88 protein-coding genes and 1 pseudogene (2 of these 89 running past the window's edge) are annotated in these 115,343 nt (G+C 58.6%); 37 read left to right on the top strand and 52 right to left on the bottom strand.

What is annotated here, in order from left to right:
• Together RHM56_RS11690 and RHM56_RS11685 are read right to left on the bottom strand one after the other, a co-directional pair.
• On the bottom strand, nucleotides 1-528 hold the 5' portion of the coding sequence (locus tag RHM56_RS11690; RefSeq protein ID WP_416194899.1) for a carbohydrate porin. It extends 810 nt beyond the left edge of the window; only the first 528 of its 1,338 coding nucleotides appear in the window; its start codon is at nucleotides 526-528; the stop codon falls past the left edge of the window.
• A gap of 213 nt (nucleotides 529-741) precedes the next feature.
• Nucleotides 742-1,656 (bottom strand): LysR family transcriptional regulator, encoded by a 915-nt coding sequence (locus RHM56_RS11685; RefSeq protein ID WP_322241357.1) that lies wholly within the window; start codon nucleotides 1,654-1,656, stop codon nucleotides 742-744.
• A 169-nt stretch (nucleotides 1,657-1,825) separates the two neighbouring features.
• Here RHM56_RS11685 and RHM56_RS11680 point away from each other — a divergent pair, with 169 nt between their 5' ends.
• The 3 genes from RHM56_RS11680 to RHM56_RS11670 are packed head-to-tail and all read left to right on the top strand — an operon-like array spanning nucleotide 1,826 to nucleotide 4,190.
• On the top strand, nucleotides 1,826-2,659 hold the full coding sequence (locus RHM56_RS11680) for a dioxygenase (protein WP_322241356.1): 834 nt from the start codon (nucleotides 1,826-1,828) through the stop codon (nucleotides 2,657-2,659).
• 39 nt (nucleotides 2,660-2,698) lie between these two features.
• A complete protein-coding gene (locus RHM56_RS11675; RefSeq protein WP_322241355.1) occupies nucleotides 2,699-3,148 on the top strand; it encodes a nuclear transport factor 2 family protein in 450 nt (149 codons plus the stop codon).
• Nucleotides 3,123-4,190 (top strand): maleylacetate reductase, encoded by a 1,068-nt coding sequence (locus RHM56_RS11670; RefSeq protein ID WP_322241353.1) that lies wholly within the window; start codon nucleotides 3,123-3,125, stop codon nucleotides 4,188-4,190. Before RHM56_RS11675 ends, RHM56_RS11670 begins: the two co-directional genes overlap by 26 nt.
• Before the next feature lie 133 nt (nucleotides 4,191-4,323).
• Here RHM56_RS11670 and RHM56_RS11665 read toward each other — a convergent pair whose 3' ends face one another.
• The 17 genes from RHM56_RS11665 to RHM56_RS11585 form a co-directional block, all read right to left on the bottom strand.
• The gene (locus tag RHM56_RS11665) at nucleotides 4,324-5,751 is read right to left on the bottom strand and encodes an aldehyde dehydrogenase family protein (protein WP_322241352.1); all 1,428 of its coding nucleotides are present in this window, start codon (nucleotides 5,749-5,751) and stop codon (nucleotides 4,324-4,326) included.
• A 47-nt stretch (nucleotides 5,752-5,798) separates the two neighbouring features.
• Nucleotides 5,799-7,298 carry a CoA-acylating methylmalonate-semialdehyde dehydrogenase gene (locus tag RHM56_RS11660; RefSeq protein WP_322241351.1) on the bottom strand — a complete coding sequence of 500 codons (1,500 nt, stop codon included), beginning with the start codon at nucleotides 7,296-7,298 and terminating at the stop codon, nucleotides 5,799-5,801.
• Between the two features lie 91 nt (nucleotides 7,299-7,389).
• Nucleotides 7,390-7,749: a RidA family protein gene (locus tag RHM56_RS11655; RefSeq protein WP_322241350.1), complete on the bottom strand. Its 360-nt coding sequence runs from the start codon at nucleotides 7,747-7,749 to the stop codon at nucleotides 7,390-7,392.
• 35 nt (nucleotides 7,750-7,784) lie between these two features.
• On the bottom strand, nucleotides 7,785-8,819 hold the full coding sequence (locus RHM56_RS11650) for a zinc-dependent alcohol dehydrogenase (protein ID WP_322241349.1): 1,035 nt from the start codon (nucleotides 8,817-8,819) through the stop codon (nucleotides 7,785-7,787).
• Between the two features lie 271 nt (nucleotides 8,820-9,090).
• A complete protein-coding gene (locus tag RHM56_RS11645) occupies nucleotides 9,091-9,882 on the bottom strand; it encodes an IclR family transcriptional regulator (protein ID WP_322241347.1) in 792 nt (263 codons plus the stop codon).
• 67 nt (nucleotides 9,883-9,949) lie between these two features.
• Nucleotides 9,950-11,119, bottom strand: coding sequence for an NAD(P)/FAD-dependent oxidoreductase (locus RHM56_RS11640; RefSeq protein ID WP_322241346.1), 1,170 nt, complete (start codon nucleotides 11,117-11,119; stop codon nucleotides 9,950-9,952).
• The gene (locus RHM56_RS11635; protein ID WP_322241345.1) at nucleotides 11,116-12,597 is read right to left on the bottom strand and encodes a 2Fe-2S iron-sulfur cluster-binding protein; all 1,482 of its coding nucleotides are present in this window, start codon (nucleotides 12,595-12,597) and stop codon (nucleotides 11,116-11,118) included. Before RHM56_RS11635 ends, RHM56_RS11640 begins: the two co-directional genes overlap by 4 nt.
• Nucleotides 12,594-13,409, bottom strand: coding sequence for an ABC transporter permease (locus tag RHM56_RS11630; RefSeq protein ID WP_322241344.1), 816 nt, complete (start codon nucleotides 13,407-13,409; stop codon nucleotides 12,594-12,596). The genes RHM56_RS11635 and RHM56_RS11630 overlap by 4 nt, the downstream gene beginning before the upstream one ends.
• Nucleotides 13,410-13,413: 4 nt before the next feature.
• Nucleotides 13,414-14,295: an ABC transporter permease gene (locus tag RHM56_RS11625; RefSeq protein WP_322241343.1), complete on the bottom strand. Its 882-nt coding sequence runs from the start codon at nucleotides 14,293-14,295 to the stop codon at nucleotides 13,414-13,416.
• Nucleotides 14,292-15,374 carry an ABC transporter ATP-binding protein gene (locus RHM56_RS11620; protein ID WP_416194898.1) on the bottom strand — a complete coding sequence of 361 codons (1,083 nt, stop codon included), beginning with the start codon at nucleotides 15,372-15,374 and terminating at the stop codon, nucleotides 14,292-14,294. The genes RHM56_RS11625 and RHM56_RS11620 overlap by 4 nt, the downstream gene beginning before the upstream one ends.
• A 77-nt stretch (nucleotides 15,375-15,451) precedes the next feature.
• Complete coding sequence (locus tag RHM56_RS11615) at nucleotides 15,452-16,486, bottom strand: ABC transporter substrate-binding protein (RefSeq protein ID WP_322241342.1); 1,035 nt, start codon at nucleotides 16,484-16,486, stop codon at nucleotides 15,452-15,454.
• 13 nt (nucleotides 16,487-16,499) lie between these two features.
• Nucleotides 16,500-17,531 (bottom strand): ABC transporter substrate-binding protein, encoded by a 1,032-nt coding sequence (locus RHM56_RS11610; RefSeq protein ID WP_322241341.1) that lies wholly within the window; start codon nucleotides 17,529-17,531, stop codon nucleotides 16,500-16,502.
• A 140-nt stretch (nucleotides 17,532-17,671) separates the two neighbouring features.
• Nucleotides 17,672-19,009, bottom strand: coding sequence for an FAD-binding oxidoreductase (locus tag RHM56_RS11605; protein ID WP_322241340.1), 1,338 nt, complete (start codon nucleotides 19,007-19,009; stop codon nucleotides 17,672-17,674).
• A gap of 410 nt (nucleotides 19,010-19,419) precedes the next feature.
• The gene (locus tag RHM56_RS11600) at nucleotides 19,420-22,062 is read right to left on the bottom strand and encodes a TonB-dependent receptor (RefSeq protein WP_322241339.1); all 2,643 of its coding nucleotides are present in this window, start codon (nucleotides 22,060-22,062) and stop codon (nucleotides 19,420-19,422) included.
• Between the two features lie 127 nt (nucleotides 22,063-22,189).
• Nucleotides 22,190-23,152: a FecR family protein gene (locus RHM56_RS11595; protein WP_322241338.1), complete on the bottom strand. Its 963-nt coding sequence runs from the start codon at nucleotides 23,150-23,152 to the stop codon at nucleotides 22,190-22,192.
• Nucleotide 23,153: 1 nt separating this feature from the next.
• Complete coding sequence (locus RHM56_RS11590) at nucleotides 23,154-23,663, bottom strand: sigma-70 family RNA polymerase sigma factor (RefSeq protein ID WP_322241337.1); 510 nt, start codon at nucleotides 23,661-23,663, stop codon at nucleotides 23,154-23,156.
• Nucleotides 23,664-23,879: 216 nt separating this feature from the next.
• Nucleotides 23,880-24,914, bottom strand: coding sequence for a glycoside hydrolase family 3 N-terminal domain-containing protein (locus RHM56_RS11585; protein WP_322241335.1), 1,035 nt, complete (start codon nucleotides 24,912-24,914; stop codon nucleotides 23,880-23,882).
• A gap of 84 nt (nucleotides 24,915-24,998) precedes the next feature.
• Here RHM56_RS11585 and RHM56_RS11580 point away from each other — a divergent pair, with 84 nt between their 5' ends.
• Nucleotides 24,999-25,802 (top strand): DeoR/GlpR family DNA-binding transcription regulator, encoded by an 804-nt coding sequence (locus RHM56_RS11580; RefSeq protein WP_322241334.1) that lies wholly within the window; start codon nucleotides 24,999-25,001, stop codon nucleotides 25,800-25,802.
• Nucleotides 25,803-26,105: 303 nt separating this feature from the next.
• Nucleotides 26,106-27,119, top strand: coding sequence for a tRNA dihydrouridine(20/20a) synthase DusA (gene dusA, locus RHM56_RS11575; RefSeq protein ID WP_322241333.1), 1,014 nt, complete (start codon nucleotides 26,106-26,108; stop codon nucleotides 27,117-27,119).
• A gap of 67 nt (nucleotides 27,120-27,186) precedes the next feature.
• Here the strand turns inward: dusA and rssC are convergent, their stop codons facing one another.
• From rssC to RHM56_RS11560, 3 genes are all read right to left on the bottom strand, one after another.
• Nucleotides 27,187-27,669 (bottom strand): anti-sigma factor antagonist RssC, encoded by a 483-nt coding sequence (gene rssC, locus RHM56_RS11570; protein ID WP_322241332.1) that lies wholly within the window; start codon nucleotides 27,667-27,669, stop codon nucleotides 27,187-27,189.
• Nucleotides 27,666-28,850 carry a two-component system response regulator RssB gene (rssB, locus tag RHM56_RS11565; protein ID WP_322241331.1) on the bottom strand — a complete coding sequence of 395 codons (1,185 nt, stop codon included), beginning with the start codon at nucleotides 28,848-28,850 and terminating at the stop codon, nucleotides 27,666-27,668. The genes rssC and rssB overlap by 4 nt, the downstream gene beginning before the upstream one ends.
• Before the next feature lie 342 nt (nucleotides 28,851-29,192).
• Nucleotides 29,193-29,882 carry a VacJ family lipoprotein gene (locus tag RHM56_RS11560; RefSeq protein ID WP_322241330.1) on the bottom strand — a complete coding sequence of 230 codons (690 nt, stop codon included), beginning with the start codon at nucleotides 29,880-29,882 and terminating at the stop codon, nucleotides 29,193-29,195.
• A gap of 303 nt (nucleotides 29,883-30,185) precedes the next feature.
• Here RHM56_RS11560 and RHM56_RS11555 point away from each other — a divergent pair, with 303 nt between their 5' ends.
• The gene (locus RHM56_RS11555; protein ID WP_322241328.1) at nucleotides 30,186-30,449 is read left to right on the top strand and encodes a DUF4404 family protein; all 264 of its coding nucleotides are present in this window, start codon (nucleotides 30,186-30,188) and stop codon (nucleotides 30,447-30,449) included.
• Between the two features lie 78 nt (nucleotides 30,450-30,527).
• Here the strand turns inward: RHM56_RS11555 and RHM56_RS11550 are convergent.
• Nucleotides 30,528-35,383, bottom strand: a pseudogene (locus RHM56_RS11550) (NAD-glutamate dehydrogenase).
• A 498-nt stretch (nucleotides 35,384-35,881) separates the two neighbouring features.
• On the opposite strand from RHM56_RS11550, the gene RHM56_RS11545 reads away from it, so the two are divergent.
• The gene (locus RHM56_RS11545; RefSeq protein ID WP_322241327.1) at nucleotides 35,882-36,238 is read left to right on the top strand and encodes a hypothetical protein; all 357 of its coding nucleotides are present in this window, start codon (nucleotides 35,882-35,884) and stop codon (nucleotides 36,236-36,238) included.
• Nucleotides 36,239-36,280: 42 nt separating this feature from the next.
• Nucleotides 36,281-37,030 (top strand): amidohydrolase family protein, encoded by a 750-nt coding sequence (locus RHM56_RS11540; protein WP_322241326.1) that lies wholly within the window; start codon nucleotides 36,281-36,283, stop codon nucleotides 37,028-37,030.
• On the opposite strand, the gene RHM56_RS11535 is transcribed toward RHM56_RS11540, so the two are convergent.
• Nucleotides 37,027-37,869, bottom strand: coding sequence for a DMT family transporter (locus RHM56_RS11535; RefSeq protein WP_322241758.1), 843 nt, complete (start codon nucleotides 37,867-37,869; stop codon nucleotides 37,027-37,029). The genes RHM56_RS11540 and RHM56_RS11535 overlap by 4 nt on opposite strands.
• A gap of 133 nt (nucleotides 37,870-38,002) precedes the next feature.
• Between RHM56_RS11535 and RHM56_RS11530 the strand changes: the two genes are divergently transcribed.
• The 10 genes from RHM56_RS11530 (at nucleotide 38,003) to RHM56_RS11485 (ending at nucleotide 51,624) form a co-directional block, all read left to right on the top strand.
• Entirely contained in the window at nucleotides 38,003-38,881 is an 879-nt protein-coding gene (locus tag RHM56_RS11530) for a LysR family transcriptional regulator (RefSeq protein WP_322241325.1), read from the top strand.
• Between the two features lie 322 nt (nucleotides 38,882-39,203).
• Nucleotides 39,204-40,163 (top strand): AAA family ATPase, encoded by a 960-nt coding sequence (locus tag RHM56_RS11525; RefSeq protein WP_003444726.1) that lies wholly within the window; start codon nucleotides 39,204-39,206, stop codon nucleotides 40,161-40,163.
• Between the two features lie 2 nt (nucleotides 40,164-40,165).
• A complete protein-coding gene (locus RHM56_RS11520) occupies nucleotides 40,166-41,110 on the top strand; it encodes a DUF58 domain-containing protein (RefSeq protein WP_019409454.1) in 945 nt (314 codons plus the stop codon).
• A complete protein-coding gene (locus RHM56_RS11515) occupies nucleotides 41,107-41,601 on the top strand; it encodes a DUF4381 domain-containing protein (RefSeq protein ID WP_322241324.1) in 495 nt (164 codons plus the stop codon). Before RHM56_RS11520 ends, RHM56_RS11515 begins: the two co-directional genes overlap by 4 nt.
• Nucleotides 41,594-42,670, top strand: coding sequence for a VWA domain-containing protein (locus RHM56_RS11510; RefSeq protein ID WP_322241322.1), 1,077 nt, complete (start codon nucleotides 41,594-41,596; stop codon nucleotides 42,668-42,670). The genes RHM56_RS11515 and RHM56_RS11510 overlap by 8 nt, the downstream gene beginning before the upstream one ends.
• The gene (locus RHM56_RS11505; RefSeq protein WP_322241321.1) at nucleotides 42,667-44,409 is read left to right on the top strand and encodes a tetratricopeptide repeat protein; all 1,743 of its coding nucleotides are present in this window, start codon (nucleotides 42,667-42,669) and stop codon (nucleotides 44,407-44,409) included. Before RHM56_RS11510 ends, RHM56_RS11505 begins: the two co-directional genes overlap by 4 nt.
• On the top strand, nucleotides 44,406-46,040 hold the full coding sequence (locus tag RHM56_RS11500) for a BatD family protein (protein ID WP_322241318.1): 1,635 nt from the start codon (nucleotides 44,406-44,408) through the stop codon (nucleotides 46,038-46,040). Before RHM56_RS11505 ends, RHM56_RS11500 begins: the two co-directional genes overlap by 4 nt.
• 117 nt (nucleotides 46,041-46,157) lie before the next feature.
• Nucleotides 46,158-47,402, top strand: coding sequence for an exonuclease SbcCD subunit D C-terminal domain-containing protein (locus tag RHM56_RS11495; RefSeq protein ID WP_322241317.1), 1,245 nt, complete (start codon nucleotides 46,158-46,160; stop codon nucleotides 47,400-47,402).
• Entirely contained in the window at nucleotides 47,399-51,040 is a 3,642-nt protein-coding gene (locus RHM56_RS11490; RefSeq protein WP_322241315.1) for an AAA family ATPase, read from the top strand. The genes RHM56_RS11495 and RHM56_RS11490 overlap by 4 nt, the downstream gene beginning before the upstream one ends.
• A complete protein-coding gene (locus RHM56_RS11485; protein ID WP_322241314.1) occupies nucleotides 51,037-51,624 on the top strand; it encodes a glutathione S-transferase in 588 nt (195 codons plus the stop codon). Before RHM56_RS11490 ends, RHM56_RS11485 begins: the two co-directional genes overlap by 4 nt.
• Nucleotides 51,625-51,670: 46 nt before the next feature.
• On the opposite strand, the gene RHM56_RS11480 is transcribed toward RHM56_RS11485, so the two are convergent.
• Nucleotides 51,671-52,210, bottom strand: a complete 540-nt coding sequence (locus RHM56_RS11480) for a cytochrome b (protein ID WP_322241312.1) — start codon at nucleotides 52,208-52,210, stop codon at nucleotides 51,671-51,673.
• Nucleotides 52,207-53,289, bottom strand: coding sequence for a catalase family peroxidase (locus tag RHM56_RS11475; RefSeq protein ID WP_322241310.1), 1,083 nt, complete (start codon nucleotides 53,287-53,289; stop codon nucleotides 52,207-52,209). The genes RHM56_RS11480 and RHM56_RS11475 overlap by 4 nt, the downstream gene beginning before the upstream one ends.
• A gap of 185 nt (nucleotides 53,290-53,474) precedes the next feature.
• Between RHM56_RS11475 and RHM56_RS11470 the strand changes: the two genes are divergently transcribed.
• Together RHM56_RS11470 and RHM56_RS11465 are read left to right on the top strand one after the other, a co-directional pair.
• On the top strand, nucleotides 53,475-53,981 hold the full coding sequence (locus tag RHM56_RS11470) for a sigma-70 family RNA polymerase sigma factor (RefSeq protein WP_322241309.1): 507 nt from the start codon (nucleotides 53,475-53,477) through the stop codon (nucleotides 53,979-53,981).
• The gene (locus RHM56_RS11465; protein ID WP_322241308.1) at nucleotides 53,978-54,727 is read left to right on the top strand and encodes an anti-sigma factor; all 750 of its coding nucleotides are present in this window, start codon (nucleotides 53,978-53,980) and stop codon (nucleotides 54,725-54,727) included. The genes RHM56_RS11470 and RHM56_RS11465 overlap by 4 nt, the downstream gene beginning before the upstream one ends.
• A 100-nt stretch (nucleotides 54,728-54,827) precedes the next feature.
• Here RHM56_RS11465 and RHM56_RS11460 read toward each other — a convergent pair whose 3' ends face one another.
• The gene (locus RHM56_RS11460) at nucleotides 54,828-55,001 is read right to left on the bottom strand and encodes a hypothetical protein (RefSeq protein WP_322241306.1); all 174 of its coding nucleotides are present in this window, start codon (nucleotides 54,999-55,001) and stop codon (nucleotides 54,828-54,830) included.
• Nucleotides 55,002-55,347: 346 nt separating this feature from the next.
• On the opposite strand from RHM56_RS11460, the gene RHM56_RS11455 reads away from it, so the two are divergent.
• Entirely contained in the window at nucleotides 55,348-56,928 is a 1,581-nt protein-coding gene (locus RHM56_RS11455) for an amidase family protein (protein WP_322241305.1), read from the top strand.
• Nucleotides 56,929-57,128: 200 nt separating this feature from the next.
• Here RHM56_RS11455 and RHM56_RS11450 read toward each other — a convergent pair whose 3' ends face one another.
• From RHM56_RS11450 to RHM56_RS11415, 8 genes are all read right to left on the bottom strand, one after another.
• A complete protein-coding gene (locus RHM56_RS11450; protein ID WP_322241304.1) occupies nucleotides 57,129-58,301 on the bottom strand; it encodes a lactonase family protein in 1,173 nt (390 codons plus the stop codon).
• Nucleotides 58,291-58,593: a DUF5629 family protein gene (locus RHM56_RS11445; protein ID WP_322241302.1), complete on the bottom strand. Its 303-nt coding sequence runs from the start codon at nucleotides 58,591-58,593 to the stop codon at nucleotides 58,291-58,293. Before RHM56_RS11445 ends, RHM56_RS11450 begins: the two co-directional genes overlap by 11 nt.
• Before the next feature lie 71 nt (nucleotides 58,594-58,664).
• A complete protein-coding gene (locus RHM56_RS11440) occupies nucleotides 58,665-63,452 on the bottom strand; it encodes a dermonecrotic toxin domain-containing protein (protein WP_322241301.1) in 4,788 nt (1,595 codons plus the stop codon).
• A 134-nt stretch (nucleotides 63,453-63,586) separates the two neighbouring features.
• Nucleotides 63,587-67,636 (bottom strand): hemagglutinin repeat-containing protein, encoded by a 4,050-nt coding sequence (locus RHM56_RS11435; protein ID WP_322241300.1) that lies wholly within the window; start codon nucleotides 67,634-67,636, stop codon nucleotides 63,587-63,589.
• Between the two features lie 38 nt (nucleotides 67,637-67,674).
• Complete coding sequence (locus tag RHM56_RS11430; protein ID WP_322241299.1) at nucleotides 67,675-69,375, bottom strand: ShlB/FhaC/HecB family hemolysin secretion/activation protein; 1,701 nt, start codon at nucleotides 69,373-69,375, stop codon at nucleotides 67,675-67,677.
• A 324-nt stretch (nucleotides 69,376-69,699) separates the two neighbouring features.
• Nucleotides 69,700-71,283, bottom strand: a complete 1,584-nt coding sequence (locus tag RHM56_RS11425; protein ID WP_322241297.1) for an aldehyde dehydrogenase (NADP(+)) — start codon at nucleotides 71,281-71,283, stop codon at nucleotides 69,700-69,702.
• Between the two features lie 13 nt (nucleotides 71,284-71,296).
• Nucleotides 71,297-72,289, bottom strand: coding sequence for an AraD1 family protein (araD1, locus tag RHM56_RS11420; RefSeq protein WP_322241756.1), 993 nt, complete (start codon nucleotides 72,287-72,289; stop codon nucleotides 71,297-71,299).
• A gap of 26 nt (nucleotides 72,290-72,315) precedes the next feature.
• Nucleotides 72,316-73,638, bottom strand: coding sequence for an MFS transporter (locus RHM56_RS11415; protein WP_322241296.1), 1,323 nt, complete (start codon nucleotides 73,636-73,638; stop codon nucleotides 72,316-72,318).
• A 190-nt stretch (nucleotides 73,639-73,828) separates the two neighbouring features.
• Between RHM56_RS11415 and RHM56_RS11410 the strand changes: the two genes are divergently transcribed.
• Both RHM56_RS11410 and RHM56_RS11405 read left to right on the top strand, forming a co-directional pair.
• On the top strand, nucleotides 73,829-75,565 hold the full coding sequence (locus RHM56_RS11410; RefSeq protein ID WP_322241295.1) for an IlvD/Edd family dehydratase: 1,737 nt from the start codon (nucleotides 73,829-73,831) through the stop codon (nucleotides 75,563-75,565).
• Nucleotides 75,566-75,713: 148 nt separating this feature from the next.
• Complete coding sequence (locus RHM56_RS11405) at nucleotides 75,714-76,442, top strand: FadR/GntR family transcriptional regulator (RefSeq protein WP_322241294.1); 729 nt, start codon at nucleotides 75,714-75,716, stop codon at nucleotides 76,440-76,442.
• An 85-nt stretch (nucleotides 76,443-76,527) separates the two neighbouring features.
• Here RHM56_RS11405 and pepN read toward each other — a convergent pair whose 3' ends face one another.
• The 6 genes from pepN to RHM56_RS11375 all read right to left on the bottom strand — a co-directional run bounded on the left by pepN (nucleotide 76,528) and on the right by RHM56_RS11375 (nucleotide 83,132).
• On the bottom strand, nucleotides 76,528-79,185 hold the full coding sequence (pepN, locus tag RHM56_RS11400) for an aminopeptidase N (protein WP_322241293.1): 2,658 nt from the start codon (nucleotides 79,183-79,185) through the stop codon (nucleotides 76,528-76,530).
• Between the two features lie 13 nt (nucleotides 79,186-79,198).
• Complete coding sequence (locus RHM56_RS11395; RefSeq protein WP_322241292.1) at nucleotides 79,199-80,029, bottom strand: DUF2797 domain-containing protein; 831 nt, start codon at nucleotides 80,027-80,029, stop codon at nucleotides 79,199-79,201.
• Entirely contained in the window at nucleotides 80,026-80,286 is a 261-nt protein-coding gene (locus RHM56_RS11390; RefSeq protein ID WP_322241291.1) for a YeaC family protein, read from the bottom strand. The genes RHM56_RS11395 and RHM56_RS11390 overlap by 4 nt, the downstream gene beginning before the upstream one ends.
• Before the next feature lie 118 nt (nucleotides 80,287-80,404).
• A complete protein-coding gene (locus RHM56_RS11385; RefSeq protein WP_322241290.1) occupies nucleotides 80,405-81,274 on the bottom strand; it encodes a rhomboid family intramembrane serine protease in 870 nt (289 codons plus the stop codon).
• A complete protein-coding gene (locus tag RHM56_RS11380) occupies nucleotides 81,271-82,242 on the bottom strand; it encodes a metallophosphoesterase (RefSeq protein ID WP_322241289.1) in 972 nt (323 codons plus the stop codon). Before RHM56_RS11380 ends, RHM56_RS11385 begins: the two co-directional genes overlap by 4 nt.
• The gene (locus RHM56_RS11375; protein WP_322241288.1) at nucleotides 82,242-83,132 is read right to left on the bottom strand and encodes an NAD(+) kinase; all 891 of its coding nucleotides are present in this window, start codon (nucleotides 83,130-83,132) and stop codon (nucleotides 82,242-82,244) included. Before RHM56_RS11375 ends, RHM56_RS11380 begins: the two co-directional genes overlap by 1 nt.
• 99 nt (nucleotides 83,133-83,231) lie before the next feature.
• On the opposite strand from RHM56_RS11375, the gene RHM56_RS11370 reads away from it, so the two are divergent.
• Complete coding sequence (locus RHM56_RS11370) at nucleotides 83,232-84,182, top strand: DUF1853 family protein (RefSeq protein ID WP_322241287.1); 951 nt, start codon at nucleotides 83,232-83,234, stop codon at nucleotides 84,180-84,182.
• 242 nt (nucleotides 84,183-84,424) lie between these two features.
• Nucleotides 84,425-84,970 carry a cytochrome b gene (locus RHM56_RS11365; RefSeq protein WP_322241286.1) on the top strand — a complete coding sequence of 182 codons (546 nt, stop codon included), beginning with the start codon at nucleotides 84,425-84,427 and terminating at the stop codon, nucleotides 84,968-84,970.
• On the opposite strand, the gene RHM56_RS11360 is transcribed toward RHM56_RS11365, so the two are convergent.
• On the bottom strand, nucleotides 84,960-85,901 hold the full coding sequence (locus tag RHM56_RS11360; RefSeq protein WP_322241285.1) for a 1-aminocyclopropane-1-carboxylate deaminase/D-cysteine desulfhydrase: 942 nt from the start codon (nucleotides 85,899-85,901) through the stop codon (nucleotides 84,960-84,962). The genes RHM56_RS11365 and RHM56_RS11360 overlap by 11 nt on opposite strands.
• A 196-nt stretch (nucleotides 85,902-86,097) precedes the next feature.
• On the opposite strand from RHM56_RS11360, the gene mrdA reads away from it, so the two are divergent.
• Together mrdA and RHM56_RS11350 are read left to right on the top strand one after the other, a co-directional pair.
• Nucleotides 86,098-87,993: a penicillin-binding protein 2 gene (mrdA, locus tag RHM56_RS11355; RefSeq protein ID WP_322241284.1), complete on the top strand. Its 1,896-nt coding sequence runs from the start codon at nucleotides 86,098-86,100 to the stop codon at nucleotides 87,991-87,993.
• Nucleotides 87,994-88,194: 201 nt separating this feature from the next.
• A complete protein-coding gene (locus tag RHM56_RS11350; RefSeq protein WP_322241282.1) occupies nucleotides 88,195-89,190 on the top strand; it encodes a GlxA family transcriptional regulator in 996 nt (331 codons plus the stop codon).
• 100 nt (nucleotides 89,191-89,290) lie between these two features.
• Here RHM56_RS11350 and RHM56_RS11345 read toward each other — a convergent pair whose 3' ends face one another.
• Nucleotides 89,291-90,631, bottom strand: coding sequence for an MFS transporter (locus RHM56_RS11345; RefSeq protein WP_322241281.1), 1,341 nt, complete (start codon nucleotides 90,629-90,631; stop codon nucleotides 89,291-89,293).
• Between the two features lie 223 nt (nucleotides 90,632-90,854).
• Nucleotides 90,855-92,066, bottom strand: coding sequence for a M24 family metallopeptidase (locus RHM56_RS11340; protein ID WP_322241280.1), 1,212 nt, complete (start codon nucleotides 92,064-92,066; stop codon nucleotides 90,855-90,857).
• Nucleotides 92,067-92,313: 247 nt separating this feature from the next.
• Between RHM56_RS11340 and RHM56_RS11335 the strand changes: the two genes are divergently transcribed.
• The 6 genes from RHM56_RS11335 to RHM56_RS11310 all read left to right on the top strand — a co-directional run bounded on the left by RHM56_RS11335 (nucleotide 92,314) and on the right by RHM56_RS11310 (nucleotide 99,655).
• Entirely contained in the window at nucleotides 92,314-93,006 is a 693-nt protein-coding gene (locus RHM56_RS11335) for a response regulator transcription factor (protein WP_322241755.1), read from the top strand.
• Nucleotides 93,006-94,355 carry a sensor histidine kinase gene (locus RHM56_RS11330; RefSeq protein ID WP_322241278.1) on the top strand — a complete coding sequence of 450 codons (1,350 nt, stop codon included), beginning with the start codon at nucleotides 93,006-93,008 and terminating at the stop codon, nucleotides 94,353-94,355. Before RHM56_RS11335 ends, RHM56_RS11330 begins: the two co-directional genes overlap by 1 nt.
• A 73-nt stretch (nucleotides 94,356-94,428) precedes the next feature.
• A complete protein-coding gene (locus RHM56_RS11325; protein WP_322241277.1) occupies nucleotides 94,429-96,669 on the top strand; it encodes a TonB-dependent siderophore receptor in 2,241 nt (746 codons plus the stop codon).
• Nucleotides 96,670-96,688: 19 nt separating this feature from the next.
• Nucleotides 96,689-97,576 carry an alpha/beta hydrolase gene (locus RHM56_RS11320; RefSeq protein ID WP_322241276.1) on the top strand — a complete coding sequence of 296 codons (888 nt, stop codon included), beginning with the start codon at nucleotides 96,689-96,691 and terminating at the stop codon, nucleotides 97,574-97,576.
• 231 nt (nucleotides 97,577-97,807) lie between these two features.
• The gene (locus RHM56_RS11315) at nucleotides 97,808-98,245 is read left to right on the top strand and encodes a YqaA family protein (protein WP_322241275.1); all 438 of its coding nucleotides are present in this window, start codon (nucleotides 97,808-97,810) and stop codon (nucleotides 98,243-98,245) included.
• 225 nt (nucleotides 98,246-98,470) lie between these two features.
• Nucleotides 98,471-99,655, top strand: coding sequence for a contractile injection system protein, VgrG/Pvc8 family (locus RHM56_RS11310; RefSeq protein WP_322241274.1), 1,185 nt, complete (start codon nucleotides 98,471-98,473; stop codon nucleotides 99,653-99,655).
• On the opposite strand, the gene RHM56_RS11305 is transcribed toward RHM56_RS11310, so the two are convergent.
• From RHM56_RS11305 to RHM56_RS11285, 5 genes are read right to left on the bottom strand one after another with little or no spacing between them, the layout of a single operon-like run.
• Complete coding sequence (locus RHM56_RS11305) at nucleotides 99,643-100,554, bottom strand: SMP-30/gluconolactonase/LRE family protein (RefSeq protein WP_322241273.1); 912 nt, start codon at nucleotides 100,552-100,554, stop codon at nucleotides 99,643-99,645. The two genes, RHM56_RS11310 and RHM56_RS11305, sit on opposite strands and share 13 nt — an antisense overlap.
• A 14-nt stretch (nucleotides 100,555-100,568) precedes the next feature.
• Nucleotides 100,569-101,531 carry an ABC transporter permease gene (locus RHM56_RS11300; protein WP_322241272.1) on the bottom strand — a complete coding sequence of 321 codons (963 nt, stop codon included), beginning with the start codon at nucleotides 101,529-101,531 and terminating at the stop codon, nucleotides 100,569-100,571.
• On the bottom strand, nucleotides 101,528-102,538 hold the full coding sequence (locus RHM56_RS11295) for an ABC transporter permease (protein ID WP_322241271.1): 1,011 nt from the start codon (nucleotides 102,536-102,538) through the stop codon (nucleotides 101,528-101,530). Before RHM56_RS11295 ends, RHM56_RS11300 begins: the two co-directional genes overlap by 4 nt.
• Nucleotides 102,535-103,989, bottom strand: a complete 1,455-nt coding sequence (locus RHM56_RS11290) for a sugar ABC transporter ATP-binding protein (RefSeq protein WP_322241270.1) — start codon at nucleotides 103,987-103,989, stop codon at nucleotides 102,535-102,537. Before RHM56_RS11290 ends, RHM56_RS11295 begins: the two co-directional genes overlap by 4 nt.
• Nucleotides 103,990-104,013: 24 nt before the next feature.
• Nucleotides 104,014-105,054: an ABC transporter substrate-binding protein gene (locus RHM56_RS11285; RefSeq protein WP_322241269.1), complete on the bottom strand. Its 1,041-nt coding sequence runs from the start codon at nucleotides 105,052-105,054 to the stop codon at nucleotides 104,014-104,016.
• 262 nt (nucleotides 105,055-105,316) lie between these two features.
• Here RHM56_RS11285 and RHM56_RS11280 point away from each other — a divergent pair, with 262 nt between their 5' ends.
• From RHM56_RS11280 to mntP, 3 genes are all read left to right on the top strand, one after another.
• Nucleotides 105,317-106,552, top strand: coding sequence for a GAF domain-containing sensor histidine kinase (locus RHM56_RS11280; protein ID WP_322241268.1), 1,236 nt, complete (start codon nucleotides 105,317-105,319; stop codon nucleotides 106,550-106,552).
• Between the two features lie 9 nt (nucleotides 106,553-106,561).
• Nucleotides 106,562-107,305, top strand: a complete 744-nt coding sequence (locus tag RHM56_RS11275; RefSeq protein ID WP_322241267.1) for a response regulator transcription factor — start codon at nucleotides 106,562-106,564, stop codon at nucleotides 107,303-107,305.
• 239 nt (nucleotides 107,306-107,544) lie between these two features.
• Complete coding sequence (gene mntP / locus RHM56_RS11270; RefSeq protein ID WP_322241266.1) at nucleotides 107,545-108,114, top strand: manganese efflux pump MntP; 570 nt, start codon at nucleotides 107,545-107,547, stop codon at nucleotides 108,112-108,114.
• Nucleotides 108,115-108,219: 105 nt separating this feature from the next.
• On the opposite strand, the gene RHM56_RS11265 is transcribed toward mntP, so the two are convergent.
• The 3 genes from RHM56_RS11265 to RHM56_RS11255 all read right to left on the bottom strand — a co-directional run bounded on the left by RHM56_RS11265 (nucleotide 108,220) and on the right by RHM56_RS11255 (nucleotide 114,654).
• On the bottom strand, nucleotides 108,220-108,957 hold the full coding sequence (locus RHM56_RS11265; RefSeq protein WP_322241264.1) for a hypothetical protein: 738 nt from the start codon (nucleotides 108,955-108,957) through the stop codon (nucleotides 108,220-108,222).
• A gap of 377 nt (nucleotides 108,958-109,334) precedes the next feature.
• Entirely contained in the window at nucleotides 109,335-112,982 is a 3,648-nt protein-coding gene (locus RHM56_RS11260; protein WP_322241262.1) for a toxin VasX, read from the bottom strand.
• 487 nt (nucleotides 112,983-113,469) lie between these two features.
• Nucleotides 113,470-114,654, bottom strand: a complete 1,185-nt coding sequence (locus RHM56_RS11255) for a sugar transporter (RefSeq protein ID WP_322241260.1) — start codon at nucleotides 114,652-114,654, stop codon at nucleotides 113,470-113,472.
• A 387-nt stretch (nucleotides 114,655-115,041) separates the two neighbouring features.
• On the opposite strand from RHM56_RS11255, the gene RHM56_RS11250 reads away from it, so the two are divergent.
• On the top strand, nucleotides 115,042-115,343 hold the 5' portion of the coding sequence (locus RHM56_RS11250; protein ID WP_322241259.1) for an MFS transporter. Its footprint extends 934 nt past the window's final position; only the first 302 of its 1,236 coding nucleotides appear in the window; it begins with the start codon at nucleotides 115,042-115,044; its stop codon lies off the right edge, out of view.

The following is a 115,343-nucleotide window of genomic DNA, read 5'->3' as shown; positions in this document are numbered from 1 at the left end:
GCTTTGAAAGTCGCATGGGAACGTGTTGAAGTCCGAGCCTTCATCAAAGCGGCCCGCCTTGATGTCCAGCGCGCCGTCCAGCCATGCCTTGCTCATCCACATCTCGGTCAGGCGCCAGGTCTGGCCGCGGCCATAGACTTCCTGGGAGGATGAATAGCCACCGACTCGCGGGTCGGCTATCCGGTCATTCGTCAAGTTGCGTCCGTCACGCTCGGTAACCGTGAGCTGAAACTGGGTTTTCTCCCAACCCAAGGCTTTTTGCAGGTCAAGCTTTAGACCCAGCGCATATTGCTCGGTCCAGCGCACCGTGTGCTCCTTGTCATAGCCGCCACGTGCATTGGCTGCCATTTCACCGGTATACCCCAGCTGAATATCAACACCGTCGTCCAGCCAATTACTGCGCACCCCGCCCCAGTCGCCGGTCATCCAGGGTGAGTCGTATTCGAAAGGCTGATTGGCAGCACTGGCCATACCGGGAATCAACAGGCAAAAGCTGACCGCAACCGTGCTCTTGGCAAAGTTCTTCATGGCTTAACGTTTCCTTATTATTAGTTTTATTAACGCGCAGGCGACACACGACGCAGCATTAATAATGCTGATTCAGTACGCTCTCGAAAAAAGCCACGTGCAGTTCGGAACATTAAAGCCCCCTGCACCAGCGCGACGGATCATAAGTGGCAGGGGTTTAAGTGGGTACCCGTGAAAAAAACAAATGTGAATTCCACGTGGTGAAAAACTGTATTAACGCGTCCAGTAACGCTCGTGTTCGTGTTTCTTGAAATCGGCCAATAGAAACTCGATAAATACGCGCAACTTGGCGGGCATATAACGACGGCTTTGGAACGCCATATTGATAGTCAACCTTGGCAAGTCCCAATCATCGAGCACCGGGATCAACCGCCCTGCCACCAGATCGGCATTAATGATGTATTTGGGTTGCACCAGTATCCCCCCGCCTGCCAGGGCGGCTGCACGCACAATTTGCCCATCGTTGGTTTCCAGGATCGGCTCGGCCTTGAACGCCACTTCTTCGTTGTCTTGGGTAAAGCGCATGATTCGAGGCTGATTGGCATGGCTATAGATCAGCAGGTCATGCCGGGCCAGATCTTCGATGGTCTTGGGCATTCCCATGCGTTGCAGATACCCGGGCGATGCGGCAAGAACACGACGCGTCTCGGCAAGACGGCGGATCGTGATATTGGAGTCAGGCTCGTATTCCTTGGTGCGGATTGCCAGATCAATGTCACTGTCAATAATGTCGAAGTAACGGTTCTCCCCCAATACCTTCAAGGTAATGTGCGGGTACATTTTGCGAAAAGCCGGAATCAGCGGCGCAATGTGCAACATGCAGAAGGAAATCGATGACGTTACCGTCAGCGTGCCCATCGGCTGCACCAGTGATTCGCTGAGCGATGCCTCGGCTTCCTTCAACTCACCCAACAAACTTTTGCAACTGGCATAAAACTGATGCCCCAGGTTAGTCAGGGCCAGGCGTCGAGTATTGCGATCAATCAAACGAACATTGAGACGTTGTTCCAAAGCCACCAAGTGCCGGCTTGCAGCAGCGTTGGATAACCCCAGCATTTCCGCCGCTTTAGTCAAAGTGCCAACTTCGGCCGTTAATACAAACAGTTCCAGTTCGGTCAGTCGATCCAAGGCGTACTCCCTTTTTATTTTTTCATATATGAAATAAAGAATTCCGCAAACGGTCTTTTCTTACATCCAGCGGAACTATAACGTGCGGCGCTATGGCCTGAGAAGCCAATACGCCGCCATCACTAAAGATGGCCAGGCGCTGACAGGCACACATAGTCTGGGAGTCAACATGCGCAACTTGGACGAAATGACCATCACTCAGGCGGTGCTGGCCAATAACAGCGGTATTGGCGACGCCCGCTTGTGCGAAATCATGACCAGTCTGGTGCAGAACCTGCACGCCTTTGCCCGCGATATAAAACTCACTGAAGCCGAGTGGCAACGGGGTATCGATTATCTGGGTCAGGTGGGCGAAGTCAGCTCATCTGATCGCAACGAGTTCGCGCTGCTGTCCCATGTATTGGGCCTTTCAACCCTTGTACTCGCACAACACGACAAAAAGCCAACAGGATGCACCGAAGCCACGGCGTTCCATGTGCTGCCTGAACAGGCACCCTTGCTGCACGATCTGGGCGCTGACCTCAAGGCTGGCTCGAATGACCCGAAAGGATACGTGCACGGCTCAGTGCTTGACGCCAAGGGCGTCCCTGTTCCTCACGCGTCAATGGAAGTTCATTTGGCTGGCATTGACAGTGCAAATCCGATCAACCGCGCACTGCTACAAGCCGATGAGCGAGGGCACTATCACTTCTGCACCTCTTTACCGGACAACCATCGCATCCGCCATGACAGCCCCGTAGGCCGGATACTCGCCGCGCTCAACCGCCCTGCCTGGCGCCCTGCACACCTGGGCTTCACGGTCCGCGCCGCCGGTTATCAGCCGCTGACCACCCAAGTATTTCGCGAAGGTGACCCTCATCTGGACTCGGACCCGTTGTTCAGCGTGCGCTCTTCGCTCATTACTCAATGGCAGCGGCACGCGCCCGGAATGACCCCGACCGGCACGCACAGTGACGTCCCGTTTTATACCCTGGCCTTCGATTTCGTTATGGCGAAAGCGTGAGCCGTGTAACTGCCGTGATATTTACCGCTCGAGGTCAGCATGAACAGCCATTTATCCATCACCGCGTTGATCAATGCGTTGGAGAGTCAACGCTACCAGGCGATGCAGCAAGGTGACCTTGAAACCTTCCAGCGTCTAGCCCATCCCGATCTGGTCTATGTGCACTCAAACGGCGTGAAAGACGATCTCGCCAGCTATCTGAACAAATGCCGCAATGGACTTTATCTCTATCACCGCATTGATCATGCCGTGCATGAAGTCCGGGTGTTCGGCGATACCGTCTTGGCCTTTGGCCAAATGTCTGCCGATATCGTGTCCCACGGCGTTGCCAAAAACCTGAATAACCAAACGCTAAGCGTCTGGACGAAGACTGGGGAGCAGTGGCAACTCATTGCCTATCAGCCCACGCCTATAGCTCAGCGCCCAGCGCCCCCCTCTACCGCTATCTCTGGAGAACTGCCCCATGTCCACGCCCCCATTCGTCTATAACGGCCAGCCGTCACGCGTCCTGTTTGGCAAGGGCTCACTGCAACAACTTGAGGCGGAAATCGATCGCTTAGGCGCCAAGCGAGCCTTGGTGCTCTGCACGCCTGAGCAACGCGCCCAGGCAGAGTTGGTGGTCAAATTGCTCGGTAGCCGGGCAGCCGATATTTTTGATAAGGCGGTGATGCATGTCCCTATCGAAACCGCCCGTGAGGCCCGCGAAGTGGCACGCAAGCTGGGCGCCGACTGCGCCGTCGCCATTGGCGGCGGTTCTACCACAGGGCTGGGCAAGGCCATCGCAATGGACTCCGGCCTGCCGATCCTGGCGATCCCGACCACCTACGCTGGCTCGGAGATGACGCCCGTTTTCGGCCTTACCGAAAACGGCCTCAAGCGCACCGGCAAAGATCTAAGGGTGCTGCCAAAAACCGTCATTTATGACCCTGAACTCACGGTCAGCTTGCCCATCGAGATGTCGATCACCAGCGGCATGAACGCCATCGCACACGCGGCGGAAGGCTTGTACGCCCAAGATGGCAACCCGGTGATGTCATTGATGGCCGAAGAAGGTATCCGCGCGCTGGCCGAAGGCATGAAGAACATACGTCACAACCCGGCCGACCTCGATGCCCGTGGCGACTGCCTGTATGGCGCCTGGCTGTGCGGCACAGTCCTGGGTAACGTCGGTATGGCGCTGCACCACAAGCTTTGTCACACCTTAGGTGGCAGCTTCAATTTGCCCCACGCCCAGACCCACACCATCGTGCTCCCGCACGCCATCGCCTATAACCAGTCGGCAGCACCCGGTTTGGCACGTATTTGCCGGGCACTGGGGGTCGAAGATTGCAGCCCGGCAGCGGCCCTGTTTGACCTTTCAAGCTCGCTGGGTGCACCCACCCGACTCAAGGACCTGGGTTTGACCGAAGCCGACTTGGACCGCGCGACCGATATTGCGCTGTCCAACCCGTATTGGAATCCACGCCCGATCGAAGCCGTCGCCATTCGACAACTGCTTCAGGACGCTTACGAAGGTGTTCGCCCGCAATAAAATCGGGTTAAAACAACGTTCGATCCTAACGCAAAACCCCGCCAGAGCTGCCGCAGGCTGCGATCTTTTGATGTTCAACGTCAACCTATCGCAGCCTGCGGCAGCACCCAAGAGTGAGTGTCACCCTTTTAAATCAATTGCCCCAGCCCACCACGCCCTTGATTTCCAGGAAATCGTGGATGCCCCAGCCCGCATATTCACGGCCATTACCCGACTGTTTGTAGCCGCCAAAAGGCGCAAAGGTGTCCCAACTCGGGTAGTTCAGATACACCGAACCTGCACGCATGCGCCCTGCTACTGCTCGTGCGCGCTCGATGTCGGTGGATTGCACATAAGCGGCCAGACCGTAGACGGTGTCGTTGGCGATTTCAATCGCCTGTTCTTCGGTGTCGTAGGGGATGATCGACAACACGGGGCCAAAAATCTCTTCACGGGAGATGGTCATCTGTGGCTGAACGTTGCCAAACACCGTCGGGCGCACGTAGTAGCCCTTGTCCAGGCCTTCAGGGCGGCCTAAGCCGCCGGTCACCAGAGTGGCGCCCTCTTCGATCCCGGTCTTGATCAGGCCCTGGATCTTGTCGAATTGCGCAGCGCTGATGACAGGCCCCAAGTGAGTGTTGGCGTTCTGCGGGCTGCCGGTAACCAGTTGCTCAGCGGTGTGTTTGGCAATCTGCAACGCACGGGCATGCTGCGCCGCCGGGACCAGCATACGCGTCGGTGCGTCACACGATTGCCCCGAGTTCGAGAAGCAGCCCTGCACGCCCTTGGCAACGGCCACGTCGAAGTCGGCATCTTCCAGCAGGATGTTCGCTGACTTGCCGCCCAGTTCCTGAGCCACGCGCTTGACGGTATCGGCGGCGGCCTTGGCGACCAGGATGCCAGCGCGGGTGGAACCGGTGAACGAGACCATGTCGACGTTTGGGTGGCTGGTCAGTGGCTGGCCAACGTCGGCCCCTGTGCCATTGATCAGGTTGAAGACCCCGGCAGGCACGCCCGCTTCATGCAGAATTTCAGCAAAGATGATGCCGGTCAGCGGGGCGATTTCACTTGGCTTTAGCACCACGGTACAACCCGCCGCAATGGCCGGAGCCACTTTGCAGACGATTTGATTCAGTGGCCAGTTCCACGGGGTGATCAGCGCGCAAACCCCGATAGCTTCACGCACGACGCGGGTGGTGCCGTGTTGCTCACTGAACGAGAACGCCTTCAACGCGCTGATGGTCGATTCCAGGTGTGCACGGCCGCTCCACACTTGCGCATCACGGGCGAAATGCAGTGGCGCGCCCATTTCCTCACTGACGGCCTTGACCAGGTCTTCGTAGCGCAGGTTGTAAACCCGCAGGATTTCTTCCAGCAGCGCCAGACGCTCGTTGACGCGGGTCACCGAGAACGCCGGGAAGGCCTTGGCCGCAGCGGCAACGGCCTTGTTTACGTCCTGTGCGTTACCCACCGCAATGCTGATGAAGGGTTGTTCTGTGGACGGATCGATGACCTCTAGCGTCTGTCCAGACTCCGCGTCGAGCCATTGACCATCGATATAAAATTTCAGCGCATTATTCATATTTTTCTCTCGCAGGGACTGATGGGGTTAGCGCAACACCATCAGATTCAATGATTACTGGGGAAGGCAAACTGCGCCGCTTCATGGCTCGCGCGACGTGGCCAGCGTTGGGTAATTGCTTTTTTACGGGTGTAGAAACGCACGCCATCCGGGCCATAGGCATGCAAGTCACCAAACAGCGAGCGCTTCCATCCGCCAAAGCTGTGGTAGCTCACGGGTACTGGCAGCGGCACGTTAACGCCGACCATACCCACTTCAATTTCATCGCAGAACAGGCGAGCCGCTTCGCCGTCACGGGTGAAGATGCACGTACCGTTGCCGTATTCGTGCTCATTGATCAGTTGCATGGCCTCCTCCAGGCTGCCCACGCGAACAATGCACAGCACCGGGCCGAAGATTTCATCGGTGTAGATGCTCATCTGCGGGGTCACCCGATCAAACAGCGTACCGCCGACAAAGAAGCCGTTTTCGTTACCCGGCACGACCAGGTCGCGACCGTCCACCAACAGTTCAGCCCCCTGGGCAACGCCCGCATCAATGTAGCCCTTGACCTTGTCGCGTGCTGCTCCGGTGACCAACGGCCCCATGTCCAGGCCGTTGGAGGTCCCCGCACCAATTTTCAACGCGCGGACTTGCGGCACCAGTTTTTGCACCAGCGCATCGGCAATCGCATCGCCCACACACACCGCCACCGACAGCGCCATGCAGCGTTCGCCGCAGGAGCCGTAAGCCGCGCCCATCAAGGCGCCGACAGCATTGTCCAGATCCGCATCGGGCATCAGTACGCCATGGTTTTTGGCCCCGCCCAAGGCCTGTACGCGCTTGCCGCGTTTAGTGCCTTCGCTGTAGATGTACTCGGCAATCGGGGTCGAGCCGACAAAGCTCAGGGCTTTGACATGCACAGACTCGATCAAGCCATCGACGGCTTCCTTGTCGCCATGCACCACGCTCATCACGCCCTTGGGCAGGCCCGCTTCGATCAGCAGCTCGGCGATGTACAGGGTAGAGCTGGGGTCGCGCTCGGAAGGCTTGAGGATGAAGCAGTTGCCACAGACGATGGCCAGCGGGTACATCCACAACGGGACCATGGCCGGAAAGTTAAACGGCGTGATGCCTGCCACCACACCCAGCGCCTGCAGGTCGCTCCAGGCATCAATGTCAGGGCCCACATTACGGCTGTAATCACCCTTCAACAGCTCGGGCGCGCCACAGGCGAATTCGACGTTTTCGATGCCGCGCTTGAGTTCGCCAGCGGCGTCTTCGAGGGTCTTGCCGTGCTCCTCGCTGATCATCCGGGCAATCACGGCTTCATGCTCTTCGAGCAGCTGCTTGAAGCGGTACATCACCTGCGCACGCTTGGCCGGTGGCGTTTTGCGCCAGGCCGGGAACGCGGCTTTGGCAGCATCAATGGCCTGCTGCAACGTGGCCGCGTCGGCCAAGGCCACCTGCTTGCTGACCTCGCCAGTAGACGGGTTGTACACATCAGCGGTGCGGCCGGTGCCCTGGACGCGGACACCGTTAATCAGATGAGGAACGATACTGCTCATTGAAACTCTCCAATGCCGGGTAAGCGCGGCTTGCCCGGCAGGTTGTGAATGGCTGACGCGAGCCATGCCCGCGCCTCTGCGCTCAAATGGCTCAGGCCTTGACCGCTGCCTGCAAGGCGATTTCCACCAGAATATTCTCGGCCGCCATGTTGGCTTCAACGGTGGCGCGGGCTGGCAGCGCATCCTGTGGAATCCACTCGCGCCACACAGCGTTCATGGCCGCGAAGTCCTGAACAGCGTGTTTGAGCCAAATCTGCGCAAAGAGGATGTGCGACTTGTCCGAGCCGGCTTCGGCCAGCAGCGCGTCAATTCGTGCCAGGATTTGAGCCGTTTGCCCGGCGACATCCTGGGTACGGTCAGCCGGAACCTGACCCGTGATGTAGACAATGCCGTTGTGAACCAGCGCGTGGCTGAGCAGCCCAGGGTTAGGTTGCAGGCGAGTGATGGTCATAGAGGTGACTCCTTGTGGGGATTAGAGGGGGTGGATCAGGCGATTTTCAGCACCGTGCGACCGACCAGTTGGCCCTGACGCATGCGCGCAAAGATGTCGTTGATGTCTTCCAGGCGCTCAAGGCTGATCTGCGCCTTGACCTGGCCACGGGCGGCAAACGCCACCGCTTCGTTGAGGTCGTGGCGAGTGCCGATGTTGGAGCCGGTGATCGACAACTCCCAGCCGCTGATACTGGATATTGAGGCGCGAACAGTGTCGGCATCGCCGCCCGGCAAGCCGATGAAGACTGCTGTACCGCCGGGGCGCAGCATCTTGATTGACTGTTCAAAGGCGGCATTCGAGGTGGCTGTCACCAGCACCGCATGCACGCCACCGGGAATCTGTTGCTTGAGGGTTTCAATCGGGTTGTCGAGCGCGTTGATCAGGCACTCGGCGCCATAGCTGCGGGCCAATTCGAGTTTGTCGGCAGACACATCAATCGCCGCCACGCGCAGCCCCATGGCGATGGCGTACTGCACGGCCACATGCCCAAGGCCGCCGATACCCATGACGGCCACCCATTGTCCGGGCCGGGCACGCGAGCGCATCAAGCCGCGATACGTGGTCACGCCCGCGCAAAGGATCGGCGCCAATGCATACAGATCCACATCGGGCGCGATGGTGGCGACGAAGGCAGCAGGCGCAATCATGTATTCGGCATAGCCGCCCTGCTTGCTGTAGCCAGTGGATTCGCGGCGCTCACAGATGGTTTCCATGCCGCCCAGGCAAAATTCGCAGGTGCCGCAGGCGCTGTACATCCACGGCATGCCGACGGCTGTGCCGATGGCAGGCTGGGTCACACCCGCACCATGAGCCGCCACATGGCCGGTGATTTCATGGCCCGGAATCAGCGGCAAGGTCGGCAAGTCCGACCAGTCACCGTCCATGGCGTGCAGATCACTGTGACACACGCCACAGGCAACGATCCGAATCAGGATTTCACCAGGGCCTGGCTGCGGGATCGGCACCTGTTCGATACGCAGTGGCTCGCCGACAGCGTGCAGGACGGCAGCCTTCATGGTTTGACTCATCGCTCTCTCCAGAGATAAACACCCGAATATCGGGCAAAGCGGCACCTATACCGTGAACTCGGCCTGATACAAGTCAGTTAAGTCATGCATGCCCCTTGTGGGAGCTGGCTTGCCAGCGATGGTAATGGCACGGTCTGACCGTCAAGACCGCATCGCTACCATCGCTGGCAAGCCAGACTCCCACAGATTTCTCGCAGCACTTGAAACAGCGTTCGCTTAACTGGCTGGCATCAGGGCTAAACCCGCAGCAGTGGTTATGGGGTTAAAAGGGTTAGCCCACAGGGCGCAAGCTGCGTGTCGCGCTTGCGATGGTCCGTGCGGTGTTGATCACTTTTGGCGCCAGTTGCTTGCGCGCATCGTCGAGGCTCCAGCGGCTGAACGGCACCGAAATATTGACCGCCCCCAGCGGATAGCCATCAGCATTGACCACCGCAGCGGCGACGCTGATGTCACCGGCATAATATTCTTCCTGGGCGTAGGCATAACCTTCACTGCGGGCCTCGGCGACAATGGCGCGCAACTGATCCAGGTCAGTGACGGTACTGGCTGTGTAACCCCGACGCTCGGAGGCAATCAGAATGGCATCGGCCTCGCTTGGCGGCAGTGCGGCCAGGTAAGCACGGCCAGCCGAGGTGCAATACATCGGCAGGTGGCGCCCCAGTGGCATGTGAATCGAGATTTGCTTGTGGCTGGGGAAGCGCGCGACGTAGAGCATGTCCAGCGCACAAGGCTCAAGCAGGTTGCAGCTTTCTTCAACGTCGCGGTTGAGTTCATGCAAGTACGGGTTGGCGCGTTCGATCAGCTCGCTGGTTTGCAAATAACCGGTGCCAAGGTCGAGGGATTTGGGGGCCAGGCGAAAACGCTTGGTGACCGGGTCTTTGTACAAGTAGCCCAGCGCTTCAAGGGTGAAGGCTGAACGTTGTACGGCACTTTTGTTCAGCCCCGTCGCTTCGGCCAGTTCAATCAGGCTCATGCTCGGGCGCCCGGCGCGAAAGGCCGTCAGCAGTGATAGCCCTTTGGACAGAGCAGTAATGAACAGTGGCGAGTCTTCTAGGGAACTCATGGTTGTTTCCTTATTTTGCCGCTAGGCATATCAATCACGGTGCTTATCAGGGATCAAGCGCTGTTCGTTATTCAAAATGACTCAATACAATGCCGGGTTCTACGACCGGCTGGTTGCGTGTAAATCGGTCTACCGCGAACGGACGCATGCGTTCGTCGACTTGGCCGCTGACAATGGCCTTGGCCAGTAACTCTCCGGCCGCCGGAGCGCCCGCGTGGCCGTAACACCAGCCCGCACTGACGAACAATCCGGGCAGGTCATGGTGGGCGCCCAACAGCGGCCCGAAATCCTTGGAGATGTGCACCAGCCCGGCCCACTGCCGCAAGATACGGGCATGCCCCAGTTGAGGGAACATTTGCAGATACGCCTTGGCTGTCGCGGCCATCACTGGCACGTCGGCATTCAAGGTGTTTTGCGGGCGCTCGGCCACTTCTGCGCCACCCACCACTTCGCCGCGCGCAGTCTGGTGCATGTAGCAAAGGCGATCCAGCAGCGCCACCGCAGGTCCTATCAATGGCCGCATCGGTTCCAGCGCCATGGCTTCCAGGCGCATCGGGTAACCGTCCAGCGGCACACCGGCCAGTTGCGCCAGGCGGTTGCTTTCGGCACCACCGGCCAACACCAGCGTGTCGGTGCGCAGCCGCTGATCGCCCACCCGTACACCCGAGACGCGCCCGGCACTGCGGTCGATGGCACTGACTTCGGTGCGGTAATGAATGCTCACCCCACGGGCAACGCAGGCCTGACGATAGGCATACATCGCGGCATGGTGCGGCGCGACGCCACTGTCGGGCAGGTGCAGCGCAGCGCTGACGCGCTCGTGTGCCAGGGCTGGCAGCACGTCGCGCAGTTGCGCAGCGCTCAGCAGGCTGGAGTTGATGCCGCAGGCCCGGTGCACGTCAAGCGTGCGATCGAGCAACGCTGCCGTGCTGCTGCGCTCGCCGATCATGGTGTAGCCCCGGCGCGAGTACATGACGTTCTCGCCCAGACGCTTGGACAAGCCCTGCCACAGGCTGCACGAATGGGCGAAAAAGCGCGTCCATTCCGGTGAGCTGAATGCGCCGCGAATCAGCGTGCCGTTGCGCCCCGAAGCGCCGCCCTGCCAGTAACCGGCGTCGAGCACCACAATGTCACGCACGCCCAGTTCAGCCAGGTTGAAGGCCAGCGACAGGCCTTGAATGCCTGCGCCAACGATGATGATCGAGGCCTGAGCAGGTAAAGGGTTCAGGTTGTTCATTGCAAGGGCTCCACCACATCGGCAAGGCCCGCTGCTTGCGCAACGCTCAGCGCACGACGTGGCGGGCGTAGCGTTGGTCGGGGCAGCATGTCCAGCGGGATGCCGCTGCGGGCACTGACAAACGCACGCAGCAAGTCCCAGCACGGCTGGCCCTGACAAGGCCCCATGCCACAGGAGGTCAGGCGTTTGATCACTTCAAGGTCGGTAATGCCCTGCTCAATCAATGCCTCCACTTCATGGCAAGACACGTCGAAACACGGGCATAACAAGGCCTGATAGCGAGACCTTGCAGCCACCGGCAACAATTGATCAGGCTCAGCCGACGAACCCACACGACGCAAGCGGCTCTGGCGTTGTTCACGCAATTGCAGCAAGCCCTCGGCGCGGCTTTGGAAGGTCAGACTGGCATCGACCAGCCACGGCCCGGCATGCACCAGCGCGTCGCACGTGACAGGCTGGTCAAACATCGCCGCCGTCACGGCATGGCGGCCAATCACCCGACGCAGTTCGGTCACCGGCTTCACGGCCACGACATTCACCCCTAACTCACGCAAACGACTGGCCAGGGCTGCCTCATCACCGTTGCCGACCACAACCACCTGCGCCCCGGGTGCTACAGCCTGTTCATGGGCCATGATCAGCGTCGACCGCGCATCCATCACACCGGGCAGCCACATGTTAGGGATCACCGGCGGGCACGTACGACGGCCAGTGGCCAGCACCACTTCATCCGCCTCCAGCGCCAAAGCGCCTTGCGCGGGATCATGGGGCGCGCCAAGTAGCAGTTCGCCTTCGCGGTAAGCGCCGAACACTTCAACGCCAGTCACTCGCTGTACCCGCGCATCCAGTACAGGTCGCGGCTGGCCCGCGCTGTGTGCGAATCGGCCCAGGTCATGACCCCGGGTGACCAGCACCACGCTGCGCCCCGCACTCGCGGCTTGATTGGCGATGGCGCAGCCCGCAGGGCCGCCGCCGATGACCAGCACCTCAGCACTCACGTAGCGCCCCGGCGGCACAGTCACTTCGCCCGTACGCTCAGCCGGTTTGGCAACCCCAGCGAGGAAAGCAAGCATCGCCTCCCAACGCTGGAACAGTGCCGTGCCGCTGGGCACCAGGTTCGTGTGCTCGAACCCGCCCTGAATCCAACTGGCGGGAATCAGCCGCGACAGGCGCAGCACATCGAACGCCGGGCTTGGCCAGCAATTCTGCATCTCGACCCGCACCCCGGCAGTGACCGGCAACAGGTCAAGGCGCACGTTCGGCACCCCGTCCACCCGCGCCAGCACCCCGGCAATGTAGCTCCCTGAATAGCTCAGCGGACGATGGGATTTACGCGTCCAGGCGAACGTTTTGATGCCATTGGCCAACAGCGCGGCGGCCAGGCTCTCGCCCTGGCGCCCCTGCAAGGCTCGGCCGTTCCAGAAAAATTCGACCGTCTGCGTGCTGGCATGTGCAAGGCGCAGGTTGACCCTACTCATTCAACGGCCCTCCCGGCCTTGCGCTTCGCCATGATGCTGATGCACAGCATGATGATCGACAGCAACGTCATCAGCGTGGCGACCACTGCAATCAGCGGATCGATCTCCGAGCGCAGTGAGCTGAACATACGCTTGGTCAGCGTGGAGCTGTCGCCACCACTGATGAACAGCGAAATCACCGCCTCATCAAGGGAAATGGCAAACGCGAACATGGCAGCGGCAATCACTGAAAAACGGATTTGCGGCAAAGTCACGTCGAAAAACGCCCGTAACCGGCTGGCGCCGAGGATACAGGCTGCCTGCTCCTGGGTCATGTCGTAGCTGCGCAACCCCGCACTGACGTTGATCACCACATAAGGCAAGGCCAGCAGCGTGTGCGCCAGCACCAAGCCCGGGATGGTGTTGTTCAGGTCAAAGCGGGCATAGACGAAGAACAAGCCAATGGCGATGAAAATCGTCGGCACAATCATCGGCGCCATCAGCAACCCGCGCAGCACGCCCGACAGCCGCGATTGAGTGACATGCAACGAGTACGCGGCGGCCGTGCCCAGGGTAGTCGCCAGCACCATGACCAGCGACGCGGTGATCAGCGAGACCTGCGTGGCGCTGCGCCATTCCAGTGACTCGAAATACTTGAGGAATGGCTCGATGCTGAACGACTTGGGCGGAAAGCTCAGGTAGCGCGCATCAGAGAACGACATCGGGATCACAATCAGCGTGGGCAGTACCAGGAAGATCATGGTTGCCAACACCAGCACGTACAGCCAGGAGCCGCGCACGGCTGCCATCAGGTTTTGTTTGAGTCGGACCATGATTTCACTCGCTGCGCCGGCCGAGGCCCGCGCTTTTCTTGACAAGAAACAGCATCAACAAGGTGGCCAACAGCAGCACCACACCCAACGACGAAGCCGCCCCCCAGTTGGCGTACATCGAAACGTCGCTCTCGATACGCATGGAGATCATCTGCACCTTGCCGCCACCCAGCAGCGCCGGGGTCACGTAGAAGCCCAGCGTGATGACGAACACCAGCGTCGCCCCTGCCGCCAGCCCCGGCCGCGAAAGCGGCAGAAACACATCGCGAAAAGCCCGCGATGGTGACGCACCGAACGCTGCGGCCGCCTGGCTGTAGATCGGGTCGATGCTTTTCATCGCCGCGTACAACGGCAGAATCATGAACGGCAGCATGATGTGCACCATGCCGATAACCGTGCCGGTCAGGTTATGCACCAGCGCCAGCGGCCCATCGGTGATACCCAGGCCCATCAGCAGTTCATTGGCAATGCCGCGACGCTGCAAAATGATCAGCCAGGCATACGTGCGCACCAGCAACGACGTCCATAGCGACACCAACAACAGCGCCATCGCCAGATTGGCCAGCCAGCGCGGCCCCTTGATCATGAAGTAGGCATAGGGATAACCTATCAGCACGCAGGCGACGGTGACAATCATGCCGATCTTGAACGTCTGCACGAAGGTCAGGACATAGATCGGCTCCAGCAGCCGGGTGTAGTTCTCTATGGTCAGTTGGCCATCGGCGTTGAACAGCGACAGCCAGAACAACCAGCCAATCGGCAAAACGAACGTCAGCAGCACCAGCAACAGTGCAGGCAACCCGGACCCGAAAAGGAACCAGTGCTGACGCCGTTGCGCGTTACGCAGACCGCGCGCATTGAGCGGCCCCAGAGTGGCGCTGCTCATTGATCGTCTCCCACCAGCAGTGTGTCTTGCAGATGCAGGCCCAGGACCACAGCCTCGCCACGGGCAGGCAAGCGGTTATTCGCGGAGCTGTTGGTTGGCCGACGAATCGCCACGGACATGCCTTCGCCGAGATCGATCTGCACCAATTGGCTTTCGCCCTGGAAGATCACGTCGGTGACATGGCCGTGCAACAGGTTGTAATCGCTGGCATCTGCCGTGACGAATTGCAGTTTTTCCGGGCGTACCACCAGGCTCGGGTTCTTCACTGCGGCGGATACCGCAGCGCCGCGCACTGGGCGCCCTTGAAACAGCGCCTGCCCCCCAGCCAGGGTCACGGGCAGACAGGACGACTCGCCGACGAATTCGGCAATGAAACGGTTGGCCGGGCGCTCGTACAAATTTACCGGGGTATCGATCTGGCGAATCCGGCCCTTGCTCATGACCGCGATCCGATCAGACATGGTCAGCGCTTCACGCTGGTCGTGCGTGACATAGACCACAGTCATGCCCAGACGCTCGTGCAGACGCCGCAACTCCAGTTGCATGGTTTCGCGCAGGCGTTTGTCGAGGGCTGAAAGCGGCTCGTCCATCAACAGGATTTTAGGTTCGAAGACAATCGCACGGGCCAGCGCAATGCGCTGACGCTGGCCGCCCGACATCTCGGTAATGCCGCGCTCGATCAAGTGATCCAGCTCAACAGTCGCCAGTGCCTGCTCAACCCGCTGGCGTATCTCTGCACGTTTGTAGCCGCGCAACTTCAACGGATAGGCGACGTTCTGAAACACGTTCATGTGCGGGAACAACGCGTAGCTTTGAAACATCATGCCCACGTCGCGTTTGTGCGGCGGCTCGAAGATCATCTCGCGTCCGCCAAAACGGATGCTGCCTGCATCGGGACGAACAAACCCGGCCAGCGCCATCAACAGCGTGGTTTTGCCGGAGCCGGAGGAGCCCAGCAACGACAAGAATTCACCGCTTTTGATCGACAGCGACACATCATCCAACGCAGCAAAACTGTCGTAGGTCTTGGTCAGCTTTTCGATGTCGATCGACATCGAAAGTTTATGGTGTTCGGACATATTCACACTCGGCACATTCGGACGTCTGGCGCCCTTTTTCTCGAAGAGGGGGCGCCACAGGCACCCCACCCCACTTCTTAGTTAGCGAGGAACAGGGCAAACCGCTGGCGAACCGCTTCCTGGTTCTTGACCCACCACTCGGGCGACACCGAGACCACTTTGTTGATATTTTGCGGCGACGTTGGCAGCCGCGCCGCCAATTCATCGGTAATAATCGGCAACGCGTAAGCCTGGCTGTTCACCGGGGAGTACGGAATCAGCGTTGCCAATGTGGCCTGGCTCTCTGGCTTCATGATCTGGGCGATCAACTTCATCGCCAGTGCCTTGTTCGCTGCGCCTTTGGGCACGATCAGGCAGTCATGGCTCAACAAGGCGCCATCAAAGCTGTAGTTGACCTTGTCACCGCTGGCCTTGACCTCGTTGACCCGGCCATTCCAGATCGCCAGAAAATCAACTTCACGGCTACGCAACAACTGTGCCGAATCGGCGCCTGCGCTCCACCAGTTCACGACCTGTGGCTTGATCCGATCGAGCACTTTGATAGCCCGCTCGACATCCAGTGGATACAGGTCTTTGGGGGCGACGCCGTCGCCTAGCAACGCGGCTTCCATGGTCAGCCACGGCTGGCGGTATAAGGCGCGAGCACCTTTAACGTTCGGGTCGAAAAACTGCTGCCAGTTCTTCGCGACAGGTGCACCGGTGTCTTCTGCCCACGCCACCACGGTGGCGTAAGCGTGACTGGCGATCCAATGGCTACTGACCACGGATTGGTCCACGTGGGAGGCATCAATCACCGAGTAGTCCAGCGGCTCAGCCAAGCCTTCCTGCTGAGCCTGGGCACACTCGGTGCTGCCCAACTCCACCACGTCCCACTTGGGTTTTCCCGACATGACCTGAGCACGAACCGCCGCCAGGCCGTCCATGTTGTCTTCTTTGATGGTCACCCCCAGCGCCTTGGCGGCGGGTTCGAGATAGGCTTTGCGCTCAGCGTCCTGCAAGGCCCCGCCCCAGCCCGAAAAGGTCAGGCTCTGAGCCAAAACCGGGAAGCTTGCACCCCACGCCAGAGAAGCAAAAACGGCGCCGTGCAACAGGTTTTTCTTGAAACTGGTCATAGTCGCCGCCTTCTTAATTCTGAATGAATACATCGAAACGGCGCTGAACCTCGGCTTGATGTGACTGCCACCAGACCGGATCAAAAAACACCACTTTGTCGATATTGGCGGGAGCCGTCGGCAAGGTGGCTGCCATGTCCGCAGGAATGATCCCGGTGTCGTACGCCTTGACGTTGATCGGCGGGTTTGGAATCAAGGTCACCAGGGTCGCCTGGCTATGGGGCTTCATGATTTCTGCGACCAGCTTCATGGCCAGTTCTTTGTTGGGTGCGCCTTTTGGCACTACCACGCAGTCGTAATCCACCAGCGCATGGTCATAGGTGTAGTTAACATCCTCGCCGGACTTCTTCAGTTCATCGGCACGCGACGCCCAGATGGCCAGCGCATCCACTTCACGACTGCGCAATAACTGTGCAGAGTCCGTGCCGCTGCGCCACCAATTGACCACCTGCGGTTTGATGCGCTCCAGCACCTTGAACGCACGATCGACATCCAGCGGGTACAGCGCCTTTGGAGAAACACCATCGGCGATCAACGCCAGTTCCAGCGTGGTGTAAGGCTGGCGGTACATGGAGCGGGAGGCTTTCACCGAAGGGTCAAAGAACGCTTTCCAGTCTTTCGGCGCGGGGCTTGCCGCATCATTTGCCCAGGCCAGCACCGTGGAATAGGCATTACTGGCAATCCAGTTTTTGCCGTAGAAGTTAGAAGCCACGCCGTCAGTGCTGATCACCGAGTAGTCGAGCGGCTCAGTCAGGCCCTGCTCTTGCGCCATCACGCAATCATTGGAAGCCAGTTCGACCACATCCCACTTGGGTTTGCCTGACATCACTTGCGCACGCACAGCCGCGAGGCCGTCCATGTTGTCTTCCTTGATGGTGATACCCAGCGCCTTTTCCGCAGGCTTGAGATAAGCCGTGCGTTCGGCATCCTGTAACGCCCCTCCCCAGCCCGCGAAGGTGACAGTACCCGCCGCCTGTACCTGTGCCCCTGTACAGAGGGTCACTGCAAGCGCCAAACCTGATAGCCGCTTATTGATTGATCGCATTTCAACTCCTGGGATTGTTGTAATTAGACAGTTGAATAAAACGCCGGGCTTTATTGCCCTTATCACTCTTCTTATTAGTCAGCGCGGGTGAAATGCGCCCTCGCTTGCTCGACCTGCTGCTTTATTGCTCGAATCGGTTGCTACTGCGCGTCTTTAAAGCGATACCAGGCGTACGCCATGCGCTGGCCCATGCGCAGAAACGGCTGGAACGGGAAACGCTTGGGACTCTGATGAAGAAAGTCGACGGCCGTGGGTTTCGGGTCACCCGCCACCATCTGCGCCAGACGTTTACCCACTTGCACGGAGAAAGAAACCCCGCTGCCGGCATAACCGCCCCCTGAAAAAACGTTTTCCAGCTCGGGCAACCGATAAATAAACGGCAACGAACTCTCGCTGACAGCAACCCACCCGCCCCAGTTGTAATCCACTTCGATACCTGTGAGGGCCGGAAACTTGCGGCACAACGCATCGTGCAGGTTTTGTCGGTGTTGCGGGCTTTCAGACTCGCGACCGGTGATCGCACTGCGCCCGCCAAACAGAATGCGGTCATCCGGCAGACGGCGGTAATACGAGAGCAGATTGCGGGTATCGAACATGCACTCACTGCCGGGCAACGTCTGACGTTTCTCTTCGGCGCTGAGCGGGCGCGTCACGATAATTTGCGAATGAACCGGCAAGACTCGCCCGGCAGTCGCGCTGTTGAGTGTGGTGGAGGTGTAGCCATTGGTGGCGACCACCACCTTGCGCGCCGTCACTACACCGCCCGGCGTGACCAGTCGATGGCTGCCTTTGCTGCTGGTCCAGTCCACCACCGGTGAGCCAACATGCACCGTGGCTCCGGCTTCGCGGGCCAAGCGATGAATACCCCAGGCCAGCTTGAGCGGGTGCATTGAAAAACCATCGGGCATATACAGCGCACCGAATGATTCGGCCCCGCGATGCACGTCTTGCACCTGGGCTTCACTGACAAACTGCGCCGCGTAGTTCAGCACATCGTTATACAGCCCGACTTCTCGCTTGAGTGCATCGACATGCTTGGCCTGACTGGCCACCTTAAACACGCCATCGGGCTGCACGTCGCAATCGATATTGCCCTCGCGAATCAGCCCACGGACGGTATTCAGCGCGGCGGTCATCTCAGCAAAATAGTGCTTGGCTTCGCGCTCGCCATAGCGGCTGATCAATTCAGCGAGCGGCACCCTTCCCCCTGAAATGCGCGCAAAACTGCCATTGCGACCACTGCATCCCCAAGCGACCTGGTTTGCTTCAAGCACCACCGCGCGAACGCCGTGTTCGCGGGCCAGGTGCAAGGCACAGCTCAGGCCTGTGTAACCCGCGCCGATGATCGCCACATCCACATCAATGTCATGGGTCAGCGGACCATCATCCTGCGGTGCAACCCCCGCCGTATCCACCCAGTAAGAAGAGGAATGTGGCGCTCCGATACCTGGATGAGCATTGACTAGAGGATCGTACAATTTAATCTCCGTATCGCTGTGCGATATATGCGAATCGATTAAATGCAATACTCGATCACATTAGTATTTGTGTCAATCGCAAATAGAGCACCATAAATTAATTAATATCCGCAGAGGCGGCGTTCAGAAAAGGTGTTAACAGCTATCTATTTGAAATATTTGAGTATTTTAAAAAGACATAGCCGCAATCGCACTGATGCACGTGGATCTTGTAGGAGCGAGCTTGCTCGCGATCTTTTGATTGTTTAAAAGATCGCGAGACAAGCTCGCTCCTACAGGGGGACTGCCGTCACACGGTTGTGTGATCGGCACAAAGGCCCATCAGAGGAGGCTGAAGGCAGACGTTGTTGCGGATTTTGGTGACGGGGCCCTGATGCATTTAAGGTGGCGAGTCACCCCGCCACCTCACATCAGAATGCGTAGCTTAAACGGGTGTAATAAAACGTCCCTTCAGGCGCTGCCGGTGACAGGTAGCTGTATTTCTGGCTCGGGGTTTGACGCAGATGGCTGTCGAAATCATCCGGTTTGCTGTTGAACAGGTTATTGGCCCCCACCGACAAACGCAGTTGCTTGGTAAAGGCGTAGTTGATGTCCAGGTCGGTGGTCCATTGCGCCGCAAAGGTTTGGTCATATTGCGAATCGCTGGCGGAAGACGCGAACTTGCTGTACTCGCCATAACGGGTTTCGCTCAACGCAACGGTCCATGGGCCGTAACGATGAATCGCGCCCAGCACGAATTTGTCTTTCGGGTAACCATGTTCCAGATAGCCACGGCTTTCACGGGTGACGGTTTCGAAGCCGTTAGGGTTGTCGTGGGTCTTTTCGATGGTGGTTTTGGCTCGGGTATACCCGGCGGTCAGCGCCAACGAGCCGTATTGCTGCAAGTCCAGGTTGTACTTGCCGACGATGTCGACACCGCGAGTCCGAGTGTCAACCGCGTTGGTCATGAACTGCGCCCAGCTGTACTGACCATAGCCAGCGGCTGCGAGAATGCGCTCAGCTTCCGGGCCCGAAATACCGCCGCTGAACAGCAACCGGTCGCGAATGGAAATTTGATACGCATCGATGGTCACAGAAGCCTGCTCGGTCGGACGCAGCACCAACCCCAGCGAGTAGTTGGTGGATTTTTCAGGTTTGAGCGGTTCAGCGCCCAACGCCCGTGCCGCCGGGTTGTTGGCAGGCAGCATGCGCGTCAGCACCGGGTTGCCATTGGCATCAACGTTGGTTGTGGTGGTCCATGAGGTGCCAATCTGGCCCAGGGTCGGGGCGCGGTAAGCGTTGTTGACAGTGGCCCGCAAACCGACCTGAGGGGTGAAGTCGTAGCGTGCGGAAAGTTTGCCTGTGGTGGCCGAACCGAAGTCCGAATAGTGTTCGGTTCGCGCCGCCAGGCCCAATTGAAGTTTGTCGGTGACTTGGTTTTCGAGGCCGAAATACACGCCAGCCACATCGCGCTTGTAAGTTGCCGCATCGTCCGGGGTCAGACCTGAAGCCTGAACGCCGCCCACTTGCACGCCGTCAATACCGCCGAACGAGTACGACTCCGGGTCGCCAGCTTCCAGTCGATAACGCTCATTGCGGTAAGCAATCCCGGCCGAAATGTTCAGAGGGTTGCTCAACCACGCCACGGGCAAATCTTTGACGTAATCCAGACCGAGGTTGGTTTGCTCGTTGATCAACGTGGCGATGTCGAACTTGGTCGGACTGGCCACGCCAAAACTCGGGTTGAGGGTGTTGTAGGCCAGCTCGTCATGCTCGTCCCGGCCATAGGTCGCACTCAGGTCGAAGCGCCCCAGGCTTTCGTCTTCGTAGCGAGTCCCCACGGTCAACGCGCCATCTTCATAGCGATAACGGTATTTGGGAATGGTGCCATTGGGGTAAATCGCCAGGACGTTATTCGGGCTGCTGGCCAACAGTTGGGGCGTGTTGTTGACCGATTTGTCCTGGCCAAAGGTGCCAAAACTGTAGACCCGCCACTGATCGCTCAGACCGATTTCGGCATTCGCCGCCAGGTTGTATTTATCACGCCCGGCACCGCCCCAGCGCGGGTCCTGCAACTGACCATCGGCAACGTATTTATCGCCAATATCATCAGGCTTGTTGTTCAGCGCGTTAAAGCTGACAGTCAAAAAGCCGTCTCCCGGCAAGCCCAGGCCGTACCAGCCGTCAGTGGTTTTACTAAAGCCATCACCCTGAGCGTATTTGCCCAGCTGGGTATTGATCTGCCCGCCGCTGTCACGCTCTTTGAGCACGATGTTGATGACCCCGGCCACGGCATCGGAACCGTATTGCGCAGAGGCACCGTCACGCAGCACTTCTACGTGGTCGATGGCACTGATCGGGATCATGTCCAGATCCACCGGCTGCGCGCCAATAAATGGCACGCCGCCCGAAATGTTGACCACCGCCGAAGCATGGCGGCGCTTGCCGTTGATCAGTACCAGCGTTTCATCCGGAGACAGGCCGCGCAAAGACGCACCTTTAGGATCCTGGCCACGGGTTGCACTCTGGTTTTGCGGAAAGTTGAACGAGGGCAGTAACTGGAATAGCGCCTGGTTAAGCGTGACTGCGCCGGTCTGCACCAACTCTTCGCTGTTGATGACATCCACGGGCGCGGCGCTGCTCAATGCGGTGGCATTGGCACGCCGGGTACCGATGGCGACCACTCGATCCAGTGCGGTTGTGGGGGCTGCGCTTTGCGCTTGAGCGCTGACCTTGCCTGCGTTCACGGCACCTTCTTTGATGATGAATGCCCCATCCGGGCTGACTTGCAGTTGCAAACCCGTGCCACGCAACGCTTCACCTACCGCTTGTTCGGCTGACAGCGAACCATTTATGGCGGCTGACGAGTAACGGCTCAACTGAGGGGTAAATGAAATCACCTGCCCGCTCTGGCGACTGATGTTCAACAGCACTTCATCCAGAGGCCCGGAAGCGATGTGGTACACCTGCCGGGTTTCTTCGGCCGCGTAGGCGCAGGTCAGAAACAGACTTGCCAAAGGCCCTAGGGCAAAAGCCCGAAGCGTGCGAGGTGTGAAAATTTTAGACGCGCTCAAACTGAATCTCCCCAAACACATTGAACAACGCTGCTCCCCGCAGCGTTTACGGGAAAGATGTGCAACGAGGGATTGAAAACTTGCAGATCGTTTGGTTATGAACTTAGAACCAGGCTTTGCGGTGACCTCAGGCAGGGCTGACGGTGACCCAATAGTCGGTACGACGAACCACCCGGATCGGCAACGTTCGCGCCAACGTATCGAGTACTTGCTCTGACTTATCCAACCGAAACAGCCCGCTGACACGCAGCCCGGCAACGGCCGGATCCAGGCGCAGCACGCCGTTGCGATAAGGCCGCAGCGCCTCGACAATCTCGGTCAGCGGTGTGTCACGCACTTCCAGCAAACCATCGACCCAGGCCGTCGCACCAAGGCTCATGGGCCGCACAGCGCCAAATCCGAAGCGGTCATAAGACACTTCATGCCCCGCTTGCAGTTGCAGCGTGTCCATGCCCGAACGGGCAATCCGGGCCGCCCCCTTAAGCGCAATCACCAACCCTTGCCCCTCGCGCTCGCGCACTGACAACTCGCCTCCAGGCACCTGGATCAGCGCCTGCGGCGTCAACAACTGAAACGGGGTGGCCGGGTTGAGCGTCACCTTGGCCCGCAGTTCGCCATCCAGCAGTCGGACCACACGCTGGGAGTGTGAAAAATCCAGGTCTACAGCACTTTTGGCGTTCAACAACAACTCGCTGCCATCAGGCAGATTGACCGTTCGCCGCTCAGCCGTGCCGGTCGACAGGTCGGCCGTCAGCTCACCCAGTAACGAATCGCGCTGACCGAGAAACAGACTGGCGCCAATTGCCACCCCGGTGCAGGCCAACACGCCCTGCAACACCTTGCGTCGGCTGCTGGACGGCGCAGTCAGCGCCTGCTGCAACACCGTGCCACTGACCCCTTGGGCAATCGGCACCTTAAACACCCCAAGGCGGGCTTCCAGTTGCGCGCAAAGCTGCTCGTGACGCGGGTCTTGCGCGCGCCATTGCCGATACGCCTGCCAATCGGCATCGCTGGCATGGCCTGAACGCAACAGCACCACCCAGCGGGTGGCGTTGTCGATCAACTCATCGTGCGGGGTTTCGATGTTCATTTCATTCCAGGCAAGCACGCAGGCAACGATTGACGGCCTTGGTCATATAGTCACTGACCGAGCGTTGGGAAATACCCAATTCAGCGGCAATTTCAGGGTAGGTCAGGCCGTTGACCTGAGACAGCAGAAAGGCGGCCTTGACCTTGGCCGGCAAGCCATCCAGCAACTGGTCAATATGCTCCAGGGCTTCGAGCATCTGCGCCAGGTCTTCGGGCGATGGCGCTTCGCAGGTTTCATCCAGTTTCAAGGCGTCCAGATAGGCCCGCTCCAGATCACGACGCCGCCAGAGCTGGTACATCAAGCGTTGGGCAATCGTGGTCAACAACGCGCGTGGCTGACGGATCGGCTCCACGCCGGGCGAACTCAGAAGCTGCACGAACGTATCGGCCGCAATGTCTTCGGCATGGGCGCTGGAGTCAAGATGGCGGCGCAGACGCACACACAGCCATTGGTAATGACTGCGGAACAATCCGCCCACGTATTCGCTGTGAGAAGTGTCGGCGCCGGACATGGGGGCTCCAATCAAGATGAAATGCGCTGTGTGTCCGGTGTTCCGGCGGGGCAATGCTATCAAAAGGCGTTATTCGATAATAAGACTTAAAATATATTTTTATATAACCGTTTATAGCAGTTAGCCCACACTCTCCCGCCTCTAAAAACCGCAGGAAATCGTGGCTTAACTGTTATGTGGCGCGAGATCGGTTTTTCTTGCAGATTATTGGGTTATTTATTTAAGCAAATGATCAACACGACCATTTTTCGCTGCCAGCTCACACACCTTGCGCGAGGCACTCAACAACGCCTGACGGTCCAGCGTGCCCTCCTCTACAGCCGCAACAATCGCTTCGGCAATTTCATCGAGACCCGACTCGCTGGACACCAGCAACAGATGCGCACCGGCGGCCAGCGAAGCCACGGCTGTCTCAGTGATGGAGTTGCCCCTGAGAATGGACACGGCATCAAGGTCATCCGAAATGATCAACCCGCCGAATCCAAGCGTGTCCCGCAACATGGCAATGACCTTGGACGACGTTGAGGCCGATTGGTCCGGGTCGATTGCCGGAAATACCGCAGGGCCTGGCATCACGGCTTGCACACCCGCCGAAATCACTTGCTGAAAAACGTCCAGACTGTCGCGCAGGAGTTCCAGAGGGCCGTGAACAGTGGCTTCGGCGATGGCCGGATCATGCTCAGTGACGTAATGGCCAGGGAAGTGCTTAGCCGTCGCAATGACGCCAGCGCGCTGAATTCCGCGGATAAAGGCACAGGAAATTCGGCTGACCTGCACCGGATCGGCCCCCAGATGCCGATTGAGCAGCCATGGATTGTTGCCCGTCACCACATCGACAATCGGCGCCAGAAACAGATTAACCCCCATGCCGCGTGCCACTTTGGCCATCTCAAAGCAGCGTTGTTCGATGGCCTGAGAACTCAGCTCCTTGAGCTGGTCCCTTGAAGGGATTGCCGGAACCAATTGATGCAGGCGTTCGATGCCACCCAGCTCCTGATCGACCGCCACCAGCACCGCTGACCTGGCCAATGACGCAACCTGTTGAGTGATGTTCACAAACGCGGCCTGTGTTTCAGCGTCCCTACGCGCTTGGGTCATCCCTCTGCCGATGTACTCATCGCGTGTTTCTCCCAGCAGAATCGAGACACCACCACGATTCAAATAGCGACGTACTGGCTCGTCCAGGTGCAAATTGCCGATCGCAGGGAGCAATACCGAATACGCAGCTCTACGCAGTTCGCTTGACATCATGTTTCCTCAACATTGACGCGTGGCGTGGTGCCACGCATGATACCGATCACCTTCGAGCACAAAACAGACTAGATATGCTCGTTTATGCTCAATTTAAACAGGAATCAAATTAAGTCAATGCTCACTCATGAAGCTTTCCCAGGAGAGCGACAGCACTTGATCGCTGAGCGGCTGGCGACGCATGGCCGCGTTGTTGCTGGAGAATTGGCCCTGGAATTCAACGTCTCCGAGCACTCGATACGCCGCGATCTGGCCGCACTGGCAGAGGCGGGCCTTTGCAAAAGGGTCTATGGAGGGGCTATTTCATTGGCGCCGGAGCGAAATGTGCACGACCGGCAGACTGAACACGTAGAGCGCAAAAACTCACTCGGGCAGGCAGCAGCCGCCTTGATCAAGGCTGGTCAGCACATTTTCATCGATGGCGGCACCACCAATGCCTCCATAGCGAGCGCAATCGATCACAACATTGCAATTTCAGTCACCACCAACTCGCCCGCCATTGCACTGCAACTGGAAAAGCTTCCATTGACGGAAGTGATCTTATTGGGCGGCCGTCTGAACAAGGCCTCTGGTAACACCCTTGGCCTGGCCGCGATTCAGCAGTTGGCCAACTTCAACTTCGACCTGTGCTTTTTAGGTGCCTGCGCCATCGACGCCACCAAAGGCGTGACGGCTTTCAACTTGGACGATGCAGAATTCAAACGCGCCGCCGTATCTCGAAGCGGTCAGATCGTGGTCGCTGTGATCAATGAAAAACTGTCGAGCATCGCCCATTACCAGGTTGCCTCGTGTGAAGAACTGACGGTACTGGTCGTCGAAAATGACGCCCCGCCTGAGCGCCTGGGGCCTATTCAGGCCAGGGTCTCAACTGTGCTGATCGCGGGTTAAAACAGGAACGAACACAGGCAGTTCGCCAAAGGTTTCGATCGCCTGCGTATAAAGCGCGTCCTCGTTAACCAGATGTTGGTGAGGGATGAATTTCCAATTCCTGATAAACTGCCGCCCATTACGCCGCAGCCGAGCCTGCGTCTACACCCTTTCTTGTTTCTAGCCTTTCTCTTGATGAGCGCTCCCAGAACGAATCCTCAGTCACTGGAGGATTGGGGGCGTTGCATTTTTGCTGCAGTGCGGTGGTACAAAAATGCTTAAAACGGCTAGGAATTGCTACAAACGAACACAGTTGAACGAAAAATGACAACCGAGAAGACCGCTACAAGCCTTGTCCTAGAGGGCCGCGCGCCCGCCCGAACCTTTAGCGTTGCACCCATGATGGATTGGACTGACCGCCATTGCCGCTTTTTCCTGCGCTTGCTGTCCAAGCGTGCGCTGCTATACACCGAGATGGTCACTACCGGTGCGTTGCTGAACGGTGATGCCGAGCGCTTTTTGCGTCATGACGAGGCTGAGCACCCTCTGGCGCTGCAATTGGGTGGCAGTACGCCAGCTGATTTGGCTGCCTGCGCGCGCATGGCGCAAGCCGCCGGTTATGACGAGGTGAATCTGAATGTCGGCTGCCCGAGTGATCGGGTGCAGAACAATATGATTGGTGCCTGTTTGATGGCGCACCCGGCGCTGGTTGCTGAGTGTGTGAAGGCCATGCGCGATGCGGTGTCGATTCCGGTGACGGTCAAACATCGGATCGGGATCAACGGGCGCGACAGTTACGCTGAGCTTTGCGATTTTGTGGGCACGGTGCGCGATGCAGGCTGCGAGAGTTTTACGGTGCATGCGCGGATTGCGATTCTGGAAGGGCTTTCGCCTAAGGAGAATCGTGATATTCCACCCCTGCGTTATGACGTTGCCGCTCAGTTGAAGACTGATTTCCCAGAACTGGAGATTATTCTGAACGGTGGTATCAAGACGCTGGAGGAATGCCGCACGCATTTGCAGGTGTTTGACGGCGTGATGCTGGGTCGTGAGGCGTATCACAACCCCTATATTCTGGCCGAGGTCGATCAGCAGTTGTTTGGCAGCCCCGATCCGGTGATTTCCCGGGCGCAAGCGCTGGCGCTATTGCGACCTTATATTGCCGCGCATATTGCCGCCGGCGGTGCGATGCACCACATCACGCGGCATATTTTAGGTCTGGGTCAGGGGTTTCCTGGCGCACGGCGCTTCCGTCAGTTGCTGTCGGTTGATATTCATAAGGCCAAGGATCCGCTGGCACTGCTGGATCAAGCCGGAGAGTTGCTGGAAGGCCGCTGAATCGCAAGCAAGCAAAAGGGGCCGTCCTGAAACATAGAACGGCCCCTTCTTTATCGCCGCGCCAGACTTAATGACGCTCGAGGGCATTCACCAGGTCATGAAAAGCTTCACGATTGGAATCGTTTAGGCCCATCAGGATTTTGTGCGCTTCGAGCACTTTGACCCGAACCACTTCTTCAGACTGATCTTGCGACGGCAGGTCTGTCAGGCACTCAGGGCAAGGTATGGGTCTGTTGATGATGTTAAAGACCTGATCGAAGCCCATCGACTGCAAGAGCCGAGTGATGTCTTCGTGAGTGGTCACGACAGTCGGCAACAGGCCTATTTTTTGACGCGACAAGATCGACAGCTTCGCCAGCAAGCCCAATGTGGTGCTGTCGATGCTGCGGGTTTCGGTCAGGTCTATCACGATGGCTGTAAAGTTGCGCGCCGTGAAGATCCGTTCGATTGTCGCATCCAGTGCCGAACACAGTGTCAGGCGCACTTCACCCACAAATTTCAGGACGAAGGTGCCATCCTGTTCGGCGAACTGAATTCTACCGGTACTCATGTAAGATTCCTGCTTAACACCAACAGGGCGATATCATCCGGCATCTCCCCTAGCGTAGCTAATCCAAAAACCTGGCGCAGACCATCCAGGCTGCCACCTGCCGCTTTGACCAGTTGTGGCAAAGCAGCCTCTTTCTCTTTGAGCGTCTGCTCGGTCAAAAGGTCCAGAATTCCGTCAGACATTAGCGTCAGGCTGAATGTTTCAGGTAATTGCAGGACGTGATCTTCATACGTTGCTTCGTTAAACAAGCCAACCGGCAACCCTCGCCCTTCCAGATAAGACACGCTGTCTGGCGTGTAGAGCACGGGCAGTGGCAGGTGCCCGCCGATGCTGTAAGTCAGCCGCCCGGTCTCTTCGTCAATCACACCGCCAACCATGGTCACATGCTTGCCCAACTTGCAGTTGATCAACCCACGGTTGATATGCCCAAGCACTTCTGAAGGTTTGAACTCCGGCAAGGTGCCGTTGCGCTTGGACTCAAACAGCAAACGCGTGGTCATGAACTTGAGCAGTACCGTCACAAACGCCGAAGAGGCACCGTGTCCGGACACATCGGCCAAGTAGAACGCAACCCGGCGCTCGTCGACCCGGAAGTAGTCGACAAAATCGCCAGACAGGTACAGGGACGGAATGATCTGATGCGCAAAGTCAAACTCGGCAATGGACCAAGGGCTTATCGGCAGCATGTTCATCTGAACCTGTCTGCCCGCGTTCTGGTCTTCCTGCAACAAATGCAGGCTGGCTTCGAGCTCACGATTCGCCGACTCCAGCTTGTCACGGTAGCGCTGGTTCTCAAGCAACAACCGGGCACGGTCCAGCGCCCGATGAACGGAGTGCTCCAGAACGGCAAGGTCTTCGAGCGGCTTGATCAGGTAGTCCGCGGCGCCCAAACGCAACGCTTCGACCACATCGCTCATCACCCCAGCACCCGAGATCACGATCACTGGCGTTTGCGAGGAGCGCTGTGCGACCTGACGAATCAGCTCAAGGCCACTCATTTGCGGCATGCGCAGATCGCAGATCACTAAGTCTGGTTGCTCTTGCTCGAACACCTTAAGACCCTGCATGCCATTACTGGCCTGCAGGACGCTGAAGCCGCTGTCTTCCAAATAGGCTGCCAAACTGGCACGCACTACTTCGTCGTCATCAATGATCAGCAGCGTGGCACTGGTTTTTTGCATGTGGGCAAACGGCGCCAGAATTAGGTTGGCGTAAGAACTCGAACACGTCGGGCTCTACGACTGAATTGGCTTGTGAACATCCTTGCTCAAATCGATTGTCGCGCTCGATCCTGCAAAGGTTGCCCGTGTAAGGCGCAGACGGTACTCCCATCCGCCAGGGGTTTCAAGCTCAGGCAGAGAGTGGCCTCTGGTGTGAGTTGCGTTAAATTACCTCGGGTTATAAGAACCTCGCGCACAGCAACTAAAACCTAGGTTTCAACCTGCTTCAATTGATAAATTTTCTCATTTCCAGAGATGCAAAAAACGGCCACCAGGGCCGTTTATTCACACGGAGTGAACGGCTTAAAAGTCGTCTTCAACTTGCCCGTCTTTAACTCTGAACTCGCGGCTTTGCAGGTAGGCGTTACGAATAAAGATGTATTTGTCGCCCGTGATCAGCTTTTCAGCCGACAACAAGCTGGCGCGCGCATCAATAACGTCCATACCGATTGCCATGTTACGTGCCGGAATATCATTCATGTAGCGGTAAGGCTTGGTGAACGAGTCCGGGTAAATGCCCGCTGTGTCACGCACGGTGTTCGGGCCCAGCAGTGGCAGCACGACATAAGGACCACTTGGTACGCCCCAGCGACCCAGAGTCTGGCCAAAGTCTTCATCGTTGCGCTGCAGGCCCATTTTGGTGCCCACATCAAAGAAACCGCCGATACCGAAAATGGTGTTCATCAGCACGCGAGAGGTGTCTACACCGGCTGCATGAGGCTTGGCTTGCAGGATGTCGTTGGCCAGGTTGCGCACGTCACCGATGTTTCGGTACATGTTGTGGATGCCATCTTGCAGAAATTGCGGCGTGATGAACTGGTAGCCCTGCGCAATCGGCTTCAAGGCATAGGTATCAAGTGTGTCGTTGAACTTGAAGGTGATGCGGTTGATCCCTTCCCAAGGATCATCCTCAGTGGCTGCATTGGCGGCGAAGGGAACCATGGCCACACTGGCGCAGACACATAGTTGAGCAAGACGATTAGTCCAGCGCATAGCAAAACTCCTTGAGAATACTTAACACTTGGGCGCTACGCCCTGGGTCAGGCGATGAGTATAACGGCAATTGAATTTTTGACAGCCCCCAAAACACCCTAAGCAGACTGAGTAAGCTGCCAGACGTTCCGCGACACGCAAGATTGTTTTCATACAAGCCTTAACAGGCTGAAAATGCCTGTCAGCGTTTTTGATAGAGATCATGCACACACTGCGCAGGTGGATTAATCTTAGGGTCCGTTTAAAGACCTTTTGTTCACTTCCAAGGTCTACACCAGAGCTTATCAATAAAGGATGAATGCTATGCCTGCTGGCAAACTGCAAGATCAACTCGATACCTTACGCACCCAAATTGAGCAAAATCCGCCGCTCTCCACAGAGGATCGCGAACATCTGAACGACCTGGCACAGCAAATTGAGGCTGAGATCGCTCTGGAAAAAGCCACAAACGATTCCAGCCTTTCGGACAGCGTCAACGAGACCGTAGAACGCTTTGCAATCAGCCACCCTACCTTGGCCGCTACCCTGCAAAATATCGTTCAAACGCTGGGCAATATCGGGATCTGACTTCCCGCCAGACGCCAGGAACAAAAAAGCCCCGACTCAGTTCAACTGAGCCGGGGCTTTGTTTTGCAGCTCAGGCTGTCAGAGCCCTGTTTGACCGCTCAACGCCAGATCCAGCAGCTCACGGTTGGCCACGGCATACATCGCGTAGTCGTTGCCGGTCGCTGCACGCAGGTCTACCAACATCGAGCGCCAGCGCTCAACCATCGACTGGTTCTGCTCAAGCCACAACGCCAGACGTGCCTCGATCTCGACCGGGGCATCAACCATCTGCAATACCGAGACGGTAATTGCACGCTGCTGCCAATCAATGTCGTCACGGAACGCTTCACGGGCCAGCGCCTGCCAGTTGTTTTCTACCGGCAAGTTGCTGATCTGTTGCAAGTACCAGGTCAGGTCCAAAGCGCTGCCCACAGCGAAGTACGCTTTGGCCACATCGGCTGCATTCTGGCCGGTGACGTCCGAGGCTTCGATAATCGGCAGCAAGGTGTACAGGTGCGTCGTACCGGCAACCATGCGGGCCAGCAACTCGGGCACGCCTGCTTCCACGTACGCCTGATAGCGGGTCTGCCAGCCTTCGCGGGTCGGCCCTTCCAGCAGTTCGTCGAGCTTGAGCCCCAGCGCTGCCAGATGCGGACCGAAGTGCGCGACATCGCGTGCGGCGTCCAGTTCGTTGCGACGGCTGCGCAGGAACCAGCGTGTGGCACGACGCCCCAGACGCATCAACTCATCCATCAGCGCCAGCTGAATCTCAGCCGGGACTTGATAGTCCAGTGCCTCGATCTGACGGAACCAGTGCGGGAGGTGAAAAATATCACGCACGATCACGTAAGCACCCGCCACGTTGGCTGCGCTCATGCCGGTCGACTCTTTGAGGCGCTCCACAAAGGTGATGCCCATGTGGTTGACCAAGTCGTTGGCGATCTGCGTGCTGACGATTTCGCGCTTCAGACGGTGACGACGCATGGCCGCCGCAAACTTGCTGACCAGCATCGGCGGGAACGCAGTTTCCATGTCGCGGGTCAGGTAGTCGTCATCCGGCACCTGAGAGTTGAGCAGTGCTTCTTTGAGGTCGATCTTGCTGTACGAGATCAAAACCGACAGCTCAGGCCGGGTCAGGCCATGGCCAGCCGCTATGCGCTCGTTCAGTTGCTCCTCGGACGGCAGGAACTCAATGGCACGGTCCAGCTTGCCACGGGCTTCCAGATCACTCATCAGGCGCTTGTATTCAGCAATCCGCTCATAGGCACGACGCGCCGCCAGAGAAATGGCCTGCGTCTGCTTATAGTTGTTGCCCAGTACCAGCGCGCCGACTTCATCCGTCATGCTGCCGAGCAACTGATTACGCTGCTTCTCGGTCATATCGCCAGCCTGCACCACTTCATTGAGCAGGATTTTGATATTCACTTCGTGGTCAGAGCAGTCCACACCACCGGCGTTGTCGATAAAGTCGGTGTTGGAGCCGCCGCCATTGAGGCCGAACTCAACTCGACCCAATTGGGTCATGCCGAGGTTACCGCCCTCGCCCACGACCTTGCAGCGCAGTTCGTTGCCATTCACGCGTAACGCATCATTAGCCTTGTCGCCCACATCGGCGTGGCTTTCGGTGCTGGCCTTCACGTAAGTACCGATGCCGCCGTTCCACAACAGATCCACCGGTGCCTTGAGCAAGGCGTTCAGCAGTTCAGTCGGGGTCAGCTTGTCGGCGCTGATCGCAAAACGCGCTTGCATCTCAGGCGAGATGGCGATGCTCTTCGCGCTACGGGAGAAGATCCCGCCGCCCGCCGACATGATGCTGGTGTCGTAATCTGACCAGGCCGAGCGCGGCAGATCAAACAGACGCTGACGCTCAGCAAAGCTGCTGGCCGGTTCAGGATTGGGGTCAATGAAGATATGCAGGTGGTTAAAGGCAGCCACCAGTTGCAGCGTGTCGGACATCAACAAGCCGTTACCGAACACGTCGCCGGCCATATCGCCCACGCCGACCACACTGATGCTGTCTTTCTGAACGTTGATCCCGCGCTCTCTGAAGTGGCGCTGCACGCCGACCCAGGCGCCTTTGGCGGTGATGCCCATTTTTTTATGGTCATAACCGGCCGAACCACCGGAAGCAAAGGCGTCACCCAGCCAGAAGCCGTAGTCAATCGCAATGCCGTTGGCAATGTCAGAGAAGGTCGCGGTGCCTTTGTCGGCAGCCACCACCAGGTACGGGTCATCGTCGTCGTGACGCACCACGTTCAATGGCGGAACCAGTGCACCATCTTTGAGGTTGTCGGTGATGTCCAGCAAGCCAGAAATAAAGATCCGGTAGCAGGCAATCGCCTCGGCCTGAATCTCGTCGCGCCCGCCGCCCAATGGCAGGCGACGCGGCACAAAACCGCCTTTGGCCCCGACCGGCACGATGACCGAGTTCTTCACTTGTTGCGCTTTTACCAGACCCAACACTTCGGTCCGGAAGTCTTCTTCGCGGTCCGACCAGCGCAAACCACCGCGAGCAACGTTACCGAAACGCAGGTGAACGCCTTCAACGCGCGGCGAATACACGAAGATTTCAAACTTCGGCACTGGCTTGGGCAGCTCAGGAATCAGGTGCGGGTTGAATTTAAAGCTGAAGTACGAACGGTTCTGACCATTGGCATCCGGCTGGTAGAAGTTGGTTCGCAGCGTGGCTTTGATCAGGTCCAGATAACGACGCAGGATGCGGTCTTCGTTAAGCACCTGGACGTCGTCCAGAGCCGTCAGAATCGCCTGTTCCAGACGTTGCTGCTTGTCTTCGAGGTCGTCGGCGGTCAGCTTGCGCGCCAAGTAGAAGCGGGTCTTGAACAACCGGGTCAGTTCACGAGCGATGTCGGTGTGGTTGTTCAGCGTGCTGGCGATGTAGCCCAGATCGAAGCCCAGACGGATTTGCTTCAAGTAACGCGCATAAGCCCGCAGCAACGCTACATCGCGCCACGGCAACCCGGCGGTGAGTACCAAGCGGTTAAACGCATCGTTCTCAGCGTCGCCTTTAACAATGTGTACAAACGCATCTTGCAGCGTGTCGTTGAGTTGCTGGATGTCCAGGTTCAAGCCTTCGCCTGCCGTAAAGGCGAAGTCATGGATCCAGAACTCACGGCCATTGACATGGCGCAAGCGATACGGGAACTCGCCCAGTACGCGCAAGCCGAGGTTTTCCAGAATCGGCAGTACATCAGACAGCGCTAATGGCGTGTCCGCGTGATACAGCTTGCAATGCAGTTCTTGACCGGCGCTCTGACCCAGAGGCTGGTAGAAACTCATCACCAGCGGATTTTTTCGCTGAGGCTCATCAAGTGCTGCATGTCGACCACGGCCGAGTGCGCGGCAAAGCGCTCACGGTAGCCCGCCGGAAAACCTTTCGGGAAATCAGCCAGCACTTTGGTGCCATTGGCTTCACCGAAGCTTTCAACCACCAGGCTCGCATAGTCGTCCTGCCAGCTGCGGCAGGCTTGAACCACTTCTTTTTCCAGCAGCAACGGGTCAATGTCGATCCGGTTTTTCGGATCAACCCGCAGAATCAGTTGCACGCGCGCCAGTACCGACTCCGAGAAGAACGTCCAGAACTCGCAGTCAGAGGCTTGCAGGCGGTCCATCAGGACCTGCTGGATTTTCTGCCGCACTTCGGTGGAGTACACATCACGCGGCACGTAAGCCAGGCAGTAGCAGAAACGGCCATACGGGTCTTTGCGCAGGAACACGCGGATCTTGTTGCGCTCCTGGATCTGCACAATCGACATCACCGTGTTGAACAGTTCATCCACCGGGGTCTGGAACAAGTCGTCACGCGGCAGTACTTCAACCACCTGCGCCAACTCTTTGCCCAAGTGAGCTTTAGGCTGGAAGCCCGAGCGGCGCTCGATTTCAGTCACTTTGCGACGGATATAAGGAATGACCCGCACGCTCTCGCCGTACACCGAAGAGGTGTACAAGCCCATGAAGCGGCATTCCTTGATCACCTTGCCGCTGGCGTCAATTTGACGAATCGACACGTAGTCCGGGTACGCCGGGCGGTGCACACGGCTTGGGTGTGCAGCCTTGGCGAACGACAGCAGGGTCGGTTCACGCAGGTAGCTCACCGCGTAATCTTCGATGCGCAGGTCTTCGGCCGTCAGGCCTGCGCGCAGCAATTTGGTCAGGCCAAGGAACGACTGCGGGTCATATTCGATATGACCGCCATCCACCTCATCACGCACCACAAACTCTTCATAACCCAGGAACGTGAAGTGGTTGCCCACCAGCCATTCCAAAAAGCTCTTGATTTCGGCCTTCTCATCGGCACCGACGGCATACGGGCAACTGTCGACACTGTCCAGCAGTTCCTGCACCTTGGCCTTCATCGGCTCAAAGTCAGCAACCGCGATACGCACTTCGCCCAGGACCTGTTCCAGCTCCTTGCTCAGCACACTCAATTCAGCGGCATTCGAGCAACGGTCAATCTCCAGGTACATCAGCGACTCTTGCGAGATGCCTTCACCGGTCGTGCCCTTGGACAGGATTTCCAGCAACTCGCCCTTGCTGCCACGACGAACGCTCAAGACCGTGGTTTGCAGGGTATGGATGCTGTAACCGCGGCGATTCAGCTCAGTGCGTACCGAGTCCACCAGAAACGGCAAATCGTGATGCAGCACTTCAACCGCTGTGTGGGTTGACTGCCAGCCGTGACGCTCGTAATCCGGGTTATAGACCCGAACTTGAGGATGCGCCGAATCAAAACGTTCAAGCAGGCGCCAGGCCGACAGCGTACAGCCGGCGAGGTCGGACATGCGACGTTGAGTGAGTTCGTCCAGAGAAATGATGCCGAAGAACTGCTCGGCAAACAGGGTAACTTGTGGCAATGCCTGTTCACTGATGTGCTGGGCCAGTGCTGCTTGCAGTTGATGCTGGAAGTCGGCTTTGCTGGCTGCGGTGAAGAACGCCATCTGTGGTACTCCGCTTGGGCTTGTTATTGAGAGAAGCGTCGCGTGCTGTTCCCGCGTGGGGAGCTGCCAATACTGTGCTCAACCTTCAAGAACACAGCGTGACAGGGAGGTGAAGCTGATTGTGACCCAAGGGTCACATTCATGTTCCGGGATGGGTATCTGCAAAAACGACTGCCGGATAAACAGGCTGTGCCTTTAGAGATAACTATCTGCAACGCAGCTTAACGACTGTGTCGCCCGGCCTGCTTGCGGTGCGGCGACATATTCGGTCATGGGGAGGCAATCTTGTGGCCCGGACAGGAACAACCCTAGCAGTCGATAGTCATAAAACTTCATAAAAACGACTTAATTTCTGTCAGCTTTATAAGAAATATCTGACACGAAATAACAGGCCATGCGTCACTTACCAAGATTGAACCAGCATAAAAATGCGCGGGCTGGCAAAATCGCGTTTTGTTCAGTTGTTAGATGCGCCCAGCGCCAGGAATTCCCCCCACCATGCAAATGACCACCCCCCATCTGATAGCCAACCCGTGCGACGACGAAGAAGACAACATGGCCATGCTGTGCTGTCACAGCGACAAGGGCGAAATGTTTCTGATGTCCCGTTACCCGGACGAGGACGAACTAGAAATCACCCTGGAGGATGAGCCCAACACCCTGGAAGGCGTGAAGGTCACACTCAGTCGGACTCGCCTGCTGATTGAAGTGGCACCCAGCGATGCCGACGCGCTGAACGGCGACGACCACCTGGAAATCCTCCACAGCACCCATGCCGATGAACTGGCCGAGATCGAACAAACCCTGAAAAACATCCTCGACGGCACCGGCACCTACATCAGCGAATTGAACTGACCCGTAACAGCCCGCACCCGCACACCGACAGGTATAACCGCCATGCGCCAACTTTTCGATGCCCACTGCCACATCATCGACAAGGCTTATCCGCTGATTCCCAACAATGGCTATGTGCCCGAGTTTTTCAGTGTCGATGACTATCTGGCACGCACCCAACCCTTGGGCATCGTCGGTGGCGCCGTGGTCTCGGGCTCGTTTCAGGGCTTTGATCAAACCTACCTGATTGCCGCGTTGAAACGTCTGGGCGCAGGCTTTGTCGGCGTCACCCAACTGCCCTCCAGCGTCACCGACGCCGAACTTGAAACGCTGAATCAGCAAGGCGTACGCGCCCTGCGCTTCAACCTCAAGCGCGGCGGCTCGGAACAGCTCGACCAACTCGAATCACTGGCCAAGCGCGTCTTCGAATGCGTGGGCTGGCATTCAGAGCTGTACATCGACTCGCGTGAACTGGCGCCGCTACACGAGCGTTTACTGCGATTGCCCGCGCTGAGTATTGATCATCTGGGGTTGAGCCGCGAAGGCCTGCCGAGCCTGTTGCGCCTTGCCGAACGCGGCGTACGTATCAAAGCCTGTGGCTTTGGCCGGGTGGACTTTGACGTGTCGCAGGCCCTGCAAGATATCCACCGCGCTAACCCGCACGCCCTGATGTTTGGTACCGACCTGCCCTCAACCCGCTCGCCAAATCCGTTTAAAAACAATGACATAAAGATACTTATTAATGCACTGGGAGAAGATGGAGCAGACAAGGCTCTGTGGCAAAACGCCCGGGGGTTTTATCGCTTGGCCTAACGGCTGATCACCCGCTCCCGGCTCATCGCGATCACGCTGCCCACTACAATCGCAGCCCCCGCGACCACGCCTGCCGAGACCTCACTGCCCAGCACCACGGCCGCCAGGGCCATCGCCACGGGCGGAATCAAATACATCACGCTCACCGAGCGACTGACCTCGGTGTGGCTCAGAACAAAAGCCCACAACAGATACGCCAGCGCACTGGGGAACAACCCAAGGATCATTACTGCGACATTCACCCGTACTGGTGCCTTGAGCACTTGGTCAGTGAGCCCCGGCCAATACACACACAGCAGCAACGTCCCGCACCAGACCATGTAGCAGACGATGGTCAAAGGGCTGTAACGCGTAGAAATGTGCTTTTGCAGCACGAAATAGATACTCCATGACAGCGCCGCCAGCAGCAGCACCAAGCCCTGGGGATGAAACTCACCGACACCGGCATCGCCCCAGATCACCACCAGCACGCCGATCAGGCCAACAGCCACCCACAACCAGCGCCAGCCACTGACCCGTTCCTTCAGGAACACCGCCGCAATAAACGTGCTGAACAGCGGCGCAGTCTGCGCCAACACACTGGACGCACCAGGGCTGACCCAGCGCTGGCCCATGTTCAATGCCATGTGGTGCAGCGCTACAGCGAACAAGCCCAACAACAGCAGCCACGGCACATCGCGCAAACGCGGCAGACCGATGCCTTTTATCAGCGCAATCAACGCCATAAACACCGAAGCTATCAAAAACCTGAGCAAAGCCAGATGCCCTGGTGAATAGCTTTCGAGCCCGATGTGGATCCCGATCGGTGAATAGGCCCAACACAGCACAACAGCCGCCATGGCGACAATGAGTTTGAGAGAGAGCGACACGTGAACGACCTGATAACCCAATGAAGTGGCATCCAGTGTTTATCGTGCTCACAGCCGCCCACAAGTGAGATATAAAGAGCCCAGAATTCATCAGGAGTGAACAATGGAGCTCAGCCAGTTACGCATGGTCAAGGCCGTGGCCGAGTGCGGCAGCATTGCGCTGGCCGCCGAGCAGTTGCATTGCGTACCGTCGAACATCACCACCCGAATCAAGCAGTTGGAAAGCGAACTCGGCACCGCGCTGTTCACCCGTGCGGGCCGAGGCTTGCGCATCAGCTCTGCCGGGCAAGTGTTTCTGGGCTACAGCGAGCAAATTCTGGCGTTGGTCGATCAGGCAAAGCGCGCCGTCACGCCCCACGCCATGCCCACTGGCAAACTGCGGATCGGCGCAATCGAATCGTGCGCCACCGGGCGTCTGCCGCCGTTGCTGGCTGAGTATCATCAGCGCTACCCGCACGTCACCCTGGAGCTGGTCACCGGAAAATCGAAGCAATTGCTGGAAGACGTCAAGCACCACCGACTCGACGGGGCAATGGTCGCGGGCAAAATCACCCAATCAAAACTAGAAAAAACAATGCTTTACCACGAACAATTAGTGTTGATTGCCAGCCCTGAGCTCGCCCCGCTGACCCAGCTTGCCGATGTGCATCGGCACACCGTGTTTATGTGGCCGCCTGGCTGTCCGTATCGGGCAGCGCTGGAAAACTGGGTGGCTGAGCACGCGCTTGAGGTCAACGGCGTTGATTACGCAAACTGGGGCAGCATCATCGGGTGTGTCAGTGCTGGGGCGGGTTTAGCGCTGATACCTGAGGGAATGCTTCAACAGTTCGGCGCCTGCGCCCACCTCACCACTTATCGCTTCCCGGAACTGTCGCCCATGCCCAACCTGTTTTTCTGGCACAGCGAAACCGGGCAGCACGCTGCACGCGACGCCTTCGCGGCGCTGCTGAACGAACATTTTGCCGTACCACTGATGCCGTAGCAGTTGCCGAGCCTGCGAGGCTACGTCCGATTGCGCAGCGATCGTAAATGCTAAGTGCCAAGTTTAACGGGTACACCGTAGTGCCTGATTTTACGGCTGCTTCGCACCCGGACGCAGCCTCGCAGGCTCGGCAGCTGCTACAACAGAAGCCCCGAAACCCTCATTCAGATGAGCACCATTCTCAACAACCTGTCGATTTTAGTGTTTTCCCGTAAAAAGCCTGCCTGCCATTAGTCCGATACACCTCCAATGGATTAAAGTAACGCCCCCAGCCCCGGCGTAACATTTGCGCCGCCGGTGTCCTTTTCAGGAACAGTCATCGATGGAACATCGTGAAGCGCTATTGGCGCTGCGAACCTTTCTTTCAACGCAGATTCTTGGTCAAGAAAAGCTCATTGACCGTTTGCTGATCGCGTTGCTGGCTGACGGCCATATGTTGGTCGAAGGCGCACCCGGCCTGGCCAAGACCAAAGCCATCAAAGAGTTGGCTGAAGGCATCGAGGCACAGTTCCATCGCATTCAGTTCACCCCTGACCTGTTGCCTGCCGACATCACCGGCACCGAAATCTATCGCCCCGAAACCGGCAGTTTTGTCTTCCAGCAAGGGCCGATTTTCCACAACCTGGTGCTGGCCGATGAGATCAACCGCGCTCCAGCCAAAGTGCAATCAGCCCTGCTTGAAGCCATGGCCGAGCGCCAGGTCAGCGTCGGGCGCAGCACCTACGAGCTGTCGCCGCTGTTTTTGGTGATGGCCACCCAGAACCCGATTGAACAGGAAGGCACCTACCCGCTGCCCGAAGCCCAGCTCGATCGTTTTCTGATGCACGTCAAAATCGGCTTCCCGGACGCGGCCGTCGAGCGGCGCATTCTGCAACAAGCCCGTGGCGAAGCCCTCAACGGCGAAACCAAGCCTGAGCGCCGGGTCAGCCAGCAGGCTATTTTTGCCGCACGCAAGGAAATCCTCGGGCTGTACATGGCCGATGCCGTGGAGGAATACCTGGTGCAACTGGTGATGGCGACCCGCACCCCCGGCAAATTCGACCCTGAAATGGCCGACTGGATTGCCTACGGTGCCAGCCCGCGTGGCTCGATTGCGCTGGACCGCTGCGCCCGTGCCCACGCATGGCTGGCCGGACGCGACTTCGTCAGCCCCGAAGACATTCAAGCCGTGCTGTTTGATGTGCTGCGTCATCGCATCATCCTGTCGTTTGAGGCTGAAGCCGCCGGTATCGACCAGGACCGCGTGGTGCAACGCATCCTTGATGTCGTAGCCGTTGCCTGACAATGAACAACCCTCTGCCCGCCGAACCCGGCATCCGCGTGACCCTTGCCGAACTGATCGAGATGCGGCATCGGGTGCGCGAAGTGCAACTGTTTTCCTCCCCCGGCCAACGCAGCCCTCTGGTGGGGTTGCACCACTCAAAACTGCGCGGGCGCGGGGTCGACTTCGATCAGGTACGGGTTTATCAAGCTGGCGACGATGTACGCACCATCGACTGGCGCGTTACTGCGCGGACCCAAGAACCGCACACCAAAATGTTCCATGAGGAGCGTGAGCGGCCGATCTTCATCCTGGCCGAGCAAAGCCGTCGCTTGTTCTTTGGCTCAGGCCTGATGTTCAAGTCAGTGCTCGCGGCTCAAGCGGCGAGCCTGATCGGCTGGGCTGCGCTGGGCCATAACGATCGGGTCGGCGGCCTGGTCTTCGGCGACCACGAACATTACGAAATCAAACCCCGGCGCAACAAACAAAGCCTGTTGCAGTTGCTCAACCGTCTGGTGCGGGTTAACCAGTCATTGCACACCGAAGTGCAGTCCGACCGCGATGCATTAGGCATGGCGCTGATCCGCGCCCGCGAAGTGCTACGCCCCGGCAGCCTGGTGATTGTGATCTGCGATGAGCGCGCCCTCACCGATGCCGCCGAACAGCAGTTAAGCCTGCTGTCGCGCCATTGCGACTTGATCATGTTGCCGCTGTCTGACCCGCTGGACCATGCCCTGCCCGCTGCCGGGCTGCTGCGTTTTGCCGAGCGCGGCGCGCAACTGGAACTCGACACGCTCAACTATGATTTGCGCCAGGCCTACCGCGCGCAGGCCGAAGCCCGCATCGCACGTTGGGAGTTGCTCGCACAAAAGCTGCGGGTGCTGTTGATGCCACTCAGCACGCAGAGCGAAATGATCGAGCAACTGCGTGAATACCTGAACGCCAAACGCCCCGGCAAACCACTATGAAAGACCTTGAACAGCTACAACCGCTGATCACCCCGCCCGCTATTGGCCTGTGGCCACCGGCGCCGGGCTGGTGGTTGCTGCTGCTCCTGATTCCGGCGCTGGCCTGGGGCTTGTGGTGGTTACGCCGCTACCTGCCCGCCAAACGCCAGCCCCAGCGTGTCGAACAACCGCTTGACCCCGTGCGGCTGGCTGCCCTCGAAGAACTGGCACGCTTCACCAAACCTTACGACGGCGCGCCCGCCGGTGCCTGGCTGCAACAACTCAACGGCTTGCTCAAACGCCTGTGCCGCAGCCATTACCCCTACAGCCAGAGCCACACGCTCAATGGCCGAAAATGGCTGGCGTTCCTCGACAACCGCTGCCCCGCAGCAGGTTTGACGCGCTGGATGGTACTGGTGGAAGGCGCTTACAAACCCGAATGCAAGCTCGATGACAAGGCCATTGCCGGGCTCAACCAAGCGGTCGAAACCTGGATTCGCAAACATGTTTGAATTTGCCTGGCCATGGCTCTTCGCCTTACTGCCATTACCCTGGTTGATGCGCCTCGTGCTGCCCGCGGCCGACAGCGGCGAGGCTGCGCTTAAAGTCAGCTTCCTGACCGATCTGGAAGAACTGACAAAACGCAAGGCGCGGGCGACCATGCCCTCTGTGCGTCAGCAAACGCCCTATCTATTACTGTGGCTGCTGCTGTTGACGGCGGCGGCCCGGCCTCAATGGCTCGGCGAGCCGTTGCCCATCGCCGCCAGCGGCCGTGATTTATTGGTGGCCGTCGATGTGTCGGGCTCGATGGACTACCCCGACATGCGCTGGAATAACGAAGACATCACCCGCCTTGATTCGGTTAAAAACCTGCTCGGCGATTTTCTCGAACACCGCGAAGGCGACCGGGTCGGTCTTATCCTGTTCGGCAGTCAGGCTTATCTGCAAGCGCCTCTGACCTTCGACCGCCACACCGTGCGCACCTGGCTCGACGAAGCACGTATCGGCATCGCGGGTAAAAACACCGCCATCGGCGATGCCATTGGCCTGGCCCTCAAACGCCTGCGCCAACGCCCAGCAGAAAGCCGGGTGCTGATTTTAGTCACTGACGGCGCCAACAACGGCGGCCAGATCGATCCGCTGACCGCGGCGCGCCTGGCGGCTGAGGAAGGGGTCAAAATCTACCCGATCGGGGTGGGCGCCGATCCGGAAGAAAGCACCGCCAAAGGCATGTTCGGCATCAATCCGGGCGTCGACCTGGACGAACCGGCCATGGAAGAAATCGCCAGAATCACCGGCGGCCGGTATTTCCGTGCTCGCGACGGACAGGAACTGTCAGCCATCAAAGACACACTCGATCAGCTCGAACCTGTCGCCCAGCAACCCACCCAGGCACGCCCGGCGCAAGCACTTTATAGCTGGCCGTTGGCAGGCGCCCTGCTGCTGAGCGTGCTGCTGGTGATCCGCGAACTGTGGCCCAACAACCCGCTGCAACGCGTGCTCAGCAAGCGGCATTTTCTGCAACAACACCCCGAATGGCGCTCACGGCTTAAACGCCTGCGCCTGCGGAGACGCCGATGAGCGCGCTCTGGCCGTACTGGTTTCGCCCCGAATGGCTGCTGGCATTGCCCCTGCTGGGCTGGCTGCTTTGGAAACTCTGGCATCGGCAAAAACGCGCAGGCCGCTGGCAGATGATCCTGCCCCAAGCCTTTCATCGTGTGTTGCTCAGCGGCGGCAATGGCCGCGACAGCAAACTGCCGTGGATTGCGCTGGGGCTGGCCTGGCTGCTGGCTCTGTTCGCCTTGCTCGGCCCAAGCTGGGAACGCGTTGAGCAATCGGCGCAAAAACCGGCCGACCCGCTGGTGGTGATGCTGGAGTTGACCCCCGAAATGCTCGCCACCGACAGCTCGCCCAATCGGCTGGAGCAAGCGCGGCGCAAACTCTACGACCTGCTGCAAAGCCGCAGTGATGCGCAAACTGCCGTGATTGTGTACGCCGGTAGCGCCCACACGCTGGTGCCGCTGTCCGACGATCTGGCGACCAGCCGCAATCTGCTTGAAGCCGTCAAGCCTTCGATCATGCCGCAACCGGGCAACCGGGCTGACCTGGCCGTGAACAAGGCCCTGAAACTGCTGGACCAAGGTGCGCTGGGCCAAGGCCGCCTGCTGTTGATCACCTCCTCGCTCAGCGATCAAGAACGTGCAGGCATTCGTCAGGCTCTGGATGGCCACACCCCGCCCCTGCTGATACTCGGCATCGGTACGCGCGAAGGCTCGCCAGTGGTCGAAGAAAACGGCGAGTTCCTCAAGGATGCCCAAGGCGCAATCCTGTTGCCGCGCCTCGACAGCCCGAGCCTTAAAGCCTTTGCACTGGACGTGGGCGGGCGCTATCGGCAGGCACGACTGGATGACATCGACCTGCGCGGCCTGGGCTTGCTAGACGGTCCGCAGCACGTGCGCGACGACGGCCAGACCTTGCGCCTCGACACCTGGGCCGACCAGGGTTACTGGCTGCTGCTGCCACTTCTGTTGCTGGCAGCCTGCGCGGGCCGCCGTGGCTGGCTGTTTTGCCTGCCCTTGCTGTTTATGCTGCCGCAACCCAGCTATGCCTTTAGCTTCACCGACCTGTGGCTGCGTCCCGACCAACAAGGCCTGCGCCTGCTTGAACAGAAAAAGCCACTGCAAGCCCTGGAGCATTTCGAAGACCCGCTCTGGCAAGGGCTGGCGCTGTACCAGGCCGGTGATTACACCGGCGCAGCACAGCGTTTTGCCGAGGTCAACAGCGCCAGCGCCCATTACAATCGCGGCAACGCACTGGCCATGAGTGGTGAACTCGAAGCCGCCATCGACGCCTACGAACAAGCCCTCGAATTGCAACCAGACATGCAGGTCGCGGCGCAAAACAAAGCCTTGATCGAGCAGATGCTTGAGCAAAAGCGTGAAGAAAACCTCGCGCCGCCGAACAAAGCCCCCGACACCTCGACCGACCCCGAAGACACCGAGCCGCCGATCAGCAGCAGTAGTTCCACGGCCACCGGCGATAGCGGACCGCATCAAGAGAGCAGCTCGGCAACCGATCCTGCCGCGCATGCCAACAGCGACGACTCGCTGGAGCCACCGCCAGCGCCCACTGCCGAGCCCGGCAGCGAGCCCGATGATCAATCGACCACGCATCCGCCGGCAGCGTCAGCCACAGCGATTGATGACGAACACCATCAGGCACTGGAACAATGGCTCCGACAGATTCCCGACAATCCCAGCGAGTTGTTGCGACGAAAATTTTGGTACGAACAACAGCAACATCAGGACACACCTCAATGAATCGCTTCTGCGTTTTGCTACTTCTGCTCTGTTGCTGGACCTTACCCGCCCATGCGCTCGGGCTGGTTGCCAGCGTTGACCGCGACCAGCTCAGCTCCGGCGAAACCGTCGAGCTGACGCTGGAAAGCAACGACGCCACCTTGTTCGGCAAGCCCGACCTGACGCCACTGGACAACCTGTTTGAGGTGCGTGGTACGCGTCAGGTCAACCAACTGACCACGCTCAGCGATGACAACAAGGCCACCACCCGCTGGATCATCACCCTGCAACCCAAGCAAACCGGGACAGTGATCATTCCGTCGCTGCAAGTGGGTGATTACCACAGCCTGCCGATCAACCTGAGCGTGACCCAAAGCAGCGCCAGTGAAGCCGAACTGGCACCGGTCTTTATCGAAGCCAGCCTCGACCAATCCAGCGTTTACGTACAAGCCCAGGCGATATTGACCCTGCGCGTTTACCATTCCGTCGCCCTGTACGACGACAGCAACCTGACCCCGCTGCACCTGACCGATGCCATCGTTGAGCAACTGGGCGAGTCGCGCACCTACGAAAAAATGATCAATGGTGTGCGCCATGGCGTGATCGAAGTCCGTTACGGGGTTTTCCCCCAGCACAGCGGCGAATTGCTCATACCGGCGCTCACCTTCAGTGCCACCCAGGTCGACAGCCAGCAGGCCAATGCCCCCGCGCCGCTGGGGCCAAAACCCGGAAAAATGGTCCACGTGACCTCAGCGGACATCCCGTTGAGCGTCAAACCCAAGCCCGAGGACTATCCGGCCAATGCCGCCTGGTTACCGGCCCGCAGCCTGAGCATGAGTGAAACCTGGAACCCCGAGCCGGATCACAGCAAGGTCGGCGACTCGTTGACCCGCACCCTCACCCTCAAAGCCGAAGGCCTGTCCAGTGCGCAGCTCCCACCGCTGCCCGCGACCGAAGTCAACGGCTTGCGGCGCTACCCGGACTTGCCGCAACTGAGCAATCAAATCACCGAAAACGGCCTGATTGGCAGTCGTGAGGAACGCGAAGCGCTGGTACCGACCCGCGTCGGCCAGGTGGAGCTGCCTGCGGTCGAAGTGGTGTGGTGGAACACCCACGAAGACCGGCTGGAGCGCAGTTACCTGCCTGCGCGCACGTTGCAGGTCGCGGTCAACCCCAACCTGACGGCTGACAACCCCGGCAATACACTCGCCGCCCCCTTGAGAGATGACTCAAACCTGTGGTGGTGGCAGCTCAGCACCTTGCTGCTGGCCTGCACGACCCTGATTGGCTTCGGTCTGTGGTGGCGCGCACGCTGGCAACCGGCGATTTTACGCGCCACACAAACGGGCCCGAGCCCGCGAACGCTGCTCGACGATATCAAGCGCGCCAGCTTGGCCAACGACCCGCATGCCACACGCCAGGCCCTGGATGCATGGGCCCGGCAACAACCGGAAACCCTGGCCGAAATGGCCGCGCGCTTTGTGCTGCTGTCCGATGCACTGGACGGCCTCAACGGTGCCCTCTACAGCGAAACCGGCCAATATTGGCAAGGTGAAGAGCTGTGGAAAGCCATTCGCAGCATCCCGGCCGCCGAGCGCGAACACGACGCAGCGGGCGAGCCGAGCAGCTTGCCGCCGCTCTACCCCAAATAATCACGGGTAACGCCCTTGTAGGAGCGAGCTTGCCTCGCGATCTTTTAAACGATCAAAAGATCGCGAGGCAAGCTCGCTCCTACAGGCCAGGCATTACCCTTTTAAACGGATTCTGTTATGCGCCTGTTTCATACCTCCGACTGGCACCTGGGGCAAAACCTCCATGGCCAGGAACGTGACTTCGAACACGCTTGCTTCCTGAGCTGGCTGCTCACCCAACTGGCCACCGAACAACCCGACGTGCTGCTGATTGCCGGCGATATATTCGACACGGTCAACCCGCCAGTCAAAGCCCAGGAACGGCTCTACGACTTCATCGTCAGCGCTCACGAGCAGCAACCCAAGCTGACCATCGTGATGATCGCCGGCAACCACGACTCCGGCTCACGCATCGAATTGCCCGCACCGCTGATGCGCCGTTTGCACACTCATGCACTGGGCCGAGTCATGTGGCTCGATGATGGCCAGTTGGATGCCGAACGCCTGTTGATACCGTTGCCCGATGCGTCCGGCGAGGTCGCTGCATGGTGCCTGGCGCTGCCCTTCCTGCGGCCTGCCGAAGTCACTGGCGCGCACTTGGGGGATGACTACCTGCGCGGCATTGGCCAGGTTCACGAATGGCTCATCGAAGCCGCCAACGCCAAGCGCAAACCTGGGCAGGCGCTGATTGCCATCAGCCATGCACACATGGCTGGCGGTTCGGTGTCGGAAGACTCGGAACGCAGCCTGATTATCGGCAACGCTGAAGCCCTGCCCGCCAGCCTGTTTGGCCCCAGCATCAGCTATGTCGCGCTGGGCCATCTGCACAAGCCACAACGGGTGAACAGTGAAGACCGAATCCGCTATAGCGGCTCGCCTATTCCCTTGTCGTTTTCAGAAATCGGCTATCAGCACCAGATTCTCGACGTCACCCTGGACGGCGAAACCCTGGTCAAGGTCGAGACGCGCCTGATCCCCCGGGCCGTGAACCTGCAACGCATCGGCCCTGCGCCACTGGCTGAGATACTCAGCCAACTGGCCGAATTGCCCGACATTGACTTGCTGGCCGACACCCAGCGTCAGCCCTGGCTCGAAGTGCGGGTCACGCTCGACGAGCCGCAGCCCGACTTGCGCCAACAAATCGAAACCGCGCTGCAAGGCAAGGCCGTGCGTTTAGTGCGCATTGCCGCCGAATACGCAGGCAGCGGCAGTCGCTCGGGGAATGACGACACCACGCAGTTGATCGAGCTCGACCAACTGACCCCGCACGAACTGTTCAGCCGTGCCTGGCAAGACAGTTATGGCAGCGAGGCAGACGAGCAGACCCTCAAGGACTTTGCCGTGCTGCTGCAAGAAGTTCAGCTGGAAGGTGAACAGCCATGAAAATTCTCGCCATCCGCCTGAAAAACCTCGCCTCGCTGGCGGGGCCGTTTGAGTTGGACTTTACGGCCGAACCCTTGGCCAGTGCCGGGCTGTTTGCGATCACAGGCCCCACCGGCGCCGGCAAAAGCACCTTGCTCGACGCCCTGTGCCTGGCCCTGTTTGGTGCCGTGCCGCGCTTGAACAACACTGGCCGGGATGCCAAAGTCCCGGATGCCGACGGCGAGATTGCCACCGGCGACCCACGGACCCTGCTGCGCCGAGGCACCGGCGAAGGCTATGCCGAAGTCGATTTCATGGGCATCGATGGCCGTCGTTATCGAGCGCGCTGGGAGGCCAATCGCGCCCGTGAAAAGGCCAATGGCAAGCTGCAAGCCAGCCGCCAAAGCCTGCGCGACCTGGACAGCGACCAACTGCTGGCCAGCCAGAAAAGCGATTACAAAGTGCAGCTGGAATCACGTCTGGGGCTCAATTTCGAGCAATTCACCCGCGCCGTGATGCTGGCCCAGAGCGAGTTCAGCGCCTTCCTTAAAGCCGACGACAACGAACGCAGCGAACTGCTCGAAAAGCTCACTGACACTGCGCTGTACACCCGTCTGGGCAAGCGTGCGTTCGACAAGGCCAAAGAGGCCCGTGACGTGCACAAGCACTTGCAGGATCAGGCGGTCGGCGTTACCCCGATGGCGCCAGAAGCCCGCGCCGAACTGGACCAACGCTTCAACGACGCGCAACAGCTACTCAAAACCCGGCAGAGCCAGCTCAAGCAGCTCGAACAGCAACACACCTGGCTCAAAACCCTGGGTGAACTGCAAGAGCAGCAACAGAGCGCTGCCGAACAATTGCAGCAGGCGCACACCCTGTGGGAGGGTCAAACCGAGCAACGCCAGACCCTGGAATTGCTGGAACAACTCGCCCCTCAACGTCATCAATTCGCCCGTTTGGCCGAGCTGGACGCACAACTGAGCCCGCTGGCCGAGCACATCGCTGCGCATCTGCAACAACAGACTGAACGTGGTCACGATCAAACCCGGCTTGAGCAAACACTTCAAGACGCGCAACAGGCTGCCAGCCGCGCACAGTCCGAACACCGCGAAGCCGCGCCGCACTTGCAAAAAGCGCATTTAGAACACGCCAACTTCAGCCGCCTGACACAAACACTCAATGCGCAACAGACGCTGATGCAGCAGGCTGAAGTGGCCTGCGCCGACGGGCAAAAGGCCCTGGACGCGTTGCTTGAACGCCAGCAGCACAGCACTGAACGCCTGGCGCTGATTGCCGCGCAACTCGAACAAAGCACTGCGCTGGCGCCGCTGGCCAGTGCCTGGGACGGCCATCGTCGCGGGCTGCAACAACTGGTGCGCCTGAGCAACACCCTCAGCAAAGGCCGCGAAGAACTGCCAGCGCTTGAGCAACGCGCCAGTGAAGCGGTCCTACAACTCAACGCGCTGAACAGCAGCCTGGAGATACTGTTTCAGGAAGCCCGCGCCGAACCGCATGCCATCAACGAGCAAATCCAGACCTTGGGCAGCCTGCTGGCTGAAAATCGCCAGCAACAGCGTGCTTTTGAAGACTTGCAGCGCCTGTGCAGCAGCCAGTTAGCCCTGGAAGCACGCTTGCAGGCGGTGCAGCTAAAGTTGCAAACCCTGCAAACCGAGCGCGAACACCTGATCGAGCAAGGCACCCAGACCAGAAAACAGTTTGAGGCCGCTGAACAGGCACTCCAGGTAACGCAGCAACTGCTTGAGCGCCAGCGATTGGCGCGCAGCGCCAGTGTCGAAGAATTGCGCGCGCACCTGCAAGACGACCAGCCTTGCCCGGTCTGCGGCAGCCATGAACACCCGTATCACCAGCCAGAAGCGCTGTTGCAGAGCCTGTCGCGTTTTGATGAGCAAGAAGAAGCCAATGCCCGCGAGGCCGTGGACGCTCTCAAAGAAACGCTGATTCAGTTGCGTGAGAAAGTCGGTGGCGTGAACGCTCAGCATCGCGAGCTTTTGCAACAGCACCAGCAGATCATCGAAGAACAGCAGGCCCTGGCCCCAAGCCTGGAAGCGCACTCGCTGTACACGCAATGGCAGGCACAAGACCCGGCCAAGCGTGAAGCATGGCTGACGCTGCGCCTGAGTCAGCTGCACCACAGCATCACCCAAGACGAGGCGCGTCAAAACACCCTGCTCAGCCTGCAAAAAGAAGCCGCGACGTTGCAGCAGCAACTTCAGCGTTGCAGCGAAGCCAGCCAACTCGCCAAACAGCAATTGAGCGACCAGCAACAGCACCTCAACGCTGACAGCGCGCGCTTTGAGGATGAGCTGGCCGGGTTTGCCAACGTGCTGCCCGAGTCCACAGTGGCGGCATTGCGCGATAACGCTGCTGCCGCCTTCATGGCCCTTGATCAGCAGGTGACGCAGCGCCTGGAGCAACTCGATCAGCAACGTGACGAACTGTCCGAACAGGCTGAGCGGACCAGTCGGATCGAGCGCGAACAGTATCAACACGCCAGCCACGCCAAAGAACTCGAGACCTTGCAACGCAGCGTGGCCGAGTTGCTCGAACAGCAACACGCCAGCCAGCAGAACCTCAAGGACCTGTTGGGCGAACACAGCAGTGTCGAGCACTGGCAGCAACAACTTGAACAAGCGGTTGAGCAGGCCCGCAGTACTCAGACCCACGCCAGCGAAGCCTTGCAAGCCACGGCCAAACAGTTGGTCCAACTGGCGGCCGAACTCAAGGCCCAGCAGGCGCGCCTGCAGGCGCTGCAACAGGAACACGACACGTTAAGCGCGCAGGTTGCGCAATGGCGTGCGCAACACACGGCACTCGACAACGCCCGCCTGCAACAGTTACTGGCCTTCGACGACACGCACCTGCGTGAACTGCGCCGGCAACTGCAAGCCAGCGAAAAGGCCGTGGAGCAAGCGCGCGTCCTGCTGCACGAGCGCGAGCAACGCTTAAGCCAGCATCAGGCCCAGGCCAATGGCAACCTCGATGCGCCAGCGCTCGATAACGCACTCAATGAACTGAATGCATTGCTGGCGGCCAGCGATCAACAACTGGCCGAACTGCGCGCCCAACAGACCGAAGACCAGCGACGCCAAGAGGCCAATCAGGCCTTGGCGCAACTCATCGCCCACGCCTATGACGAGTGGCAGCGCTGGGCACGCCTCAACGCCCTGATCGGATCAGCAACGGGCGACACCTTCCGCAAGATCGCTCAGGCCTACAACCTCGATTTGCTGGTGCACCACGCCAACGCCCAGTTACGGCAACTGGTGAAACGCTACCGCCTCAAACGCGGCGGCAGCATGCTCGGGTTGCTGGTGATGGACACCGAAATGGGCGACGAACTGCGCTCGGTGCATTCGTTGTCCGGCGGCGAAACCTTCCTGGTGTCGCTGGCACTGGCGCTGGGCCTGGCCTCTATGGCATCGAGCACGCTGAAAATCGAGTCGCTGTTTATCGACGAAGGCTTCGGCAGCCTCGACCCCGAGTCGCTGCAATTAGCCATGGATGCACTCGATGGCTTGCAAGCCCAGGGGCGCAAAGTCGGGGTGATTTCCCACGTGCAGGAAATGCACGAGCGCATACCGGTGCAAATCCAGGTCCGCCGCCAGGGCAATGGCTTGAGCACCGTGGAGGTCAAATGACCGCACACGTGCTGTATTCCTTTCGCCGCTGCCCGTATGCCATGCGTGCGCGTATGGCTTTACGTTACAGCGGCGTGCCGTTGTCGATTGTAGAAGTCAGCCTCAAAGCCAAGCCCGCCGACATGCTGGCCCTGTCGCCCAAAGGCACGGTGCCGGTGCTGGCCTGTGCCGATGGCCGGGTGATCGAACAGAGCCTGGAAATCATGCACTGGGCCTTGGCCCAGAACGACCCGGACAGTTGGCTTGGAGCGGACAGTGCAGCGCTGATTGAAGAAAATGATCAGGTCTTCAAGGTCAATCTGGATCATTACAAATATGCGATTCGCTACCCGGAGCAGCCCATGGCGCATTACCGGGCGCAAGGCGAGCAGTTTTTGCAGCGTTTGGAAGATTTGCTCGAACAGACGCCGTACTTGGCAGGCGCCACCCTAAGCCTGGCGGACGTGGCACTGGCGCCGTTTGTACGCCAGTTCGCCCACGTAGACCGTGAGTGGTTCGAGCAGGCGCCCTACCCGCGCTTGAACGCCTGGCTGCACAGGTTTTTGGCGTCTGCACTGCTCAACTCAGTGATGGCTAAAACCTGACTGTCCAAATACAACCTGTGGCAGCGGGTGCTTGTACAGCCAATGGCTAGTCCTTGCCCCGCAGCATGCTCTCCAGCACACCATCGCGCCTTACCCAACCATGGAACAGCGCCGCCGCCAGATGCAGCAGCACGGTAAAAAACAGCAGATACGCCAAGTACGTATGGGCCTTGCGCAAAAAGGCAAAGGTCGTGGGGTTAGCTGGCAAAATCGAGGGCAGTTGCAAGGAGCTGCTCAGCATTACCGGATCGCCCGCCGCCGAGATCATCGCCCAGCCCACAATCGGCAAGCTGAACATCAACGTGTAGAGCAACACATGGGACAGCTTGGCGGCCAGCACTTGCACAGCAGGCAAGTCGGCGGGTAGCAGCGGTTGCCGAGTCGAGAAGCGCACAAACAGGCGCACAACCACCAACAGCAAAATGGCGATGCCCAAGGGTTTGTGAAGTTTGAGCAGCCATTCATGACGCTCAGAGACGGACGCCGCCATGCCCGCGCCAATAAACAGCATGGCGATGATCATCAACGCCATCAGCCAGTGCAGCAGGCGTGCCACGGGCGCGAAATGCGAGGTGGGTGTGTTCATGGACGTTTCTCCTGAGAGAGCTGGTCAACTTCACTGGTTCGGCGCAGATAGGAACTGGCATACGCGGCTGAGCGCGCGGCGAGCAAGGGGTCTGCCGAGCCTTCAATGCCACTGGGTAAAATCAGCGGGTCATAGTTGATGTCGCGGCACTCGCCATTGTTTTGCGGCTCTGCGCTTTGCAGTACTAAAGTCCCGGCATTGACCACCTTGCGCTCGGCTGGCCAGGGTTTGCTCGCATCATTAACGGGGTCACCCGCTTCGGCCAATGTCAGGTTGAACTGCCATTTCAAAGGTCCGACCGACAAGCGTTGCGCCAGGTCTTTTTCCAGATAATCCGCTTCGTTGGGCGCACTCGCGCCTGGAGCGTCCTGACCTTCAGGCACCACGCCCCAGCGCACAGCCTGACGCTGCCCGGCCGCATTCACCAGATAGAAGGCATTGATCCCGTTGTACGTTTCGGTGGCGAAACTGGCAGACGGCCTGGCTGTTTTGACCCACTGCAAAAAGGGCGCTGTTTCCGGGTGGGCAGCAAAGAACGCGGGCATGGCATCGGGCTTGGGCTTGCCGGTGGCAGAGTCCGGGGCACCGGCTTGCAACATGGCATAGAACGCCTCGGGCGTGCCCACCGGGAATACCGGCATGCTGTTCATCCCGGTCCGCCATTGCTGGCCATTGGCCTCGGTGAAACGCAATGCCAGACTGCGAATCGGCACGCTGCTGTCAGGTGCGTAAGGGTTGCCGCTGGGCAAGGCAAAACGCCCGACTACCGGCGTGCGTCCTGACTGAAACACTTGCGCACTGGAGAGCATCTGCGCATTGCCAGTGCTCTCGAAATAGCCGATCACGCACATGCCCTTGGCGTGGTTGCGTCGATACCCCGGATGCACACCGTTGTTGTGCTCCAAGGCATTCACCAGGGTTTTAGGCCGTAGTCGCTGAGCGTCCAGGGTGCCATTGACGTAAAAAAACGTGCCCGCGATGGCCGCCACCACTGCCCCGATAGCCGCCAGGCGCAGCACTGTACTGGCCGGGCTCAACCCAGGTTTGACGGGCCGCGCAGGCGGCAATTGATCTACCATGTAAGAACTCCGAGGCCACGGGGCCATCAGGTGGATGGCCTATGAGACGCAGGCCAATCAGGCTTATTCCCGCAGCGTCGCAACTATTTTTAAGAAATTTATTTTCACGCGACGGGAATAACCCTTGAGCCTAGTCGTCTTCATGGTTCCAACCCGATTAACAGACCCATGCCGTGCAGGTCCCCATGCCCCCATTTGACGAGCAACTGCGCGAACTCATGCCGCGCCTCAGGCGCTTTGCGCTGTCGTTGACGCGTCACTCCAGTAATGCCGACGATCTGGTGCAAGCCTGCCTGGAGCGAGCGCTTGGCAGTGTGGACAGCAAACGCCCTGAAGGGGATTTGCGGGCGTGGCTGTTTACCATCCTGTATCGACAATTTGTCGACAACCATCGGCGCACTCGACGCTACGCCCGCATGCTCGAATTATTTACCGGCCGCGACGACACTCAACCCTCCACCGAACGCACGGTCATCGCACAATCGACGCTGCAAGCGTTCGATCAATTGAGCACCGAACAGCGCGCCCTGTTGCTATGGGTATCGGTGGAAGGTTTGAGCTACCAGCAAGTCGCGGACATTCTTGAGGTGCCGATTGGCACGGTAATGTCACGCCTGTCACGCGCACGCCAGGCGTTGCGCCTACTCAGCGAAGGCGAAATCACCCGCCCTGTTTTGCGGAGACTTAAATGATCACCACCCCACCCAGTGAGCGTGACTTGCATGCTTACGTTGATCACGCACTTAGCGAGCCGGAGCGTCAGCAGGTCGAGCTGTACCTAGAGGCCCACCCCGACGTCGCAGCCAACGTCCACGCCTGGCAGCAAGACGCTCAAAACCTGCGCACGGCGTTGCAGCAGACCTTGCTGCAACCGGCCAACCCGGCGCTTGATCCTGCGGCCATTCGCCAGCGTCAGCGTCGGCAGTCAGCGCGCCACTGGGCAACGGCTGCGGTACTGTTGATTGCAGTGAGCGTGGGTGGCTTGGGCGGCTGGCAGGCCAGACAGATGACATTGAGCCCCAGCCTATTACCCATGACCGATGCACTGGCCGCACACCGCATGTTTGCTGAGCAAGGTTTTCTGCCCGCCGACTATAAAGTTGAGCAGAGCAGCGACATGCAAACCTGGATGGACCGCTACTTCAGCCACGCCGAGCGCTTGCCAGACTTGAGTTCATCGGGATTTAAACCGGTCAGTTGCCGTTTGCTCACCACCGATCAGGGCGGCGCAGCCATGGTGCTGTACGAAAATACGCAGGGGCAGCACATCAGCTTTTACATTCGTCCGCCTGGGCCACAGAACACCTTGCTGCCTCGGGGAAGTCGACGCGATGGCGATTTACAGGCCGATTACTGGTCAGGCCCCGGCTACAACTACGCCATGGTAGGACCGGCACAAGGCTCGACCGCGCAGTTGTTGAATACCGTGAAATTTTAGGCGGGTGCACATAATCCCTGCAGGAGCGAGCTTGCCTCGCGGTCTTTTGATCGTTTAAAAGATCGCGAGGCAAGCTCGCTCCTACAGAGTTCCAAGATGTTCAGGACTGAGTTTTGTGTTCCAGAGCGGCATAGAAGTTAGCGCTTTGTTGCAGGTATTTTTGGGTATAGGCCGTGGATTTCTTGTCGCTGACCACGGTATTGGCGCTGGCTGGCAGGGCCACAGTGGCGGAGATGGCAGAAGCAGCGATGACGGAGAAAAGATTGAAGTTCATTGCGATAACCCTCGACGACTCAGTGAGCTTGCTTGCCTGTTCAGGCCGTGGAGCAAACTTAACGCCAAGGGCCATCACGCAGAAATTCATTGCAGCACTAACAGGTATCAGCGCGATTGATACAGCCAGGGCCGGCTGATGACTTTAACGCCTGAAGGCGCGTCCATCGCCAGCTTTTCCAGGGTTTGTCCCTGCTTGCCGGTGCTCGGTTGATAACGAAGAGCAGATTGGTGCCACCCGTTGCATTACATGCTTACACACTAAGTACGCGATTAAACTTCTCCGGTCTTTAATCGAACTACCCTTGGCGTTACTACACATAAAACCAACGACACAAGGACTCGTCATGAATGCAATAAAAGGACAAGGATTGTCCAGGCTTGGAGTTTCGATAACGTTAAGTGCGGCACTGCTGTACAGCCAGGGGGCCATGGCTAACACTGCCGAAACGCTCTTGCATCGTATTGAACCGCAACAGTTGGCATTAATGGTGGGCGCGGAATATGCGAGCGTCGCAGAGTTGACAGAAAACATGGATCGAGCAAATTTCAGCTCCGTATTATTGGTCAAGTACTTGCTCAATCGTATTCATGCGCTGGATAAAAATGGCCCCGTTATTAATGCAATTATTGAACTCAACCCACAAGCATTGGACATTGCAGCTGAAAGAGATCAAGAACGCCGCCAGGGGACACTTCGCGGACCTTTGCATGGGATTCCCGTTCTCATCAAGGACAATATTCAGACCGCAGATAACATGCAGACCAGCGCCGGTTCTCTGGCGCTGGTAGGTCAGCCCGCCGCTCAGGATGCATTTATCATTCAACAATTACGTGAGGCGGGAGCGGTCATTTTGGGTAAAACCAACATGACCGAGTTGGCAGGCTTTCGTGACCCCGATGTCCCAAGCGGCTGGAGCGCACGAGGTGGGCAAACTAAAAATCCTCATAAATTATCAGCAGACCCTTGTGGCTCCAGTACCGGCTCTGCCGCCGCTGCCGCGGCGGGGTTCGCACCCTTGACTGTGGGCACGGAGACCAATGGCTCCATTCATTGCCCCTCATTCATGAATGGCGTTGTGGGCTTAAAGCCGAGCCTTGGTCTTTTAAGCAGAACCGGCATGATCGTTGTGTCGCGAAATCAGGACACCCCAGGGCCGATTACACGCACGGTACGGGACGCTGCCCTACTCCTCAACGCCATGACGGGAAATGATTCGACTGATACCGTACAGCGCACTCACGCAGGCGTACCAACTGATTACACCGCCTTACTCAATACTGCAGAGTTGAACGGTAAACGAATCGGCTATCCCAGCCGCTACGCACCTGGAAACTCGGAAACAGATCTTGATCTCAATTTCTTACAGGCATTAGTAATAATGGCTAATGCTGGAGCAACACTTATCCCCGTAGAAGAACCCAGCTATGAGAATTCGAACTACATGGAGCGCTATCAAGAGTTTTTGTTCATGGATTTGAACCGCGAAGCACCAGGCTGGTTTAGTTCCCGACAGCAGATGCCTGTCAACTCTATGGAAGCATTCATCAACTTCAATCAACACACACCTGGTGTGCCAGAATATGGGCAAAGTTCTGTATTGTCTTTTATGAACACACCCTACAACGAAACCCAGTACAACGAACTTTGGACACTGCTTAATACCCGCAGTCGTCAGGCAATTGATAGCGTGTTGAGCGAACATGCCCTGGATGCACTGATTGATAGTTCTGAAGGTTTTGCCTCAACTATTGTTCCGGTAGCAGGTTATCCGGGCATAACAGTTCCTTCAGGCATTGATGACCATGGCACGTTGAAAGGGCTGTATTTTTATGGGCCACGCTGGAGCGAAGCAAACTTGCTAGGGCTTGCTTACAGTTACGAACAAGCCACCCAAGCACGGTTAAATCCTGCTTTTGCACCTTGATCGCCCTGCGCATCCAACAGGTCATGCTATTCAAGCCTGTGTTTTATGGCCTAACGCAGGTTAGACAAGGCGAAAACAGGCGAGGAAGCGGAATTTACGGGGTGTAAATCAGCATTCCGAGCCTGTTTTCAACGCCGCATAACCAAGCGCAGATACATGTTGTACAGAGCCTAAGGTCTATTGCTCGTATCGATACACAGTTATGGGCGGTTGATGAACTTCACGTCAGACGGTGCATCCATCGGCAAGGTTTGCAGCGTCTTGCCCAGCTTGCCGGTTTCAGCATCGCGTTCGATCACCACAATAGCGTTGCTCATCTGGTTGGCCACCAGCAGGAACTTGCCATTGGGGCTCAAGGTAAACTCGCGCGGGTGATCGCCCTCGACCGAACGACGCTGGACTTCAGTCAGTTCGCCCGTCACCGGGTCAATGGCAAACACCAACAGTTCGTTGGCCTTGCCACGGTTGCTGACGTACAGGAACTTGCCATCGGCACTGGCGTGCAAAGCGCCGGCAGCCCGTTTTTCCTGTGGCTGGCCGTGGGCCAGTTCAACAGCTTGACGCTGTTTGAGTTGTCCGTTCGCGTAATCGAACACAAATACCTGAGCACTCATTTCAGTGGTCAGGTAAGCGTGCTTGCCATCCTTGGAGAACAGTAAATGCCGAGGACCGCTGCCCGCTGGTAATTCAACCGCAGGTGGCTTGGCGGCCACCAAAGGATGCTCAGGGTTGGCCTGCGGGTCGTACTGATAAACAAAAATCTTGTCTGCACCCAGATCGTTGGCAAACACGAACTTGCCATCCGGAGACGACACCACGGAGTGCACATGGGCCGACATCTGGCGCTCAGGATTGACCCGGCTGGCCTGATGGCTGCTCATCTGGGTCACAGGCTGCAACTGGCCCTGGTCATTGATCGGCAAAACCGCCAGGCTGCCGCCCGGATCTTCATGCACGCCGTAATTGGCCACGAACAGGTAACGCTCATCGGCACTCAGGCTTGAGTGCGTTGGCTCTTCGCCCAAGGACTTGACCTGATTGATCAAGGTCAACTGGTTGGTTTTCGGGTCAATCGCCAGGCTGCTGACACGGCCCACCCCATCGGCCTGCCCCTTGCCGTTTTCATTGACCACAAACAGGCGTTGCTGGTCTTTGGACAGGGTCAGCCATGAGGGGTTGGCCGCTTTAAACACTTGCAAGGGCTCAGGGGTGATGCGTCCGGTCTCGCTGTTGAATTGCAGGCGGTAGATACCCTGACTTTTACCTTGGGTATAAGAACCGACCAGCAGCTCCACTTCGTTCTCGGACGCAGCTTGCGCCGACATTGCACCGACACTCGATGCAAGCAGCAAAGGCAACCATTTAAGCTTCATCAGCCACCTCGGACTCATCGTCATCATCATTTGCGCGAAAGGCACTGAGGCAGACTAGACGGTGTTCGCCTGAATCACCGCTTAATGTCCAGCTTTGCAAGCCATCGTTAAAAACGGCCGCGTCTACTTGCGCGCCGGTGAAGGTCCAGCTTTTTTTATCTCGACCATCCATGACTTGAATGACCAGCTCCTTCCCCTCGCTAATGGAGAATTCAAAGGCATGCAAACCGTCGATTTCCAGCATGTCGCTGGTTTCAACGGCTGCGCGCAAGGTCTGGGTTGATTCGCTCATTAATGATTCACCTGTTGGAAAGGCGCAATGATAGGTCAAATCAGCCCGCTAACCTATGCGCGCTCCAAGGTTCACTCCTCCAAAGGCATAAAACGGGCAGTGATCATGCTTTCGCTGATTTTGCCGTAATACACCTCCGGTACCTTTTCACCCGGTTTGGCTTTGGCCTCCAGACTTTGCTTGCTCTCTCTGCGCTGTTCCTTGAGTTTGAAGTGCGCAGCCGTTGGTGCATGACTGGCGGAGGTCAGGTCTGGGTAGTGAAAATGGGCATACCACAGCACTTGATTGCTCTTGTTGAGCACCTGGTACTCCTGAACGTAATCGTTTCGGGGCCCAAACATCTTGAGTCGTTGACCTAATTTGACCAGATGCACTTCACCTTGCTCCAGCAAGGCCTCAACGGACGCAGTGCTGGGCGGTAGCGACTTGAGCAACCAGACGCCATGATCACGCAACCTTTTGGCCCCTTCACGTAATTGCCTGAGCATCGACTGCGGGCTATTGGGCTTGGGTTTTTCCTGATCAGGCTCTGCTGGGAGGTCACGCTGAATGACCCGCACCAGACCCTCCAGTTCCTGAGCATCACGATCAAGGATTTCCTGAAGATGCACAGGATTTTTTGAGTGTTTGACGTAGCCATCAACAATGCCAATTTTGGTCCTTGCCCTGGTCATTAGCGTCCTGAACCGGGTGCGAATAGCGCCGAGCGTTTGCGCCATGGCTGGCGCAACGGGGGGCTCGATCGCCTCCCAGCGATTGGGGGACGACTCGCGGAAGGCTAACTTTGGTCGACCCGCTAACGGGCCGCTCGACCTGTTTTGAGGGTCATCCGAAACAGGATCCCCCACTTCAACCACCTCGGTATCATGCTCGGAGGTCCTGGCCACACCAATCAAAATGCCGTGTTTATGGGTTCTGATGATCTTCGAGGTCTGTTGCCCGGCGCGAGAGGGCCCCGGCTGGGCAGGCAACCACTCATTCTCGCGGCGTAACTCCTCGGCCAATTGTTCTTCAACCTTCAGGCTGAGCCCTTTAATGATGTCCAATAACCGGTTGTAGTCCGCCCGGTGGAGTTGATCAGCCACTTCAAGGTGCAGCACTTCCAGCCCGTCATACGCCCGCGCATAGCGTTCCTGAATATCCTCCATGATCTCCACGCGCTCACTGTGGCTAAACAATTGCGATGTCGCCAGATGCGCTTGTGATTGAAGGGTGTAGGTCAACGGCCAAACGATTTCGATCAGCTCATGCCACTCACGGCCAAATGGCACGGTAGGAACGATGTCCGCCAGGGTTACCAGATGCGAGGACAGAAAATCCAGCTCCGTCACGTGGCGCGATTGGCCTTGAGTCATCGCGATGGTGGGCAGAATTTTCTCTCGTTCTTTGGCCATTCCCGGGCCGACCCGAGGAGAGTCGCGCAGTGCCTTGAATCGCCGCATCACCTCGCGAAAGTCTTCCAGATGCAGATGCTGAGCGTTGTAGAGCTCACGGCGCATGCTGATAAAACCATCGACCTCTTCAGGGGCCAATGTCTTGTGGGTGGCTTCTATAAACTGCGGATGCAACTCAATAAATAGCGTCACAAAAACGTGCTGCGAGTAAAGGATGTCTTTAGACAGGTTAAGCAATGACAGATTGAAATGAGCGTCCTTCTTGAAATCCATCGTTTGCGGGGCTAACGCGTGACGCTCCTTGAAGTTCGCGTGTTCAACAATAAAAGTGTTTTTAGCCTCGGTGGCCCGTCTTCTCAGGTGTTTAATCCGCACGACCTTTTCAAGGTAAGTGAGCGACTCAGCCGCTTGCCCCTTGTAAACATCTTCGACCCGCTGCAGTGCCTCATTCAATTCGATGCCCAACTCATCCGCCCAGACATTCATGGCGCGGAATCGCACATTCAGCTCATCGACCCGCGCCTTGCGGGCAGCAGCCCGGGCCATGGACTCTTGGCGCTTTTGCGGGCCACCGCCGAGCAGGCGCATGCGCAGGTCGAAATCCCAGGCACCGTTCCCGTCAGTGCGCAGCCAAGGCCCCGTTTCAAGGGGGTTCTTAGGGCTGACGACCACGACACCCTCGTCCTCCAGCGAGACTTCATAGCTAAAGCCACGAACCAGTGCGTGCCATTTACGCTCGATGACATACAACCCTTTGTATTGCCCGCTCGCCACAGGTTGGTGCTGCTCAGGGTATAGACCGCGGTTCAGGTCCAGCCAGGTCAACTGGGTCTGATTGAACTCGAACATCGGCGTGTTGAACCAGGCGTAATCCAGGTGAGTACGCCGATTGCCAACAGGCACATCCGAAAAATACACCTGACCTTGTTCGACCTTGACCGGTGCAGGCTCGCCCCCCTTTTCAACGACAGGCTGCACCGCCGCTACCTCATCCTGCGGTTGCAGAGCCTCTTCCCACTCCTCAACCACAGGCAACGGCGGCTGCCCAGCAGGTGCCTCATCCACATTCGTGTCTTCAACGACAACAGCAGGCGGCCCCTCAAGCTCGCCACCGACTTCGGGCACAGCACCTCCCGGACGCTGCGCCACGTGCAGCAATACCAGAGCAATGTTGAACAGCAAATCGATCACGGCGGGGGCTTTGGACCGTTCATCGTCACTGTTCAGTGCGCTGATGTCCTGCTTCAGCGCCGAGACGGTCAGTAGCAGCCACCCCACCACTGCCACTGGGCCGCGCAGCAGGGGCGCAAAGGTGTTGAGCAGTAACCATCCGCCTTCCTTGAAGGTGGCCCAACGGCTTTCTGCGTTGGACACTGATTGGCGGTCCGCCAGTTCAACCAGCGCCATGGCACTGTCACGAAACAGACCGTGAACAAAGCGACTGCTCATCCCTCGCAGATAGAAAAACGTCGATGCCTCAACGTGTGGATGCGCCGGATCCAGCACGCCTGCGGCATGCGTAGCCCGGGACGCGTCGGGCAACCAGTGCAGCACACTGTCGCGCAGCGCACCTCGCTTGGCCATGGCCGCCAGCAGCGCCTGCGCCGAGGGGTATTCGATCAATACGTTTTGCAGCAGCGGCCGATAGAGCAAGCAACGACCAAAAGGGTCATCGGCGATACCAATGATGTACATGGCGCGGACAAAATCCGGAGCAGCTCCGGGCACGCTCAGCATGCCCAGCGGGCAAATAGTGACCTGGCGCCCCTCCATCACTCTGGCGCCGGCTTCGTATTGCATCAGGGCCGCAACACAGCGATAGCCCCACGCGGTGACCGTGCCCTGCCCTTTCAACACGCTTTCCAGAGCCTGCATGGGCAGTGCAACCCGCAGTTGGTCGCTATACAAGGCCTCACGACGCGCGGCTTCAGCCAGGTCATCCATCAACAGGCGCTTGATCAGCGTCGGGTAAGTGCCGCCGATATCGACCCGGCTGATCAACGATTTGACGTAGGCAGGCGTCATCCACCAACCCTGAATCAATTGATTGTGTTTGTGCCTGATGGTCATGTGCCCACTGGGCATGGCAATCAGGTTTTGCACCGCCAAGTTGGTCAGACTGTAAGTGACGGACTCCGTCAGGCCGGCAGTCCCCAGCGGCCCCGAGGCCACGATAAAGTCGAGTTCAATATCATCGGGGTTGTACCCCGGTGCCAGCGGCTGGTCTTCGAGCATTTGCTGGTGCAACACTTGCGACGCATAGCGGTGCAGGTCCGGGATACCTTCGTCAAACACACGACCTTTGGCTTTGCGGGTGACATCGGCCAGATCGATCATGTGCGATCGATAGGCAAAACGGTCAGCGTCACTGGCGTTTTGCAACCACTCGGGCAGCGCACGGTAGACCCGAGCCAGCGCCGGTGAGGGCTCCTCGTCCTCCCAGGAGCCGATCGCAACCGGATCGGTAATCTGCTGCAATCGACGTTCCAACTGTTCAACACTGCGAGGAACCAGAGCGTTGGTATCAAGGGCGGCGATAGTGCCCAGTTGCGTGTCGAGCACAATCATCGCCTGGGTCTGCAAAAAATCGCCGTCCGCTTCGTAGCGCCGCCAGGTGAGTGATTCGACGGGGTACTCGCTGCTTAAACGTCTGCCCAACTGGCGCCCATACGCGCTCAACGTCGCGAAAGACTCAATCTGCCCTGAAGGCTTGCACACCAGCAGTTGCTCGCGGCCCTCAACCGCATAAACCACCAGAAGGTCCGCCAACAGGTGCTCGACACTGTGCGTCCCCAGGTTGAATTGCACCTGATTGAAATACACATGCGGGCGAGTCGGGCTGTCTAGTGCACGCAAACGATCGGTCAGCACGGGGTATTTAAGGATTTGGCGCAGCACATCGACCTGGTCCTCATTGAGCTCGGGAGAGGTATTGGCCGACACCAGCAAGGTCTTGGCGAAGAACCTGCCCAGCCAGTGCTGACGACTCCGATAGCCTTCTACAGGTGCGTTCCAGTAATCGACCAACGCCTCTTGATACCCCCGCACCCAGTCACGCAGCACCTGGCGGATTGACTGCTCAACGGTCGTCATCGGCAAAAAGGCGTGGGCGTGGTCGGGTGCAGCAGCCCCGTCAGGCTGTTGCGTCAAATAGCACTGTTGCAGCTCGTAAAAGGTGTAATTGACCGGAGTGCCGAGGGCAATGTGTTCAAGTACGGCGTCAAGCAACGACTGCTGGCGCACGACCTGTAGCGCCTGCTCTGCGTCATCGACGGTCCAGTTCACTTTCAAGTGATCGAGATTGATCGCCGTAGCAGGCGGGCTGAACTGCTTTTTCAGGGTATTGACCAGCAGATCGCTCACCACCCTGCGCAAGGTGGGCCGATCAGAGAACTGACGGATCATGGCGTCCGTCAGCAAGCGGCTGCGACTCAAAACCAGCGTGGCATCGGTGTGGGTAGTCATGGGGGCCGGGCTTCCAAATGAAGTGATGCGGGCGTCTTGCCCGCCAATGCACTGCATTTAAAAACACTCGCCCCCCACGGCTGCGGTATCCCGCTATACCGGACCGCCTGGAAGTGACCCGCAACCAACGCCGGTCATTTTTTATCCCCGCCCGATCGGGCCTCCAGGTTGACCTTTAACGTGCTGGACTGAGGCTGAGAATCTTCCAGCCGCCACTCTGTGCCAATGCTGGCCGTCACAAGGTCGGCGTCAATCAGGCTTTGCTGCGGCGCTTTTACGTTGCGGCGGTCGATGTCGAGCTTGGCCTGACCGCTGAGGTCAGGCGCTTTGGCAGCGGGACTCGGCTCAAGTGGATTGAGCGGCGTGACGCGCTCTTCAGTGAGGCCTGTACCCAGGGCCACGTTCCAGTTGTTATGGCGCTGACTTGATTGCGCAGCGGCTTGTACCACGCCACCTTTCTCGGCACTCACGTTGACACTTGGCGCTTGGATGCGCGTCCCCAGTAGATGAATAGCGTCTGCACTGCGCGCACCACTGGCCAGTGTCACGTTTGCGTGGCTGTAGAGCTGCGAAGCAGTGAGTGTCCGGTCATGCTCCGACACGTTGGCCACACTCAGGCTGGCATTCAGGTTGCCTTGGCGGGTGTCGCTTTCGGCGCCGTGAACGACACTCGCGCCCAGCGCAATGCCGCCACCCACCTCGTTGGCGCGCTTGCTGTGGGTCGCGGTGGCGGCTTGCAGATCGAGCTTGCCACCCGCATTGAGACGAATAGCACCGGCCTTGTCTGCCCCGTGACCGAGCTGACTGCCTTGCAAGGTCAGGTTGCCACCGCTGCGCAGGTTGATCGATCCGGTACCCAGTAGGGTTGCAACGAGAGGCTGGCTGTCATCGGCCTGCAACGTGCGGCTGTGCAACTTCGCACCCACGCTTGCATTGACGTTGGTATCCCCGGACGTTCCCAGCGTCAGTGATCCGCTGCCCTCCAGGGCCTTGCCGGTCTCGCTTTTAAGGTTATTGGCCTGATTCAAGGCAAGGCTTTCGCCTGCGCTCAGGGAAATGCCTCCTTCGTGGCCGTTGAACTGGCTGCCTTCATAACGGGCATCTCCCTTGGTATCGATGCTGATCCCTTGTGCCCCGCTGAAACTGCCCACCTGCGCCGTTTGAGTCTGCGTGCGCTGATCCTGGCTGCCGCCTGACCCGTTGAGACGTGTATTGAGGTCTTCACCCGTCGACGTGTAAAGCCGCCCGCCCACCTGCACAGTTAGCCCCTGCTCATGACGTTGATGAGTATCGACGGCCGCTGTGGCGTCATGGCTGCCCGCCTTGATCGTCAGTTCACCTTGATTGGCGCTGTAGTGAGTGCCTTGGTCTTGCAAGGTGCCAGCGACATTGACCTGCACCGAACCCCCACTGAACCGGCTGGATGTTGCGCTGCTGTCCTCACCGGATCGGGTCATGTTCGAGGAGCCGCCATCCACGTCCAGCCCAAGATTGGCAGTGCCTGAAGTTAGCGGTTTCAAGGCGTCTCCAACTGAGCCTTGAGCCAGTTGCTGGAGCTTTTTCTCGATGGGCCGGGTGATGCCTTTGTACTCGACATTAGCCCCGCTTTCAGCCTGCCAACTGCTCTGTGCATGTGTGCTGGACTCGGTGGTGCGGGCCGCCTGGTTATCAACCCGTGACGCAGTGACCTGCAACGCATCGCCAGCACTGATTTGCGCGCCCTGGGTGCTGAGTGTGTCTGCGGCCGAAACACTCAATGTGCCAGCGGCGCTGATCCCGCTGACCTGCGCGCGGACTTGATCCAGCGTGCCGTGCTGGCTTTGCTGGCCGCCTTCGATGCCGCTGCCCGCCTTGTCCAGCCCTGCGGTGTAGAAAACACCGCCGCCGCTTTTGCGTTGGTCAGTTGTGGTCGTGGTGCTGTCATGCGCGGCCGTCAACGCGATCTGTTGGGCGCTCAGGTTCGCATCGCCCCGGGTCGCTTTAAGCTCGGCCCCCTTAACGCTCAACGCGTTCCCGGCGTTGACCACCAGCGAGCCACCGCTGAGGGTGGCACCTTGCTGTACCGTCGAATCGGTGCCAGCGGCCTGCTTTTGGTCTTCATAGCGCACGCCCGCACGGAACTGATGGCTGCCTTGCGCGGTTTCCAGGGTGTAGCCGGTGAAACCACGGGTATGGGTCTGACTGACTTCGTGAGTGGTGTTTGGCGCCGAATCAATGTTGATATCGCCTTTGGCGAGCACGTTCAGATCGCCCTGCGCAGTCACTTGCGAACCGCGTACTGTCAGGTCTTTGGCGCTGCTGAGGGTGAGATTGCTGTCCGAGCGCAATTGGCTGGCGACGTGGGTGTTGCGCTTGAGTTCCTTGCTGGCTTCATGCTTGGTCAGGCCGAAAAATTGACTGTCCAGGCGATAGCTACTGTCGTGGGACGTATTGTTCACGCCATCAATCACCAGCGAGCCCTTGTCGCTGATCACACTGGCTTGCTGACCGCCATGCACCTGACTGGCGCTGATCTTCACGTTATCGGCACGCACGATCAATGCGCCGTCGGCATTGACCTTGCTGGCGACGTGCGCCGTTTTACCCTGGTCATCACGGCCCTTATTCCCAAAGAAACTGCCGCCCACCAAGTCGCCGGAGTAGGCCTTGCCGCTGCGTGTGTGAGTGCCCGCCACACTGCTGATGTCCACCGCTCGGGCATTGATCCGGATATCTCCCGGGGTTTGCACATCAGCGCCTTGCAGTTGCACGGTTTGCTGGCTGTTCAGCTCAAGGTGTTGCCCGGCCTTGAGGCTGCTGGTGACACTGCGCTGATCGCGGCTGCTCTCGTCCCAATTGGCTTTCCACAGGTGTTTGCGATGCGCTCCGCGGTCGCGAGTGGCATGGATCTCGTCAGCAGCAATCAGGCGCAGGTTATCGGTACTGTTGATGCGCAGGGTATCGCCAGCCTCGATGCTGCTGGCCTGGATGGCGCTGGTGCCGCCGGACGTCAGCGTAGCCGCGTGCCCCGCAGCGATGCGGTTGCCGTGCTGGCGGGACTGTTCATCGGTGCTGGTGCGATCAAAGGTTTCATACGTGAAGAGAAAATTATGGTGGTCCCACTGCTCGCGCTGCTCCTGCAGCTTGCGACTTTCAAGGCTGCTCAGGGTCAGGTTACGGCCCGCGTCGAGTACCACATCGCGCCCGCTGACATCAGTCGCAGACAGGTTCAAATTGTCAGCGCTGTGCAGCACCACATCACCCTGGCGACTGCTCAACGTGGCACGGCTGACATCCAGGCTGTTGGCCTGCGTTTTGCCACTGATGTCGAGATCGCCAGCGGAACTGACCGTCACCCCGTCGCGTCCCTCGACAGGCACGGCGCCCATCTTGACACCTGCACCTTGGGCGGTGCTGACGATGTTGATTCGCCCTGCCTGCATCGCGCCAAACAGGCGGGCGTCAATGCGTGAGTCCTGTGCCTGACTGGCGGGATCGACCTCGCGCACCTGGCCGCTGGCAGCCGCGACGGTATTGCGTCCCACCGTCAGGTTCAGGTCGTCATGGGCCTTGATAAGGCCCTGACTGTCGATTTGCGGGGCAATCAGCTGAAGAGAGCCTTGAGGGTTTTGCAGGCCATGCTCGCGCACCGTCAATTGGCCTCGGGCGTCATACGTGTTCAAGGCATCCAGTCTGCCATCCAGCAGTTGCGGGCGGCCGACGACCAACTGCGCATTCGGCGTATTGATGAAGCTGGCGCCATTGACCGAAATGCCATTGGGATTGGCCAGCACATAATCCGCCGCCCGGCCAAAAATCTCCTGAGTCCCGTTGAGGGTCGAGGCATTGCGGCTTATCACTTCATTCAGAATCACGCTCGCCGCCTGCCCTTGAAACTGCGCGTTACCTGCCAATGACCCGGCCAGTTGCGAAATCCCTCCCTGCACGGCGTTGTTGAGCACCAGGCCCTGTCGCTCAACGTTGTAATCAAGAAACTGGTTATGGGACAAACCACCTGCATCAGGCGCGACAATATCGATGACGGGCACCCCGCCTTGAATGTGCACGTGCGGGGCTGCGCCCGCCCCCTCGGCCACCGTCAACCCCTGTGCCAGCAGTTGAGGGGGCAACAGCAACAGGACGGCGATAAGCGTGCGCAGTTTGCCTTTTGGGGAGAGGTGAAAGCAGTGGGAGGTGGTTGGCATAGGTCGCTCACTTGTAACGGTACTTGAAGACAGAGGGTTCACATCAGCAGGCTCAGGCGGGCAAGCCAGATCTGTGACTCGGGGGCAAACTGCGCCGGACGGCTCAGGCTGTGTTGATAATCGAGGTCGAGCTGGACGTGCTTCCATGCCAGGTTGAGGCCCACGCTGGCAGCACTCATGCGTGCATCGGGGGTGCTTTGCAGCCCCTTGATCCAGCCCGCATCGATGCCCAGATACGGGGTGAGCCGCACGGGCAAATCGCTGTTCAACGGCAAGCGCAGCGTGTTGCGCCACAACGCAGCCGTGGCGCCCGATGCACTGTTCTGACGAAAGCCGCGTACCGCCGAATCATCGGTGACCAACAGTTGCTCAATGACCGGTAGCGGGTCAGGGCTGTACTGCCACGAGAACTGGCTCTGCCATTGCCACTGCTGCCCCTGATAAAGACCGTTGCGCCACCGGCCAACACTGGCGCGATATCGCTTGAATTGCGCTTTGGGCAGATGACGCGAAAGCCGGTCCGAGTCGTCGTCCGCACCCAACTCATGCAGGCCCCGGCCGTAGTTGAGGTCCAGACTCCACACCCCGCTGTCAAGCCAGAACAGGCTGAGGCCGGACTCGACCACGGCCAGGGTCGGGCTCTGGATAGCGAGGCGCGTTTTGGCCAGGTAGCTGTCGACGTTCTTGTAAGCCAGTTGGCCATAGACGCTGAGCAAAACGTCCTGTTTGCGCCACAGCACGCGGTCACTGCGCAGGCCGAACTGGTCGGCTCGACCACTTGAATAGAGCGTGGTGCGCCTGAGTTTGAGCGGGACGCGGTATTCGACATGGCTGGCGAACAGGCTGTGGGTCCAGTAACCATAAGGCAGGGCGTAAATCAGACTGACGCTGCGGCTGTAGCGTGGTCCGGCATTGAGCGTGCCGCTGAAGCTGACATTGACGGAGTCGTTAAGCTGCAACGGGCTGTCCAGGCTCAGGCTCAGCGTGCTGCGATCGCGGCCTGAACCGGCGGAGCCCAGCGTGTCCAGGCCCAGCGCCGCCGCCCAGGCCGGGTTGTTTGCTTGCGAGCGAAGGATGACCCGCGAAGCGCCGGGCCTGCTCCCCGGGGTTATATCGGCAACCAAATCCAGCGAGCGCAACCGGTTGAGCTGGTCCAGCCCCTGCTCCAGATGCCTCAGCTCAAGCGGCTTGCCAAGCATGCCGGGGAACGCCCCGGCCAACCACACGGGCAGACTTTGATCGGCCAGTTCAATCGCTTCGAGGTAGCCTTCATCGACATGAATTTCCAGCGGCTGCCCGTGCGCCACAGGCTTGACCAGATAGGCGCGACTAGCGATGTAGCCAGCGTCGAGGTAGAGCCGGGTGAGTTCGACCAGCAGGTGATTGATGCGGTTCACGCCCATGCACGCCGTTATCAGGGGAGCCAGGTGCTCGCGCAGGCTGGCGGCGTCAAACAGCGTGACACCGGACAAGCGCAAGGCACTCGGCGTCCAGCAACCGTGCTCGGCCAAGCGGTGGGCAGGCGAATCGGTTTTTTGCGCTTGCACCGCTGATTGCTCCCGCTGCAATTGCTGCATGCGCTGCTCTTGCTGAAGACGCTGAAAATCGCGTTGCTGCTGTTGCTGTAGTTGCAGCACCGACTGGCTGGCTTGCAGGTCTTCGACAGCAGGCAATGCCGACGGGTACAGGCTAAGCATCAACAGCATCAGTCGATTGCTGGAGCGGGGCTGATTGGGCATAAGACATCCTTAACGTAAACCTACGTGGAGTGTCTTGCGGCCACTGAACGGGGCTGACCTTGAAAGGGCAAGCGCTGCAAAGATCACTCTGTGGATGATCACATCCACACGGAATTAATACATAAAGTATTAATCATTGAGGTGTCCAATGAATCTTTGCAGGTCGTTTAATGGCGAGAGTTGAACGGTGGCCAGAATGCAGGACGCAGACGTCGCGAGGAGGTACCGCTGAAAAACAGGAGAATTATTTCAGAATGATACGGCGCGCGTTTGCAGCCCCGGTCAAGGAACTGCAAACCTCAGCGTTATTCGCCGGGGATAACCTCAGCCGATTGAGCGGTTGGTGAACTGACCGTCCACCAAGCGCTGAATGCCCAGCGGGTTCGCATTTTTCAACACATCGGGCAACAGGCTGTCAGGGTAATTCTGGAGACACACCGGACGCAGGAAACGATCGATGGCCAAGGTTCCCACCGAGGTGCCTCGGGCATCAGACGTTGCCGGGTACGGGCCGCCATGGACCATCGAATCGCACACCTCAACACCCGTCGGGTAGCCGTTGAGCAGCACGCGTCCGACTTTTTGCTCCAGCAGCGCAGTCAGCTCACTGAACGATTCGAAGTCGGCTGACTCACCGATCAGCGTGGCAGTCAGTTGCCCGCGCAAACCGTTGATGGCGGCACTGAGCTGGGCCTGATCGGCCACTTCAATGATGACAGTGGTCGGGCCAAAAACTTCCTCTTGCAACACCTCATCGCCGTCCAGCAACAGGCTGGCATCGGCCTTGAACAGCTGTGGCCGGGCCTGATTGCCCTGCTGCGGCTGCCCCGCCACGTGCTCGATGCGCGCATGGCCGAGCAACGCCTCCACGCCTTTGCCATAACTGCGCAAAGTGCCTGCATTGAGCATGGTCTGCGCTGGCTGCTCGCTGATTTGCCCGGCCAATTGCTCGATGAATGCCGTAAACGCAGGAGATTGGATGCCGATGACCAGACCGGGGTTGGTGCAGAACTGCCCGCAACCTTGCACCACCGACGCGGCCAGCTCTCGGGCGATGGTGGCGCTGCGTACCGTCAATGCCTGCGGCAGGATAATCACCGGGTTGATGCTCGACATTTCGGCGAATACCGGAATGGGCTGAGGTCGTGCTGCGGCCATGTCGCACAGCGCACGGCCGCCGTGCAGCGACCCGGTAAACCCCACTGCCTGAATGGCCGGGTGTTTGACCAGTGCTTCGCCGACCCCGGAACCATAAATCATGTTGAACACGCCACCCGGCATACCCGTACGTTCAGCGGCACGCATCAGCGCATCCGCCACCCATTCAGCCGTGGCCATGTGCCCGCTGTGGGCCTTGAACACCACCGGGCAACCGGCGGCCAGCGCCGAAGCGGTGTCGCCCCCGGCGGTGGAAAATGCCAGAGGGAAATTGCTCGCACCAAACACCGCCACCGGCCCCAGGCCAATGCGGTACTGGCGTAAATCCGGGCGCGGCAATGGCGCACGATCCGGTAACGCCTGATCAATCCGCGCGCCATAAAAATCACCGCGGCGCAGTACCTTGGCGAACAGGCGCATTTGCCCGCTGGTGCGGCCACGCTCACCCTGGATGCGCCCCGCTGGCAACGCCGTTTCGCGGCACACGAGGGCGACAAACTCATCACCCAGCGCATCCAGCTCATCAGCGATGGCGTCGAGAAATTCGGCGCGTCGTTCAGCGCTCAGCGCACGAAAGCGCGGGTAAGCGCTGGCAGCCGCCTTGGCGGCGCGGTCCACTTCACCCGGCGTGGCTTGATGAAAGTCATAGGCCAGGGTTTCGCCGCTCGTGGCATCGACACTCTTGACGATAACGCTGCCTTCGGCGCTGCGTTGGCCGCCGATGTAATTGTGACCGAGGATCTGAGTCATAACCTTGTCCCTTTTAAAGTGTGCCAATCGCGCCGGGGTTGAACACTGCGTCGACAGGTTGAATGCCATTGATCAGCGGGGCTCCGAATTCGGCCTGGCTGATTTCAAACCGGTCGCCCGGTTGCGTGCGAATGCCATCGCCAAACGACAGGGTGGCGGTGCCGAAGAAGTGGATATGCACATCACCCGGACGCAGGAACTGGCTGTATTTGAAGTGGTGATATTCAAGATTTTCCAGGCTGTGGCACATATTGGCCTCACCACTAAGGAACTCGTTCTCCCACAGCACCTCGCCGTCACGGATGATTCGGCTGCGGCCCGCCAGATGCTGCGGCAACTCACCGACGCGCAGTTCCGGGCCAAACGAGCAACTGCGCAGTTTGGAATGAGCCAGGTACAGGTAGTTCTTGCGCTCCATCACATGGTCAGAGAACTCGTTGCCCACCGCAAAGCCCAGCCGGTAAGGCTTGCCGTCGTGACCAATCACATAAAGGCCGCCAATCTCCGGCTCTTCACCGGCATCTTCAGCAAATGGCGGCAGAGGAAACGCCGCACCGGGGCGCACCACCGTGCTGCCATCGCCTTTATAGAACCATTCCGGTTGCACACCCGCCTGCCCGGCAGCCGGCTTACCGCCTTCTACACCCCATTTGAAGATGCGCATGGTGTCGGTCAGCGTGGCTTCGTCGCCCGCCTGCTGATGCATTTTGTCGCGCGCCGAGGCGCTGCCCAGATGTGTCAGGCCAGTGCCGCTGATCAGCATGTGAGCTGGATCCGGATGATCCAGTGGCGGCAAAATGCGCAACTCGCTCAGCAATGCCTGGTAGTCATGCGTCTCGCCCAGCCCCTGCGCTTGCACCTGCTGCGCCAGGCCGACAGACGCCTCAATCGCCGCCAGTGCGAGCTCACGCACGCTGGTTGCGCCCTGCACTTCACGCACCTGACCCGCCTCCACCACGCCGACGCGTCGCTCACCGTTGTTCAATTCAAACTGTACTAAACGCATAGTCATTCTCTCTCTTGAAATTCGATTCAGCGTTGGCTGGCCGGACGGGCACTAGCAGCAAAATCGCTGGATTTGAGTGCGTGTTTACGCTCAAGCAGGCGGTACACCACCCCGGTGAGGAGCAATCCGAACACCATGACGCCCGACAGGAAATACAGGCCCGAAGCCAGGTTGCCGGTGTATTCCTTGAGCGCCCCGATCACGAACGGGCCGATATAGCCGCCCAGGTTGCCGACCGAGTTGATCAGGGCAATCCCCGCCGCCGCACTGGCGCCAGCAAAGAAGCGACCCGGCAACGTCCAGAAGATCGCCGTGCAGGAAAACAGAGAGAATGCCACCAGACACAACGCCGCCAATTGCAACGCTGGAACGGTCGACCACGCACTGCAGAACAAGCCGATTGCACCCAACACATACAGCACCGCCAAGTGACCGTAGCGGTCATTCAAACGGTCGGAACTGCGCGGGATAAACAGCAGGCCGATGATGCCGAAGATGTACGGCACCGAGGACACAAACCCGGTGGTCAAGTCGCTGCCGCCAAACTGTTTGATCAGCGTCGGCAACCACAGGCCCAGGCCATAAATGCTCAGGGTCACAGGCAGATAGAACAACGCGAGCAGCAATACACGCTTGTCTTTGAGGGCATGCAGCGGGTTGCCGTGGCGGGTCTGGCCATACTCCTTCAAGTCTTTTTCAAGCTCACCGACCAGCCAGTCCTTCTCGCGCTGGTCCATCCATTTGACCTGTTGCGGGCCATCCGGCAAGTAACGCAGCACCGGCCAGGTCAACAGAATGGCGGGCATCCCGATCACGATAAACAGCCATTGCCAGCCGTGCAGACCGAGCACGCCGTCCATGCCAAGCAAGCCGCCAGACACGGGTCCGGTAATCATCATGGCGATGGGTTGCGAGAGGATAAACAGCCCCAGAATCTTGCCGCGGTGGCGTACCGGAAACCACTGAGTGATGTAATACAGCACCCCAGGGAAGAAGCCCGCCTCGGCCACACCCAGCAAAAAGCGCATCACATAGAAGCTGTGCGCGCCTTGTACAAAGGCCATGCCAATGGTGATAGCGCCCCAGGTCAGCATGATTCTGGCGAACCAGCGCCGGGCGCCGAAACGCTCAAGCATCAGGTTGCTGGGGATTTCCATCAGAAAGTAACCGATAAAAAACAGCCCTGCGCCCAGACCGTAAGCCGCATCACCAATGCCGATGTCGGCGCCCATGTGCAGCTTGGCAAAGCCCACAGCAGAGCGGTCTACGTAAGCAATCAGGTAGAGCAGAATCAGAAACGGAATGAGTTTGAGCGTAATACGACGAATAAGCCGGAGTTCCTGGCTCATGAGATGGGTCTCCCATTGTTTTTGTTATGGCACCTCTGGAGTGGCCTCAGGTGCGCAGGCACCAGGATCAGCTCTCAGTCGGACGGACTATATAGTAATACTATTTAACCAACAACTCTTCCATTAAGGCTTTATTAAGGCTAATTTAGGCTCATCAAAACGTATTAGTCATACAATAAGAGAGCCTGCCATGTCTGATAAAACCCCTCCCCTGCGTTCCGCCCAATGGTTTGGCAGCGCGGATAAAAACGGCTTCATGTACCGCAGTTGGATGAAGAACCAAGGCATTGCCGACCATCAGTTCCAAGGCAAACCGATCATTGGTATCTGCAACACCTGGTCTGAGCTGACCCCGTGCAACGCCCACTTCCGCACCATTGCAGAACACGTCAAACGCGGTGTGATTGAGGCCGGGGGGTTCCCGGTGGAGTTTCCGGTGTTCTCCAATGGCGAATCCAACTTGCGCCCGACCGCCATGCTGACGCGCAACCTGGCGAGCATGGACGTGGAAGAAGCCATTCGTGGTAACCCGATTGACGGCGTGGTGCTGTTGACCGGCTGCGATAAAACTACCCCGGCCCTGTTGATGGGTGCTGCGAGTTGCGACGTGCCCGCCATCGTGGTCACTGGCGGCCCCATGCTCAACGGCAAGCACAAAGGCAAAGACATCGGCGCCGGTACCATCGTTTGGCAAATGCACGAATCGTACAAGGCAGGCAATATCAGCCTCGACGAATTCCTGTCCGCCGAAGCCGGCATGTCACGCTCGGCAGGCACCTGTAACACCATGGGCACCGCCTCAACCATGGCCTGCATGGCGGAAGCGCTGGGCACGTCCCTACCGCACAATGCCGCCATTCCGGCAGTCGATTCGCGCCGCTATGTCCTGGCCCACATGTCTGGCATGCGTGCCGTGCAGATGGTGCGTGAAGACTTGCGTCTGTCCAAAGTACTGACCAAAGAAGCCTTTGAAAACGCGATCCGGGTCAATGCGGCCATCGGCGGCTCGACCAACGCGGTGATCCACCTTAAAGCCATTGCTGGGCGCATCGGCGTCGATCTTGAGCTGGACGACTGGACCCGCATCGGCCGTGGCACCCCGACCCTCGTTGACTTGCAGCCTTCAGGGCGCTTCCTGATGGAAGAGTTCTATTACGCGGGCGGGCTGCCTGCGGTGCTGCGCCGCTTGGGCGAAAACAACCTGATCCCGCACCCGAACGCCCTGACCGTCAACGGCCAAAGCCTGTGGGAAAACGTTAAGAACTCACCGATCTATGGCGACGACGAAGTCATCCGCGCCATTGAAAATCCGCTGGTGGCCGATGGCGGCATCTGCGTATTACGCGGCAACCTGGCGCCACTGGGCGCGGTGCTCAAGCCCTCAGCGGCTACTCCTGCCTTGATGAAGCATCGTGGGCAAGCGGTCGTGTTTGAAAACTTCGACATGTACAAGGCACGCATCAACGACCCGGAGCTTGACGTTACGGCCGATTCGATTCTGGTGATGAAAAACTGCGGACCCAAGGGTTATCCGGGCATGGCCGAGGTCGGCAACATGGGCTTGCCCGCCAAACTGCTGGCCCAGGGCGTGACCGACATGGTGCGTATCTCGGATGCCCGCATGAGCGGCACCGCGTACGGCACCGTGGTCTTGCACGTCGCCCCGGAAGCCGCTGCTGGCGGGCCTTTGGCGGCCGTGCAGGAAGGCGACTGGATTGAACTGGATTGCCACAGCGGGCGTTTGCATCTGGACATCAGCGACGCCGAACTGGCCGCGCGCCTTGCCGATATCGAGCCGCCTAAAAACCTGCTGATCGGCGGCTATCGCCAGCTGTACATCGACCATGTGATGCAGGCCGACCAAGGCTGCGACTTCGACTTTCTGGTCGGCTGCCGTGGCTCAGAAGTACCGCGTCACTCGCACTAACCGTGCGGGCAGCGAGGCTGCGTCCCTATACGCGGCTTCGCTGCCAAATCAAGCTACCCAGCTATTTCAACCAGAGCGCGCCAGGCGCGGGTTTAGGCGGCGCCTGTTATGATCGACGCTTTTCACCGACAGGATCGACTCGCGCCCAATGGATTATCGTCAGCCCTCCGAGCGCAAAAGCATGCATGCGCGCATCGTTCAAGAACTCGGCATGCAGATTGTTTCCGGGCGTTTTAAACCCGATGACAAATTGCCCGCTGAAGCCTTGCTCTGCGAAGAATATGCGGTCAGCCGTCCGGTGCTGCGTGAAGCCACCCGCGTGTTAGTGGCCAAAGGTCTGGTGTATTCCAAACCCCGCGTTGGCACGGTGGTCAAAGCTCGACGCGAATGGCACATGCTCGACCCCGATGTGCTGCACTGGCTGATGCAAAGCTCACCGCAAAATGAGTTTTTTGCCTTGCTGACCAGTGTGCGCAGCATTATCGAACCGGCAGTCGCCGCCCTCGCCGCTCAACATGCAACCGATGAGGATGTGGCCTCGATCCGCGAAGCCTACGAGCGCATGGAAAAGGCACAGAGCCCCGAGGCGCTGTTGCAGCCAGATCTGGATTTTCATAGCCGTATTGCGGATGCGACCCACAATGATTTGCTGGCCAATCTGTGCAACATGCTGTCGCTGGCGTTGCGTGAAGCGTTGAAGCACTCTAATCAACGGCCCAACCTGCATGAGTTGGCGTTGCCTCGGCACAAAGCGATTTTGACGGCTATTGAGAACCACGACGCACTGGGCGCACAGCATGCCACGCTGGTGCAACTGGATGATGCGCGCACGGCACTGGATGTGGTGTTGGGGCGGGATATTGGAATAACGAACTAGCCCTGTAGGAGCGAGCTTGTCTCGCGAGCTTTTAAAAGATCAAAAGATCGCGAGGCAAGCTCGCTCCTACACGGATTAGCAGGTTTTACGCCAGGCTTTTGCTCACCACTTCAAACACGTCACTCGACAGTTCGCCTGAGTTACGAATGCGTTCCAGCTCGGCCTTCATCAGCGCCTGACGGGCGCTGTCGTATTTGCGCCAGCGGGTCAACGGTGCCAGTTGGCGCGAGGCGATCTGCGGGTTGAAGCCATTGAGCTGGATCACCAGGTCCGCCAGGAAGCGGTAGCCCGAACCATCAGCTGCATGGAAGTTGATCAGGTTCTGCCCGGCAAATGCCCCCACCAACGCCCGGACTTTGTTCGGGTTTTTGAGGGTGAACGCAGGGTGTTCCATCAGTTGCTGAACGCGCTGCAAACCACCCGGCAACGGGCTGGCTGCCTGCACGCTGAACCATTGATCCATGACCAGCGGGTTGTCTTTGAAGTGCTCGGCAAAACTGGCGAGCGCGGCGGCTTTTTCAGTTTCAAACGGCGAGTTGACCAACACCGCCAGCGCAGTCAGGCGCTCGGTCATGTTGTCGCTGTGCTCGAACTGTTCCAGGGTGGCCGCCAACACTTCTGGCTTGCCACTGAGGCTCAGATACGACAAGGCAATGTTTTGCAGGCTGCGACGGGCAAAATGTTCCGCTTCGGCCACGTACGGGGTGGCTTTGGACACCTCACGGTTGGCCTGGTAGCGCGCCCACAGATCGTCAAACAGGCTGTCAGCCAGTTGCTTGCGGGCAAACTCACGGGCGACGTGAATGGCTTCAACGTCAGCCACTTCGCTGATTTCAGTGAGGTAGGCTTCACCCGGCAGCGACAGCATTTCAGCGACCATCGCCTGATCCAGTTGCTGATTGTTCAGCACGCTGCGCAGCGCCTCAACCAGACGCGAGTCCATGACCAGCGCTTCGCCACGCTGGTGTTGAGCAATCAGTGTTTGCAGCACTTGCACAGACAGTTGCTGGCCCGCATCCCAACGGTTGAAACCATCGGTGTCGTGTTGCATCAGGAACACCAGCTGGTCACTGCTGTACGCGAACTGCAATTTGACCGGCGCCGAGAAGCCACGCAGCAAGGACGCCACGGGCTGCTCATTGATGCCCACAAACGTGAAGGTCTGCTCAGCTTCTGTGACCGACAGCACGCGGCTAGTCCCCGCAGCAACGGACTCGCCCGCCAGTTGCAGCGCCAGTTCATCGCCCTGGGCATTCAGCAGGCCCAGTTCGACCGGAATCACAAACGGCAGCTTCTCAACTTTATCCGGAGTCTGCGGGCAGCTTTGGGCAAAGGTCAGGCTGTAGGTTTTCTGCGCGGCATCATACTGCTCGCTGACGGCCAGACGCGGGGTGCCCGCTTGGCTGTACCAGCGCTTGAACTGGGTCAGGTCGGCGCCATTGGCGTCTTCCATGGCCTTTATGAAGTCATCGCAGGTCACAGCCTGGCCATCGTGGCGTTCAAAGTACAGGTCGCTACCTTTGCGGAAGCCTTCTGCACCGAGCAAGGTGTGGAGCATGCGCACCACTTCTGAGCCCTTCTCATACACCGTCAGGGTGTAGAAGTTAGAAATCTCGATAAAGCTCTCAGGGCGCACCGCGTGAGCCATCGGGCCTGCGTCTTCAGCGAACTGGTGAGTGCGCAGGAAGGCCACGTCCTGGATTCGCTTGACCACGCGTGAGTTCATGTCGGCCGAAAATTCGGAGTCGCGAAATACCGTGAACCCTTCTTTTAGCGACAACTGGAACCAGTCGCGGCAGGTCACGCGGTTGCCCGACCAGTTGTGGAAGTATTCGTGGGCAACAATCGCTTCGACCCGCTGGTGGGCGGCGTCGGTCGCGGTTTCGGCGCGGGCCAGCACGGCGCTGGAGTTGAAGATGTTGAGACCCTTGTTCTCCATCGCGCCCATGTTGAAGTCGTTGACGGCCACGATCATGAAGATGTCCAGATCGTATTCACGGCCGTAGGTTTCTTCGTCCCAGCGCATGGACTTTTTCAGGCTGTTCATCGCGTGCTGACACTTGTCGATGTTTTCCGGCTCGACATAAATGCGCAGCGCGACGGTGCGTTCAGTCATGGTGGTGAAGGTGTCTTCAACGCACCACAGATCTCCCGCGACCAAGGCAAACAGGTAGGCCGGTTTTTTGAACGGGTCTTCCCAGGTTGCCCAGTGTCGGCCATCTTCACCGGGGCCACTGGCAATCGGGTTGCCGTTGGACAGCAGGACCGGGTAGCGATGCTGTTCGGCCAGTACGGTGGTGGTGAAGGTGCTCATCACGTCCGGGCGGTCGAGGTAATAGGTGATCTTGCGAAAGCCTTCGGCTTCGCATTGGGTGCAGAACATCGTGCCGGACTTGTACAAGCCTTCCAGCGCGGTATTGGATTCGGGGTGGATCTTGACGCTGGTGTCGACCACAAAGTGTTTGGTGGTCGGATGCAACGTCAGGTGGCTGTCGGTCAGCTCATAGTCGGCCGAGGTCAGGTCGGCGTCTTCAAGCTGGACGGACAGCAGTTCCAGTTGTTGTCCGTCCAGCACCAATGCCGGAAAACCCGCACCGCGCTCCGGATTACGGCGCATCACCAGTTGCGCATGGACCAGTGTGTGGTCCTCGAACAACTCGAAGGTCAGGTGCGTCTCGTCGATCAGGTACTCGGGCGCCTGGTAGTCCTTCAGGTAGATCATTTGCGGTTGTTCGGTGCGCATGCAGGAATCCTTCTTACTGATGCACGGCCAACTGGTAGGCCGTGTATTTGCGAATATTGATAACGCCGGTGTCGAAGATCAGGTATTGACCCTTGATCCCCATCAACGTGCCTTCAACGATAGGGTCTTTGTCCAGATTGAAACTGACGATCTTGCTCGGGTACTGCTCGACCGGGTAGCTAATCTCGATGGGCTCGACGCTATGCAAAGGTTGTACCGCTTGCAAACCAAAGCGTTCCTGCAAGATATGCAGGCCTTCGGCGCAACTGCCGAACAACTGATCGCGCACCGCGGCCAGATCCACCGGCTCTGCATCGCCCTTTAGCAGTGCGCGCCAATTGGTGCGGTCGGCCACTTGCGAGCGAAACAGGTCTTCGACAAAACCCGACTGCTGACGCGTCGCCACGCGCACGATCGGCAAGGCCTGGCTCGCGCCCTGATCCAGCCAGCGGGTCGGCAGTTGCGTTGCCCGGGTAATGCCGACCTTAACCCCGGACGAGTTAGCCAGGTACACCACATGGTCAGTCATGCAAAATTGCTCGCCCCACGACGGCTCACGGCACGTGCCTGCGTCGTAATGGCAGCGCTCCGGGCTCATGATGCAAACGTCGCATTGCGCCAGTTTAGCCATGCACGGGTAGCAATAACCTTGACTGAAGCTCTTTTTGGTTTTGCGTCCACAGTGGCTGCAGTTGATCTGCCCCAGAAACTCCAGACGCAGTTTAGTCCCGATCAACGGATTGACCGGCACCTCGGTATCGCCCAAACGAAACGCATATTGAACGGTCGGCGCTTGAAGACTTGCCGACATTTTGCTGATTGCACCGCGACCAATCTCAATCAATGGATAGCATCCGACTTGAACAGGATGTTAGGCACCGGTGCCGATTTGGAACTGCACTCTTGCGGGCCCATATAGCCGGTGCGCTCTTCTTCGGGCAGGTTTTGCACTTCCCAGGCAATCATCGCCTGCAACGACAGCTCGCGCTGCTCGGCCGTCAGTTTGTTGCCGTCGGCCCACTTGCCGATTTCAACGGCCAGTTTCAGGCTCTGATAGATCTCAGGGGTGATGTTTTTAATCATTTCATTGAAAGAGGACATGGTTCTTTTCCTGCTCTAAAACATTCGTATGAAATTTATATATTTCCTGTAGGAGCGAGTTTGCTCGCGATCTTTTGATCGTTAAAAGATCGCGAGCAAGCTCGCTCCTACAGAGGGTCTAAACGTGTTTGCGACGAGCCCACAGCCCGCCCAGCAAGCCAGTCAGGCAACCCATCAACAAGCCGCCCACGTGCGCCGCGTTGGCAATCTGGCCAAAGCCGATCATCGACACCAGCCCGGACATGCACAACGCCAGCCACACCAGCATCATGATCAACACGCCACGCGGCAGGTGATACATCGGGTTGGGCGCCATCAACTGGTAAATCCAGACATGCCCCAACAGGCCATACAACACCCCGGACAACCCGCCAAACAGGCTCGGGCCGCCAAACAGGTATTGGGCGAAGTTGGACGCCAGACTGAACAGCAGGCTCAAACCGATCAGATTGATGCTGCCCTGACGCATTTCAATCCGTCGCCCCAGTTCCCAGTACCACATGCCGTTCATGGCGATGTGCAGAAAACCAAAGTGGATCAGCATCGGAGTGACTAATCGCCACCACTGCCCTGCCGCGAGGCTATCCGACAACGGGGTGAATTCGATGTACTGCCCATGAATAGTGAAATCCACAAAGGTCAGCGCACTCAGGGTAGACAAGTTGTCGCCCAGTTGCGTGACAGCCGCCACGAGAATGCACAGCAGCAAGATCACCGCCGTCGCCGGGCTGTCGCGCAATTGCTGGGCAAAGCCGGGCCGCGTCATGGTCGCCGGACGCTCGACAATCGGCAATTCGTGATTCGGGTCGCCCGCAGGGAAACGCTGATACAAGCTGCGCACATCATCAGCAATGGTCTCGGGGGCCCACAGCACTTGCTCGCCCGCCTCTTCACTCACCCGATGCGGCACTTGCATGCGTTTGAGCAAGGCCACAAACCCGCTCAGATCAACTGACAGCGGTAAACGTAAAACAGCCACCACACTCATTGCACAGCCTCCGGACGCTCTACATCTACCCACACGAACTTGTTGGGGTCGAGCCGGGTTTCTTGATCAAGGCGATAAGCCACTAATTTGCCGTAGAGCACGGCGCTGTAATCCAGGCAAGCCAGGTTCGGCCGAATGGGCGCGGGCTTGCCGCTGCGCCAGTAGTGCCCGACAAACAGCAGGGGTTCGTCGCTGCCATAGCGCAGCAAGGCACCTTTTTCAGTCGAGGACAGCGGCTGTTGCGCCACGCGCTCAGGCAGGGCATCAGGTTGAAACACAATATCTCCGTAGGTCTTGGGGTCGTCTTCCCAGAATTTGGTGCGGAAGAACGCCCGCGTCAGACCGTCGCCCCCGGTCAGGGTCATGCCATCCGGCAGGCGCATGTCAGTCCCGCGCAGCAGACGATTGAACGTCAAATTGGCGAAGCTGTCGGCCTGCGCAGCCGCCTGTAAAAAATGCTCATCAATGCAGCCATCCGGGTATTGCGCACGCAGCGAGGCAATCACATCGGCGTCCCAGCAGGCGTGGACCACCCGGAAACGCCCGGCGTCGACAAACAGCGGCATGTCATAGAACCACTGCACGAAGTCATGCCATTCGCCGGGGTATTGGGCAAATTGCTCAAGGGTTTCATGAATCAAACGGGTATGGCGTGGGTTGTGCTCGCGCACATAGTGCTTGCCGCTGCCCGCAGGTGCCGGTGTGCACCAGCCCAGCGCGTTGAATTCATGGTTACCCATGAGGCACAGCGCCTGACCGGCTTGGACCATGTCGTAAACGATATGCAGCGACTCGCGAATACGCGGGCCGCGGTCAATGATGTCACCGAGAAACACCGCCATCCGTTGCGGGTGTCGCCAGATACCGGCGAGTTTGCGATAGCCCAGACGCTCCAGCAGGTGCTCAAGGGTATGAGCACAGCCATGCACGTCACCGATCAAATCGTAACTGCGCGCAGGATCGAGCATCAGTCGCTCCTACCGCCCAGTCGGCTACCCCAGCCGAGCTTGGTCCGACACACTTCATAGTAGTTGTGGTCCAACGGGTGAATCAGGCGCAGTTTCTGCGCTTTTTTGCTGACGGTAATGGTGTCGCCCGGTGCGCAGGTGAAATGGTTCTGACCATCGCACGAGACTTGCGGGTAGATCTGCATGTCTTTGGCCACGACGATTTTCAGTTCGCTGTTGCCATCGACCACAATCGGTCGGCTGCTGAGGGTGTGCGGGTACATCGGCACGATAACGATGGCATCCAGTTTGGGATGCATGATCGGGCCGCCTGCCGACATCGCGTAGGCCGTGGAGCCGGTGGGCGTGGCAACGATCAGGCCGTCGGCCTTTTGGCTGCACACGAACTGGCCGTCGATGTGCAGTTCGAACTCGATCATGCGGGTCGATTTGCCGGGGTGCAGCACCACGTCATTCAAGGCGTCGCCCTGACCGATGGCTTCACCGTGACGGCGAACTTCGGCTTGCAACAGAAAGCGGTTTTCAACCAGATAGTGACCATCGAGTACATCAGCGACTTTGACTTCGAGTTCATCCGGGCGGATGTCCGTCAAAAAGCCCAGGCTGCCACGGTTAATGCCCAGCACCGGCACATTGTGACGGGCCAGCGCGCGGGCCGCTCCGAGCAAACTGCCATCGCCGCCGACCACAATCACCATGTCACACACTTCACCGAGCATCTTGCGTGAAGACGTCTGCAAGCCATGGCCGGGCAACACCTCGGCGATGGTGTCTTCGAGGATCACGTGCATGTGCCGCTCAAGCAGGAATTTTTTCAGTCGGCGAACCGTGTCGAGCACCTGTGAACTGCCCAAACGACCAATGATGCCGATATTACGAAATTGCTCCATGAGGCTCCTGCAAGGTTTTAGGCGTGCGAAAACAGCGATTATGGTCGAAACACGAGAATAGACAAAACCCTTTCAGCCCGCGGGAGCTATGCTCGCACAATGATCCTCTTTCCTGACTTGCTCAACCTGCCCCGCCAATTACGTCACCCAGAGGTGCGTGATTTGGCGTGGGTGATCCTCGCCCCGCCCATGCTGAGCCAAACCCCGTGGCCGCAACGGCATCCACTGGCAGGCAGCGACTGGGTGCAGGCCCCCGATCAACTGGAACGCTGGCTGCATGAGCTGGATCAGCACAGCGAGCCGCTGCTGCATTGGCTGGCGTTGGCCACGACTCGCCGCCTGGGCCGTTATTACGAGCGGCTCTGGCAATTTGCTATCGACCACGCGCCAGGGGTTGAACTGATCGCCGCCAACCTGCCCATCCGCTTGAGCGGCCACACCTTGGGCGAGCTGGACCTGCTGCTGCGCGACCGTGACGGCGTGCATCACCTGGAATTGGCGATAAAACTCTATCTCGGCCCGCAGGCAGGAGACGGCTGCGACCCTGCCAACTGGCTCGGCCCTGGCAGCAATGACCGGCTGGACCGCAAGCTCAAACACTTCTGTCAGCATCAACTGCCAATGTCCAGCCGCCCCGAAAGCCGCGAGGTCCTTGGCGCGCTCGACATCCAGAGCTTTAAAGCCAGCATGTGGCTGGGCGGCTACCTGTTGTACCCATGGCCCGGCCTTTCGTTGCCGCCCGCGGGTGCTCACCCGCAGCATTTGCGCGGGCGCTGGTTGCACCAGAGTGACTGGCCTGCCTTTACCCGCCAAAGCGCCGCAGGTTGCTGGCAACCGTTGCCCCGGCACGCTTGGCTCGCTCCGGCGCACTATGGCCCTCAAGGTTTATGGAGCGAGCAACAGCTCAGCGTGTGGCTGGCAGAGCTGCACCCGCAGGCACCGGCGCAATTAATGGTCCGTTTGGCCGAAAACGGCAACGGCGACTGGGAAGAAGCCGAGCGCCTGTTTTTGGTGTCTGACCTGTGGCCAAAAGTGCCGGGCAATCCTTAATAGCAGTCCGCTAAGCGAACGCTGTTTTAACTACAGCGAAACCTGTGGGAGCCTGGCTTGCCAGCGATGCAGACGATGCGTTTTTTCGGTTAAACCGCGTAGACACCATCGCGGGCAAGCCCGCTCCCACAAGGGGTAGGCGTTAATTGACGGGCATCAGCGTAATCCCTGTCAGACGTATTACAGTTAACGCACTCCGTCGAACAAGAACGGAGGCTAAACCTGAACCGTGAGGAAAGCCCATGTCCTGGAAAAGCACCGCCGATCAATACAGTCGAATGTCCATCGCCCTGCACTGGCTAATGGTGCTGCTGTTTGTACTGATCTATGCCTCGATTGAATTTCGCGGAATCTTCCCGAAAGACAGCGACGGCCGCAATCTGATGAAAGACGCTCACTTCATGCTTGGCCTGACCGTCTTCGTGCTGGTCTGGCTGCGCTTGCTAGCCCGAACCTTGGGCACAGCGCCAAAAATCACGCCCACTCCGCCTGCCTGGCAGACCGCACTGGCGACGTTGATGCATTGGGCCTTGTACCTGTTCATGATCGCCATGCCGGTGATGGGTTACTTGATCCTCAGTCACAACGACAAGCCGGTGTTCTTCTATGGCTTCGAGATACCGCCCCTGACGACCAAAGACACTGACCTCGCCAAGCAAATCAAGGGCTGGCACGAACTGGGCGGCACGATCGGGTACTGGTTGATTGGCTTGCACGCACTGGCCGGGCTGGGGCATCACTACTTGATCAAAGACAACACCTTGCTGCGCATGCTGCCTAGACGCTGACATCCCCCGTCGGATCTTGAGCAAAGCCACGGCGGCCTTGCAAGCCGCCGGTGTGGACGAAGACCACGCGCTGCCCTCTATCAATATGCCCCAACTCAACCGCGTGTTTGAGCGCCATTAACGCCTTGCCGGTGTACAGCGGCTCCAGCGGCACACCACTGGCGGCTTCGCTGTCCTGAATAAATCCGAGTAACGCGTCGTCCACCTTGGCAAAGCCGCCGCGGCTGGCCTCTATCAGCTCAAAATGACGCCCTGCATGGCCAGCCTCCTGCAATATCGCCTCAACCTGCGGCGAGACACCATGATCGTCCGGCACCGCCAGCGCGCCATATACCTTGTGCTGCCCTGCCTCACCCACTACCAACCCGGCCAGCGTCGTGCCCGTGCCTGCGGCCAACCACCAGGCGTCGTAGTCTGGCCAGCCCAACGCACTCAGTTGTTCACGCACGTGGGCGACCAGCGGTACGCAACCCAAGGCACCCGCGAGGCCGCCACCGCCCTCCGGAACGTTATGCAGCGTGGGGTACTGCGCCTGCCACGGCGCCCAGAACCCTGGGGCATGCCGTGCCCGATACCCAGCAAAGCCCAACCAGTGCACGTGCATGCCATAGCGCTCAAGGTCCAGCGTGGTCGGCGTCTGCTGAGGATGCCCGCGCAACAGACCGACCGTCGCAAAACCAAAACGTTTGCCCGCTGCGGCCAGCGCATGCAAATGGTTGGAGTGCGCCCCGCCAAGGCTGATCAAACCCTCTGCGCCAGCGGCATGCGCAGCCAACACATGCTCGGTGAGCTTGAACCACTTGTTGCCGCTGATCAGCGGGTCAATCTGGTCCAGCCGCAGCACGGCCACCTCGACCCCGGCCTGTTGCAGCCAATCAAGGTGTAAGCTCTGCAACAGCGCGCACGGCCGCCAGTCAATCAAAGGCAACATCGACACCGACTCCCGATAAAAGGAAGCGAGTTTACAGCAGCCCGCGGCCACAACAGCCTGTCGGCTTTCGCTTGCCAACCGACCAATAAAGCGACTCGATTGCCTGCTTCTTGGTAAGGTGTGCGCCGACTTTCGTAGCCCGCTTACGATCTGCGCGCTGCTGCACTTCTGTTTACTGACGTGAGACACCCGGAACATGCCCGAGCCGATCCCTCTTAAAGATCACGAAACCGAGAAGCGGCTGGTCAATAAAAGACTGATTGCATGCGCCCTGCTGGTACTGGCGGTCAGTTGCACGCTCATCGGCCGGTTGTATTTTTTGCAGGTCACCGAGTTTGACTACAACTCGACCGTGTCCGAGAACAACCGGGTTCACGTGCTGCCCATCCCGCCAGAGCGCGGCTTTATCTATGACCGCAATGGCGTGTTGCTGGCCGATAACCAACCCAGTTTCAACATGACCATCACCCGCGAACGTGCCGGTGACACCGCCAAGGTGCTGGACACGGTGATGAGCGTCCTGCATTTGCCGGATGAAGACCGCGCCGTGTTCGCCAAGGCCATGAAACAGGCCCGCCACCCATTCGACCCTTCGACCCTGTTGTATGAACTGACGGAAGATCAAATCGCGTTGCTGGCGGTCAATCAGTTCCGCCTGCCAGGCATTGATGTCGAAGCCCAGTTTGTTCGCCATTACCCGCAGGGCGATCACTTTGCGCATTCGGTCGGCTATGTCGGCCGGATCAACGAAAAAGAAGCCAAACAGCTTGATCCCACCGAGTACCGGGGCACGCAGTCCATTGGCAAAACTGGCATCGAACGTTTCTACGAGAACGAGTTGCACGGCAAAGTCGGCTTTGAAGAAGTCGAGACCAATGCCCAGGGCCGAGTCATGCGCGTGCTGCGCCACCACGATGCCGTGGCGGGCAAAAATATTGTCCTGAGCCTGGACATCAAACTGCAAGAAGCCGCCGAAGACGCCTTGGGCGACCGTCGCGGCTCAATCATTGCCATTGACCCAAAAACCGGCGAAGTGCTGGCAATGGTCAGCAAACCCAGCTTCGACCCCAACTTGTTTGTGACTGGCATCAGCTCAAAGGACTACTCGGCGCTGCGTGACTCGCAGGACAAACCCTTGTTTAACCGGGCCTTGCGCGGCCTGTATGCACCGGGTTCAACCATTAAGCCGGAGGTGGCGATTGCTGGCCTCGACAGCGGCGTGATTTCGGCCTCGACCCGGGTGTTCGATCCTGGCTACTTCCAACTGCCGAACGTCGACCATAAGTACCGCAACTGGAACCACAGCGGCGACGGCTGGGTGGACTTGAACGCAGCCATCATGCGCTCCAACGACACCTACTTTTATGACCTGGCGTCCAAACTGGGCATTGATCGCATGCACGATTACATGTCGATGTTTGGCCTTGGGCAAAAAGTCTCGCTGGACATGTTTGAAGAGTCGCCGGGCCTGATGCCATCCCGCGAATGGAAGCGCACAACCCGGCGTCAGGCGTGGTTCCCCGGTGAAACGGTAATTTTGGGTATCGGCCAAGGCTACATGCAGGTCACGCCCTTGCAACTGGCACAAGCCACGGCGCTGATCGCCAACAAGGGCGTCTGGAACCGTCCGCACCTGGCCAAGACCATCGACGGCACCCCTCCGGCAGATGCAAACCCGATGCCCAATATCGTGCTGCACGACTCCAAGGAGTGGGAACAGGTTAACCACGCGATGCAGCTCGTGATGCATGACCCGCGCGGTATCGCCCGGGCGGCGGCACAGGGTGCGCAGTATCGAATTGCCGGCAAAAGTGGTACTGCGCAAGTGGTCGCGATCAAGCAAGGCGAGCGTTACAACCGTCTGAAAACTGCCGAACGCAACCGTGACAACGCCTTGTTCGTCGGTTTTGCCCCGGCCGAAGACCCGCAGATTGTGATCTCGGTAATGATTGAAAACGGCGAAGCCGGTGGCCGCGTGGCCGGGCCTGTGGTGCGTAAAGTGATGGACGCCTGGTTGCTGGACAATCAGGGCGCGCTCAAACCGCAGTACGCCAGCCCGCAGATCAAGCCGCATACCAATCCGCATGTGTGAGGGGCGTTGAAAGCCTGCCGCGGCCGATGAGAGAAGACCTCGGCGTTTCACCGGGATCACACGCGCCAGCACTGGCATAACAAATGCTTCATCAGGTTCCAAAAGCACTGCAGGTTGCGCCCACTCGCGGGAGTGGTGACGCAACGCATTGCGCGAGCCCCGACGCTAGACGCGTCCTGGAACGAAAAAAGGAACCTGAGGATGGCAGCACCTGTTACAGGGGCAACGCTTAATGTGCCCACCGTCAAAACCGTGGGCTTTCTGGTGATACCGAACTTCACCACCATCGGTTTTGCCTCTGCGATTGAAACCCTGCGCATGGCCAATATGGCGGCTCGCCGCGAGATGTTTCGCAGCGTCATCATCGCCCCCAACATGGACCCGGTCACCGCCAGCAATGGCATGCGCATCCTGCCGGACTACGCCGTGGGCGACGCACCAAAACTGGACATTTTGTTGGTGGTCGGTTCAAACCCGATCGTTTCGCACCTCAGCAGCCGGCCGTTGCTCAACTGGCTGCGCAAGCTGGCGCATGAACAGGTAACACTCGGCGGTATTTGCACCGGCAGTTACTGGCTTGCGCGCGCAGGACTGCTCAAGGGCTATCGCTGCACCATCCATTGGGAAGACATCGAAACCCTCAAGGACCACTTCCCCGGCATCATTATTTCCAACCAGTTGTTCGAGATCGACCGCGACCGCTATACCTGCTCAGGGGGCGTAGCGTCCATGGACATGACCTTGCAATTGATTGCCCGAGAACCGGGCGGACGGGAAATCGCTGCGCATGCTGCCGAGTTGCTGTTGTGTGATCGTGCGCGCAGTGCGCAAGAGCAGCAACGTGTGCCGTTGCGGCAAAAGTTGGGGACTTCGCAGCCCAAGCTCAGTCAGGTGGTAGCGATCATGGAAGCCAACCTTGAAGAGCCCGTCAGCCTCGAAGACCTGGCGCGCTTGAACGAAGTCTCAGTGCGCCAGCTTGAACGGCTGTTTCACAAGCACCTGCAACGTACACCGAGCCAGTATTACCTGGAGTTGCGACTGGCCCGCGCCCGGACCTTGTTGCTGCGCAGTGAATCGCAAGTGCGTGATATTGCCCTCGCCTGCGGCTTTGTTTCGGCGGCGCATTTCTCCAAATGCTACAGCCGGTTGTTCGGTGTCTCGCCCATCGGCGAACGCAAGCAAGTGGCGCTGCACTGACCCCAGAAATCTGTAGGAGCGAGCTTGTCTCGCGATCTTTTGATGCTTTAAAAGATCGCGAGGCAAGCTCGCTCCTACACAAACCCAGGGAGGCCGGTTTTTAATCCTGCAGTGCTTTGTGTGCTGTTTCGCGACTGGCCAGCATTGCGATCAAAGCAACCGCTGCCGCGGCCAGCAAGTACCAGGCCGGAGCCATTTTGTTGCCGGTGAGTTGAATCAGCCACGTGGCGATAAACGGAGCCGTGCCGCCAAACAAGGCGTTGGCGATGTTGAAGCTGAAGGCAAAGCCGCTGAAACGCACTCGGGTCGGGAAGATTTCGGCCAGAAAGCACGGCAAGGTGCCGTCGTTCATCGCCAGAATCGCGCCAAAGGCAATCTGGATCATCAGGATCACCACCAGCGACGGGTTGCCCAGCATCCCGAACAGCGGAAATGTCAGTGCCAGAAACAACACTGACGCAGCCACCAGCATGGTTTTTCGACCGAAACGGTCAGACAGTTTGCCCATCAAGAAGATCAAGCCGATGTAGGTCGCCAGTGACACGGTGGACGCCATAAATGAATCGCTTTCACTCATGCCCATTTCCGTCGACAGGTAAGTCGGCATGTAGCTGAGCAGCAGGTAAAACGCCACGGCGTTCAGGCAGGTCACACCAATGCCGATCATCACGGCACGGCGATGCACCGTGAGCAATTCACGAATCGGCGCATGGGTCGCGCACTCCTTGGCTTCCAGGCGTTTTTCCATCTCCAGGAACTTGGGTGAGTCCTGCAAGCTCATGCGGATATAACGCCCGACCAGGCCAAAAGGCGCGGCCAGCAGAAAAGGCAAGCGCCAGCCCCAGTCGTGGAGGTTTTCGACAGTCATCAGCGCGTGCAGCCCCGCCACAAACACAGCGCCAAACAACAGACCGGCCGCGGTACTCGCCGGAACGATACTGGTGTAGAAACCGCGTTTGCCCTCGGGCGCATATTCGGCCAAAAACGCCGATGCCCCCGCGTATTCGCCGGACGCCGAAAAGCCCTGCACCAGCCGGATCAGCAACAGTAATGCGGGTGCCCACAGACCGATATGGTTGTAGCCCGGCAGCAAGCCAATGCAAAAAGTAGAGACGGTCATGATCAGAATCGACCAGGCCAAGGCACTGCGGCGCCCGTATTTGTCTCCGAAATGGCCCCAGATAAGCCCTCCGATCGGACGCACGATAAACGACAGCGCAAACACCGCGAAGGTTGCCAGCAACCCGGTGGCGGCATCGGTCTGCGGGAAAAACGTCAAGGCGATGACCGTCGCCAGATAGCCATAAGCAGCGTAGTCAAACCACTCGACAAAGTTGCCCAGAAAACTGGCCGTGGCCGCACGGCGCAATGCCTTGCGTTCACTGCTGAGTTCGAGCTGTTGTTCGACGGTCAGGGACAGCGTGGACGAAACTGTGGACATGACAAATACCCTCATTGTGCTTTTGTTGGCAGGGGTAATGGGTCAGAAAACGCTGCGCGTCTGAGCGCGCATGCGTTGGGTGTTCAGAACGTTTGGCACACCTCAAACGGTGGGAGCCTGGCTTGCCAGCGATACAGACGCTGCGGTTTTACGGTTTAAACCGCGCCGATGCCATCGCTGGCAAGCCAGGCTCCCACAGATGTCTGAAGTGCTCCCACACAGGTTATTGCTTGATGATGTTGTGCTGCGGGCCATACGGGAAATGGGTGATGTTTTCACCGCCCTGCTCATTGACGATCAAAATGTCGTGCTCGCGATAGCCACCCGCGCCCGGCCGGCCTTCAGGGATCATGATCATCGGCTCAATCGACACCACCATCCCCGGTTCCAGCACGGTGTCGATGTCTTCACGCAGTTCCAGCCCGGCTTCTCGGCCGTAGTAGTGGCTTAACGTGCCGAATGAGTGGCCATAGCCAAAGGTGCGGTATTGCAGCAGGTCGTGCTCAAGGAAAATTTCGTTCAATTGCAAGGCGATGTCCGAGCAGCGCATGCCCGGCTTGATCAGTTTTAATCCGGCCTCGTGCACTTTGACGTTCACTTCCCACAACCGCAGGTGTTCGTCAGAGCAGTGATCGAGGAACAGGGTACGTTCCAGCGCGGTGTAGTAACCGGCAATCATCGGGAAGCAGTTAAGGCTCAGAATGTCGCCTTTGTTGACCTTGCGGGTGGTCACCGGGTTGTGCGCACCATCGGTGTTGATACCCGACTGGAACCAGGTCCAGGTGTCCATCAGTTCGGAGTCCGGGAAGGTGCGGGCAATTTCGCGGACCATGGCCTGAGTTGCGTGCAGCGCCACTTCGTATTCCGGCACTTGGTCACGCAGGGCTTCGACAATGGCCGCGCCGCCAATGTCGGCAATGCGCGCGCCATGACGAATGATGGCGTGCTCTTCGGCGGACTTGATCATGCGCATGCGCATGCACGGCGCTGCGATGTCGACGAACTCAGCTTGCGGGTAACGACTGGCCAGCTTGTCGCGATTGAGCAGGTTCATGTGGTCGAATTCGATGCCGATACGCCCGGCCTTGGGCAGCGCTTGCTGGATAGCGACGAAGTAGTTGTCGCGCTGCCAGTCGGTGTACACGATGTTGTCGGTGCCCATGGTCCGGCGCCATGGCTGGCCACCGTCGATGTTGGCGCTGATAGTCACCGCGCTCTCCTGCGTGACCACCAGCGCATAGTTGCGCCCGAACGAGCAGTACAGGAAATCGCTGTAATAGTTGAGGTTGTGGTACGAGGTGAACACCGCCGCATCGATGTTGTTTTGCGCCATATAGGCGCGCAGCTTGGCCTGGCGATTGGCGTATTCCTGGGCCGAGAACGTCGGCGTGACTTTTTCGCCGTTCTTGATCTGGATGGTTTTAGGCATTTGCATGTCATTTACCCTTGTCTGTGATCGCACTTCAGAAGCCGCCATCGGGGCGGGCCGTTGAGGATCATTCGAACAGATGCAAAGACGCCTTTTTTGTGTGAATCCGACCTGTAGTTGATCAGATCCGCTGTGCAACCTGCGCGCCAGACTGATAAAAGCTGACGCGTCGTCCTTGATAGCATTTGCGAAGCATTGACATTAATGGGATATTCGCAAATGTGAAATATTCTCATTAGAACCCCCTATGCCTATACCCACTCACCTGCTGTTGGTAGAAGACGATTTCAGACTGCGACACGACCTGGAGCGTCATCTGCTGCTGCGAGGCTTTACCGTGACCAGTTGTCCTGACGGCATTCAAGGCCTGAAGGCCTTACAGGAACGTCCGTTTGATCTGGTGCTGCTCGACATCATGTTGCCGGGCATGGATGGCCTGTCGCTGCTTGAAGCCCTGCGCAGCCAGCAAAATATCCCCGTGATGCTGATGTCGGCACTGGGCAACGAACAAGACCGCATCACCGGTTTTACCCGGGGCGCCGATGACTATCTGCCCAAACCTTTCAGCCTCGCGGAACTGGACGCCCGCACCGACGCCCTGCTGCGGCGCATGGCCATGCTCAAGCCCGTACCTGCGGAGCGTCAAAACGGCGCATTGAGCTTTGACGAGGCGGCGCAAGACGTCGTGCATAACGGCCAGAGCGCCGGGCTAACCCTGTCGGAATATCGCGTGTTGATGACCCTGCACGAACACGGTGGCGAACCCCTGAGCAAAGCGTTTCTGTACCAGCATGTGCTGCACCGCATTTATACCCGCCTGGATCGTGGCCTGGACGTGCATGTGTGCAATGTGCGGCGCAAGCTGGCCGCCATCGGCGCGCAGCATATTCAGATTCAGGCCGTGCGCGGTCAGGGTTACATCCTGGTCGAGACGGAGCGTACCTGATGCGCCGTCATCCCTTGTTGTGGAAGCTGGCGCTGCTGCAAGTCAGCTTCTGTTTGCTGCTGACCTGGATTATCTGGATCTGGGGCCTTTCGGCCGAGCGCCGAACCTATTTCTTGTCTGCGCAAGAGCGTGATTATCTGGGCGACTACGCCCAACAAGCCGAGAGTCTCTGGCAAGCACAAGGCACGCCGGGGCTCGAACGCTTCACCCAGCAACTGGCCGCCAAAGAAAACACCTGGGTCAGCGTACTGGGCCCGAACCTCGAAAGCCTGAGCAACACCCCGCTGACGCCCCAGATTTATCGCCAGTTGACCTTTATGCGCCAACTGCATTGGCCCATGAGTAGACGCCTGCAAGACGCACTGCCCTACGTCAGCATCCCGTTCCCGAACCACCCTGACCAAGGCCAACTGGTCATCCAGCTCCCTGAACGCATGCTGCCAAGTGGCCTCACCCCCTGGACCCACGTGCTCAGCCATGGCGTGATGCCCACCTTGCTCGCCGCCCTGCTCGGGCTGTTGCTGTATCGGCATTTGGTGCTGCCACTCAATCGCTTGCGCGACCGGGCCGACGCGCTACGGGCCGATGACCTGGACAGTGAGGTGCCGCTGCCGTTGATCAAGCGCCGCGATGAGCTGGGCGAACTGGCTCAAGCCTTTGAGCACATGGCCAGCCGCCTGCGCAGCAGCCTGAACCAGCAGCGTTTATTGCTGCGCACCTTGTCTCACGAACTGCGCACGCCGCTGGCCCGTTTGCGTATCGCCCATGACAGCCTTTTGCCGCCGGACCAATTGCGCCAACGGCTGGACCGTGAAATCGATGACATGCAGCGCTTGCTGGAAGACACCCTGAACCTGGCCTGGATGGACACTGAACGCCCACAACTGCGCAGCGAACCCGTACTGGTGTTGTCGGTATGGGAGGCGCTGTGTGAAGACGCCTGTTTCGAAAGTGGCTGGGCTCCCGAGCGGCTGCCTTGCCTGCTCGGCACCGATTGTTATGTGCATGTGCACCTCGACAGCCTGGCCCAGGCCCTGGAAAACCTGCTGCGCAATGCCATTCGGTATTCGCCTGCACACGGCAAGGTGACGTTAAGCGGCTGGCGCGAAGGCGACGCTTGGCATTTATGCCTTAAAGATGAAGGCTCCGGCGTGGCCGCTGAAGACTTGCCTGACCTGTTTGTGCCGTATCAGCGCCTCAAGGGCTCAATCGGTGAAGGTTTCGGCCTGGGGCTGGCCATTGCCCAGCGTGCTATCGAACTGCAACAAGGCCGATTGTGGGCAACCAATAGCCCGACGGGCCTGTGCATGCATCTGTTGTTGCCTGCCGAGAAGTGTTTAGAAAGTTAATGCGCTTTACTCTCAATTAGCAGTTATTATCATTCGTGATCTTCTTGTATCTGGTTGTCTCGGAGATCACCTGATGTCGTTACATGCGCTGCGCCCTCTCGCCCCTTTTGTCTTGTCCAGCTGCTGGTTGCTGGCCAGTTCCGTTCATGCTGCTACTCAGGACACCACCCCTGCGCCACTGGAACTGCAAAACACCAACGTCGTTGCCACTGCACTGGAAGAAACCAAGCAGGCGCCTGGGGTGTCGATCATCACCGCCGAAGACATCAAGAAACGCCCGCCGGCCAATGACCTGTCACAGATCATTCGGACCATGCCGGGGGTGAACCTGACGGGTAACTCCACCAGCGGCCAGCGCGGCAACAACCGCCAGATCGACATTCGCGGCATGGGCCCGGAAAACACGCTGATTCTGGTGGATGGCAAGCCGGTCAACAGCCGCAACTCTGTGCGCTACGGCTGGCGCGGTGAGCGTGACAGCCGAGGCGACACCAACTGGGTACCCGCTGATCAGGTCGAGCGTATCGAAGTGCTGCGTGGTCCGGCGGCGGCGCTTTACGGCAACGGCGCTGCGGGCGGGGTGGTCAATATCATCACCAAACAGGCAGGGACTGAAACCCACGGCAACGCCACGGTGTACAGCAACTTCCCGACCCACGGTGACGAAGGTGCCACCAAACGGGTGAGCTTCGGCCTCAATGGCCCGCTGACTGACAACCTGAGCTATCGGGTCTATGGCAACGTCGCGAAAACCGATTCGGATGACTGGGACATCAACTCCGGCCACGAATCGGAGCGCACCGGCACCCAGGCAGGCACCCTGCCAGCAGGCCGCGAAGGCGTGCGCAACAAAGACGTGAATGGCTTGCTGAGCTGGCGCATCACTCCCGACCAAACCCTGGATTTCGAAGCCGGGTACAGCCGCCAGGGCAATATCTATAGCGGCGACACGCAAAACACCAACAGCAACACCTACGTGAAAAACCTGTTGGGCCACGAAACTAACCGCACTTACCGCGAAACCTACGCGCTGACTCACCGCGCCGATTGGGATTTCGGTAACAGCATGGCCTACCTGCAATACGAAAAGACTCGCAACACGCGGATCAATGAAGGCCTTGCGGGTGGCACAGAAGGCATCTTCAGCAGCAACGATTTCTACACCGCCGTACTGAAGGATCTGACCGCCCATGGCGAGGTCAACTTACCGCTGCACGCCGGTTTCGACCAAACGCTGACCCTGGGCACCGAGTGGACCCAGCAAAAACTCGACGACCCAAGCGCCAATACCCAGACCACCAGCGAAGGCGGCTCGGTCAGCGGCCTGACCAGCACCAACCGCAGCACCGAGTCGGCGGCGCAGATTTTCTCGCTGTTTGCAGCCGACAACATTGAGCTGTACCCCGGCACCATGCTCACACCCGGCTTGCGCCTGGATCATCACAGCGTTGTGGGCGACAACTGGAGCCCGTCGCTCAACCTGTCGCATGCCTTGACCGACACCGTGACACTCAAGGCAGGCATCGCCCGTTCCTACAAGGCGCCCAACCTGTACCAGCTCGATCCTGACTATCTGCTGTATAGCCGTGGCCAGGGCTGCTACGGCCAAAGCACCAGTTGCTACTTGCAAGGCAACGCCGACCTCAAGGCCGAAACCAGCGTCAACAAAGAGCTGGGCATCGAGTACAAACACGAGGGTGTAGTGGCGGGTCTGACGTACTTTCGCAACGACTACAAAAACAAGATCGAATCCGGCATGACTCCGGTCGGCACCGCCGTGGGCGGCACTGGCACTTACGCCAATGCGGCGATCTATCAATGGGAAAACATACCCAAGGCACTGGTGGAAGGCCTGGAAGGCACGCTGGCGCTGCCACTGGCGCCGCAAGTCACCTGGACCAACAACTTCACCTACATGCTGCAATCGAAAAACAAGGAAACCGGGGACTACCTGTCTGTCACGCCGCGTTACACCCTGAACTCGATGCTGGACTGGCAGGCCACTCAAGACCTGTCGCTGCAAGCCAGCGTGGCCTGGTACGGCAAGCAAACGCCGAAAAAATATGACTACCACGGCGACCGTGTCACCGGTACCTCCAACCACCAGGTATCGCCTTATGCCATCACCGGTATCAGCGGCACCTACGCCATCACCAGTCACCTGAGCGTGACGGCGGGCGTCGACAACCTGTTTGACAAACGCCTGTTCCGCGCAGGCAATGCTCAGGGCGTGACCAACATTGCCGGGGCCGGGGCCGCCACTTACAACGAGCCGGGGCGCACGATTTACACCAGCCTGACTGCATCGTTTTAAACCATAACGAGATCGCCTGATGAGAAACCTGCCTCTCCTTTTGGCGTTGCTGCTTGCCCTGGCCTTGCCAGTGCAAGCCGCGCAGGCCAGGCCTGCGCCTGACCAGCCAATGGATACCCGCCTGCTGCAGCGCAACGACTTGAGCTACCGCTTCAGCAGCCTATTGATTGATTCCGCAGACGGCCAGCGCCATTACCAACTGTGGATTGGCCGCCCCACGACCCCGCCGCCCGCAGGGGGTTACCCGCTGGTATGGATGCTCGATGGCAATGCGGCCATCGGCGCACTGGACCCGCCGTTACTGAAAACGCTGGCCGACGGCAAAGCGCCATTGCTGGTCGCCGTCGGCTACCAGACGCCACTGCGCATTGAGCGCACTGCTCGCACCTATGACTACACCCCGAACAGGCCCGGTCTCGCCCGGCAAGCCGACCCCTTGACCGATCAACCGAGCGGCGGTGCCGACGAATTCCTCGACTTGCTGCGTGACAAAATGCGTCCGGCCGTTGCTGCCCAGGCACCGATCAACCTGCAACAGCAAACCCTGTGGGGCCATTCCTACGGCGGCTTGCTGGTGCTGCACGCCCTGCTCACCCGGCCCGCAGAATTTGCCCATTACGCGGCCGCCAGCCCGTCGTTGTGGTGGACCGAGGTCAAACCGCCCGCTAACTTTAAACAACGCCTCGACGGCCATCATGCGCACCTGCTCTTGATGCGCGGCACCGCCGAACCCGGCAACCCGCGCGGGCCCAGCGTCGGACAAGCGGATCGTTTGATGCAACAGTTGAAACACCAGTTGAGCGGCATTCCGGGGCTGACCGTTGATTACCACACCTTCGACGGCATGAGCCACGGCGAGACCTTACCCGCTTCATTGCGTTACGTGCTGGAAACGCAAGACTTGTGATTGCGGGCCAAGCCTGCGATAAGGCTGCCCATAGCAACTCCACCACCCGTAGCAGTTGCCGAGCTGCGCGAGGCTACGTCCGGCGGTGCTGCCGTCGTGAAGAAAGGGCTGTAGGGTACATCAGTTAAGCCTTGCGTTCGTTATTTACGATCGCTGCGCAATCGGACGCAGCCTCGCGCAGCTCGGCAGCTGCTACGCAACTCCATTAAAACCACTAACGCAGGCACTTGAGTGTTTGAACTCACCAGCTACCTTGGCCTGTTCTTCGCGGCGTTCGGCGCCGCGTCGATACTGCCCATGCAATCTGAAGCCGTGCTGGTGGCCATGTTGCTGTCCGGCAACTATGTCGCTATAACCCTGCTATGCGTCGCGACGCTGGGCAATGTGCTCGGTTCTGTCTTGAACTGGGTATTGGGGCGCTCGATTGAACGCTTTCGCCATCACCGCTGGTTCCCGGTCAGCGACCCCCAATTGGACAAGGCACAACGTTTCTACCTGCGCTACGGGCGCTGGTCCTTGTTGTTAAGTTGGGTGCCTGTTATTGGCGATCCATTGACTGTCATCGCCGGTGTCATGCGCGAACCATTGTGGAGTTTCGTGCTGATCGTGACGCTGGCTAAAGGCGCTCGGTATCTGGTGCTGACCGCCGTCACTGTGGGCTGGGCCTAGGTTCTGTACGAAATGTATCTACGCTCGGTTATGCGGCGTTGAAAACATTTCGTACAGACCCTAGACAACCTACAAAACATCCCTACCCAATCTTCGCTTACTCCTTAAGTACTAAAAGGATTTGTACTACAGCCAGTTTCAAAAACGGCTTGCACACTTGCGTGACCCACAGTTTTCCTGACGTTTTGTTACATCAGGGTGCCCGCAGCGCAAGGAATCGCGAACATGTCACGCATACTCCCTCTTCCTCGTTTCAGTCTCACGGTCGAAGGTATTACCAACGCCTTTCACGTTCTTTCCTTCAACGGCAACGAAGCCATCAATTTGCCTTATACCTTCGTTGTCGAGATTGTCTGCGAACACGCCAATCTGGACCTCGTTGAACTGCTGCATCAGCCTGCCTTTCTGGCCTACGGCACCGATGGCCAAGGCGTTCACGGGCAAATCTATGCCATCGCCCAAGGCCTTCCCCACCCCGACTTCACGCTTTACACACTGACCCTGGTACCGCAACTGGCGTACCTTGAGCATCGCACCAACCAGCGCATCTTTGAGCAGCAAACCGCCGAGCAAATCATTGGGCAACTCCTCAAAGAACACAGCATCTTCAGTGACACCTATGCGTTCAAGCTCGAACACGTGTGTCACGTTCGTGATTACTGCGTGCAACATCATGAAACCGACCTGCACTTTCTCCAGCGCCTGTGCGAAGAAGAAGGCATTCACTATCACTTCCAGCACACCCGCCAGGGGCATCTGCTGGTGTTTGGCGATAACCAGAATGCTTTCTCGGCACTTGAGCATCCGACGCCGTTTCTCTTCGATAAAAACCATCCGTCCGCGTTGAACAGCGGCTATTTCAACGCAATGTGGCTGCTGACCGAAATTCATCACCAAGGCAAACAACCGCACACACTGGAGCACACACCCACAGACGGTTTTGTTCAGGGTTATCGCAATCAGTTTGCCGTCACATTGCTGGGCGAGGCCTATCGCCCGGCATGCAAACACACTCGGCCCTGCGTACTGGAGACGCACATCGCGCGCGTGATCAAAAATGACACGGCCCAGCGGGTCAAGGTGCAGTTTCACTGGCACAGCCAAGTGCAAAAAGCTCAAAACAGCTGCTGTTGGCTGCCAATGCCTCCCAGCTGGGAAACCCCGCCACCCGTCGGCACAGAGGTGCTGGTGGCATTCTTCAAAGGCAACCCCGACCAGCCGATGATCACCGGCTGTCTGTCTGAGAGTTGTGGCCCTGCAGATCGCCAGCCGGGTAACAGCAGCCTGTGTAGTGTGCTGCGCAGCCGCAGCACACCAAACGGTACGGGCTATAACGAGGTACAGATTGAAGCCCCTATGAAACTGAGCGCTTCAACAGCAAGCGCTAAGCGTGCGCCTCACGGCCACTGAGCCCCCGCAACCGCAACAAAGATCGAGTACAGCGATGTATTGGCCGTGATGAACAGGCGATTACGCCGTGGCCCGCCAAACGTCAGATTGGCCACTTTTTCAGGCAATAGAATCTTGCCCAGCAGCACACCGTTTTTATCGAAACACTGAACCCCGTCACCGGCACTGGTCCAGATATTGCCCTGAACATCGACCCGCAAGCCGTCCGGAATACCCGGTTCGATTTGCGCCAACACACGTGACGGGCCTAGCCGGCAGTTATCAATGACCTGCAGGGCACGAATATGGTGCGCGGCATCCGGGTCGTGAGAACGGGCCGAATCGGCGACGTACAGGGTCTTTCCATCCGGCGAAAATGCCAGACCGTTGGGCTGTTCGAAGTCATCGGCAACGCAGGTGATTTCAAACGTGTTCGGGTCAATACGAAACACATTGCGCCCGCTCTGTTCCGGCTCGGCCTGATAGCCTTCGTAGTCGCTGAGAATGCCGTAGGTCGGGTCGGTGAACCAGATACCGCCATCACTGTGCACCACCACGTCATTAGGCGAGTTGAGACGTTTGCCTTCGAACTGATCGGCAAGCACCGTGATTCGGCCATCCGGCTCGGTGCGGGTGACGCTTCGGGTGCCGTGCTGGCAGGTCACCAGCCGCCCTTGCAGGTCACGGGTGTTGCCGTTGGCAAAGTTAGATTCCGTGCGAAACACCGAGACAGGCTGCCCCGGGATCCAGCGCAAGATGCGCTGGTTAGGGATGTCGCTCCACAGCAGGTAGCCGCCATCGTTGAACCATACCGGGCCTTCTGCCCAGCGGCACCCTTCATAGAGGCGCTCCAGTTGGGTGTTGGGTATCGTCAGGTTACGAAAGCGATTGTCGTTGTATTGGTAAATCTCGTCGTTCATTTCTCGGTCCTGACTCAAAGGCTACGCAGGCTTTTGCGCCCGCTAACGGCGGCGATCACCGCAATAATGATGACCCCGGTAAGGATCAGCCGCACACCCGCGCTGGCCCCAAAGGTGTTGAGCATGCTGACCAGCAAATACAGAAACAGCGCCGCACCCCACAGGCCCGGCACGTTGGAAAACCCGCCCGCCACCGACGTGCCGCCGATCACCACCACGGCAATCGAAGCCAGCAGGTATTCATCGCCCATGCTCAGCGACGCGCCACCGGAAAACCCCGCCAGCAACACACCGCAGAGGCTGGCAAACACTGCGCTCAGCACGTACGTCGCCCAGCGCACACGCTCGACCCGTACCCCGGCCAACTCGGCCGCCCGCATGTTCTGGCCCACGGCCAATGCCCAGCGGCCATAGAGCGTGCGGCTCAGCAGGTAGCCTGCAAAGACCGTCAGCACGATCACCGCGACCGCCAGATAAGGCACGCCCATCACGTTCCCGGTCGAGAACTGATAAAACAGCTCCGGCGGTGCAATCCGCACACTGCGCCCGTAAGCGATGGCCACGGACTGCAACAAAAAGCTGGCCGACAGCGTGGCAATGATCGGCGGGATCCGCAGCACGCGAATCAGTGCGTAGTTGGCACACCCCACCAACACCCCGACGCCCAGCACGCCAATCACGCCCAGGACGATCAGATCGTTCTGGCTGTCCATCAGCTTCATCCCGACCGCACCGCTCAGGGCGATATTGGCCGGGATCGACAGGTCGATATTGCCGGGGCCGGTGGTGATGACTAACATCTGCCCCACACCGACGATCACAAAAAAGGCTGAAAAAGACAGCGCGCTGGAGGTCAATGCTCCCGCGCCCTCGCCTCGGGTAAACACCAGAGTCGCGAGCCACACCAGTAAGGCCGCCAGAAACGACCACAACCAGGGTTTGCTGCGCACACGGTCGAAATGAAGGTTCAGGTTCATGCTGGACGAGCCTCTAGACGGTTGACGGCAGTGCGCAGGGCCAGCACCAGAATCAAAATCGCGCCCTGGGCGCCGATCTGCCAATCCGGCGAAATGCGGATAAACGACAACAGCGACCCGGCCAGCACCAGGGTCAATGCCCCCAGCACCGCACCCACGGGCGAAACCCGTCCGCCGGTGAATTCACCGCCGCCCAGAATCACTCCGGCAATCGACAGCAAGGTGTAACGCAAGGCCATGTTGGCGTCAGCCGACGTGGTCAAACCCACCAGAAACAAGCCTGAGAGCACGCCAAACGTGCCCGCCATGGCGTACAACGTGACCTTGATCCGCAGTAACGACCACCCGGCCTTGGCAATCGCCAACGGGTTGCCACCGGCGCCGCGCAACACCACGCCCCAGGTTGAACGCATCAGAAACAGATGCACCGCCACGGCCAGCAACACACACACCACCACCGCGAACGGCAACAACGGCGTCTTGATTTTGACCAGCGCCTGCAACCATTGCGGCGCACTGCCGCCGGGTGCGGGCAACAACAGCACTGCGCCCCCGACCCAGATGAATGACATGCCCAAGGTGACCACAATCGCCGGTAACTGGCGGATATGGATCAAGGCCCCGAGCAAGGCATACACCGCCACGCACCCCACCAGCGCCAGACACCCGAGCAACGGGTGATCGTTGAGCAACGTGGCGGCTACGCAGGCGACAAAGCTGATAAAACTACCCAGCGACAGATCCAGGTCATTGACGGTGATGATCAGCATTTGCGCGATAGTGGCCAGGGCGATGGGCACCGCCAGGTTGAGCATCAGGTTCATGCCCATGTAGCTCATGGCCCGAGGCTGCATGATGAAAATCGTTGCCAACAGCACGATCAGCGAAACGGCTGGCAGCGCGTTGCGTAACAAACGCGCACGATTGACCGCTCTCGCGGCCGAAGGTGTCACGGCGCCACTGGTTTGCGGTGGAGGTTTTAAGGTCATGGGTTGAGGCGCGTTCATGCCACCTCCTCCTGAAAGGAACTGCGCAGTACTTGCGCTTCACTCAATTGATCACGCGCCATATCGGCCACTGTCTGGCCATCGCGAAACACGTAAACGTGATCACAGTGGTCCAGTTCTTCCAGCTCAGTGGTGTACCAGATAAAGGTGCGCCCCCGGCTCGCTTCGTCCTTGATGATGGCGTAGACCTCACGCTTGGTACCGACATCGACGCCGCGCATCGGGTCGTCCATCAAAATCAAGTCACTGTCGCTGGCCAGCGCCCTGGCAAACAGGGCTTTTTGCTGGTTGCCGCCCGACAACGACAAAATCGGGCTGTTCATGTCCGGCGTGCGAATGCCCATGCGTTGCTGCCACTGCGCCGCCATGGCCTGCTCGGCTGCCGGATCGATCAACGCCCCGCGTTTAAGCGCGGCCAGCGAGCTGATGGTGATGTTCTCGGCGATCGACCACAGGCTGAATACACCGTCGGTTTGCCGATCACCTGCGACCAGCGCCACCGGCAGGCCTTTGGCCACCCGTTCGCGCAACAACTGCACCAGCCATTGGCTCTGCCCCTGCCCCGCGAGCCCGGCCAGGCCGACAATTTCACCGGCCCAAGCCGCCACGGTTTGCTGGTTGAGCTGGCGCGCCGGGCGCTGGTTGACCACTGGGGTCTGGCTGTCGCGCTTGGACACAAACACGTGGCTGGCAGCGTGTGCCTTGGCCATGGAGCCCATTGATTCAACCAGTGACGCATGGGTAAAAGCGCTGGCGGCGCGGACTTCAACCACGCAACCGTCACTCATGACCGCAATGCGATCACAGGTCGCGAGCATTTCACCGAGGATGTGGCTGATCAGCACCACGCAGCCGCCCCCCTCAACGTAGCGCCGCACATGCCGCAGCAGTTGCTCGGCGACCCGCGCGTCGAGTGACGAGGTCGGTTCGTCGAGAATTACCAAGGCCAGGTGTTCGTCGACACAGGTAAAGGCCCGGGCGATTTCAACCATCTGCCGCTGCCCGATCGGCAAGTCGGCAATCACCGCGCCGGGGCTGATCCCGTGTCCCGGAAAAATGCTGTCCAGGCTGGCCACAATCAACGCCCCGGCCTTGCGTCGCCAGCCAAAGCCACGCAGCGCCGGGCACATCAGGCGAGTGTTTTCAGCCACTGTCAGATTGGGACACAGCGACAACTCCTGAAACACGCAGCGAATCCCATGTTGACGGGCGACCTGCACCGAGTAGCCGGTGCGCACGTCCGCACCGGCCATTAACAGCGCGCCACTGTCGGCGCGCAGGGTGCCGGCCAAAATATGCATCAGCGTCGATTTGCCTGCGCCGTTGTGACCGATCAGGCCTAGGCACTCGCCGGCCTGAAACATCAGGTCAACGTTGTCTAATGCGCGCACGGCGCCAAAACGCTTGCCGACCCCCTTGAGGTCAACCAGCGGTGCTTGAGTCGTACTCATCACACTCTCCTCGGCTGCTCGCGCTTAGTGCGCAACGGGGCTCTTGAGCTGGGCCACGTCGTCCACGCTGTACACGTGGCTGACAATCCCGCCTTTCTCCAGGCCTTTAAGCGAGCTTTCGAGGGTGTCCTGACTCACGCTGAGGGCAGGAGACAGCAGGTCATGGGGCATTGGCTTGCCGTCCGGCATTTGCTTGCCATCCAGCAGTTGCTGGGCCACCCAAAACGCCAGGCTGGCAATACTCGGGGCGCTGGAGATGGAGAACGACTCATACCCATTGGCGTCTTTTTGCTTTTTCCACCACGCCAACTCTTCTTCACGGTTGCCAAAGATGATCACCGGCAGCGGACGTCCGGCGGCGATAAACGCCTGCGCCACCCCAAAACCGTCATCACCCTGGGTCACCACCGCGTCGACTTTTGGCAGACTCGGCAAGATCCCGGCCACCGCTTTCTGCGCCACGGTCTGCGACCAGTTGCCGTTCACCGCCCCGACGATTTTCAGCTGCGGGTGCTTTAGGGCGCCCGCGACGATTCCGGAGTGAATGGTTTCGTCCACCGAGACCCCGGCCAGACCCCGAACTTCCAGCACATTGGCGCCTTGCGGGAAGCGCTTGGCCAGATAGTCCATGACATCAATACTGCTTTGTTTGAAATCCATGGAAACCCGATAGGCGCAAGGCTCAGTGACGATCCCGTCGAACGACACCACGATGATGCCCGCATCGCAGGCCTGCTTGACCGCGCCGTTCAGGGCTGTCGGCGAAGCGGCGTTGATCACGATGGCGTTATAACCCTGCAAAATCAGGTTCTGGATTTGCGCCGCCTGTTCGGTGGCCTGGTTTTCGCCAGTGGTAAAGGAATCGGCCCCGGCAATAATCCCGGTTTTAACGGCTTGGTCTGTGGTCTGCTGCCAACTGGCGAGCATGCTTTGACGCCACGAGTTACCGGCGTAGTTGTTGGACAGCGCGATGGTTTTGTCGGCCGTATCAGCCTGAGCGGACATAAAGGGGGCAAGCAGCAATGCAGTGGACAATAAAGCGCAACGCAGCGTGAAACGTTCCATGACAATACCCTTTTTATTATTGTGGGCTTCGGCCGCCGATTGATTCGGTCGTACCTGATAACGCCGCCAGTCTGATACGGCCACGCGGCCTGTGTCTGGAGCGTTACTGCACACTTGATACCCTTTGCGCGCAAATAACCTGCGGGATCCCGCAAAAGATACGCGTATCCATGCAGCATTTTTGCCCATGCCGCAGCCCAGCTTTGAGCCATAATCGTGGCTCGGGTCGCCAGCGGGCGAACCTCATGACAGGTCGCAGGCCATGGCACAAAGAACCCCCATCGCAGCTGAAAGCGTGCTGCACCATTTTCTCGGGATTTCCCGCGCGCTGGCCGGACGCCTGGACTTTCAGTCAATGATCGAGGCCGTGTCCGAAGAGATCCGCCATATCCTGCCCCACGATCATCTCGACGTCAGCTTGCTGCTCGATGACGACAATCACCTGTCGGCTTACGAAACAGGTCTGCACACCTCGTGGAGCGACTTTGCAATTAATCCGCTGGAAATAGCGCGCAGCCCGATTCGCTCGCTGCTGCTGGGTGACACGCCGTACATTCTCAGCGATGACGCCATGGTCGATGAGCGCTTCCAGTTCCCCGGCGCACTCAACCACCCGATCTTCGATGCGCACCTGCGCAGCCGCCTGCATGTGCCCCTGCGCGCTCGGGGCGAAGTCATCGGCGCGCTGAGTTGCTCGACCCACGTGGCCAACTTTTACACCCTCGATGACGTGCACCACACCCAGCACGTGGCCGACCTGCTGGCCTCATACCTCTACGCCCTGCACCAAACCGAACAGGCCAAACAACTGGCCATTGTCGAAGCGCAGATCCGCGCCCGCGAAGAAGGCCTGCGCCTAGGGGTGCTGCGCCTCACCGAAGAGCTGGAAAACGAGCGCCAGCGCATCGGCATGGACCTGCATGACCAGACGCTGGCGGACATGACCCGCCTGCACCGGCGCATCGCCCGCCTGCAATTGCAAGACAACGTGACGCCGTCAGAACTCGCCCCCATCGGCCAGGCCCTGCACGAAAGCATGCAAGAGTTGCGGCTGATCATCGACGCCGTCAAACCAACCATCCTGCAACTGTTCGGCTTTGTCGAAGGCCTCGAAGACCTGTTGCTGCGCAGCGTGCGTAACAGCGGCCTGCCGATCATCACGCAATTGCACGACAACACTGACGGGCTGGCTAACGCACTGGCCGAGCCGCAGAAAATCGCCCTGTTCCGAATCATTCAAGAAGCGGTGAATAACGCGATCAAACACGCCGCTCCGCGGGTGATCATCGTCGAAATCACCGCTTCCAGCAGCCATCTGCAACTGACCATACTCGACGACGGACGCGGGCTGGACCCTATCAGCCGCCTGGAAACCGGCGGCATCAAAAACATGCAGGTCCGCGCGCAGCTGCTCAGTGCGCACGTTCAGATCGACAAAGGCCCGAGCGGCAAAGGCACTTGCGTGCAAATCAGCCTGCCGCTGCCGACGCACGCCTAAGGAACCACCATGGATATTCTGTTAATCGAAGACGACCCGGTGCACCGGGCCTTCTTCAAAGAAGTCATAGAAAGCGCGCTGCCCGAGTGCGAGCGCTTGCTCGAAGCCGAAGACGGGCTGGTCGGCGAGCGCCTGGCCCATGAATTTGCCATCACGTCTGTGGTCATGGACTTGCAGATGCCCCGCCGCACAGGGGTTGAGGCCGCACGGGCCATTTGGCGCGAGCGCCCGCAGACCTCAATCATGTTCTGGTCCAACTACGCCGACGAAGCCTACGTACGTGGCATATCGCGCATCGTCCCCGAGGGCGCGGCCTACGGCTACATCCTCAAGACCGCCTCCGAAGATCGCCTGCGCCTGGCGCTGCGCAGCCTGTTTATCGAACAGCAATGCGTGATTGACCGTGAAGTGCGCGGGGTCCAGCAAAAAAGCCAGAACCTGCTGCTGGGCTTGACCGACACTGAATACGAAGTGCTGCAAGACATCGCGTTGGGCCTGACCGACCGCATCATTGCCCAGCGTCGCAACCTGTCGCTGCGCAGCGTGCAAAATCGCCTGCAACAGCTCTACGAAAAACTCGGCGTGCGCCAGCCCGCAGAAGACAGCGACAGCGGACCCGCCTTTAACCTGCGCGCCCGCGCGGTCAACGTGGCGCTGCTGCGCAAGCTGCTGAACCGCACCGCGCTGGAACAGGCCGAAATCGAGTTGCAGGAATGGCTCAAAGACCCGCGTTTCAAACATGTCTGGAATTGAACAAAAACGCCCCCTGTAGGAACGAGCTTTCACATTTTTTTCACCCACGGCTGCTATTCTGCGGACCTTCTTTGGGGAGTAGCTGGCTGTCACCTGTGTGACGGCGCTCTGGTCAACATTCTCGGCAACCTGCCGTGGCCATGGCATCCATTCGGATTTGCGAGACCAACGACATACCTGTGCTGAAGTCGGGCGCGCAGGGCCATGTCGTTGTTTTCAAGCCCGACTGGACTGTAATCGTGAACGCCATTGCCCTGATCTTCCTAGCCTTTGCCATGTCCACGGATGCCTTTGCGGCAGCCATTGGAAAAGGTTCAAGCCTGCACAAACCGCGCTTTTGCGAAGCCCTGCGTACCGGCCTTATTTTTGGCGTGATTGAAGCCATCACCCCGGTCATCGGCTGGGCCATCGGCCAGGCCGCCAGCAGTTATGTGACCCAGTGGGATCACTGGATCGCTTTCACCCTGCTGCTGGGGCTTGGGCTTTACATGATCTACAACGGGGTTAAGCCCGAGGCAGAAGAACCCGAGGACAAACCTGCGCAGCACTCCTTCTGGATTCTGGTGATCACAGCGATTGCTACCAGCATCGACGCACTGGCGGTGGGGGTTGGCCTGGCGTTTGTCGACGTCAACATCTGGCTCGCGGCAGCGGCCATAGGCCTGGCAACCATGACCATGGTGATCATCGGCACCCTGCTGGGCCGCGCCTTGGGCAGCCTGGTGGGCAAGCGTGCGGAAATTGTCGGCGGAGTGGTGCTGATGCTCGTCGGGTCGACGATCTTGTATGAGCATTTAAGCGCGGCGTAAAAATTCGGTACAGAGGACGGCCTTTAACAGACCGCTCTCCAGCCACAATCAGCGGGGTAAACGCTCACGGGAACAAGGCCTAACTACGCAGTACACGTTCACGTTTTAACGGGTGTTTACCTCAGCGAAAATCTCAGTAATCGCTCTGCGGGGTGAACGCTTTACCAAGGCTCTAACCTTGGCGCTCAAACGCAGCAACTCGGCGCTGGGCTTGGCCCACTGCTCAGGCGGCAAGGGTTCGGACCATTCGCGCATCGCCTGCGGCAGCGCTCGGCGGCCGACTTTGGCGATGCGTTTTATCTCCCACTCGACCAGATGATTGGGCAAGGTCCATAACGTCATCACGTGGTAGACGTACCAAAAAAAGCCATAGATCCATCCCGCCTCTTTTTCGCGAATTCGCCGATGCAAACTGGCGCGGGCATTGCGAAAGGTGTGCAAACCTTCATGGGACGGGTCGCCGGGTTCATGCAGCTCCAGCGGATCTTGAATGGCTTGCAGGTCGTTGAGTTCGTACTCCATGTAACCGCGAACCGCCTCCCAATTGGCGATTGCCAGTTGCAAGGCGCCGCATTGGAATTCGACACGAACCAACTCGCCCTCATGCTCAAACCCCATGCCCATTCCGTAGTGGCGAGTGACGCCGTATTGGCTCGCGCTCTGGCCTTGAACGATCCAGGCAGAGAGCGATTCCCATGGGACGAATAAAGGTTCAGTGGCGCCGTCGGGCATGAAGCAGACTTCGCGGCGCTGGCGGTTGAAACGGGTGGGGATGACGGTGGTGAAGAGTTTGTGGGCTCCGAGCCAGACATAAAGGCACATGGCTGAGGATGCGAGCCACATATACGCTGAGTATTTCCAAGCAAACTGAAAATAGTCCACCGAAAATTCCCAACTCTCTGCTGCGCCATATCCCAAAGTCAAACCCATAAACCAAAATAATAGCGGGGCTCCAAAAGCGGTTAAACAGAAAAATGTAAACGGTCCACCCAGCCATATTTGATACGAATAAACATTAGGCCGCCCTCCTCCAAAGTCCAAGCAGATATCGTTGTAATCACTGATATAGGGGCAACAAGGTTCTGCTTCGGTGGGTAGGGGTAACGGAGCTAAATAGGTCTGCCGCCCACCAGGAAACAACTCTAGGTCACCTGCTTTTTTTTGCATCCCATTTATGGGTGATTGAAGTGATATAGCTTTGGCTTTTGCTTTGGCCTTGGTCATGACAGCAACTCCAATGCATCTACTTCAATCATCAATAAAGGCATCTCAGCGCTCGATTCGAAGTGCTGCTGCGCCGGCATAAAGCGCCCGCCCTTAACAGGATCAAAACGAATGCGGTAGGTGCGCTGAACCAGTTGCCCTTTGTCATCCAATGAATGGAGCTCAAGCTCAATCAATAACTCCTCAGACACTTTGCCGAACCCAGGCTCAGGGTTGCGTGGATAAGTGAGCTTTAACAACAGGGGTGCCGGACCCTTTTGTTCTTTTTCTAGCTTGCTTGCCACACGGTACAACCCGGCCTGCACCTGTTCGGTAACGAACTCGCGATGTTCCATGGGAATGCCTCGATCACCTCGCAAAGACGTAGTGATGCGCTGAGCGCCGATCTTAAGAGCATGACTGGCCCTCCCCTCCAGCGTGACGTGATAGTCGCAGACAGCCCGCCCAGGAAGGATTATGCAAATCTCACCCGGCTTGGTATTGGGCAGCATGCTTTGCCAAAACGACTCCTCCCCGGAGCCCTTGACTTCTACAAAGGGCGTTTGCTGCAGCACCTCTAAGTAATATTGAAACTCTTGCAGGGTTAATTCTTTGCGTTTGTCTACATCAAGACCCCACGGAGTGCTTTGCAGCCACCAATCATGGGCACTGGTGTTGTAGCGGTTGTAAAGCCAGGTACCCGCTAATTCCAGTACCGTAAAGAACGCACCCGCCAGGTTAAAACGAAAAAACACACTGCTTAGACGAGTGCCAGCAACCTTCCACGCCGTATCGCGAGCGGCACCTTTGGCAGCCTGCAATACATTTAGCCCTGCTTGTACTGTATTGATAAATCCATAAGCATTACTGGCCGCCAGACTGCCTGCCGCAATCATAGTCACCATCGCAGCGTTTTGAGCGCTTCGATTTCCACTACGAACTGCTTGCAGCCAATTACTGTGATAACTGTTGAGACTAGCAACCGCAGCAATAACCCCAAAGGCGTAATTAAAAAACCCCAATCCAACATGCAACTTGCCGATCGTGACTTGAAGTCGACTGAGCGCAGTCCGAGCCAAACCATACTCTAAGTTTTTCAACTGAGCGCTTAGCGCCGTATCAAACACTCCCTGAGTAGCAGCAAACCCAGCGGCGCCAGTGGCAGCAAACGCACTCATGAGAAGAACCGAATCCCTCTTGTCTCTCGAAACAGCCATCGTTTCCTTATACACCTGCACCAAATTCACCGCCTGAGCCACAAACAGCAACAGCGCCGCCCCATCCCCCAGCACATTCAACACAGGCGCACGGCTCACACCTTGACGAAAATCCTCTATCAGCCCGGCCACTTGGCGCTTGCCTTCATTGGAGAAGATGACCGTCAACCCTGCTTTGCCCTGTGTAGAGCCAAAAAGCCGCGCATGTTCATCCGGCAGTTCCGGGATTGGGCTAATACTCGCAGCCAGCCGCCTTTGCTCCAGGTCCAGTCGCTGGTTGTCGTAATCGATCTGTTCCAACAATTCGCGAGAAGTGGCCGATTTGTGGCCGTTCTTACGATTGGACTGGGCGCGCTTTTTTTTAAGCAGGGCTATTTGGGTACGCAGCTTCAACGTCTCTTGCAGCGCCTCTCGTAGCGCGGCCTGTTCTTGCGGGGTAGAAAAGTGAAACGTCACGCCTTCGGTTTTAGACGCTTGCAGTATTCGCGACTTCAAAGCCGTGGGCAGTTTGCGCAGCAGTTCTTCAACGTCCGGCATGGCGTTGTTTTTGAAGAATTCGTCAAAGTTGAGCAGTACTTTTTCCAACCCACGATTAAGCGCCGGGGTCAGGGCGTTGAGCGCGGCATTGGCCACTGAGCGGGTGCTCTGCGGCAGGTCGTCCAGCGCTGGTAAACGGCTCTGTTCAATCGTGCGTAAACGGGCCAAAAGTTCAGGGCTGTTGTTGAACAGAACCATACCCGCCGCCAGCAAGAACGCGTACTGCACCCAAAGTGAGGTTTGGTCGCTGTAGGGCAAGGTGTAGTACAGCGGGCGACTAAATTGCGGCTCGCGCTCGCAATAAGCCAGCAGTTGGTCACAGGCATCGTCGCTGCGGCAAATGTCTTTTAGGCAGGCGTATTCGAGGGTAAAGGCATGCCCCGTCTGCCCGATGTCCATCGGATCAAAGTACCAAGCGGCTTTGTGAAACGCGCCGGAGCAGATCAAGTCTGTTCGGTCGGCAGTGATGAGGTCGAGTTGGCGGTTCCAGCGTGCAAGCCCGGCACGATGAGCAAACAGTTCGCGATCCATCGCTTCGCGGTCGATCAGGTCGTTAATCCCGCGCTGCCCCAGTTTAGTCCCGTATAAAAGGCCCGTGATCTGCTGGCCCTGCTGCCTACCCAGCGCTATCAACACCTCGAAGTGCTTATCGACAAATGCCGGTGGCGCTACTCGAAAGTGTTCGCGTGTGAAGAAGCGGCGATCAACATCCTCAAGCGCACTCAGCGCATCAGAGCCATTGCTCATCTCACGTGAATAGTCAGTATCAAGGGCTGCAGCCTGTGCCCGCTGACGCAACAGCTCTAACTCATCCGGCACCGGGCTCCCCGCAGGCGGGGTCATCAAGCCGCCCTTTTCGAGGTACTCAATGATCGCCGCGTCCGTCACCCCTTGCTGCGGCTCAGCCATGCACAGCAAATCATCGAGCAGGGCTTTATGCGCCGGGTCAGAGCTGTCACCGAGCAGCGTATGAACATTCGGCGCATTGAGCTGGCTCAGGGATTCGATGTAACACGCCAGTAAATAGTCGCGCTCGTTATTGCCCTTTTTCGGCCCGCCATTGCTCCAGTCATCGATCCAACCCACGACCTCATCCTGATAATTGGCCAGGTCGCGCAGCACGCCCAGCGTGTCGTCCAGCACCAGGTACAGCACGTCATGGCGGTACTGAGGATGAATGCAACCGGTCAGGCGGTTCATGGAGATTTCATTGAAGCGCGCAGGTTTTTCCCACAGATACGGCTTGCGCTCGTGCTCGGGCAGTTCGATGTCCAGACGTTGTTGCGTGTGTTGGGCATGTTCAGCCAGGGTTGTTGCGGGTGCCTGCTGCTGCGCCTCGATCTTCTCGGTCGCCACTTCAGCCAGCCAATGCTCGGCCATGTCCGGGGTCAGCAAGTGCGGCCCGCCGGTGTCGCAGTTGGCCTTGCGCAGATCAACCGCTTGCATGAAGTGGTTACGCTCGGAAGGCGAATTCAGCACTTGCTGGCACTTTTTCGCGGTCCACGGCACTTCGGCGTAAGCGACGTACAAGGTACTGGTTTTGAGGAAAATCAGGTTCGGCTCGTAGATCGGCTCGTCGCGGTCGTCGTCAAATACCGCCAGCCCTTGCCACAGCATGGCGCTGACCAGCCCGTCGTCTATGCGGTACTCCGACAAGGTGCCACTGCGACTTTCAATCACGTACAACCAGCCATCGCGCAGCAGGCGTATCCCTAGTGGCCGAGCGCCAAGGCTGTAGGGCATCGGAATTTCGCCCGAGGGGTCCAGCGCTGGGTTATCGACCATCCCGTAACGCAGCGGGATCAGTTGCACGGTGGTTTTCATCAATGGGCAGGTGCCCATGCTGTTTCGCGCATCGTCTCGTGAGAGGTTGACGTTGTTGGGGTTTTTGGGCCTGAAGACAGTCGACATTAGTAGGGCTCTCGCAGGTGCAGGGCTCGCCCTGATAGGAACCCAAGCACATCAATACCCATGCCAATAATAAAAAAATAGATAAAAATCAATCAGTTGAAATAAACACCCGTCAAAACAGCGACTCTATCGAGCGGAAAACAGGCAAAACTGCGCAATAAGTTGCGCAGCGCTGCGCAACTTATTGCGCACTCCTCTACAGCTCTTTATTGCTCTGGCCAGCAGAACGTTATTCACAGAAAAATCTCAATTTAACTGCGCAAGAAGTTGCGCAGTTAGTTATTGAGCAAAAAATACAACGGCGCACGTTTATCCACTCTCTCATTCATAAAACAAGAAGAGTGGCAGCCATATCGTGTAGGCGCTGACGAGGCACGAAGGCTGCGGTCTTTTTGATCTGTAAGCGCTCATGGCCTGGATAGTGCGCCCATACCGGGAGCACCAAAAGAGGAGTCTGACAGCGCGTCAGATTCCTCTTCTCGTTAACTCAACTGGCTGTACCAGAGCGCGTCAGCCGGTACATCGTCCAACTGTAGAAAACCAGCGCCAGAGTGGCCAACGAGCCACCCACAAGCCCCACATACGCAAAACCCAAATGGCCGCCGACCCAACTGCCCAGCAACGCACCGCCGCCGATGCCGATGTTGTAGATGCCTGAGAACATCGCCATGGCCACGTCGGTCGCGTCGGGTGCCAGGGTCAAGACTTTCGACTGCAAGGCCAGGCCAAAGCCCATGATCGCCATGCCCCAGACGATACTCAGAACGCTCAGCGACTCGACCCAGCCACTGGCCGGCAACAGCAACAGCAGGCACAGCGCCAGCAACCCTACAGCAATCATCAGAAAGCCCTGAGGGTTGTACTTGTGAAACCAGCTAAAGCACAGGGAGCCAATGATCCCTGCCCCGCCGAACAACAGCAGAATCAAGGTCACGGTATTGCTGCTCATGCCTGCGGCCCCTTCGACAAAGGGTTCGACATAGCTGTAAGCGGTAAATTGGGCGGTGACGACGACGGCCGTCAGTACATAAATCGCCACCAGTGCAGGCCGTTTGAACAGCACCGGCAAACTTCTGAGCGAGCCCGAGTTCTGGCTAGGCAGCAACGGCAGGGTTCGGGTGAGCCAAAGCACCAGTAATCCGGCCAGTGCGGCAATTACCAGGAACGTGGTGCGCCAGCCCATGGCCTCGCCCAGCAAACGCCCCAGCGGCACACCCAATACCATCGCCAGTGAAGTCCCGGTGGCCAGCAAGCCCAGGGCCTGCACCTGCTTGCCTTCGGGGGCGAGGCGCACGGCCAGCGACGCGGTAATGGACCAAAACAGTGCATGGGACAACGCCACACCAATCCGGCTAAGCAGCAAAATGCCAAAATTGGTCGCGATGCTGGACAGCAGATGGCTGGCGATAAACATGCCAAACAGCACCAACAACAGCTTGCGGCGCTCGACGTTGCGGGTCAGCAGCATGATCGGCAGCGAGGTCAAGGACACCACCCACGCGTAAATCGTCAGCATCAATCCGACGTTGGCGGTGGACATGTCAAAGCTGGCACCAATGGCACTCAGCAGGCCTACAGGGACAAATTCAGTGGTATTGAACACAAACGCGGCCAGCGCCAGTGCGATGACCGGTTGCCAATTTGCGCTAGGTGTCGCAGGGGAATTGCTCATTTAAGGGGTGCACTGCTCGCTATCGATGGTCTGACAGGCTCGTGACTCGGCTGCCTTTGCAGACAGCATAGCTCTGTACGAAATGTTTTCGAGCGAAGGTTAGGCAAGGTGAAAACAGGCAAGAAAGCGGAATTTACGGGTTGTAAATGAGCATTTCGAGCCTGTTTTCAACGCAGCATAACCGAGCGCAGATACATGTCGTACAGAGCTTAGTCAGAACCACACTGAGCGGCATTCTATAGCGTTCGCGCAGGTCTGTAAGTGCGGGCGCTTGGCATTTGTTTAGAACATCGCAACCTCAGGATTCAAACGTTTGAATCCTGACGTCCATGCGCATTCTGGTATTAAAAGGGACGCACCCATAATCGACCCGCAAGGACTCCCCTGATGCCCGCCTCTGCACCTGCCGCTCCTCGAACCTCGAATGGGGTGTTTGGCCTCTTCTGTCTGGGCAGCTTCTTGTTGTCGGTGTCATATGGCACCACGTTTTTACTGGCCATGATGCTCAGCGCCCACGGCGGCAGTGAATCCGACGCGGGCACGATTATTTCGGTGGCTATGTTCAGTACCTTTGCCGCGGTGATTTTCTCCGGGCATTTGACTGATCTGTTCGGCGCCCCCAGAGCCATCGCCGCCGGGGCCATGTTACTGGCTGCCGCGTGCCTGGGTTTTGCCAGCGTCCAGACTTT

Origin of the sequence: Pseudomonas sp. CCC3.1 (assembly GCF_034347405.1) — a bacterium.
Taxonomy (GTDB): domain Bacteria; phylum Pseudomonadota; class Gammaproteobacteria; order Pseudomonadales; family Pseudomonadaceae; genus Aquipseudomonas.
This window is presented reverse-complemented; position numbering and strand designations above follow the sequence as displayed.

Excerpts from the sequence above, each read along its gene's own strand:
- RHM56_RS11680 (WP_322241356.1), top strand. The coding sequence starts at position 1,826 with ATGCGCAACTTGGACGAAATGACCATCACTCAGGCGGTGCTGGCCAAT.
- RHM56_RS11675 (WP_322241355.1), top strand. The coding sequence starts at position 2,699 with ATGAACAGCCATTTATCCATCACCGCGTTGATCAATGCGTTGGAGAGT.
- RHM56_RS11670 (WP_322241353.1), top strand. The coding sequence starts at position 3,123 with ATGTCCACGCCCCCATTCGTCTATAACGGCCAGCCGTCACGCGTCCTG.
- RHM56_RS11665 (WP_322241352.1), bottom strand. The coding sequence starts at position 5,751 with ATGAATAATGCGCTGAAATTTTATATCGATGGTCAATGGCTCGACGCG.
- RHM56_RS11660 (WP_322241351.1), bottom strand. The coding sequence starts at position 7,298 with ATGAGCAGTATCGTTCCTCATCTGATTAACGGTGTCCGCGTCCAGGGC.
- RHM56_RS11655 (WP_322241350.1), bottom strand. The coding sequence starts at position 7,749 with ATGACCATCACTCGCCTGCAACCTAACCCTGGGCTGCTCAGCCACGCG.
- RHM56_RS11650 (WP_322241349.1), bottom strand. The coding sequence starts at position 8,819 with ATGAGTCAAACCATGAAGGCTGCCGTCCTGCACGCTGTCGGCGAGCCA.
- RHM56_RS11645 (WP_322241347.1), bottom strand. The coding sequence starts at position 9,882 with ATGAGTTCCCTAGAAGACTCGCCACTGTTCATTACTGCTCTGTCCAAA.
- RHM56_RS11640 (WP_322241346.1), bottom strand. The coding sequence starts at position 11,119 with ATGAACAACCTGAACCCTTTACCTGCTCAGGCCTCGATCATCATCGTT.
- RHM56_RS11635 (WP_322241345.1), bottom strand. The coding sequence starts at position 12,597 with ATGAGTAGGGTCAACCTGCGCCTTGCACATGCCAGCACGCAGACGGTC.
- RHM56_RS11630 (WP_322241344.1), bottom strand. The coding sequence starts at position 13,409 with ATGGTCCGACTCAAACAAAACCTGATGGCAGCCGTGCGCGGCTCCTGG.
- RHM56_RS11625 (WP_322241343.1), bottom strand. The coding sequence starts at position 14,295 with ATGAGCAGCGCCACTCTGGGGCCGCTCAATGCGCGCGGTCTGCGTAAC.
- RHM56_RS11620 (WP_416194898.1), bottom strand. The coding sequence starts at position 15,374 with ATGTCCGAACACCATAAACTTTCGATGTCGATCGACATCGAAAAGCTG.
- RHM56_RS11615 (WP_322241342.1), bottom strand. The coding sequence starts at position 16,486 with ATGACCAGTTTCAAGAAAAACCTGTTGCACGGCGCCGTTTTTGCTTCT.
- RHM56_RS11610 (WP_322241341.1), bottom strand. The coding sequence starts at position 17,531 with ATGCGATCAATCAATAAGCGGCTATCAGGTTTGGCGCTTGCAGTGACC.
- RHM56_RS11595 (WP_322241338.1), bottom strand. The coding sequence starts at position 23,152 with ATGAACATCGAAACCCCGCACGATGAGTTGATCGACAACGCCACCCGC.
- RHM56_RS11590 (WP_322241337.1), bottom strand. The coding sequence starts at position 23,663 with ATGTCCGGCGCCGACACTTCTCACAGCGAATACGTGGGCGGATTGTTC.
- RHM56_RS11585 (WP_322241335.1), bottom strand. The coding sequence starts at position 24,914 with ATGATGTCAAGCGAACTGCGTAGAGCTGCGTATTCGGTATTGCTCCCT.
- RHM56_RS11580 (WP_322241334.1), top strand. The coding sequence starts at position 24,999 with ATGCTCAATTTAAACAGGAATCAAATTAAGTCAATGCTCACTCATGAA.
- dusA (WP_322241333.1), top strand. The coding sequence starts at position 26,106 with ATGACAACCGAGAAGACCGCTACAAGCCTTGTCCTAGAGGGCCGCGCG.
- rssC (WP_322241332.1), bottom strand. The coding sequence starts at position 27,669 with ATGAGTACCGGTAGAATTCAGTTCGCCGAACAGGATGGCACCTTCGTC.
- rssB (WP_322241331.1), bottom strand. The coding sequence starts at position 28,850 with ATGCAAAAAACCAGTGCCACGCTGCTGATCATTGATGACGACGAAGTA.
- RHM56_RS11560 (WP_322241330.1), bottom strand. The coding sequence starts at position 29,882 with ATGCGCTGGACTAATCGTCTTGCTCAACTATGTGTCTGCGCCAGTGTG.
- RHM56_RS11555 (WP_322241328.1), top strand. The coding sequence starts at position 30,186 with ATGCCTGCTGGCAAACTGCAAGATCAACTCGATACCTTACGCACCCAA.
- RHM56_RS11545 (WP_322241327.1), top strand. The coding sequence starts at position 35,882 with ATGCAAATGACCACCCCCCATCTGATAGCCAACCCGTGCGACGACGAA.
- RHM56_RS11540 (WP_322241326.1), top strand. The coding sequence starts at position 36,281 with ATGCGCCAACTTTTCGATGCCCACTGCCACATCATCGACAAGGCTTAT.
- RHM56_RS11535 (WP_322241758.1), bottom strand. The coding sequence starts at position 37,869 with ATGGCGGCTGTTGTGCTGTGTTGGGCCTATTCACCGATCGGGATCCAC.
- RHM56_RS11530 (WP_322241325.1), top strand. The coding sequence starts at position 38,003 with ATGGAGCTCAGCCAGTTACGCATGGTCAAGGCCGTGGCCGAGTGCGGC.
- RHM56_RS11525 (WP_003444726.1), top strand. The coding sequence starts at position 39,204 with ATGGAACATCGTGAAGCGCTATTGGCGCTGCGAACCTTTCTTTCAACG.
- RHM56_RS11520 (WP_019409454.1), top strand. The coding sequence starts at position 40,166 with ATGAACAACCCTCTGCCCGCCGAACCCGGCATCCGCGTGACCCTTGCC.
- RHM56_RS11515 (WP_322241324.1), top strand. The coding sequence starts at position 41,107 with ATGAAAGACCTTGAACAGCTACAACCGCTGATCACCCCGCCCGCTATT.
- RHM56_RS11510 (WP_322241322.1), top strand. The coding sequence starts at position 41,594 with ATGTTTGAATTTGCCTGGCCATGGCTCTTCGCCTTACTGCCATTACCC.
- RHM56_RS11505 (WP_322241321.1), top strand. The coding sequence starts at position 42,667 with ATGAGCGCGCTCTGGCCGTACTGGTTTCGCCCCGAATGGCTGCTGGCA.
- RHM56_RS11500 (WP_322241318.1), top strand. The coding sequence starts at position 44,406 with ATGAATCGCTTCTGCGTTTTGCTACTTCTGCTCTGTTGCTGGACCTTA.
- RHM56_RS11495 (WP_322241317.1), top strand. The coding sequence starts at position 46,158 with ATGCGCCTGTTTCATACCTCCGACTGGCACCTGGGGCAAAACCTCCAT.
- RHM56_RS11490 (WP_322241315.1), top strand. The coding sequence starts at position 47,399 with ATGAAAATTCTCGCCATCCGCCTGAAAAACCTCGCCTCGCTGGCGGGG.
- RHM56_RS11485 (WP_322241314.1), top strand. The coding sequence starts at position 51,037 with ATGACCGCACACGTGCTGTATTCCTTTCGCCGCTGCCCGTATGCCATG.
- RHM56_RS11480 (WP_322241312.1), bottom strand. The coding sequence starts at position 52,210 with ATGAACACACCCACCTCGCATTTCGCGCCCGTGGCACGCCTGCTGCAC.
- RHM56_RS11475 (WP_322241310.1), bottom strand. The coding sequence starts at position 53,289 with ATGGTAGATCAATTGCCGCCTGCGCGGCCCGTCAAACCTGGGTTGAGC.
- RHM56_RS11470 (WP_322241309.1), top strand. The coding sequence starts at position 53,475 with ATGCCCCCATTTGACGAGCAACTGCGCGAACTCATGCCGCGCCTCAGG.
- RHM56_RS11465 (WP_322241308.1), top strand. The coding sequence starts at position 53,978 with ATGATCACCACCCCACCCAGTGAGCGTGACTTGCATGCTTACGTTGAT.
- RHM56_RS11460 (WP_322241306.1), bottom strand. The coding sequence starts at position 55,001 with ATGAACTTCAATCTTTTCTCCGTCATCGCTGCTTCTGCCATCTCCGCC.
- RHM56_RS11455 (WP_322241305.1), top strand. The coding sequence starts at position 55,348 with ATGAATGCAATAAAAGGACAAGGATTGTCCAGGCTTGGAGTTTCGATA.
- RHM56_RS11450 (WP_322241304.1), bottom strand. The coding sequence starts at position 58,301 with ATGAAGCTTAAATGGTTGCCTTTGCTGCTTGCATCGAGTGTCGGTGCA.
- RHM56_RS11445 (WP_322241302.1), bottom strand. The coding sequence starts at position 58,593 with ATGAGCGAATCAACCCAGACCTTGCGCGCAGCCGTTGAAACCAGCGAC.
- RHM56_RS11440 (WP_322241301.1), bottom strand. The coding sequence starts at position 63,452 with ATGACTACCCACACCGATGCCACGCTGGTTTTGAGTCGCAGCCGCTTG.
- RHM56_RS11435 (WP_322241300.1), bottom strand. The coding sequence starts at position 67,636 with ATGCCAACCACCTCCCACTGCTTTCACCTCTCCCCAAAAGGCAAACTG.
- RHM56_RS11430 (WP_322241299.1), bottom strand. The coding sequence starts at position 69,375 with ATGCCCAATCAGCCCCGCTCCAGCAATCGACTGATGCTGTTGATGCTT.
- RHM56_RS11425 (WP_322241297.1), bottom strand. The coding sequence starts at position 71,283 with ATGACTCAGATCCTCGGTCACAATTACATCGGCGGCCAACGCAGCGCC.
- araD1 (WP_322241756.1), bottom strand. The coding sequence starts at position 72,289 with ATGCGTTTAGTACAGTTTGAATTGAACAACGGTGAGCGACGCGTCGGC.
- RHM56_RS11415 (WP_322241296.1), bottom strand. The coding sequence starts at position 73,638 with ATGAGCCAGGAACTCCGGCTTATTCGTCGTATTACGCTCAAACTCATT.
- RHM56_RS11410 (WP_322241295.1), top strand. The coding sequence starts at position 73,829 with ATGTCTGATAAAACCCCTCCCCTGCGTTCCGCCCAATGGTTTGGCAGC.
- RHM56_RS11405 (WP_322241294.1), top strand. The coding sequence starts at position 75,714 with ATGGATTATCGTCAGCCCTCCGAGCGCAAAAGCATGCATGCGCGCATC.
- pepN (WP_322241293.1), bottom strand. The coding sequence starts at position 79,185 with ATGCGCACCGAACAACCGCAAATGATCTACCTGAAGGACTACCAGGCG.
- RHM56_RS11390 (WP_322241291.1), bottom strand. The coding sequence starts at position 80,286 with ATGTCCTCTTTCAATGAAATGATTAAAAACATCACCCCTGAGATCTAT.
- RHM56_RS11385 (WP_322241290.1), bottom strand. The coding sequence starts at position 81,274 with ATGAGTGTGGTGGCTGTTTTACGTTTACCGCTGTCAGTTGATCTGAGC.
- RHM56_RS11380 (WP_322241289.1), bottom strand. The coding sequence starts at position 82,242 with ATGCTCGATCCTGCGCGCAGTTACGATTTGATCGGTGACGTGCATGGC.
- RHM56_RS11375 (WP_322241288.1), bottom strand. The coding sequence starts at position 83,132 with ATGGAGCAATTTCGTAATATCGGCATCATTGGTCGTTTGGGCAGTTCA.
- RHM56_RS11370 (WP_322241287.1), top strand. The coding sequence starts at position 83,232 with ATGATCCTCTTTCCTGACTTGCTCAACCTGCCCCGCCAATTACGTCAC.
- RHM56_RS11365 (WP_322241286.1), top strand. The coding sequence starts at position 84,425 with ATGTCCTGGAAAAGCACCGCCGATCAATACAGTCGAATGTCCATCGCC.
- RHM56_RS11360 (WP_322241285.1), bottom strand. The coding sequence starts at position 85,901 with ATGTTGCCTTTGATTGACTGGCGGCCGTGCGCGCTGTTGCAGAGCTTA.
- mrdA (WP_322241284.1), top strand. The coding sequence starts at position 86,098 with ATGCCCGAGCCGATCCCTCTTAAAGATCACGAAACCGAGAAGCGGCTG.
- RHM56_RS11350 (WP_322241282.1), top strand. The coding sequence starts at position 88,195 with ATGGCAGCACCTGTTACAGGGGCAACGCTTAATGTGCCCACCGTCAAA.
- RHM56_RS11345 (WP_322241281.1), bottom strand. The coding sequence starts at position 90,631 with ATGTCCACAGTTTCGTCCACGCTGTCCCTGACCGTCGAACAACAGCTC.
- RHM56_RS11340 (WP_322241280.1), bottom strand. The coding sequence starts at position 92,066 with ATGCAAATGCCTAAAACCATCCAGATCAAGAACGGCGAAAAAGTCACG.
- RHM56_RS11330 (WP_322241278.1), top strand. The coding sequence starts at position 93,006 with ATGCGCCGTCATCCCTTGTTGTGGAAGCTGGCGCTGCTGCAAGTCAGC.
- RHM56_RS11325 (WP_322241277.1), top strand. The coding sequence starts at position 94,429 with ATGTCGTTACATGCGCTGCGCCCTCTCGCCCCTTTTGTCTTGTCCAGC.
- RHM56_RS11320 (WP_322241276.1), top strand. The coding sequence starts at position 96,689 with ATGAGAAACCTGCCTCTCCTTTTGGCGTTGCTGCTTGCCCTGGCCTTG.
- RHM56_RS11310 (WP_322241274.1), top strand. The coding sequence starts at position 98,471 with ATGTCACGCATACTCCCTCTTCCTCGTTTCAGTCTCACGGTCGAAGGT.
- RHM56_RS11305 (WP_322241273.1), bottom strand. The coding sequence starts at position 100,554 with ATGAACGACGAGATTTACCAATACAACGACAATCGCTTTCGTAACCTG.
- RHM56_RS11300 (WP_322241272.1), bottom strand. The coding sequence starts at position 101,531 with ATGAACCTGAACCTTCATTTCGACCGTGTGCGCAGCAAACCCTGGTTG.
- RHM56_RS11295 (WP_322241271.1), bottom strand. The coding sequence starts at position 102,538 with ATGAACGCGCCTCAACCCATGACCTTAAAACCTCCACCGCAAACCAGT.
- RHM56_RS11290 (WP_322241270.1), bottom strand. The coding sequence starts at position 103,989 with ATGAGTACGACTCAAGCACCGCTGGTTGACCTCAAGGGGGTCGGCAAG.
- RHM56_RS11285 (WP_322241269.1), bottom strand. The coding sequence starts at position 105,054 with ATGGAACGTTTCACGCTGCGTTGCGCTTTATTGTCCACTGCATTGCTG.
- RHM56_RS11280 (WP_322241268.1), top strand. The coding sequence starts at position 105,317 with ATGGCACAAAGAACCCCCATCGCAGCTGAAAGCGTGCTGCACCATTTT.
- RHM56_RS11275 (WP_322241267.1), top strand. The coding sequence starts at position 106,562 with ATGGATATTCTGTTAATCGAAGACGACCCGGTGCACCGGGCCTTCTTC.
- RHM56_RS11265 (WP_322241264.1), bottom strand. The coding sequence starts at position 108,957 with ATGTGGCTCGCATCCTCAGCCATGTGCCTTTATGTCTGGCTCGGAGCC.
- RHM56_RS11260 (WP_322241262.1), bottom strand. The coding sequence starts at position 112,982 with ATGTCGACTGTCTTCAGGCCCAAAAACCCCAACAACGTCAACCTCTCA.
- RHM56_RS11255 (WP_322241260.1), bottom strand. The coding sequence starts at position 114,654 with ATGAGCAATTCCCCTGCGACACCTAGCGCAAATTGGCAACCGGTCATC.